Raw genomic sequence first — 98402 nt, 5'->3', positions numbered from 1 at the left:
ACCGCCGCCGTCGACGGCTTCAAGAAAGACCCCTCGGAATTCGTCGGCCGCCTCCTCCCCGAACTCATCGGAACCAAAGGCGCCGGACTCGCCCGCAGCGGGCTGCGGATGGGGCTCAAGACCGGGGCGAAGGAAGGGCTGGAGAACGGGGCGCGCAGGGCGGTCACGAAGGAGCCGCACGCCCGCACGGAGCCCCCGCGCGAAAAGGTCGAGATCGACCCGAGCGACCCGATCGACCTCGTCACCGGCACGATGTATCTGCCGCAGACCGACATCGTCCTGCCCGGCACGCTCCCCGTGGTCTTCACCCGCCGCCTGGAATCGGGTTCACGTCTCGGCCGCTGGTTCGGACCGTCGTGGACCTCGTCCTTCGACCAGCGCCTCGAGATCGATTCCGAGGGCGTCATCCTCGTCACCGATGACGGCCTGCTCCTCACGTACGCGCATCCGGCGCCCGGCGTCCCGACCCTGCCCGAGCACGGCAGCCGCCGCTGGCCCCTGGACCGCGTCGACGGCGGCTACACGGTCAACGACCCGCTCTCCGGCCGCACTTGGCACTTCGCCGACCGCGCCGAGGGGGCCGCGGCCCTGGAGCAGATCGACGACCGCAACGGCAACTGGATCTCCTTCGAGTACGACGCCGAGGGCACCCCGCTCGGCATCGCCTCGTCCGCCGGACACCGTCTGAAGGTCGCGGTGGCGGGCGGCCGGATCACCGCCCTGCGGCTGGCCTGCGCGGGCCCCGACGGCACCGATCAGGAGATCAAGCGCTACGGCTACTCCGAGGGCGGTGACCTGACCGAGGTCTACAACTCCTCGGGCCTGCCGCTGCGGTTCGCGTACGACGACCGCGGCCGGGTCACGTCCTGGACCGACAGCAACGACCGTTCGTACACCTACGCGTACGACGACCGGGACCGCTGTGTCGCCGAAGGCGGCGAGGCCGGGCACATGGCGCTGCGCCTGTCGTACGACGACGTGGACGCCACGACCGGGCACCGCGTCACGACGGCGACCACCGCGGAGGGTCACACCCGCCGCTATCTCATCGACGACCGCGGTCAGGTCGTCGCGGAGACCGACCCGCTGGGCCACGTCACGCGGTTCACGCGGGACGCCCAGGGGCGGGTGCTCACCCGGACGGACCCGCTCGGCCATGTCACGCGACACGTCTACGACGAGAGCGGCAACACCGTCGCGACCGTGCTGCCCGACGGCCGGGAGATCACCGCGGAGCACGACGCGTTCGGCGCGGTCACCCGGGTGCGCGGAGCCGACGGCAGCACCACCCGCCACACGTACGACGCGCGCGGCAACCGCACCTCCACGACCAGCGGCCCCGGCCTGACCACACGCTACGCGTACGACGAGGCGGGCCGCCTCACCTCCGTCACCGATCCGCTCGGCCACGTGACCACGGTCCGCTGCGACCGGGCGGGGCTGCCGGTGGAGATCACGGACCCGCTCGGCGCCGTCACCCGCTACGCGCGGGACGCCTTCGGCAGGCCCGTGGCGCTGACCGATCCCACCGGCGCGGTGACCCGGCTGGAGTGGACGGTCGAGGGCCTGCCTTCCCGGCGGATCGCCCCCGACGGCAGCTGCGAGTCCTGGACCCACGACGGCGAGGGCAACTGCACCTCCCACACCGACCCCGTCGGCGGCACCACCCTCTTCGAGTACACGCACTTCGACCTGCTCCGCGCCCGCACCACACCCGACGGGGTGCGGTACGAGTTCACGCACGACGCCGAGCTGCGCCTCACCCGGGTCACCGCCCCCCAGGGGCTGACATGGACCTACGCCTACGACGCGGCCGGGCGCCTGACGTCGGAGACCGACTTCGACGAGCGCGACGTCGTCTATGCCTACGACGCCGCCGGGCGCCTCACGGCCAGGACGAATGCCCTCGGCGAGACGACGCTCTTCGAGCGCGACGCCCTGGGCCGGATCGTGCGCAAGGACGCGGCCGGCCGCGTCACGACCTACGCCTACGACCTGACGGGCCGGCTCGCCGAAGCCGTGGGCCCCGACGGCAGCCGGGTGACGATCCTGCGCGACCAGTACGGCCGGGCCCTCTCGGAGACCGTGGACGGGCACGAACTGCGGTACACCTACGACGAGTTGGGCCGCCGCACCGGCCGCACCACGCCGACCGGAGCGAGGTCCGCGTGGTCGTACGACGCCGCGGGCCGCCGCGTCGGCCGGTCGGCCTCGGGGCGCGCCATCGATGTCACGTACGACGCGGCGGGCCGCGAACTGACGCGTGGCATGGGCGACTTCCTCACCCTGGAGAACACGTTCGACCCGATGGGCCGGCTCACCGCCCAGTCGGCGACGGACGCGGCCGGGCACACGGTTCAGCGGCGCGGCTACACCTACCGCGCCGACGGCTGCCTCACCCAGCTGGACGACCACCTCGACGGCACCCGGCGCTTCACCCTCGACGCCGTCGGCCGCGTCACCGCGGTGCGCGCGGCCGACTGGGCCGAGACCTACGCGTACGACGCGGCCGGAAACCAGGCGAGCGCCTCATGGCCCACCACCCACCCCGGCCACGAAGCCACTGGTGAACGCGCCTACAGCGGCACCCGGATCACCCGCGCGGGCAGCATCCGGTACGAGCACGACGCGTTGGGCCGCATCACGCTGCGGCAGAAGACCCGGCTGTCCCGCAAGCCCGAGACCTGGCGCTACCGCTGGGACGCGGAGGACCGCCTGACCGAGGTGACCACACCCGACGGCACGGTCTGGCGCTACACCTACGACCCGCTGGGCCGCCGTTCGGCCAAACTCCGGATGAGCGCCGATCTCGCGGACGTGGTCGAGCACACGCGGTTCAGCTGGGACGGCGACACACTCTGCGAACAGACCACACGCACCGCGGACGCGCCGAACCCGGTCACCCTGACCTGGGAGCACGAGGGCCTGCGCCCGATCGCGCAGACCGAACGCGTCCTCACGTCCGATGACACGCAGAGCGAGATCGACGCGCGCTTCTTCGCCATCGTCACCGACCTCGTCGGCACCCCGCGTGAACTCGTCGGGGAGGACGGTGAGATCGCCTGGCGCACCCACAGCACCCTGTGGGGCACCACCACGTGGAACAGGGACGCCTCCGCGTACACGCCGCTGCGCTTCCCCGGCCAGTACTTCGACCCCGAGACGGGGCTGCACTACAACCACTTCCGGCACTACGACCCGGCGACCGCCCGCTATCTGAGCCCGGACCCGCTCGGCCTGACCCCGGCGCCGAACCCCTCCACGTACGTGGCGAACCCGCACGTCTGGACGGACCATCTGGGCCTCGCCCCGGACTATGTGCCGATCTATCGCACGCCGAAGGGGGCACACGCGGAGCACGAGCTGGCCCACGGCCCGGACCCGGCCAACCATCAGCCCGGCGTCGACATCGGCGGCGGCGTGATCTCCGACGGAAAGATCTACTTCGGTGAGCGCGCCGTGGCCGCCGAGTACGCGGGCCCGACGGGCGCGAACTTCGCCAAGGGCATGGTGAAGTATGAGATGCATCCATCCTTCCTGGACGAATTCGGTGAGCACGCGAAGATCCACGACTACAAGGGGCCCAACGGCGCCCCGCGCCTCGAATTCGAGATCCCGGTCGAAAAACTCGACAGATTCAACGAACTCACCCAGGGCCGCAGCTGGGTGTCCATCTATGGAGGACCGAAGTGACATTCCGCAACCATGAGGAGCTCGACGTGACCGTCGTCGGGGTGGCCCCCGTCGGCGCGCGGGTGGACGCGGACGGCACCCCCGGCTTCATCGACCAGGTCAAGCACCCCTCCTGGTGGGACGAGAACGTGGCCCCGCCGAAGGAGGGAGACTCCCTCCACGTCGTCGTCCTCGACGCCGACCGGGAACCTCCCCGCTTCAGCGCGCTCCAGGACGACATCGACATCGCGCGCCGACTGCGGCACAACACCTGACGCCTCGCCGGTCACGGCGCGGCCGCCCCGTGCTCAGGGAGCGTCGGCCTGCGACACCCCCTGGGCCACCTGGCCCACCGCGTCGATGACTCCCTGCCCGAACTCGGTCGGGGCGATGAGCAGTCCGAAGACGAAGACGAGAGCCACCGTCGTCCACTGATCCGCCCTGCTCCGGGCCTGCACGCGCCGACGGATGCGGACGTAGATGATGACGGCGAGCAGGAGCGCCACGTTCAGCGTCAGGATCATGAACCACTGCCCCCCATCACGGCCTGCCTAAGCGGTGCGCAGCTGCATGACAGCACGGGGCCCCGCCCGGACGAAAGTCCGCAATCACCGCAAGAGATCAGTTTCGGCCGCGCGCCCCGCGAAGGGCCGCCGCCCCGGCGTCACCCGAGAAACGACAGCCGAACCTTGCGCTGCGGGTTGTCGCGGTTCGTGTCCACCAGGCACACCGACTGCCACGTGCCCAGTTCGAGCCCGCCCCCGACCACCGGCAACGTCGCGTGCGGCGGCACGATCGCCGGGAGGACGTGGTCGCGGCCGTGGCCCGGGGAGCCGTGGCGGTGCTGCCAGCGGTCGTCGGCGGGGAGCAGGGTGTGCAGGGCCGCGAGGAGGTCGTCGTCGCTGCCGGCGCCGGTCTCGATGACGGCGATGCCGGCCGTGGCGTGCGGGACGAAGATGTTGAGGAGGCCGTCGCGGTCGCCGGCGACCTCGCGCAGGAAGGACTCGCAGTCGCGGGTCAGGTCGACGATCTGTTCGGCGGAGCCGGTGGTGACGTTCAGGACACGGGTCGTGAAGGCATCGGACATGGGGCCATTGTCGCCCACGTGACCCGCGCGTGCCCCGCGTCGGCCGCCCGGCAGGTGACACGGAAGGTCCAGCCGGTGAGACGCCATTGACCGCGTGTCGACAAACTGGCTACGTTCTGCCGCATGTTGCGTTCAGCTCTGCTCACCACGCGCGGTCACATCGACCTGCTGCGGGTGGCTTCCGCCGCGTGTCGTCGCGGCCACTGACGCCTTCTCCGCGCTTCTTCCACCGCTTCGCGCCCTTCCGCGCCTCGCGTTCCTGACCTCTTCTCTTCCGCCCCGCTCCGGCACGCCTGCGCGCCGGCGTGCCGCTGACGCACGCCCGCTGACGACGCCGGGGCGCACCCTCCCCTGCCGTGGAGTGCCATGAGCATCAGTCATGCCCCGCCGCCCGCGTCCGCGTCCGCCGCCGGCCCGTCCTCGACGGCCGACTCGCCGCGCCCCGGCCCCGAACTCGTTCCGCTCGTCCCGTCCTCCACCCGCCGCACCCGCGTCCCCCGCTGGCTGCGCCGCGCATCCGGCCCGCTCTTGCTGCTCGCACTGTGGCAACTCCTCAGCTCCACAGGAGTGTTGACCCCCGAGGTGCTCGCGTCGCCGGGCACGATCGCGCGGGTCGGACGTGATCTCGTCGCCGACGGGTCACTGCCGTCCGCGATGGGGGTCTCCCTGCAACGCGTCGCCGTCGGGCTGCTGTTCGGCCTGGTCGTCGGCACCGGGCTCGCGCTCGTCTCCGGCCTGTTCCGGGCCGGAGAGGATCTCGTCGACGCCAGCGTGCAGATGCTGCGCACCGTGCCGTTCGTCGGGCTGATCCCGCTGTTCATCATCTGGTTCGGCATCGGCGAGGCGCCGAAGATCGCCATCATCACGCTGGGCGTGTCCTTCCCGCTGTACCTGAACGTCTACGCCGGCATCCGGGGCGTCGACGCCCAACTCATCGAGGCCGGAGAGTCGTTGGGGCTCAGCCGGTGGGGTCTCGTACGGCACGTCGTGCTGCCGGGCGCACTGCCCGGGGCCATGACGGGCCTGCGCTACTCGCTCGGCATCGCCTGGCTCGCGCTGGTCTTCGCCGAGCAGGTCAACGCGGATTCCGGCATCGGCTTCCTGATGGTGCAGGCGCGGGACTTCCTGCGCACGGACGTCATCGTCGTCTGCCTGATCGTCTACGCGTTCCTCGGCCTGCTCGCCGACTTCGTCGTCCGCTCCCTCGAAAGGCTGTTGCTGCAATGGCGACCGACGTTCACCGGCCGGTGACCCCCACCGCCGCGACGGGTTCCGCCGTACGTGTCGAGGGGCTCACCCGCTCCTTCGACGGGCGTGCCGTCATCGACGACCTTCAACTCGACGTGCGGCCGGGCGAGTTCGTGGCTCTGCTCGGACGCAGCGGCTGCGGCAAGTCGACGCTGCTGCGCATCCTCGCCGGGCTCGACCGTGACATCGAGGGCACCGTCCTCGTGCCGCGCCGCAAGGCCGTTGCGTTCCAGGCACCCCGCCTCATGCCGTGGAAGAGGGTGTGGCGCAACGTCCTCCTCGGACTCCCCGGCAAGCCCGAACGGCCCGTCGCCGACCGGGCGTTGGCGGAGGTCGGACTCACGCACCGGACGAACGCCTGGCCCAAGACGCTCTCCGGCGGCGAGGCCCAGCGCGCCTCGCTGGCCCGCGCCCTGGTGCGCGAACCCGATCTGCTGCTGCTCGACGAGCCGTTCGGCGCGCTCGACGCCCTGACCCGCATCAAGGCGCAGCGCCTGGTCGGCGAGTTGTGGCAACGCCGGGGATGCGCCGTCCTGCTGGTCACGCACGACGTGGAAGAGGCGGTGCTCCTCGCCGACCGTGTCCTCGTGATGGACGGCGGCGTGATCGCGTACGAGACCCGTGTCGATCTGGAGCGGCCGCGTGACCTCACCGACCCGCGCTTCACCGAACTGCGCGCGGAGTTGCTGCACCACCTCGGGGTCGACGACGCCCCGCCGAACGAGGCCGGGGCCACGCAGCAGTCCGCCGCATAGACGCGTAGACGCGTAGACCAGCCGCCTCCCCAACCACCCTCCCCCTGAACGGACTTGTCATGCGACGCCCTCTTCTGCCCGCCCTGCTCGCTCCTCTCGCCCTGCTTCTCACCGCCTGCTCCGGCGCCTCCTCCGCCAGTACGACGACCGGTGGCGGCAGCGACGGGAAGGGCTCCCTCACGCTCAACGTCGGTGACCAGAAGGGCGGTTCGGAGGCCGTGCTGCGGGCCGCCGGTGAACTCGACGACCTCGGCTACAAGATCCGCTGGTCCACGTTCACCTCCGGCCCACCGCTCCTCGAAGCCGTCAACGCGAAGGCCGTCGACATCGGCGGCGTCGGCAACACCCCGCCCGTCTTCGCGGCCGGCGCCGGATCGAAGATCAAGGTGGTCGCGGCCAGTCACGGTACGGCGAAGGGCGACACGATCCTCGTACCGAACGACTCGAAGCTCAGCGGCACCGCCCAGCTGAAGGGCAAGGCGATCGCCGTCGCCCAGGGCTCGTCGGCGCACTACCAACTCGTCGCGTCCCTCAAGAAGGCCGGGCTCGCGCTGAGCGACGTCAAGGTCAAGTACCTCCAACCGGCCGATGCACTGGCCGCGTTCACCAGCGGCAAGGTCGACGCGTGGGCGGTCTGGGACCCGTACACCTCGCAGGTCCTGCGCGGCAAGCAGGGCCGTGTCCTGACCGACGGCGACGGGATCACCAACGGGCTCGCGTTCCAGGTCGCCGCGCCCGCCGCCCTCGCCGACAAGAAGAAGTCCGCCGCGATCAAGGACTACCTGGAGCGGCTGCGACGCGCCCAGGACTGGGTCTACAAGCACCCCGACGCGTGGGCGAAGGTCTGGGCGAAGGAGACCGGGCTGCCGTACGAGGTCGCGCTCGACGCCGTCCACCGCACCAACGGCACCCGGGTGAGCGTCGCCGTGGACAAGGGGGTGATCGCCTCCGAGCAGCAGATCGCCGACACGTTCACCCAGTTGAAGCTGATCCCGCGCAAGGTCGACTTCTCGACGTTCGTCGACACCCGCTTCAACGGCGAGCTGCCGCCGTCCTCGACCGCACCGCGCACCTACGGCAAGGAGTCCTGACACCATGACCGTCTCTCTGCACTGGTTCCTGCCGACCGGCGGCGACGGCCGCACGCTCGTGGACCGGCACGCCTTCTCCGCGGGTGCGCTGGAGCGGACCGCTGGTGGCGCGATCGCCGGGGTGCGCGCACCCTCCCTCGACTATCTGGTCCAAATAGCCAAGGCGGCCGAGCAGTTGGGCTTCGAAGCGGTCCTGACGCCGACCGGCACGTGGTGCGAGGACGCGTGGCTGACGACGGTCGCGCTCGCCCAGCACACCGAGCGGCTGAAGTTCCTCGTGGCGTTCCGGCCGGGCGTGATCTCGCCGGTGCTCGCCGCGCAGATGGCGTCGACGTATCAACGCCTCACGAACGGGCGGCTGTTGCTCAACGTCGTCACCGGTGGCGACTCGACCGAGCAGCGTCGCTACGGCGACCACCTCGACCACGACCGCCGCTACGCGCGCACCGACGAGTTCCTCTCCGTGGTGCGCGGCGTGTGGAACGGTACGGCGCGCAGCCCGTACGACTTCGCCGGCGAGCACTACCGGATCGACGAAGCGTTCTCGGCGCTGCCGCCCGACCCGCTGCCGCAGATCTTCTTCGGGGGTTCGTCGGCCGCGGCCGGACCGGTCGCGGCGCGGCACACGGACGTCTATCTGACGTGGGGCGAGCCGCCGCAGCAGGTCAAGGAGAAGATCGACTGGATCCGCTCGCTCGCCGAGCGGGAGGGGCGGACCGTGCGGTTCGGGATCCGGCTGCACACGATCTCGCGCGACTCGGCGCGGGACGCGTGGACGACGGCGGACCGGCTCCTCGACGACCTCTCCCCCGAGACCGTGGCGGCCGCGCAGGCGGCGCTCGGGCGCAGCGAGTCCGTGGGGCAGCAGCGGATGCTCGCCCTGCACGGAGGCAAGCGCGAGGGCCTGGAGATCTCGCCCAATCTCTGGGCGGGCGTGGGCCTGGTGCGCGGCGGGGCCGGCACGGCACTGGTCGGCAGCCACGCGGAGGTCGCGGACCGGATCGAGGAGTACCACGCGCTCGGCGTCGAGCACTTCGTGCTCTCGGGTTATCCGCATCTGGAGGAGGCGTACTGGTTCGGGGAGGGCGTGATCCCCGAACTGGCGGCGCGCGGGCTCCTGACGTCCGTCGCGGCGCGGGGTGGCGCTCCGTTGCTGGTGGCGGGCGGGCGCTGAGCCCGGCACGGCGTACGGGAAGATCTCGGACCCCGGTCGAGTTAGTAGAAACGTGAACGACATCGGGGTACGAGACAGCGCCGCGGCGGCGGACGAGCGGCAGGTCCGGCGCGTGGACGTGGTGGTCATCGGTGCCGGGCAGGCCGGCCTGTCCGCCGCCCATCACCTGCGCCGCTCCGGATTCGAGCCGGAGCGCGACTTCGTCGTCCTCGACCACGCGCCCCGGCCCGGCGGCGCCTGGCAGTTCCGCTGGCCGTCGCTGACGTACGGCAAGGTGCACGGGATGCACTCGCTTCCCGGCATGGAACTGACCGGCGCCGACCCGGCCCGTCCGTCGTCGGAGGTCATCTCCGAGTACTTCACCGCGTACGAGGAGACCTTCGATCTGCGCGTGCGGCGCCCCGTCGACGTACGGGCCGTCCGGGAGGCCGACGGCGGGCGACTGCGGGTCGAGACCTCGGACGGCGTGTGGTCGACGCGTGCGCTGATCAACGCGACGGGCACCTGGGACCGGCCGTTCTGGCCGCGCTATCCGGGCCAGGAGACGTTCCGCGGGCGGCAGTTGCACACCGCGCAGTACCCCGGGCCCGAGGAGTTCGCCGGGCAGCGGGTGGTCGTGGTGGGCGGCGGCGCGTCGGGGACGCAGCATCTGATGGAGATCGCCCCGTACGCCGCCTCGACGACCTGGGTGACGCGCCGGCCGCCGGTCTTCCGCGAGGGCCCGTTCACCGAGGACTGGGGCCGGTCGGCGGTCGCGATGGTGGAGGAGCGGGTACGGGAGGGGCTGACGCCGCTGAGTGTCGTCTCGGTGACCGGGCTCCCGGTGAACGACGCGATCCGCGAGGCCCGAGCGAACGGCGTCCTGGACCGGCTCCCCCTGTTCGACCGGATCACGCCGACGGGTGTGGCCTGGAACGACGGGCGCGAGATCGAGGCCGACGTGATCCTGTGGGCCACCGGTTTCCGGGCGGCGATCGACCACCTGGCACCGCTCAGACTGCGCGAGCCGGGCGGCGGCATCCGTATGGAGGGCACGCGCGCGGCGCTCGATCCGCGGGTGCATCTGGTGGGGTACGGCCCGTCGGCGAGCACCATCGGCGCGAACCGTGCCGGGCGGGCTGCCGTCCGGGAGGTGCGCAAGCTTCTGGCCGGGGAGCCGGCGGGCGTCCCCGCGGTCTGACCCCGGCGCGTGAGGGCGCGACGGCCTGCGCCGCGCCCGATGACCACCCCGGGTCAGCCCGCGGCTTTCGCCTGGTTCTTGTTGAACTCCGCGACGTTGCGCTGCTGCTCCGCGAAGTCCGCGGTGAAGCGGGTGTCGCCCGGCTTGACCGTGACGAAGTACAGCCAGTCGCCCTGCGCCGGACTGATGGCCGCCTTCAGCGCCTGCTCCCCCGGGTTCCCGATGGGTGACGGCGGCAGCCCCATGCGCGCATAGGTGTTGTACGGGCTGTCCAGCTTGGTGTCCTTGTCACTGGTGGCCAGCGTCGAGCGGCCGAGCGCGTAGTTGATGGTGGAGTCCATCTGCAGCGGCATGCCGTGCTCGAGCCGGTTGTAGATGACGCGGGCGACCTTGCCCATGTCCTGCGCGTTGTCGGCCTCGGCCTCGACGATGCTCGCGATGGTGACCGTCTGGTAGAGGTTCATCGCATCGCGGTCGGCACCCGCCGTCGTCTTCGCACCGCCGCCGTACTTCTTGTTGGCCGTGTTCACCATGTACGACAGGACGGACTGCGGTGTCGACTTGTCGGTCAGCGGATACGTCGCCGGGAAGAGGTACCCCTCGGGGTTGCCGCCCGCGTCACCCGGAAGCTTGAGGCCGGCCTTGGGCACGGCCTTCTTCGTGGTGCCCGCCGGCAGTTCGAGCGCCTTGTCCACGGCGTCGTAGATCTGCCCCGAGCGCCACCCCTCCGGGATGGTCAGTGCGGTGGGCCGCCCGTCGTCGCCGCCGGCCAGCGCCAGCGGAACCGCGACGGCGGTGGCCGCCACGACGGCCCCGGTCGCCATCAGGGCGACGCGCCCGCGGCGCGTGAGTCGGATGGTGCTCCGTCGCGGAGTCTCGTTCAGCATGCGGGAACGGTAACCCGCACATCGGGGCATTCCCGGCATATCTTCATGTCGGACGCCCGCACCGGCCCCGGGTGGGCCAGTGCCCTGGACGGCAGGTGCGACCTGACCCCGGGCGGGCCGGTACCTGGTCGGCGCGTGCACCCCCGGGCTCGCTCAGGCCGCCGTCTCCAGCTGCGTGTCACGCTGGACAAGTGCCGCGTACCGGCCGCCGCGGGCGAGCAGTTCCTCATGGGTGCCGCGCTCGGCTATCCGTCCGGAGTCCAGGACGACGATCTGGTCGGCGCCGCGGACGGTGGACAGGCGGTGCGCGATGGTGAGCGTGGTGCGGTCTGCCGAGAGGGCGTCGATCGCTTCCTGGACGGCGTGCTCGGTCCGGGTGTCCAGGGCGCTGGTCGCCTCGTCCAGGATCAGGATCGGCGGGTCGCGCAGGATGGTCCGGGCGATCGCAAGGCGCTGCTTCTCGCCTCCGGAGAACCGGTGGCCGCGCTCGCCGACCACGGTGTCGTACCCGTCGGGCAGGCCGGCTATGTGGTCGTGGATCTGGGCGGCGCGGGCAGCGGCGTACAGCTCCTCGTCGGTGGCCTCGGGCTTGGCGAACCGGAGGTTCTCGGCGACCGAGGCGTGGAAGAGGTACGTCTCCTGCGAGACGACACCGACGGCGCGGGCCAGGGTTTCGAAGTCCAGGTCGCGCACGTCGACCCCGTCGACCGTGACGCGGCCGCCGGTGACGTCGTACAGGCGCGGCACCAGATAGCTGAGCGTGGACTTGCCGGAGCCGGTCGGGCCGACGACGGCGAGGGAGCCGCCGGCGGGGATCGTCAGGTCGATGCCGTCGAGGATGGGCGCCTGGCGCCGGTCCTCGGCGTCGTAGCGGAACGCGACGTCCTCGAAGCGGACCTCGCCCTTGATGGTGTCGAGCCGGACCGGGTCCTCCCGCTCGGTGATGTCGACGGGCAGGTCGAGGTACTCGAAGATGCGCTGGAACAGGGCGAGCGAGGTCTGGATCTGGACGCCGGTCTGCAACAGGCTCACGGTCGGCCGGAACAGGCCCTGCTGGAGCGAGACGAACGCGACCAGCGTGCCGATGGAGACGCTCGGGCCCCCCATCTGGAAGGCGATGCCCGCGGCCCAGTAGATGACGGCGGGCATGGCGGCCATGACGATGCTGATGACGGCCATGCGCCAGCGCCCCGCCATGCTCGACCGGACTTCCAGGTCGACGAGCTGGTCGGACTCGTCGGCGAACGACTTCGTCAGGGAGTCGGCGCGGCCCATGGTGCGACCGAGCAGGATGCCGCTGACGGAGAGCGACTCGGTGACGGTGGCGGCCATCGCGGCCATCTGCTTCTGGCGCTGCGTGGCGATCTTCTTGCGCTCGCGGCCCACGCGGCGGGCTATCCACACGAAGACCGGCAGCAGAAGCAGGGAGACGACCGTCAGGCGCCAGTCGAGGGCGACCATGGCGACGATCGTGGCGACGACGCTCGTCAGGTTCGAGACGAGGGAGGTCGCGGTGGAGGTCACGGTCGCCTGCATGCCGCCGATGTCGTTGGCGATGCGGGACTGGACCTCGCCGGTGCGGGTCTTGGTGAAGAAGGCGAGCGACATGCTCTGCAGGCGTCCGTAGACGGCGGTGCGCAGGTCGTGCATGACGCGCTGGCCGACCGTCGTCGAGATCAGGGTCTGCAGGACGCCGAAGACGCTGGTGACGACGGCGCTGACGATCATGCCGAAGGCGAGCAGGCTGAGCAGCCCGGTGCGGCCCTCGGGGATGGCGACGTCGAGGATCTCCTTGAGCAGGAACGGCGTCGCGACCGTGACCAGCGAGGCGGCGGCGACCAGCAGCCCGACGAGGGCGAGCCGGCCGCGGTAGGGGCGGAACAGGGACAGGATGCGGCGGATCTGCCGCGGCTGACCCGATGTCGTGGCATCGGGGGGCGGCGTCCAGTCGATTTCGTCGCGGCGCATGAGCCTCCTAGGCAGGGAAAGGGTACGGCGCGAGCCCGGCGGACAGCAGCCGGGTTCGACCTTGAGGAGCATAGTGCATTGTTACCTATACTCACAATGCACGAGGTCCTGATATTGTTCCCGGCATGAGTACCCCGGACGCCGACGGCTTCCTCGCCGAGCAGCTGCTGCGGCTCACCCGCCGCCTCCAGCGCATCCAGAAGCGCCAGCTCGAGCCGGTCGGGATCACGCCCGCGCAGTCCCGCCTGCTGCGCACGCTGGTGCACTACGAGACCCCGCCGCGGATGGCCGATCTCGCGCAGCGCCTGGAGGTCGTGCCCCGCGCGGTGACCAGCACCGTGGACGGTCTGGAGGCGGGCGATCTGGTGCGCCGCGTGCCCGATCCGAGCAATCGCCGCGTCATCCGCATCGAGCTGACCGAGAAGGGCCGGGCCGCCCTGCGGGAGCTGCGCAGCGCGCGCCGCGCGGCGGCAGAGGAGATCCTGGCACCGTTGGACGCGGAGCAGCGCGCGCAGCTGACGGTCCTGCTGAACGCGCTGTACGAGTCCCCCCGCACACCGGAGTGCTGACCGCGAGCAAGGAGAGGCCATGCCGCTGCTGGAGCCGAAGCCGCAAGCCCTGCGTCCCGCGTCCCGCCCCTCGGGCCCGGCGCCCGACCGGGTCGCGGACCGGCAGGCCGGCGGCACCGCCGAGCCGCTGCGCTCCGAGCTGACGGCCCTGCTGGGCGCGGACAAGGTCCTCACGAAGGTCTCGGACCTGGTCCGGTACGCCTCGGACGCGAGCCCGTACCGGTTCGTGCCGCAGGTCGTCGTGGTCGCCGAGGACATCGACGACGTGTCGGCCGTGCTGTCGTACGCGCACGGCAAGGGCCGCGAGGTCGTCTTCCGCGCGGCGGGCACGTCGCTGAACGGGCAGGCGCAGGGCGAGGACATCCTCGTGGACGTCCGCAGGTTCTGGTCGGGCGTCGAGGTGCTCGGCGACGGCGAGCGGGCCCGCATCGGCCCGGGCACGACCGTCGTGCGGGCCAACGCGACGCTCGCGCGGCACGGCCGGGTGCTCGGCCCCGACCCGGCGAGCGCCATCGCCTGCACCCTCGGCGGCGTGGTGGCGAACAACGCGTCGGGAATGACGGCCGGCACGACCCGCAACTCCTACCGGACGCTCGCCTCGCTGACCTTCGTCCTGCCCTCGGGCACGGTCGTCGACACGGCCGACCCCGACGCGGACGAGCGGCTGGCGCATGCCGAACCGGCGCTCTGCGAGGGCCTGTTGGCGATCAAGCGGGAGATCGAGGCGGACGCGGAGCTCACGCGCCGGATCCGCGCCAAGTACGAGATCAAGAACACGAACGGCTACCGGCTCGACGCCTTCCTCGACGGCGACACCCCCGTGCGGATCCTGCGCGGCCTGATGGTCGGCTCGGAGGGGACGTTCGGGTTCATCTCCGAAGTCGTCTTCGACACGCTGCCGTTGGACCGGAAGGTGTCGACGGCGCTGCTCTTCTTCCCGACCCTCACGGCGGCCGCCGCGGCGGTGCCCGTCTTCAACGAGGCGGGGGCGCTGGCCGTGGAGCTGATGGACGGCAACACGCTGCGCGCGTCGGTCAGTGTGCAGGGCGTGCCACGTGACTGGGCCGAGCTGCCGAAGGAGACGACGGCGCTGCTCGTGGAGTTCCGGGCGCCGGACGAGGAGCGGCAGGCCGCCTACGAGGAGGCGGCGGCGAAGGCCCTCGAGAACCTCGAACTCGTCGCGCCGGTGCCCTCGGTGACGAACGTGTTCACGCGGGACGCGAAGACGATCGCGGGCTACTGGAAGGCGCGCAAGGCGTTCGTCACGGCGGTCGGCGGGTCCCGCCCCTCGGGCACGACGCTGATCACGGAGGACTTCGCGGTGCCGCCGTCGCGGCTCGCGGAGGCGTGCGAAGCCCTGTTGGAGCTCCAGACGCGGCACGGGTTCGACGCCGCGGTGGCGGGTCACGCGGCGCACGGGAACCTGCACTTCCTGCTGGCGTTCGACGCGGCCGAGCCGACGGACGTCGACCGGTACGCGGCCTTCATGGACGACTTCTGCCGGCTGACGGTCGAGCGGTTCGACGGCTCCCTGAAGGCCGAGCACGCGACGGGCCGCAACATCGCGCCGTTCCTGGAGCTCGAATGGGGGCCGCGGGCCACGGAGTTGATGTGGCGTACGAAGCAGGTCATCGACCCGGACGGGGTCCTCGCGCCCCGGATCGTGCTCGACCGCGACCCGAAGGCGCATCTGCGCGGCCTCAAGACGATCCCCAAGGTGGAGGCGATCGCGGACCCGTGCATCGAGTGCGGCTTCTGCGAGCCCACCTGCCCCAGCGAGGACCTGACGACGACACCGCGCCAACGGATCGTGCTGCGCCGGGAGATGATGCGCCAGCCGTCCGGTTCGCCGGTCGAGGACGCGCTGGTCGACGCGTACGGCTACGACGCGGTGGACACCTGTGCCGGGGACTCCACGTGCAAGCTGGCCTGTCCGGTCGGCATCGACACGGGCGCCTTCATGAAGGGCTTCCGGCACGCGCGGCACACGCCCCGCGAGGAGAAGGTGGCGGCGCTCGCCGCGAAGAACTTCAAGGCCGTCGAGGCGTCCGCGCGGCTCGCCGTGGCGGCCGCCGACAAGATCAGCGACCGGCTGCTGACCTCCGTGACGACCGCCGCGCGCAAGGCGATCCGGCCGGATCTCGTGCCCGAGTGGCTGCCGGAGATTCCGGGTGCGGCGGCCCGCAGGCTTCCGCGCACCGCGCGGGTGGGTGCCACGGCGGTCTACTACCCGGCGTGCGTCAACCGCATCTTCGGGACGCCGGGCGACCTGTCGCTCCCGCAGGCCGTCGTCGCGGTGTCCGCCCGCGCGGGAAAACCGGTGTGGATCCCCGAGGACGTCGCGGGGACGTGCTGCGCCACGATCTGGCACTCCAAGGGCTACGACGAGGGCAACACGGTGATGGCGAACCGGATCGTCGAGGCGGCCTGGGGCTGGACCGCGGGCGGCCGCCTCCCCCTCGTCGTCGACGCGTCGTCGTGCACGCTCGGCATCGCGCACGAGGTGGTGCCGTATCTCACCGACGACAACCGGGAGTTGCACCAGGAGCTCACCATCGTGGACTCCCTGGTGTGGGCCGCCGATGAGCTGCTGCCGCGGCTGACCGTGGAGCGCACGATCGGCTCCGCGGTGCTCCATCCGACCTGTTCCATGGAACACCTCGGTGACGTCGCGCAGTTGAAGGCCGTCGCCGAGGCGTGTGCCGACGAAGTGGTCATCCCCGACGACGCGGGCTGCTGCGCGTTCGCGGGCGACCGGGGCATGCTCCACAAGGAGTTGACCGAGTCCGCGACCCGCAAGGAAGCCGCGGAGGTCACGTCCCGCTCCTACGACGCGTATCTGTCGGCGAACCGGATGTGCGAGGTCGGCATGGATCACGCGACGGGCCGCTCGTACCACTCCGTCCTCGTGGAGCTGGAGCGGGCGACGCGCCCGTCCCGCTGACCGCCGGCGCCCCTGCGCCGAAAGTCCAACTCCTCGGCCTCTTCCGTCCCTTGCGCCCGTTGTTCATCACCTCCAAGGTGGCTGCCGTTTGCCCGGCACCGCACCCACCACCTTGGAGGTTCGATGCACGACAACGACGACCGGACGCGGCACTTCGGCGCGGAGGACCCCGTACCGACCGACGGCGGCCATTCCCGGCGTGACGTTCTGCGCACGGCTGGTGTCGCGGGGGCAGGTCTCGGCCTCGCCGCATTCGGCTCAACCACCGCACAGGCAGCGGAACCTGACGCGCAGTCGACGGACACCGCGTCCGCACCCGTCCGGCAGGGCGCGACCATGGCCGGGGTGCCCTTCGAGCGGCGCTCCACGGTCCGGGTCGGGATCATCGGGCTCGGCAACCGCGGCGGGAGCATGATCGACCTGTTCCTGGCGATGCCGGGGGTCCAGGTCGTGGCGCTGTGCGACCCGGTGAAGGACAAGACGGAGCGCGCGGCGGCGAAGGTGACGGCCGCGGGCCAGGCGGCTCCGGCCACGTACACCAAGGGCGACCACGACTTCGAGAACCTGTGCAAGCGCGGCGACCTCGACTTCGTGTACGCGGCGACGCCGTGGGACTGGCACTTCGAGATGGCGAGGACGGCGATGCTGAACGGCAAGCACGTCGGCGTCGAATGCCCGATCGCGCTCCGACTCGACCAGCTGTGGGAGCTGGTGGACCTCTCGGAGCGCACGCGCAGACACTGCATGCAGCTGGAGAACTGCTGTTACGGCCGCAACGAGATGCGGGTCCTGCGGATGGCGCACGCGGGCAAGTTCGGCCGGCTCCTGCACGGTGCGGGGGCGTACAACCACGATCTGCGCGGCCTGATGTTCGACCCCGACTACTACGAGGGCCCGTGGCGGCGGCTGTGGCACACGCGGCTGCGCGGCGACCTCTACCCGAACCACGGCTTCGGCCCGGTCGCCAACTACATGGACATCAACCGCGGCGACCGCGTCACGCACATCTCCAGCTTCGGCACACCGTCGCTCGGCCTCGCCGAGTACCGGGCGGCCCACATGCCCAAGGACGACCCGAGTTGGAAGGAGACCTATATCGAGTCGGACCGCACGATCAGCCTCGTCCAGACGGCGAAGGGGCGGGTGATCCGCCTGGAGCACGACGTCAGCACCCCGCACCCGTACTCGCGGATCAATCAACTCGGCGGCACCAAGGGCGTGTTCGAGGACTACCCCGCACGCATCTATCTCGAGCCGGACCAGACGGACGACGCCTGGGGCGACTTCGCCCAGTACGCCGACTGGGACCACTGGCTGTGGAAGGAGCACGCCAACCCGCCGGGCGGGCACGGCGGCATGGACTACATCATGGTGTACCGCCTGATGCAGACGATGCGCCTCGGTCTCGTACCGGACTTCGACGTGTACGACGCCGCGACCTGGACGTCACCGGTGCCGCTGAGCCATCTGTCGATCAAGGCGAACGGCGCGCCGCAGCAGATCCCGGACTTCACGCGCGGCGAGTGGCGCAAGAAGCGCGGCGGCGTCGACTCGGAGAAGCCCGCCGAATCCTGAGCGGCGCGGTGCGGGGCCCGGGAGACACGGGCCCCGCCCCTGCTCAGCAGCGCGTGCGGTCGACCGTCAACATGCCCTGCTCTGTGCGGAGTTCACGGTCGTAGCAGCGTCCGGGGCCGTGCACGCGATAGCGCTCCCCCGTCACGCCGACGGCGTGCCGCTGCTCACGCGGGGCGCTCGACGTGTACGTCGCGTCACCGGTGTACGTGTCGTCGCGCACGGTCCAGGCGCCGCCCGCGCTCGTCGCCTCGCGGTCACCGAGGGTGATCACGGTGCGCAGCCGGTCGTCGGCGCCGAGGGTCGTGGTGCCGTCCATGCGGTACGTGCGGTGGGTGCGGGTCGCGTGCCCGTCCACGCTGACGGTCTCACGGTCGGTCCACGTGGCGTCGAGCGCGTCGGCGTTCTCGCCGTCGGTCCAGCGGTGCACGGAGGTGGTGGCGAGCGTGCGGCTGACGGTGGTGGTGACGCGGCCGTGCGAGGTGTTCACGTAGCCGCTGACGGTGAGGCCGTGGCCGCCTTCGGTGTCGAGCCGGTGCTGAACGTCTCCCGAACCCGGCGTGTACGTCGAGGTGTTGGCGAGGTCGCCGGCCTTGTGCCCGGTGAGTGCGCCGGTGACGTGGGCGCGGCCGGCGTCCTGCCAGGCGAGGATGTTCACCGGCGTGCTCCAGCCGCTCTGCCCCTGCGGGACGCCGACGACGTCCACCTCGACGCGGTGCGGCCGGCCGTCGTTGAGCAGCCCCGCGAACGGCGTGAGGTCGTACTCGATCGGCTTGATGTCGAAGGCGCGCGGGCCCGGAATCACGTACCAGAGAAAGGGGTTGGACCAGCCGCCGGTCCACACGGTCGGGAACGGGGCGGCGATTCCCGCGAGGTGGCCGTCGACCGTGATCTGCACCTCGCGGTAGGGCCCGTCGTCCGCCTTGCAGGAGTACGGCGCGGCGTCGGGCACGGTCAGGTACCAGTACTCCTCGCAGCCGCCGCCCGAACCGGTGGCGTACACCTCGGCGACGATCCGCTCGCTGTTGCGGGGCGTGACGACGGTGTCGTCTGCGGCCCGGGTCAGCACCCGATCGGGCGTGCGGGCAGCGGGAGTCGACGCGCCGGCGGCGTAGAAGGTGAGGGTCGCCTTGACGTCGATGACGCCGGTGTAGGTCTCGTTCACGACGTTGCCGATGAGCATCTCGACGGGCTGCTCGGCGCGCAGGGTGGCGCTGTAGCGGGTGACGTCCTTCTCGACGTTCCAGGCGATGCCGTCCGGCGAGGGCTCCGGTGTCGACGTGCGCAGGACTTCGACGCCGCCGATGTGCAGATAGCCCAGGCGGTCGAACTGGCGGCCCTTCACCGTGCCTTCGAGCCGCAGCACGACCTTGCTCCAGCGGTCTCCGCAGCCCTTCGGCGGGGTGTAACTCCCCTTGTACGGCGTGAAGTCACGGAACTGCGCCTCGGCGAGGGTGACGTCGCACGCCTTGGTACGGGGCTTCTCGACCGGCGGGGCCGCGGTGACCGGATCGTGCCAGTCGGTACCGAACTCGCTTGTCACATCGGCCTGTTGGGCGCTCGCCGGTGATCCGGCGAGGAGCGAGCCCGCCGCGAGGATCACCCCGGCGAGCATGGACATGACGCGTCTTCTCATGGGCGGAGTTCTACGGTGTGACGGCCCGCGGCGCAATGGCGTCCCCTCTCGACCGACACCGGCCGGGCAAGTACGCTCCCGGCGCACCGGGGGAAGGCGGGGGGCCATGCGCGAGGAAGCCGAGCGGACGGACGGGGCGCCGCTCGCGCCCCTGGCCTGGCGGCCGCTCCTGTGCGGCGCCGTCGCATACGCGTTGACACTGACCCTGGTGTCGGCCCGATACGGCTACCACCGTGACGAGTTGTACTTCCGCACGGCCGCACACCACCTGTCCTGGGGATACGTGGATCAGCCGCCGCTCACTCCCCTGCTGGCCCGTGCCTCCACCGCCGTCTTCGGCGACAGCCTGGCCGGACTGCGCGTGTGCGCGACGCTCGCCGTCACCGCGGCCGTGATCGTGGTCGCCCTGGTGGCACGGGAGATGGGCGGCGGGCGCGGCACCCAACTCCTGGCGGCCGGGCTCACGGCGGTCGGCGGACAGGTCCTCGGTCTCGGGCACATGGTGAACACGGCGACGTTCGACCTGCTGGTGTGGGTGACGGTGAGCTGGCTCGTGCTGCGCGTGCTGCGCACCGGGGACGGTCGATGGTGGCTCGCGGTGGGCGCGGTCACGGGCATCGGCGTGCAGAACAAGTACCTGGTGGTGCTCCTCGTCGCCGTGCTGCTCCTGGCGATCGTCGCGGTGGGACCGCGCCGGGTGCTGTCCAGCGGGTGGTTCGTGACCGGGTGCGCGACGGCGCTCGCGCTGGCTGCGCCCAACGTGGTGTGGCAGGCCGCGCACGACTGGCCGCAGCTCACGGTGGCGCGCGGCATCAGCGCGGACGACGGCGCGGAGAACCGCGCGCTGTTCGTCCCGGAGCAACTCGTCTATCTCTCCCCGCTGTTCGTGCCGGTGTGGATCGCCGGCTGGCGCCGGTTGTGGCGCGCGGCGGACCTGCGGTGGGCGCGGGCGTTCGCGGTCGCGTACCCGGTGCTGTGCGTGATCGTGCTCGCCCTCGACGGCAAGGGCTACTACACGGTGCCGCTGCTGGTGGTGCTGCTCGCCGCCGGGTGCGAGCCGACCCTGCGCTGGGCCGGGGCCGGGAGCGCGCGGGTACGGCGCGGGCTGCTGGCGGGCGCCGTCGTCGTGTCCGCCGCCCTGAGCACCGTGATCGGCCTGCCGGTGCTGCCGCCCGAGAACCTCGCCGCACCGATGGCCGTCAACCCGGAGCAGGGCGAGCAGGTCGGCTGGCCCGAACTGGCCGACGCGGCGCGCGAGGGCTGGTCACACATCCCACCTCAACGGCGGGCCGGGGCCGTCGTGTTCACCGGGAACTACGGCGAGGCGGGCGCCCTGGACCGGTACGGCCCGGCGCGGGGCCTGCCCGCCCCGTACTCGGGCCACATGAGCTACGCCGACTGGGGCCCGCCGCCCGACACCGCGGACGGACCCGTCCTGCTCGTCCGCCAGGCGGACGCCTCCGGCATCGAGCGGTACTTCACCGGCTGCCGCACCGTCGCCCGCGTCGACAACGGTCACGACGTCGACAACGAGGAGCAGGGCACGGCGATCGTGCTGTGCGAGGGCCCGGCCCGCAGGTGGTCGGCCCTGTGGCCCTCACTGCGCCACGCGTACTGAACCGGTCGCGTCGGAGGGGGCCCTGCCCTCGCCGGACACCGGGTCTCAGGCCTTGAGGTCAGCCTTGTCCCCCATCACGACGACCGGGTGCAGCTTCGGGTCGAGCGTCTTGAGCAGGTACTCCATGTTCGCCTTCGACTGGCTCACGCACGCGGACGTCCCGCTGCCGTGGTCCATGTGCAGCCAGATGCTGCCGCCCTTGGACTGGCCCTCGGGGCGGGTCGGGTCGCTCGGCGAGGTGCCCTTGACCCGGTTGTAGTCGATGGCGACGACGTAGTCGAAGTCGTGCCAGTGCGACTTCGCCCAGTAGTGCGGCGCCTGGAACGCGGCGGACTGCGTGTACGGGAGCTTCGAGCCCGGGTCGGCGAGGACACCGCCGGCGTCGCTGAGCGTGAACACGCCGACCGGGCTGCGCTTGTCGCCCTCGTGGTGCTCGGTGGTCCAGCCCTTCTTGCCGTTGTGCCCGGACCAGCTGCGCTCCTTCTTCCAGGTGTCGCCGGTCCTGGTGAAGAGCGCGATCGTCGAGTCCGCCGAGTTCTTCCCGTCCCCGTAGACGGCGACGACCTGCCGCGCGCTCGCCGGGATCTGCTTCTGGTAGCGGTCTCCCACACCGGGGATGCGCTTGAGGTCGACGGCGCGTGCCTCGTCGTTCCGTGCGCCGTCCGCCGAACTGTGCGCGCCCGTGTCCTGTCCGCTGCCACCGTCGTCGGCGCCGCACGCCGCCACCGTCGTCAGAAGAAGACCACAGGCCGCCGCGGCGACCCCGACTCGTACCGCACCCGCATTACGCATGCGTTCCATGGTCGCACCACCTGTTGGGTGCCCTCGGGCGGGGCCCGGTGCCCTGCGTCGATCCGGGCCGAATCTTTGCTCCGCACCGGAAAACCGTTTGCCTCCGCTGCGCCTGGGACGCGAACCTTTCACGGTTTGCTCCGCCGAATCTCCCCATCCAGATCCCCCACTTCGGTTCCCCTTTTCGAGCCTTGGGACGTCATGCAGATCTCCGACCTTCCGTATCCCGACCCGGGCGTGCCCGACGCGCGCTCCGGCCCCCGGTTCCTGCTCTGGCTCGGCCGGAACCAGCTTCGTGGCCAGCTGAAGTCACTCGCCTGGGGCCTGCTCCACTTCGGCTCCGTCGCGGGCCTGCCGTACGGCGTCGGCTACGCCGTCCAGGCCGTCGTCGACGGCTCGGGCTCCGGCCTCGCGACGGCGGGCGGCGTCATCGTGCTGCTGGGCGTCGCGATCGCCCTCGGCGACACGATGCTGCACCGCTCGGCGGTCACGAACTGGATCACGGCCGCAGCCCGGGTCCAGCAGCTCCTGGCCCGCAAGGCCGCAGCCCTCGGCGCCGCCCTGACCCGGCGGGTCGCCGCGGGCGAGGTGGTGGCGGTGTCCACCGGTGACGTCGAGAAGATCGGCTGGTTCGTCGAGGCGCTGTCGCGCTTCGCCGCCGCCGCGCTCACCGTCGTCCTCGTCTGCGTCAGCCTCGTGATCTACCAGCCCGCCCTCGGCGTCGTCGTCGCGATCGGCATGCCGGTGCTCGCCCTCGCCGTCCTCCCGCTGCTGCCCCGCGCCACCCGGCGCGCGGACCAGCAGCGCGAGAAGGCGGGCCGGGCCACCGAGCTCGCCTCGGACACCGTCGCCGGGCTGCGGGTGCTGCGCGGCATCGGCGGTGAGGAACTCTTCCTCGACCGCTACCGCCGCGCCTCCCAGGAGGTCCGCAGGGCTGCCGTGCGCAGTGCGCGCATGTGGTCGCTGATCTCCGCGATCCAGGTCCTCCTTCCCGGCCTTCTGCTGATCGTGGTCGTCTGGTACGGCGTCCATCTCGCCCGCGAGGGCCGGATCACCGTCGGTGAACTGGTCACCGTCTACAGCGCGGTGATGATCCTCAACTACCCGCTGCGGCACTTCGAGGAGATCGCCATGGCGTACTCCTTCTCGCGTCCGTCGGCCCAGCGCGCGGCCAGGGTGCTTGCCCTGCGCCGGGTCACCGAGCCGGACGGCGGACTGCGGGACGCGCCCGCGCCGACCGGCGATCTGTACGACCCGGTGACCGGGATGCTCGCTCCCGCGGGCCGGTTCACCGCCGTGGTGTGCGGCGACCCGGACCTGGCGGGCCGCCTCGCCGACCGTCTCGGCGGGCACGCCGCCTCCGCCGGTGACGACGACGAATCGGTGCTGCCCTCCGTACTCCTCGGCGGGGTTCCGCTGGACGAACTGCCACTGGACGTGGCGCGGACCGCGGTGCTCGTCCAGGACAAGGACCCGGTGCTGCTCTCGGGCACGCTCGCCGAACTGCTCGACGTGCCGTCCGGCGGGTCAGTGCCGCCCGAGGAGGCGCTGGCCGCGGCGCAGTGCGCCGACGTCCTCGACGCGCTCACCCAGGCGTCGCTGGACGAGGACCCGATGAACGCCCGGATCACCGAGCGCGGCCGGTCCCTGTCCGGTGGCCAGCGCCAGCGTCTGGCGCTTGCGCGCTCCCTGGTCACCGACCCGGAGGCGCTGGTCCTCGACGAGCCGACGTCCGCCGTCGACTCGCACACCGAGGCGCGGATCGCCCAGGGCGTACGGGCCCTGCGCAGCGGCCGCACGACGGTGGTCCTCACCTCGTCGCCGCTGGTGCTCGACCGCGCCGACCGCGTGGTGTTCGTGCACGAGGGCGAGGTCGCCGCGGTCGGTGAGCACCGCGAGCTGGTGCGCACCGAGCCCCGGTACCGCGCGGTGGTCACGCGCGAGACAGACGAGGAGGCGGCCTCCCGGCCGGCCCTCGAGTCCGAGATCGAGATCGACATGGAGGAGACGGCATGATCGGCGTAGCGCCCCCGGCCTACGACCCGGCGGCCCCCACCACCGCACACACTCTGCCGATCGGCGCCCCGGCCACGGTCCGCGCCTACGTGGTCGAGCTGTACCGGCGCCACCGGCGCGCCTTCCTGCTGCTGATCGGCGTGAACACGGTCGCCGTCGTCGCGTCGATGGCCGGGCCCTACCTGCTCGGCGGCCTCGTGCAGGACGTCTCGGACGGCGCCGACGCCCTGCGCGACCTCCAACTGGGCCGCACCATCGGCCTGTTCGTGCTCGCCCTGGTGATCCAGGCGGTGTTCGTCCGGCAGGTGCGGCTGCGCGGGGCGATGCTCGGCGAACGGATGCTGGCGGATCTGCGCGAGGACTTCCTGGTGCGCTCCGTCGGTCTGCCGCCGGGCGTCCTGGAGCGGGCCGGCACGGGTGACCTGCTGTCCCGGATCACCACGGACATCGACCGGCTCGCGAACGCCATGCGCGAGGCCGTGCCCCAGCTGTCCATCGGGGTGGTGTGGGCGGGGCTGCTGATCGGCGGGCTCGCGGTGACGGCGCCGCCGCTGGCCCCCGCGATCCTCGTCGCGGTGCCGGTGCTCGTCGTCGGCTGCCGCTGGTACTTCAAGCGGGCCCCTTCGGCGTACCGCTCGGAGGCCGCCGGGTACGCGGCGGTCGCGGCTGCCCTCGCCGAGACCGTGGACGCGGGCCGGACCGTGGAGTCGCACCGCCTCGGCGACCGCCGTGTGGAGCTGTCGGAGCGGCGTGTCTTCGAGTGGACGCGGTGGGAGCGCTACACGTTGTACCTGCGCTCGGTGCTCTTCCCGGTGATCAACGCCGTGCACGTCCTCGTCCTGCTCTCCGTCCTGCTGGTCGGCGGCGTCTTCGTCCTCCAGGGCTGGATCGGGGTCGGCCAGCTGACCACGTCGGCCCTCATCGCGCAGATGCTCGTGGACCCGGTGGGCCTGATCCTGCGCTGGTACGACGAGTTGCAGGTCGCCCAGGTGTCCCTGGCCCGTCTGGTCGGGGTGCGGGACATCGAGCCGGACGCGGGCGACGCGTCGGTGCGGCCCGAGGGCCGTGACGTCCACGCGGACGAGGTGCACTTCGGCTACCGCGAGGGCGTCGACGTGCTGCGCAAGGTCTCCCTGGAGGTCGCGCCGGGCACCCGGCTCGCCCTGGTCGGTCCGTCCGGCGCGGGCAAGTCGACGCTGGGCCGGCTGCTCGCCGGGATCTACGCGCCGCGGACCGGGCAGGTCACGCTCGGCGGGGCGGAGCTCTCGCGGATGCAGGCCGAGCGGGTCCGCTCCCACGTGGCCCTCGTCAACCAGGAGCACCACGTCTTCGTGGGCTCCCTGCGCGACAACCTCCGCCTGGCGCGCTCCGGCGCCGAGGACGCCGAGCTGTGGGCGGCCCTCGGCGCGGTCGACGCCGACGGGTGGGCCGGCAGCCTGGACGACGGCCTCGACACGGAGGTCGGCTCGGGCGGGCTCGCGCTCACCCCGGCCCAGGCCCAGCAGATCGCACTGGCCCGGCTCGTCCTCGCCGATCCGCACACGCTGGTCCTGGACGAGGCGACCTCGCTGCTCGACCCGCGTGCGGCCCGGAACCTGGAACGCTCGCTGGCCCGGGTCCTCGACGGCCGCACGGTCGTGGCGATCGCCCACCGGCTGCACACCGCGCACGACGCGGACGTGATCGCCGTCGTGGAGGAGGGCCGCATCCGCGAGCTCGGCAGCCACGACGACCTGGTCGCGGCCGGCGGGGCGTACGCGGCGCTGTGGCGGTCCTGGCACGGATAGCCGCGCCAGGAGGGTGGGAGGCGCGGCCGGGCTCAGATGAAGTTGAGCGCGGCCGCGCACCCCACGCCGCCGAGCAGCATGAAGACGGGCATCAGCACCTTCAGCTCGATCCAGCTGCCGGCCCGGAACCGCATGGCCTTCGGCGGGCCGATCGGGTACCAGCGCTTGCGGCCGATCGGGATGGGCCAAAGCACCGGGCAGCCGGAGACGGTGAGCGCGTCGCCGATGTCGTGCACCAGGGCGCCGAGCACGATGGGCAGGCCCAGCCACAGGTACTCCTGGCCGGGGTCGGTGAAGAGCCAGTCCGCTCCGTTGCCCGGCTTGTCCAGGACGCCGGCGAGGATCCAGGCGCTGGTCGCCGCGAGCAGCCAGACCAGGATGTCGCTGCTCGACCCTCGGGCGGCCCGCCACAGCAGGCCCTCGATCGCGAGCACCATGTGGACGAAGAGGAGCGCAAGCACGGCCCAGCGGCCCCCGGTGATCGCCGCGGCCGAGGCTCCCGCCCCGATGAGGACCGCCCACAGCCACGTATGGGTGAGTGTGCGGTGACCGCCCGAGCGGCGCGGGTCGCCCTGCTTGCGGGTGGCCTTGTAGACGGCGTACGAGAGTTTGTCGACGATCTCGCACAGGCCCCGGGAGAGCGGTCCGAAGGCGCGCGAGATGGTCGCCGCCTTGTGGTCCAGATCGGGGGCGAGCGCCGCTCCGGCGCAGATCAGCGCTCCGACGAGGACGACGGGCCACGGCATCGGATGTCCTGCGGCGGCCGCGGCCGCGCCCACCCCCAGCCAGGCCGCCGCTCCTGACAGCGAGTGTGCCGGTCCCATCATGGCTGTGTTCCGCCCCTGCTTCTGTTGTGTCGTGCGTGGTGCCGACAGCGTGCGATGTGCCGACATGTCCCTTGGTGCGCTGCCGAGTTGGCCCCTGCGGGCCCCTCGCGGCCTGACGCCCCGTCGGCGACCCAGCGTAACCTTCGTGATCTTCGTACGGGCATCCGATTGCCGGATCGGGTGGGAAGACAGGCAAGATGGTGACGTGACCCTTATCGATCAGCTCCCGAAGACCGCCGACCCGGACGCCCTCTACGACGCCTTCGAGTCGTGGGTCGAGGAACGGGGTCTGACCCTCTATCCCCACCAGGAGGAGGCGCTGATCGAGGTGGTGTCGGGGGCGAACGTGATCGTCTCGACGCCCACGGGCTCCGGCAAGTCCATGATCGCGGCCGCCGCGCACTTCGCGGCGCTCGCGCGGGACGAGGTCACCTTCTACACCGCGCCCATCAAGGCGCTGGTCTCCGAGAAGTTCTTCGAGCTGTGCAAGATCTTCGGCACGGAGAACGTCGGCATGCTGACCGGCGACGCCTCCGTGAACTCGGACGCGCCCGTGATCTGCTGCACCGCCGAGGTGCTCGCCTCCATCGCGCTGCGCGACGGCGCCCAGGCCGACATCGGCCAGGTCGTCATGGACGAGTTCCACTTCTACGCGGAGGCGGACCGCGGCTGGGCCTGGCAGATCCCGATCCTCGAACTGCCGCAGGCGCAGTTCATCCTGATGTCGGCGACGCTCGGCGACGTCGCGATGTTCGAGAAGGACCTCACCCGGCGCACGGGGCGCCCCACGTCGGTGGTCCGCTCGGCGACCCGCCCCGTCCCGCTCTCCTACGAGTACCGGCTCACCCCGCTGACGGAGACCCTGACCGAGCTGCTCGACACGCGGCAGGCGCCCGTCTACATCGTGCACTTCACTCAGGCACAGGCCGTCGAGCGCGCGCAGGCGCTGATGAGCATCAACATGTGCACGCGCGAGGAGAAGGACAAGATCGCCGAGCTGATCGGCAACTTCCGCTTCACCACCAAGTTCGGCCGCAACCTGTCCCGTTACGTACGGCACGGCATCGGCGTGCACCACGCCGGCATGCTGCCGAAGTACCGTCGGCTCGTCGAGAAGCTGGCCCAGGCAGGTCTGCTGAAGGTGATCTGCGGTACGGACACGCTCGGCGTCGGCGTCAACGTGCCGATCCGCACTGTGCTGTTCACCGCTCTCACCAAGTACGACGGCACCCGTGTCCGTACGCTGCGCGCCCGCGAGTTCCACCAGATCGCGGGGCGCGCCGGCCGAGCGGGCTTCGACACCGCGGGCTTCGTGGTGGCGCAGGCGCCCGAGCACGTGATCGAGAACGAGAAGGCGCTGTCGAAGGCGGGCGACGACCCCAAGAAGCGCCGCAAGGTGGTCCGCAAGAAGGCGCCGGAAGGCTTCGTCGGGTGGACGGAGAGCACGTTCGAGAAGCTGATCGCCTCGGATCCCGAGCCGCTGACCTCGCGCTTCCGTGTCACCCACACCATGCTCCTGTCGGTCATCGCGCGCCCCGGCAACGCCTTCGACGCGATGCGGCACCTCCTCGAGGACAACCACGAGCCGCGCAAGCAGCAGCTGCGCCACATCCGCCGCGCCATCGCGATCTACCGCTCGCTGCTCGACGGCGGCATCGTCGAGAAACTGGACACCCCGGACCCGACGGGCCGCATCGTGCGGCTCACCGTCGACCTCCAGCAGGACTTCGCGCTGAACCAGCCGCTGTCGACGTTCGCCCTCGCCGCGTTCGACCTGCTGGACAAGGAGTCGCCGTCGTACGCGCTGGACATGGTCTCCGTCGTGGAGTCCACGCTGGACGACCCGCGGCAGATCCTGCACGCCCAGCAGAACAAGGCCCGTGGCGAGGCCGTCGCGCTGATGAAGGCGGACGGTGTCGAGTACGAGGAGCGCATGGAGCGCCTCCAGGACATCTCCTACGCGAAGCCGCTGGAGGAGCTGCTCTTCCACGCGTACGACACGTACCGGCAGAGCCACCCGTGGGTCGGCGACCACCCGCTGTCGCCCAAGTCCGTGATCCGTGACATGTACGAACGGGCCATGACCTTCACCGAGTTCGTCTCCTTCTACGAACTCGCGCGCACCGAGGGCATCGTCCTGCGCTACCTGGCGAGCGCGTACAAGACGCTCGACCACACCGTGCCCGACGACCTCAAGTCGGAGGACCTGGAGGATCTGATCGCCTGGCTCGGCGAGATGGTGCGCCAGGTCGACTCCAGCCTCCTGGACGAGTGGGAGCAGCTCGCCAACCCGGAGGAGATGACCGCCGAGGAGGCGCAGGAGAAGGCCGACCAGGTCAAGCCGGTCACCGCGAACGCCCGCGCCTTCCGCGTCCTCGTCCGCAACGCCATGTTCCGCCGCGTGGAACTGGCCGCCCTCGACCACGTCGACGAACTCGGCGAGCTGGACGGCGAGTCGGGCTGGGACGCCGATGCCTGGGGCGAGGCCATGGACGCGTACTGGGACGAGTACGAGGACCTCGGCACCGGACCGGACGCGCGCGGCCCGAAGCTGCTCATGATCGAGGAGGATCCGGAGCACGGCCTGTGGAAGGTGCGCCAGACCTTCGCCGATCCGAACGGCGACCACGACTGGGGCATCAGCGCCGAGGTCGACCTCGCGGCCTCCGACGCCGAGGGCCGAGCCGTCGTCCGGGTCACGGCCGTCGGTCAGTTGTAGATTCCGGGCCGGCCTGACGACCGCGTCCGGCCGTGTCCACGCACCGGCACCTTCCGGTCGCCCACACGAGAAAGATCCACGCATGACGAATCCTGCTGAGCGGCTCGTCGACCTGCTCGACCTGGAGCGGATCGAGGTCAACATCTTCCGCGGCCTCAGCCCGGACGAGTCCTTGCAGCGCGTCTTCGGCGGGCAGGTCGCGGGCCAGGCCCTGGTCGCGGCGGGCCGCACCACGGACGGCGACCGCCCCGTGCACTCGCTGCACGCGTACTTCCTGCGCCCGGGCCGCCCGGGCGTGCCCATCGTGTACCAGGTCGAACGGGTCCGCGACGGCCGCTCGTTCACCACACGCCGGGTCACCGCCGTGCAGCAGGGTCGCACGATCTTCAATCTCACCGCCTCCTTCCACAAGCCCGAAGAGGGGGCCTTCGAGCATCAGTTGCCGCCGGCCCGCGAGGTTCCGGACCCGGAGTCGCTGCCGACCATCGCCGAGGAGATCAAGGGCCATCTGGGCGCGCTGCCGGACGCGTTGGAGCGCATGGCGCGGCGTCAGCCCTTCGACATCCGCTATGTGGACCGGCTGCGCTGGACCCCGGAGGAGGTCGAGTCGGCCGAGCCGCGCAGCGCCGTGTGGATGCGCGCCGTGAGTCCGCTCGGTGACGATCCGCTCGTGCACACCTGCGCCCTCACGTACGCGAGCGACATGACGCTGCTCGACGCGGTGCGTCTGCCGGTCGAGCCGCTGTGGGGCCCGCGCGGCTTCGACATGGCCTCGCTCGACCACGCCATGTGGTTCCACCGTCCTTTCCGTGCCGATGAGTGGTTCCTCTACGACCAGGAGTCGCCGATCGCGACGGGGGGCCGGGGGCTCGCCCGTGGACGTATCTACGACATCGAGGGCCGCCTCCTGGTGTCGGTGGTGCAGGAGGGCCTGTTCCGCAAGCTCGAGGGGTGAGCGGCGCGGCGGTTCGGACGGTCAGGCGCGTCTGCCGAGCAGGCGGCCCCACAGGCCTCGCGCGGGTTCGGCGGTCCCCGCGGCCGGTTCGCTCTCCGGCTCTGGCTCGCGGTCGGGGCCGGCGTCGGGGGCGGTCTCCGGTGCGGGCGCTTCCGGTTCAGGTCGCGGCGCGGGGCGCAGCCGTCGCGCCTCGGCCAGGCACAGGAGCAGGTTCGCCCGCAACCAGCTGATCTCGGCCGGGTCCTCGGCGATCAGGATCCGCTCCACCGCGCGGGCGGTGGGTGAGTCGGGCGTGCCGTACCAGGACTCCTCGGGCCGCAGCCGGTGCAAGTAGCTGCGCTCATAAGGACTCTCGACCAGTTCGGCGATCTGGGTCGGGTCCAGGAGGGTGGTGATCGCGGCTGCCCGCTCCCACGGATCGCGGCTCAGACCGAGCAGGCAGCCGGCGTGGCGGGCGCGCCAGGTGCGCGGCCGCAGATCCTGCCCGGCGTCGAGCCGCGCCCGAACCTTGTCCGGCGCACGGCCTGTCAGGAGCGGGGCGTTGATCTCGGCCTCCGCGAACTCCCTCAGTTCCTGGGCGAGATAGAGCCAGACCAGGGAGCGGTAGCGGTTGAGATAGAACGTGACCGGAGTCAGCATCCCGGCGCGGGCGAGCCGGGTGAAGCGGGTCGTCGCGATGCCCATGAGCGCGGCGCCCTCCGCGGTGCCGACCACCCGCACCTGTTCACGCAGAGTGTCGGGGAAGCCCTCGGCCTCGCGGAGGCGCTCGATCTCCTCGCGTGGGACGCGGCGCCTGCCGCCGTCCTCGGCCGCGACGGTACGGACGCGGCCCAGTCGTACGGCGAGCTCGAACTCGCCGCGCTTGAGTCCCAGTTCACGGGCCGCGCCGCCCTGGGGCCTGGTCATGATGTCGCCTTGCACGATGGTTCTCCCCCGTCGGTCACTGACGTGCAGTCACTCTCCGTGACCACTCGGGAAAACCGTAGCCCGATTCACCTCCCCCCGTCCGAGCCTGTGGATAACTCTGCCCTGTCCGGAAAATCCGCAGGTCAGAACCTCAAGACCAGAGCGTCAGAGGTCGATGACAGGAGTGCGCTCGGGCTGGCGTGCGTCGACGCCGAGGTGTTCACCGACCCGGTTGACGAGCAGCGTCATCTCGTACGCGACCTGGCCGATGTCCGCCTCGGCCGAACTGAGGACGCACAGGCAGCTGCCGTCTCCGGCCGCGGTGACGAAGAGCACCGCCTCGTCGAACTCGACCATCGTCTGCCGCACGCCGCCGGCGCCGAAGTGCCGGCCCGACCCCTTGGCCAGGCTGTGCAGTCCGGAGGAGACGGCGGCCAGGTGCTCGGCGTCCTCGCGCCGCAGGCTCGTGCTCGCTCCGGTCACCAGACCGTCGTTGGACAGGACCAGAGCGTGCCGCACGTGCTCGACGCGCTGCGTCAGGTCGTCCAGCAGCCAGTCGAGTCCCCTGTTCTGCCCCATGATCCTTCATCCCCGCTTCCCTGTGGCTCCCCGCCCCGGAAGGGATCGCTCCCCTGCCCGGAGGATCTGACTCGCAAGCCTTCCCCACGCATGCCGTCCGGGCAAGCAGGATGGACCCATGGCACACAAGATGACCGATGAGGAATGGCGGGCGTTCGTCTCCGAGGGGACCCGCACCGCCAAGCTGTCCACCGTGCGGGCCGACGGGAGCCCGCACATCGCACCCGTCTGGTTCGTCCTCGACGGCGACGACATCGTGTTCAACACCGGTAAGGACACGGTCAAGGGCCGCAATCTCGCACGCGACGGACGCGTCGCGCTCTGCGTCGACGACGAGCGGCCGCCCTTCTCGTTCGTGACGATCCAGGGCCGCGCCGAGATCAGCGAGGACCCGGCCGAGTTGCTGGACTCGGCCACCCGGATCGGCGGCCGCTACATGGGGGCCGACCGCGCCGAGGAGTTCGGCCGGCGCAACGGCGTGCCGGGTGAACTCCTCGTCCGCGTACGGGTCGAGAAGGTCGTGGCGATGGGCGACCTGGCCGGCTGAGGCGGGCCGCCTCAGCCGACGGAGTCGAGCAGCCGGGCGGTGTGCATCCGCCCGGCGTACTCGACCAGCCTGATCAGTACCTCCTTCCCCGAGTCCTTGTCGCGGGCGTCGCACAGCACCACGGGGGTCCCGCGGTCGAGGTCGAGGGCCCGTGCCACATCGTTCGCTCCGTACGCCCTGGCGCCCGTGAAGCAGTTGACCGCCACGACGAACGGGATGCGCCGGTGCTCGAAGTAGTCCACGGCGGGGAAGCAGTCCTCGAGCCTTCGGGTGTCCGCGAGGACGACGGCACCGAGCGACCCCTGCGACAACTCGTCCCACAGGAACCAGAAACGGTCCTGGCCCGGTGTTCCGAACAAGTAGAGCGACAGACCCGACCTGATGGTGATGCGGCCGAAGTCCATGGCGACGGTCGTGGTCGTCTTGCGTTCCACGGCCGCCGTGTCGTCCACGGACTGGCCCAGTTCGCTGAGCTGTTCCTCGGTGCGCAGCGGCCTGATCTCGCTGACCGCGCCGACCAGGGTGGTCTTGCCCACCCCGAATCCGCCCGCGACCAGAATCTTCAGCGCCAGGGCGGAGGTGCCGCCGGCGGTGGCTTCAGAGTGCTCGGAGGCCATCGATGACTTCTCTCAGGATCTTCTCGTCCGGTAGCTGTGCGGGCGGCACCGGCCTGCTGACCTTGACGCAGCCCAGTTCCAACAGGTCGCCGAGGAGCACCCGGACCACGCCCACGGGCAGATCGGTGCCGGCGGCGAGTTCGGCGACCGTCTGGGTCTCGACGCGGCACAGTTCGATGATCGACCGGTGCTCGGGGCCGAGGGCGGTGTCGTCGTGGGCGGCGGGCGCGGCGGCGTCGAGGGACACGAGGGCGATCAGGTCGAAGCGCGCTCCCTGAGGGCCCGCCGTGGTGCGTCCGCCGGTCATCGCATAGGGGCGGACCAGCGGCCCCGCCTCGTTGTCGAACCACTGGCTGCCCTGGTCCTCGGGGCTGCCGCGCTTTTCGTCGCGTCTGTAGTCGCCTGCGTGGTCACCGGTTCGGAACGCATCGCTTTCGTAGGCGTGCGTCTCCCGGTACCGGTACGTTTCTGCGAACCTGTCGTCATTCATGGCGCCGGCCGTTCCGTCAGCCTGCCGTGGGTGGATGGCCGACGAACCTCGACGGCGTGTAGAGGTGCTCGCCGACCCTCTTCACCAGGCGGGCCATCTCGTACGCGACGAGCCCGATGTCGGCGGTGACGGTGCTCAGGACGGCGAGGCAGGAGCCGTCGCCCGCGGCGGCCACGAAGAGGAACCCGTCGTCCATCTCGACCATGGTCTGGCGGACCGCGCCGGTTCCGAAGTGCCGCCCGGTGCCCTTGGCGAGGCTGTTGAAGCCGGAGGCGACCGCGGCCAGGTGTTCGGCGTCCTCGCGGCCGAGGCCGCTGGACGCTCCGACAGCGAGGCCGTCGTTGGACAGGACGACGGCGTGCCGCAGTTCGGTCACGCGCAGCACCAGGTCGTCGAGAAGCCAGTCGAGTTCGCCGGAGCCGTGGGCCGTGCCCGTGGTCGGTTCCTTGATCATGTGCGATCTCCTTCAGTGCTGTCGCTGCCGGGCGGCCGTCCGCCGCCTCTGACCCAGCCGTCCCGGAAGGACGTCATACGGGCCCGGACCTGTTCGGGGGTGCGGTCGCCCGGATCCGGGACGCGCGCGGATGAGACCTGTTCGTCGGGGCGCTCCCGCAGCTGGGGAGCGAGGCTGGCCTGGCGTACGCGGCGCGGCAGCCCGTCGCCGGGGGGCTCCTCGTCGCTCTCCTCGGCCGGCGGCCTGCGCAGGCGCAGCGCGGTGACACCGGGCGGGTGCTGCTCCGACTCCTCGGGATCGGGGCCCCGGGAGGGGGCGAGAGCGGGGCGGGGTGTCGGTGCGGGGACGGGGTTGCCGTTCATGTGCGCTGCTTCGGGCTCGGGCACGCGCGCGTAGCGGCGCTCTTCTTCGGGCGGTCGGTGGCGCTCGTCGCTCGGTGCCGCCGGGGCGCTGTCCTTGTGCAGCAGGGCCTTGGGCAGCAGGACGACGGCGGTGGTGCCTCCGTAGGGCGACGTACGCAGATGCACCTTGATCTCGTGGCGGTTGGCGAGCCTGCTCACCACGAAGAGGCCGAGCCGGTCGCTGTCGAACAGGTCGAGTGCCTCGGAGTGGTCGATGCGGTTGTTCGCGTCGGCGAGGGTCTCCTTGCCCATGCCGAGGCCGCGGTCCTCGATCTCGATCGCGTATCCGTTGCCGACCGGTTCGCCGCTGATGCGCACCTTGGTGTGCGGCGGAGAGAACTGGGCGGCGTTCTCGACGAGTTCAGCGAGCAGGTGGGTGAGGTCGGCGACCGCGGTGCCCGTGACGTCGGCGTCCGTGAGCTGGCGTACCTCCACGCGCGCGTAGTCCTCGATCTCGGAGACCGCGGCCCGTACGACGTTCGTGAGCGGTACGGGCATCCGCCAGGCGCGGCCCGGCGCGGCGCCGGAGAGGATGATCAGGCTCTCCGCGTGGCGCCGCATGCGGGTGGTGAGGTGGTCGAGCCGGAAGAGGTCCCCCAGTTCGTTGGGGTCGTCGGCGCGGCGCTCCATGCTGTCCAGGAGGCCGAGTTGGCGGTGGACGAGCACCTGGCTGCGGCGGGCGAGGTTGACGAAGACCCCGGAGATGCCGCTGGCGAGCTCGGCGCGCTCCACAGCGGCCCGCAGGGCGGCCCGGTGGACCGTGGTGAGGGCCTCGGAGACCTGCCCCGTCTCGTCCTCCGCGGGAGGCCCCTGGGGGGCCTCGGCCTGGACGTCGATCTCCTCTCCGGCCCGCAACTTCCGCATGGCCTGCGGGAGTTTGCGGCGGGCGATCTCCAGCGCGGTGTTGCGCAGACTGACGAGCTCGACGACGAGGCCGCGGCCGATCCGCACGGAGATCACCAGCGAGGCGGCCACGGCGGCGAGGCCGAGCAGGACGGCCGCTCCCGCGGGCGTGAGCAGCCCGCGGCCGAACGGGTCGGCGCGGTCCGCGGCGCTGCGCGCCGCGTCCGTCTCGATGGTGCGCATCCCGTCCTGCACGGTCGCGTGCGCCGTGTCCCACGCCCCGGCGGATGCCGCGGCGAGGGCCTTGCGGCCCGGTGGTGCGATGAGCGTCCGGTCCTCGACGGCGCGCACGGTGGCGTACGCGCTCCCCTCCACGAGGTGGTTCCAGGCGGCTCGTTCGGGTCCGCGCAGGTCGGTGGCGGCCGTGTCGCCGAGGGTCCTGCGGGTGTCGACGGCGCCGGTGAACAGGCGCAGCCGTTCGTCGTCCAGGGTTCCGGCGAGATGAGCGCTGGACAGCAGCGCGTCCTCGCGGGAGAGCATCTCGGCGGAGCGCCCGAACTCCAGCAGGACGCGCGCGTCGGAGCCGAGTTCGGAGTCCTGGATGCCGGTCAGCGACCCGCTCACGGAGAAGGCGCTGCCGAGGGTCTTCGTGTACTGCCCGTAGGCGGTGTCCCAGCCCGCGCGGCGCTCCAGTACGGCCGTGCGCACGGTCCGCAGCCGCTCGGCGCTCGTGACGAAGCCGGTGAGCCGGCCCGCCACACCGCGCGGCAGGTCCGCGCCGTCCGCGACCGTGTTGTTCCTGCCGAGGCGCAGCCGCTCGACCGCGCGGTCGGTCACGGCGGCGAGGCCCTTGAGGTCGTCGCTCCGGTTCGGCGCTGGATCGGTCGCGTAGTCGACGGCCGCGATGCGCTCCGCCTGAAGAGCGGCGACGGCGGCGGCCACGGGCTCGCGCACCGCCTCGTCGACGCGCTGCACCTGCCGCAGCCGTGCGACGTCCTGAGCGGTGCTCACGGTGGCGTAGGCCCACAGGGCGAGCAGTGACACGACGGGCACCATGAGGAGCGAGACGATCTTCGCGCGGACGGTACGGGGGCGCAGGCCGCGGCGCCCTGCGCGCGCGGGCGGCGCGCCCGCGGCCGGGGCCGCGTCATCCATGGCGTCCTCGTCGGCGGGCGGCCCCGCGTGCGCGCGCCGTCCGCGGGCCGGGGACTCGGATATCTGCGGCGGGCCTGAGTGGGGAGTTCTGCGGGGCGGGCGCATGGCCTCCTCGATCGGTCTGGGGCGGGAACGCGGCGGGTCCGTCGGGATGTCGTCGGCGGTGCCGACGGCGTCAACGGGACAGGCTCTCCAGCGGCTGCTGGGCCGAGGCGGTGGCCTCCCGCTCGTCCGCGGTCGGGGACAGTGCGACGAACGCCGAGGTCAGGAAGAGGTAGGAGCCGAGTCCTACGGCGAGCGGGAAGATGAACTGCATCGCCGTCGCGCCGGGCAACGTCACCGGCGAGGGCGTCACCTTCACGCTGACCGCGATCATTCCGGTGTAGTGCATGCTGCTGACGGCGCCGCCCATGACGAGGGAGGCGACGGCGACGGCCGCCGGCGACTTAATGTTGAGCCCGGCCCACAGAGCGGCGGTCGCCGCGACGACGGCGATCACCACGGACAGGGCGACGAGTACGGGGTCGTAGCGGACGTGGCCGTGCAGGCGCAGGGCGGCCATGCCCAGGTAGTGCATGCTGGCGACCCCGAGGCCGGTGGTGAGCCCGCCGAGGGCGAGCGCGCGACCGCGGTCGCGGCTGTAGCCGACGGCGAACACGCCGGTGCCGACGACGGCCACCGCGACGACCAGACTGAGGATGGTCAGCGGCACGTTGTAGCGGATCTCGGTCCCCGTCACGCTGAAGCCGAGCATCGCGACGAAGTGCATCGTCCAGATGCCCGTACCGATGGCGGAGGCCGCGGTGATGAGCCAGTTGCGGCGGGCCCGTCCCGTGGCGGACAGGGCGCGCACGGTGCAGCGCAGGCCGAGCGCGGCTCCGATGCAGGCCATCACGTACGACAGCACGGGGGTAAGCCAGCCGAAGGTGGCGTGGTCCAGGTGTCCCATGGCTCAGGGACGCTAGTCGCGGTGGGGGCGCGCAATGGGGGCGCATTTCGAAAGCTGTTGGAATATGACAGAGATACACGTCTGAACGATCGCGTCAGGGTCGAACGTGTGCACCGCACGCGCATGCGATGCTTTCGGTTCCGATGGGGACCTTTCGACCAGACGTCCCCCACTCGGGTGGCGCCGCCGGTCGGCGCGCTGCGCAATCATGGAGCGCATGAGCGATGACGCCACGCGTGTGCAGGAGTTCTTCACGGCTCGCGCCGACGACTGGGACGCCCGCTTCCCCGACGACGGCCCGGCCTACGCCACGGCGGTGGACGCCCTGGGGCTCCTTCCCGGCAGCCGCGTGCTGGACGCGGGGTGCGGCACGGGCCGGGCACTGCCCGCACTGAGGGCGGCCGTGGGACCTTCGGGCGTGGTGCTCGGCGCCGATCTGACCCCGGCGATGCTGACGGCGGCGGTACGGGCGGGCCGGGACCGCGACGGGCAGTTGCTGCTCGCCGACGTGGCCCGACTGCCGCTGCGTACAGGGGTGTTGGACGCGGTGTTCGGCGCGGGCCTCATCTCTCACCTGCCGCGACCGGCGGAGAACCTCGCCGAATTGGCGCGCGTCGTGCGCCCGGGCGGCCTGCTGGCCCTCTTCCACCCGATCGGCCGCGCGGCCCTCGCGGCGCGCCACGGGCGCCGGCTCACCCCGGACGACCTGCGGGCCGAGCACAATCTGCGCCCGCTGCTCGCCGGTGCGGGCTGGCGCGTGACGTCGTACGTGGACGAGGACGAGCGCTTCCTGGCGCTGGCGCGGCGCGAGAGCTGAGCCGCCCCGGCCGGTCGCCTGCCGGGCCGCGCCGCTAGGCGGCGACGGCGGCCACGAAGGCGTCCGGGTTGTCGAACATGACGTTGTGCCCCGCGTCGGGCACCTCGATGACGCGCACACCCGCGGCCACCAGGCCGTCCTTTCCGGCGAGTTCACCGCTGCGGGCTCCTTGGAGGTACATCCGCTCGATCGTCAGACCCTCCAGCATGCGCCGCATCGTGGGCTCGGTGCCGCGCACCAGCGCGGTCGCGCTGCGGTGCAGGGCGAGGGGATCGGCGAGCCGCATGGTCGCCGCCCACAGCGGGCCCACCTTCTCGAGCACGCGCGCGTGGCCGCCACCGGAGACGTACGCGGCTTCTTCGTAGGACGCGATTCCGCTGCTGCCCGCATGGATGTCCGGATGCGGATCGAGGTTCCCCTCCGTGACGACGAGGCGTGAGACGAGGTCGCCCCGGCGGTGTGCGAGCACGATCGCCACGGCGCCGCCCATGCTGTGCCCGACGATCTCCGCTCCGCCCACCCCCGCCGCGTCCAGCACCGCGGCCAGCGCGTCGGCGTGGCTCTCCAGGCGGTAGTCGAAGTCGGCGGGACGGTCGCTGATGCCGTGGCCCGGCAGGTCCACGAACAGCGTGCGCCGACCGGCCAGTTCGGGCCGAGCGGCTATGTGCGCGTGGTACACCGTCGAGGCCGAGCCGAGGCCATGGACGTAGACCCGGGCCGGTCCGTCGCCTGCCGTCTCGGTCCAGCGGATGCAGTTTCCCCGCACGTCGAACGGCGTCTCCCGCATGGCGTCCTCCTTGTTGACTTTCCGGGCGGGCCCGGACAGGGCCTCGGCGCGACAATACATCGTCACCGTAGTACTACGTCAACGATGTACAACGAGAACGTCGTCATACGCCACAATGGCGCCATGCTCGAACTCGCCATCCTCGGCTTCCTCTACGGCACCCCTCTGCACGGCTATGAGCTGCGCAAGCGCATCACCGCACTCACCGGACACGTCCGGCCCGTCGCCGAGAGCACCCTGTATCCGGCGATCAAGCGCCTGGAGAAGGCAGGCCTGCTCGCGCGCCAGACTCAGCCCGGCACCGTGGCGGCACCGCGGCACGTCCTGAGCCTCACCGCCGAGGGACGCGCGGAGCTGCGCCACAGGCTGCGGGAGCCCGCCCGGTCCGACATCACCGACGAGAACCGCTGGTTCACCGTGCTGGCCTTCCTGCGGCACCTGGAGGACCCCGAGGAGCAGGCCGACGTCCTGCGACGCCGGCTCGACTTCCTGGAGGAGCCGGCGAGCTTCTTCTACGAGGGCGAACGACCGCTGCGGGCCGAGGAGTTGGACGACCCGTTCCGGCGGGGCATCCTCACCATCGCGCGGGCCACCAGCCGGGCCGAGCTCACCTGGCTGCGCGCCACCCTCAAGGACCTGGAGCCGGAGGGCTGTTGAGCCACTCCGATCCGGGGTCGCGGCGGCCCTCTTCTGTCACCATTGGTTCAACTCCACGGCACATGAGGCACGTTGGGGGAACAAGGGCGTCGCGGGGACGACGACTACGGGTGGCCGACAGGGGGACGGTGGCGCATGTTCGACAGAGTCCGTAAGTCATGGAACACCTGGCGCAAGAAGGTCGCAGGGCGCGAGGAGCGGCTGCGCGAAGGGGAACGTTCCGCACACGAGGCGCCGCGTCCGGCCGGCGAGCGGCGGGCGCACAACCTCTTCGAGGCGGCGGCCACGTACGTGGCCGCGTGCGTGGAGGACGATCAGGAGCGCATCGACGAGGCCGCGGGCTGGGTGGAGCCGAGCGCCCTCGTGTTCGGGGTCAACGAGTTGGCGTGCCGGGCGCTCATCGCCCTCGCGCGCGAGCGGGACGAGCCCCCGCGCGTGGTCGCACGCCGGCTGCTGGGCCTGCCCGCCGCCTGACGGACGCGCGCACAAAGTGGGCACGGGATGTCGACAACCCCTCCACGTGCGACGCCGACCGGCTGCGGGACGCCGAGTTTTCCTGGTCATCGCCCCTGTACGACATCGTCAGTGACTGACTAAGGTCACGCCGACGGAACGAAGCTCAGGGGAGGCTGGCATGGCCGGGACGGACGACGACGTCGCCGCCGGGGACGACGCGCTGTACGTACTGACGGCGGTGCTGCTGACCCCCGCCAAGTTCCCCAGCGTGCTCGGCGACGACTATCCGGAGGCCTGCTCCGCCCTGGGGCTCGCGCCGCTCGCGGACGGGTACGGCCTGGTGCTCGGGCAGGACGCGCAGGGCGCGCGCTGGACCGTGGTCGTCGACGACGTGTCGCTGGTCGCCGTGGCGATCGCCTCCTGGGACTGCGGCATGGAGTACGACCTGTCCCCGGACGAGAGCAGCATGGTCGCCGCACTCCCGGGCTGGCCGCTCGCCCTCGCCGTCTCCGCGCCGGGCGTGCCGGCACCGCACGACCCGGAGCCGGATGCCGAGACGGACGACGTGCCGCCGCTGAGCCCGCCCGACACGGAGACGTGGGGGCCGGCCCAACGACGCCTGGGAGCGGACGAGATAGCCCTCCAGTGGGCAGCGTGGCGCGATCAGATCGACGACTCCCAGTTCGCCGACGGGCGGCCGGACGGCGACGCGAGCACCGAGGGGGACGAGGACGGCGAGGCCGGTCAGGACGAGGGGGCGGCGCGCAGTCCCCGTACGCGCATCCGGCGCGTCCTGAGCGAAGCGCGCGCCTACGTGGACACTCCCCCGCCGCTGGGCCGCGTGCGCTCCGCCTTCGCCTCGGGCGACGCCCGCACGCTGCGGGCCGACGGCCCGGGATGGTCGATGGTGGCGCGGACGGACGACATCGCCTTCATCCTGCTCGACGACGAACCGGGCGAGGTGCTTCCGGTCGGCCGCGGCGCCGAACTGCCGAGCCTCCTGGAAGCGCTCGACAAGATGGCCGTGCGTCCGGCCTGAACCTCGGTGCGGACCTCGTGAGTCGACCCGGTGTCACCGGCCGATCTCCTTGCGCGTGACCCGGCGCAGCCTGCGCCGCTGGGAGGGGTCGAGCGTCAGGTAGGCCGCGGTGGGCACGCCCAGCACGATGAGCAGGGCCGCCCACCACGGCAGCCAGATCAGCAGGATGATCCCGGCAGCCACGCCTCCCGCGGCGATCTTCGCGTTCCTCGACATGTGTGTGGCCTCCTTTGGGGCGGCTCGCCCTCGGCTGAGTGGAGCGGGCCCGCCTCTTCAGTGAGAAACGGGCTCGTGACGTCCACGGTTCCGGCACGCGACCCTGAGAAGTCCCTGAGATCGCGTGCCCGCGCACGTCAGATGTCGGCCCGCAGCGGCTCCCCCACTTCATACATGTGCCGCAGGGCCTGGCGGTAGGAGTCGACGAGCCCGGTCTCCACGAAGGGGATGCCGAGATCGCGGCAGTGGGCCTTCACCAGGGACTGTGCGAGCCGGAGGTGGGGGCGGGGCATGCTCGGGAACAGGTGGTGCTCGATCTGGTAGTTGAGGCCGCCGAGGAACCAGTCGGTCAGTACGCCGCCCTTGATGTTGCGCGAGGTGAGGACCTGGCGCCGCAGGTGGCCCCACTTGTCGCCGTCGGGGTCGGGCATCTCCATGCCCTTGTGGTTGGGCGCGAACGCCATGCCCAGGTGCAACCCGAACAGAGCCTGGTGGAGCGCGGCGAACACGAGGGCGTGCGACAGCGGCATGGTGAGCAGCAACAAAGCGACGTAGCCGGCCACGTGGGCGACCAGGAAGGCGCCCTCCACCAGGCGCTCGCGCCCGGACTGGCGGCGCAGGTCCTGGAATCCGTAGACCTTGAGGGCGAGGCCTTCGAGCAGGGTGAGAGGGAAGAACAGCCATGCCTGATGGCGGGTGAGCCAGCCGCGGAAGCCGACGCGGGTGGCGGCCTGCTCACTGGTGAAGACGAGGACGTCGGCGGCGACGTCGGGGTCCTTCTCGATGTGGTTCGGGTTGGCGTGGTGACGGCTGTGTTTGTCGTTCCACCACGCGCAACTCATCCCGAGGAGCAGGTTGCCGTGGATCAGGCCGATGAGGCGGCTGACGGAGCGGTTGGCGGTGATCTGCGCGTGGCCCGCGTCGTGACCGATGAACGCCGTACGTGCGCACAGGACGGCGAGGACCGGGGCGAGGGCCAGCACCCACCAGGAGCCGCCGATGAGCGCCATTCCCGTGACGACCCCCGCCAGGCAGAGACCGTGGACCACGATGGTGCGCACGTACCAGCCGGTGCGCCGGCCGAGCAGCCCCTGTCCCTTGACCGCACGCAGCAGCGGCGTGAACTCGCTGCCCGCTTCGGGCGGGAGCCGCCGCGCGGAGGCGGCTTCGACGTGGTCCGGTGCGGCTCCGACGGCCAAGGACATGGCGGATCTCCGGTCTGTGGAGGGCGAGATGGGGGCGCGGACCGCACACCGGCCCGTCCTCGAAAAACCTACGGATCACGGCCCTTGATCAGCCATGGCGCCACCACCCGAGCACCCCAGGGGGTAACCCCGCCGCCGGAGGGGGGCTAGCTGCACCCTTAAGGGTCAGGTGACCCGGATCACTACCAGGAGTCGCCCGGCAGGCGGCTCGGGCGGTGTACCCTCGGCGCCTCCAGGGCGAGTAGTCAAATTTGATGAATACGAGGACGACGCCATCTCCGAGTACACGCACCCCGCACCCACCCCCTCCGAGACGACCGAACTCTCCCGCTGCTGCGCCGTCTTCGTGCCCGGCGACCCGGCGCGCACCTCCACCGTCGCCTTCTGGCGGCCCGACGAGGACGAGCCGCCCCTGCCCGCGGCCGGCACCCGCGTCCAGCTGCCCCTGGCACTGCCCGGCGATGGCGGCGTGGAACTGGTGACGGTGCCCGCCGTCACGCTGCCCGTGCGGTCCGCGCTGCCGGTGCTCACCCGCGCGCGCGGCGCGGAGCAGGCCGACGCCACGACGGCCTTCTGGGGCACGGCCGCGCTGCTCGCCCTCCAACTCGCCGCGCGCGGGCTCCTGTTGCCCGGTGTCAGCGACGGCGACCACGACGCCTGGCGGGCCGGGCCGCTGCGCCCCGAGGACGTCGAACGGGTGCGGGAGCTGGCCGCCGCGATGCCGCCCGAGGCGCACGCCGTGCCGCTGGACGGCCATGAGCCGCCGCGACTGCACACCCCGGAGCGGTTGGTGCGGGCCTTCCTGGACGCGGTGGCCGACTCCCTGCCCCGCTCGCCGGCCGCGACGCTCGCCGCGGGCTCTGAGGCCTTCGCGGCCGGGGCGCCGCGGCAGGTGCCCGAACTGCGCCCGTGGGCGGCCGATGTGGCCGCCGGGCACGACGCGGGAGTGCGCATCTCACTGCGCGTCGAGGTGCCCGGGCTCGCGCAGGTCACGGAGGACGAGACCCGGCTCCCCTTCCGCGCGGTGCTGCAAATGCACAGCGTCAGCGACCCCGCCCTGGTCGCGGACGCGGCCGAGGTGTGGGCCGGCTCCGGCGCCTCCGGCAGGGCCTTCGGGTCGCGGGCCCGGATGGACGCGCTGCTGGCGCTGCGGCGCGCGGCGCGGGCCTGGACGCCGCTGACGCCCTTGCTGTCGGCCACGGTCCCGGACGCGGTCGAGCTCGCCGACGAGGAGATCACCGATCTGCTCGGGGAGGGCGCACGGGCGCTGTCCGCGGCCGGTGTCGAGGTGCACTGGCCGCGGGAACTGGCCCGGAAGTTCACGGCACGCGCGGTGATCGGCCCGCCCGACCACGAGGGCCCCGACAAGCTCGCGTCCGACGCCCCGTCGTTCCTGTCCGCGGACGCGCTGCTGGCGTTCGACTGGCGGTTCGCCCTCGGCGAGCAGGAGTTGAGCCGCGCGGAGCTGGAGCAGCTCGCCGAGGCCAGCCGCCCGGTGGTGCGGCTGCGCGACCAGTGGGTCCTCGTCGATCCGGCCGAGGCCCGGCGCGCCCGTACCCACCAGGACCGCAAGGTGACCCCGGTCGACGCGCTGAGCGCCGTTCTGACAGGCTCCACGGAGGTGGACGGCCGCCGGGTCGAGGTGCGTCCCACGGGCTGGCTGGCGGAGCTCAGGGACCGCCTCGCGGACCCCGAGGGCATGGACCCCGTCGGGCAGCCGGACGCGCTCGCCGCCGATCTGCGCGATTACCAGCTGCGCGGCCTGAACTGGCTGGCCCGGATGACGTCCCTGGGCCTCGGCGCCTGCCTCGCCGACGACATGGGCCTCGGCAAGACCATCACGCTGATCGCGCTGCATCTGCACCGGCAGGAGACGCCGCAGACCGCGGGGCCCACGCTCGTGGTGTGCCCGACGTCCCTCATGGGCAACTGGCAGCGCGAGATCGAGAAGTTCGCCCCGGGCACCCCCGTGCGCCGCTTCCACGGCGGCCGCCGCTCCCTGGAGGACGTGGCCGACGGCGAGTTCGTGCTGACGACGTACGGCACGATGCGCCTGGACGCGCCCCAACTCACCTCCGTGACCTGGGGGATGGTGGTCACCGACGAGGCGCAGCACGTGAAGAACCCGTACTCGGCGACGGCCAAGGAACTGCGGACCATCGGCGCCCGCGCACGCGTGGCCCTCACCGGCACCCCCGTGGAGAACAACCTCTCCGAGCTCTGGGCGATCCTCGACTGGACCACACCGGGGCTGCTCGGCAAGCTCGGCACGTTCCGCACGCGCTACGCCCAGGCCGTCGAGGGCGGCAAGGACCCGGCCGCGGCGCAGCGGCTCGCCAAGCTGGTGGGGCCCTTCCTGCTGCGCCGCCGCAAGTCGGACCCGGGCATCGCGCCCGAGCTGCCGCCCAAGACCGAGACCGACCGCGCGGTGTCGCTCACCAAGGAGCAGACAGGGCTCTACGAAGCCGTGGTGCGCGAGACGTTGGCGGAGATCGCCGGGGCGGACGGGTTCGAGCGCCGCGGCCTGATCGTCAAGCTCCTGACCGCCCTCAAGCAGATCTGCAACCACCCGGCGCAGTACTTGAAGGAGGACAAGCCGCGCATCGCCGGCCGCTCCGGAAAGCTGGAGCTGCTCGACGAACTCCTGGACACGATCCTGGCGGAGGACGCGAGCGTCCTGGTCTTCACGCAGTACGTCCAGATGGCGCGCCTGGTGGAGAGCCACCTGGCGGCCCGAGGCATCGCGACGCAGTTCCTCCACGGAGGTACACCGGTCCCGAAGCGCGAAGCCATGGTGCAGCGCTTCCAGGACGGGGAGGTGCCGGTCTTCCTGCTCTCCTTGAAGGCGGCGGGCACCGGCCTCAACCTCACGCGCGCCGAGCACGTCGTGCACTACGACCGCTGGTGGAACCCGGCCGTGGAGGCGCAGGCCACCGACCGCGCGTACCGCATCGGACAGACCCGCCCCGTCCAGGTGCACCGGCTGATCGCGGAGGGCACGATCGAGGACCGCATCGCCGAGATGCTGCTGCGCAAAAGGGAGTTGGCCGACGCGGTCCTCGGCTCGGGCGAGGCCGCGCTGACCGAACTGACCGATGCCGAACTGGCCGATCTGGTCGAGCTGCGAGGGGGCGCCCGATGAGCGACATGTACAGCGACATGGGCAGTGACATGGACGGCGAAGCGGAACGCGACATGGATGCGGAACGCGACATGTATGACGAGCACGGGAGCGAGGAGCATACGGACGAGCACGCCGCGCAGGAGCGTACGTTCGCGGCGCTGCCCCCCGCACACGGGCGCGGCTTCGCGCAGACCTGGTGGGGGCAGGCCTGGCTGAAGGCTCTGGAGGACACCGCCCTGGAGCTGTCCCAGCTCAAGGCCGGGCGCAGGCTCGCGCGCGCGGGTGCGGTGGGCGCGGTGTCCGTGCGCCCGGGGCGGATCACCGCCGTGGTCGAGGACCGAGGCGTCCCGCACCGCTCGGACGTCCTGCTGCACCGGCTCGGCGAGGAGGACTGGGACCGGTTCCTGGGGATGGCCGTGGAGCGGGCGGGGCACATCGCGGCGCTGCTCGACCGCGACATGCCGCCGCACCTGGTGGAGGACGCCGCCGCGGCCGGCGTCGAACTCCTGCCGGGCATCGGCGACTTGGAGCCGCGCTGCGACTGCGACGCGTGGGACCACTGCGCGCACACGGCGGCCCTGAGTTATCAGCTGGCCCGACTGCTCGACCAGGATCCGTTCGTGCTGCTCCTGCTGCGCGGACGCGGTGAGCACGCCCTGCTCGACGAGCTTCAGGTGCGCAGCGCCGCCCGCGCGGAGCCGGTCGCCGCGCCACCGCGGGAGGCCGAGGGCGTGGACGCGGCGGAGGCGTACGCGTCGGCCCTCGTGCTGCCGCCGCTGCCGGGCCCGCCCGAGCTGCCCGCGGAGCCCGGTCTGCCGCCGTCCCTGGACACGGAGACACCGGCCCCCGCGGGCACGGACGCCGCGGCGCTCGAGTTCCTGGCCGCTCAGGCTGCCGTCGAGGCGCACGGCCTGCTCGCGGAGGCGCTGAGCGCGGATCACGGCCGGCGCGCTCCCCGGCCGGAGTTGGCGGTCGGGCAGGACGCCGTACGGCTGGCCGCGGCCGGCCCGCAGCGGCACATCGCCGCGCGGCTCGCCGAGGGTTCGGGCCGGGACACCGAGGGTCTGGCGCTCGCCGTGCGCGCCTGGGAGCACGGCGGGGCGGTCGCGCTCGCCGTCCTGGAGGAGGAGTGGACGCCCGACGCGCAGGCGGCGGCACGCGCGCGTGCCGCCCTGGCAGCGGCCTGGGACGACGACGAGCGCCCCGCCTTCAAAGCCGCCCGTGGCCGCTGGACCGTCTCCGGCTCACCCGCCCAGCTGCGCCTGGGCCGGGACGGCCGCTGGTGGCCGTACCGCAAGGAACGGGGCCGCTGGGCCCCGGCAGGACCGGCCGCATCGGACCCTGCGTCCGCGCTCGCCACGGCGCTGCGGACCGGCGAGGAGTAGGCCCGCGTGATCACTGCCGCGCGACCGGCATGGAGTAGTCCGACGGGACGAACGGCGCGCGGCGGGCGATCGTGGGTGGACCTCCCCTCAACCAGGGAGGCCTTCAGCCGGGGGGCGACCAGAAGGCGCAGGCTCATGGCGACTTTGTGCAGACCCGCTGTCTCCGTGCCGGAACATGTGATCACCATGGAGGAGACGCTCGATCTCGCACGCGCGCACCATGCCGACCACCCGCAACTCCCGCTCGCCCTGCGACTGATCGAGAACACGGGCGTGCGGACACGGCACATGGTGCAGCCCATCGAGGAGACCCTGAAGCACCCGGGTTTCGCGGAGCGCAACGCGCTCTACGAAGCGGAGGCCAAGGCCAGGGTGCCTGCCGTGGTGCGGCGCGCGCTCGACGACGCGGGCCTGCGGACGACCGACATCGACGTGATCATCTACGTGTCGTGCACCGGCTTCATGATGCCGTCGCTGACCGCGTGGCTGATCAACGCGATGGACTTCTCCAGCGACACCCGCCAGCTTCCGATAGCCCAGCTGGGCTGTGCCGCGGGCGGCGCGGCGGTGAACCGGGCGCACGACTTCTGCACCGCCTACCCGGAGGCGAACGCTCTGATCGTGGCCTGCGAGTTCTGCTCGCTGTGCTACCAGCCCACCGACCTGGGCGTCGGCTCGCTCCTGTCGAACGGCCTCTTCGGCGACGGCGTCGCCGCGGCGGTGGTCCGCGGGCGGGGCGGCACGGGCATCACCCTGGAGCGCAACGGCTCGTACCTGATCCCGAAGACCGAGGACTGGATCGCGTACGACGTCCGCGCCACCGGGTTCCACTTCATGCTCGACAAGCGGGTGCCGACCACGATGGAGCCCCTCGCGCCGGCCCTTCAGGCGCTGGCAGGGCACCACGGCTGGAACGCTTCCGAGCTGGACTTCTACATCATTCATGCGGGCGGTCCGCGCATCCTGGACGACCTGAGCAAGTTCCTCCAAGTCCCGCCGGACGCCTTCCGGTTCAGCAGGGCCACGCTCACCGAGTACGGCAACATCGCCAGCGCCGTCGTCCTCGACGCGCTGCGCCGGCTGTTCGACGAGGGCGGGGCGCAGGACTCCGCGCGGGGTCTCCTCGCCGGGTTCGGTCCCGGCATCACCGCCGAGATGGCACTGGGCCGGTGGAGCCGTCCGGACGACCGCTCAGGGCTCGCGGAGGCCACCGTATGACGGAGGACACCACCACGAGGCCGCCGGTCCGCCAGTGGCCCGCCCTGGACCTTCACGGGGTCGACTTCGACCCGGTCCTCGCCCGGCTGATGGACGAGGGGCCCGTGACCCGGATCCAGCTGCCGAACGGTGAGGGCTGGGCCTGGCTGGTGACGCGCTACGACGACGTGCGCGCGGTGACCAACGACTCCCGCTTCAGCCGCGAGGCCGTCGTGGGCCGGCATGTCACGCGTCTGGCGCCGCACTTCATCCCGCAGGCGGGCGCCGTCGGCTTCGCCGATCCGCCGGACCACACGCGGCTGCGCCGCTCGGTCGCGGCGGCGTTCACCGCGCGCGGTGTGGAGCGGCTGCGGGCCGGAGCCCAGGATCTCCTCGACGGCCTGGTCACCGGCATCCTGCGCGAAGGGCCGCCGGCCGACCTCACCGAGCGCCTCCTCGTGCCCTTCCCGATCGCCGTGATCTGCGAACTGATGGGGGTGCCCGCGGACGACCGGCAGCTGATGCACACCTGGACGCAGCTGATCCTGTCCTCCGCGCACGGCGCCGAGGTCAGCGAGCGCGCCAAGAACGAGATGTCGGCGTACTTCGCGGACCTGATCCGCGCTCGCGACGACGGATCGGGCGAGGACGTGGCCTCCTTGCTGGGCACGTCGGTCGGCGCAGGCGAGCTCACCAAGGACGAGGCGGTCGGCCTCGCGGTGCTCGTCCAGATCGGCGGCGAAGCCGTGACGAACAACTGCGGCAACATGGTCTACCTCCTGCTGACCCGCCCGGACCTCGCCGACCGGCTGCGCGCCGAGCCGGCCCTGCGCCCGCAGGCCATCGACGAGCTGTTGCGCTACATCCCGCACCGCAGCGCGGTCGGCCTGTCCCGTATCGCCCTGGAGGACGTCGACGTCGCGGGGGTGCGGATCAGCGAGGGCGATCCCGTGTACGTGTCCTACCTTGCGGCCAACCGGGACCCCGACGTGTTCCCCGACCCCGACCGCATCGACTTCGACCGCTCCCCGAACCCGCACGTCTCCTTCGGCTTCGGCCCGCACTACTGCGTGGGCGGCATGCTGGCGCGGCTCGAGTCGGAGCTCCTGGTGGGCGCCCTGCTCGACCGCTTCACCGATCTGCGTCTCGCGGTGCCCGCCGATCAGGTCCCGTTCCGCAAGGGCGCCTTGATCCGCGGCCCCGAGGCCATGCCGGTCACCTGGTCGGCGTCCGGATGACCGCGCTGACACCTTCGGAAGGGCTCCTGGTGCCGCCGGGACACGGCCGCACGGTCCACACGGCGGCCCAACAGGTCACCTTCAAGGTCACCGGCGACCACTCGCGCATCGCGTCGAGCTTCGAGGTCGTGGTGCCCCCGGGCTTCGACGTGGGCGCCCATGTGCACACACGAAGCGAGGAGTTGTTCTACGTCCTTGAAGGCGAGCTCGACGTGCTGGCCTTCGAGCCGCGCGTGCGCACGGCGGACAACTGGCAGCGCTGGCAGTCGCTTTCGGGCAACAGGGTCGTACGGGCGACTCCGGGGACGGTGATCGTGGTGCCTCCTGGCTGCCCGCACGCGTTCGCCAACCCGACGAAGGCCCCGGCGAAGATGTTCTTCCAGGCCTCTCCCCCGCCGGACCACGAGCGGTACTTCGAGGAGCTCCTGGAGATCCTCTCCGCGGACGGGCCCCCGGACCACGCGGCCATCGAGGAACTCCGCTCCCGCTACGACATCGAGCAGCTGACGCCGCTGCGCCACGGCACGCCGTGACGCAGCGGCCGGCCGGCTAGCGGATCGGCATCCCGGAGAGAGTGCGGGCGATGACCAGCCGCTGGATCTCGCTCGTGCCCTCGAAGATCGTGTAGATCGCCGCGTCGCGGTGCATGCGCTCCACCGGGTACTCCCGCGTGAAGCCGTTGCCCCCGAGGATCTGGATCGCCTGTGCGGTGACCTTCTTGGCGGTCTCGCTCGCGAACAGCTTGGACATGGAGCCCTCGGCGTTCTCGAACTTCTTGCCCGTCGTCGCCATCCAGGAGGCGCGCCACACCAGAAGACGCGCGGCGTCGATCTGGGTGCGCATGTCGGCCAGCTGGAAGGCGACGCCCTGGTTGTCGATGATCGGGCGGCCGAACTGCTCCCGCGTCTTGGCGTACTCCAGCGCCTCTTCGTAGGCGGCGCGGGCGGTGCCCACGGCCATGGCGCCGACCGCCGGACGCGACGCCTCGAAGGTGGCCATGGCGGCGTTCTTCACGCGCTCGCCGCCCTTGGCGGCCTTCTCACGCGCGCGGGCGAGCCGCTCGTCGAGCTTGTCCTTGCCGCCGAGCAGGCAGGAGCCGGGGACCCGGACGTTCTCCAGGACGACCTCGGCGGTGTGCGAGGCGCGGATGCCGTGCTTCTTGAACTTCTGCCCCTGGGTCAGGCCCGGGGTGTTCGGCGGCACGATGAAGGAGGCGTGCCCCTTCGAGCCGAGTTCCGGGTCGATGGAGGCGACGACGACGTGGACGTTGGCGATGCCGCCGTTCGTCGCCCACGTCTTGGTGCCGTTGAGGACCCACTCGTCCTTGGCCTCGTCGTACACGGCACGTGTGCGCATGGCGGCGACGTCGGACCCGGCGTCCGGCTCGGAGGAGCAGAAGGCGGCCACCTTCACGTCGTTCACGTCGCCGTACATCTGCGGGATCCAGGTCCCTATCTGCTCCTCGGTGCCGTTGGCGAGGACGCCGACCGCGGCGAGGCCCGTGCCGACGATCGACAGCGCGATGCCCGCGTCACCCCAGAACAGCTCCTCCATGGCCATCGGAATACCGAGACCGGTCGGGTCGAAGAACTGCTGCGCATAGAAGTCGAGGGAGTAGATTCCGAGCTTGGCCGCTTCCTGGATGACCGGCCAGGGGGTCTCCTCGCGCTCGTCCCACTCGGCGGCCGCGGGGCGGATCACATCGGCGGCAAATCCGTGAAGCCAGTCACGGACTTCCTTCTGCTCGTCGTTGAGATCCATGGTGAACTCGGCCATAACCCCTCCAGGGCTGCGTGCACTGCATATGTTACTTGCGGTAACGAGAGTCTGTTACTGGCCAGTAGGCGATGTCAACCTCCGAGTACGCGTTCGATACCGCCCGGCCATCGGGTGTTACCTTTCGCGTGCGTCAAGCAATCGCACGGGCGGGGAGACCTCATGGAGACCACACAGCGGACCGAGCAGCGCGCGGATCAGCAGTCCGCCGCCGAGCGCCGGCGGCGTGAGCTGCTCGAGGCCGCGGACCGCGTGGTGCTCCGGGACGGCCCGGGTGCGTCGATGAACGCGATCGCGGCCGAGGCCGGGATCACCAAGCCGATCCTCTACCGGCACTTCGGCGACAAGGGCGGCCTGTACGCGGCCCTCGCCACGCGCCACACGGACGCGCTGCTCGCTTCCCTGCGGGCCGCTCTCGACGCGCCCGCCGAGCGGCGTGAGCGCGTGGAGGCCACGCTGGACACCTACCTCGCGGCGATCGAAGCCAGGCCGCAGGTCTACCGGTTCCTGATGCATCCGGCGGAGGGCTCCCCCGGCGACTCCGGGTTCGACGTCGGCCGGCACTCCGCTCCGCTGCTGCGGCGCATGGGCGAGGACCTGGCCGAGGTCATCGAGGAGCGTGTGGACCTCGGGCCCGCGAGCCAGCAGCTCGCGCGCGTGTGGGGCCACGGGATCGTCGGGATGATGCACGCCGCGGGCGACTGGTGGCTCGGCGACCGGCCGTGCACGCGCGCCGAGTTGGTGCGGGGACTCGCCGACCTCCTGTGGGGGCGGCTCGCCGCGGCCGGCGACAAGGCCGGCGGCCCGGCGTTCTGAGACGCGCGGCTACCGCTCCGCCCACGGCGCCCGCGCCGCCTGACGCAGCACCCGGCGCCGGCGCCACCCCGTGACCCGGTCCGTGTACGTACGCCCCTCCACGTGGTCGCACTCGTGCTGGAGGCAGCGCGCGAACCATCCCGTGCCGTGGACGACCACGGATTCGCCGTGCAGGTCCTGCCCCTCCACGCGCGCGTGGTCGAAGCGCGGTGTGCCCGCCTCCAGGCCCGGCAGCGACAGACAGCCCTCGGGACCGCGGATCACGGCGCCGTCCGCCTCCACGAGACGCGGGTTGACGACGTGCCCGACGTGCCGCACATCGTCGTCGTCCTCGCAGTCGTAGACGAAGACCCGCAGCGCCTCGCCCACCTGGTTGGCCGCGAGGCCGACGCCCTGAGCCGCGTACATCGTGGCGAACATGTCCTCGACCAGCCGCGCGAGCGCAGGGCCGAAGTCCGTGACGTCCGCGCACGGTTGGTGGAGCACGGGGTCGCCGAGCAGGGTCAGGGGTCGTACGCGCCCTGAGGCGCCCGGGATCGAGCCGTGTCGCATGGCCGTAAGGGTACGGTCCGGTGAGCACCCCGATTCGCAGGTGGTGCCGCAGTTCGGGCTTGTCAGAGCTTCTCGATAGGCTGAGGCCGAAACGATGCCGGGGGCAGGCGCGGCGCCGTACGCAAGGAGGACCCAGGAAGATGGCAGCCAACTCGGAGTCGATGACTCCGCGGGCCAAGCTGGCCGTGACGGCCGGCAAGGCAGCGGCCGCGGTGTCGCGCGCGGCGGGACGCGGCAGCGGTTCGGTGATCGGCGGCAAGGTCGCGCTCAGGCTCGACCCCGAGCTGCTCGGACGGCTCGCCCAGCACCTGGACGTGGTGCTCGTCTCCGCCACGAACGGCAAGACGACGACCACGCGTCTGATCGCCGAGGCCCTGCGCGCCAGCGGCCCCGTCGTCTCCAACGCGCTGGGCGCGAACATGCCGGCGGGCATCACCTCCGCGCTGGCCGGCGGCTCGGACGCGAAGTTCGGTGTCATCGAGGTCGACGAGAAGTACCTCGCCGGCGTCGCCCGTGACACGGACCCCAAGGCGATCGCGCTGCTCAACCTCTCGCGCGACCAGCTCGACCGCGCCGCCGAGACCCGCATGCTCGCCGAGAAGTGGCGCGAGGGCCTGGCCGGCTCGAAGTCCATCGTGATCGCGAACGCCGACGACCCGCTCATCGTGTGGGCCGCCTCCTCCTCGCCGAACGTGGTGTGGGTCGCCGCGGGCCAGGAGTGGAAGGACGACGCCTGGTCCTGCCCGGCGTGCGGCGGCGTGATGCAGCGCCCCGGCGACGACTGGTTCTGCGGCGAGTGCGGCTTCCGCCGCCCGACCGCGAGCTGGGCGCTGCAGGGCGACTACGTCCTGGACCCGCACGGCTCCGCCTGGCCGATCCACCTCCAGCTGCCGGGCCGCGCCAACAAGGCGAACGCGGCCACCTCGGCCGCCGTCGCCGCCTGCTTCGGCGTGCCGCCGCAGGTCGCCCTGGAGCGCATGTACCAGGTGCAGGCCGTGGCCGGCCGCTACGACGTCGTGCAGTTCCAGAACCGGGACCTGCGCCTGCTGCTCGCCAAGAACCCCGCGGGCTGGCTCGAAACGTTCACTCTGATCGACCCGCCGCCGACCCCGGTGATCCTTTCGGTGAACGCGCGCGGTGCGGACGGCACCGACACCTCCTGGCTGTGGGACGTCGACTACACGCGGCTCGCCGGGCACCCGATCTGCGTGATCGGCGACCGCAAGCTCGACCTGGCGGTCCGGCTCGAGGTCGCCGGCCTGGAGTTCCGGGTCTGCGAGACGCTCGACGAGGCGGTGCAGATCTCCCCGCCCGGACGCATCGAGCTGATCGCCAACTACACCGCCTTCCAGGACGTCCGCCGCCGCGTGGGCAACTGACCCGAGCCATACGACCAGGAAGCCTCTTAAGGATCATGAGCATGAGCGACAGCAGCCTGCGTCTCGTGTGGGTCTACCCCGACCTGCTGAGCACCTACGGCGACCAGGGCAACGCGCTGGTGGTGGAGCGCCGCGCGCGTCAGCGCCGCCTCCAGGTCGAGCGCTACGACGTGCGCAGCGACCAGCCGGTGCCCACCTCCGGCGACATCTACCTGATCGGCGGCGGCGAGGACCGGCCGCAGCGCCTGGCGGCGGAGCGGCTGCGCCGCGACGGCGGCCTCCAGCGCGCGGTGGGCAACGGGGCGATCGTGTTCTCCGTGTGCGCCGGCTACCAGATCCTCGGCCACGAGTTCATCAACGACCTCGGTGAGCGCGAGCCCGGTCTCGGCCTGCTCGACGTCATCTCGACGCGCGGCGAGGGCGAGCGGTGCGTCGGTGACGTACTGGCCGACATCGACCCGCAGTTGGGCCTGCCGCCGCTGACCGGGTTCGAGAACCACCAGGGCATCACGCACCTCGGCCCCTCGGCGCGCCCGTTCGCCCGCACCCGCCTCGGCAAGGGCAACGGCACCGGTGACGGCACCGAAGGCGCCTTCAACGACACGGTGTTCGGCACGTACATGCACGGCCCCGTGCTGGCCCGTAACCCGCTGATCGCCGACCTGCTCCTGAAGCTGGCGCTCGATGTGAACGCGCTGCCTCCGGTCGACGACCGCTGGTACGACGCGCTGCGCGACGAGCGGATCGCTGCCGCGACCGCCCAGCCCGCCTGATCCTTTTCGCGGACCCTTCGGGGCGCTCTCGCGCCCATATGAGCGGGCGTGTCCAGCTGGCGGACGCCCCTTACGGACGGCCCCCCGTGCGCCGATAAGGTACGGGGGATCCAGCCGGACGACGTGGTCCGGTCATCGGCCCACGTTTGCAAAGGTATTCCGGGCTTATGCGTATTGGTGTCCTCACCTCAGGCGGCGACTGTCCCGGCCTCAACGCGGTGATCCGCTCGGTCGTGCACCGTGCCGTCGTCGACCACGGCGACGAGGTCATCGGCTTCCACGACGGGTGGAAGGGCCTGCTCGAATGCGACTACCGCAAGCTGGACCTGGACGCGGTGGGCGGCATCCTCGCCCGCGGCGGCACCATCCTCGGCTCCTCCCGCGTACAGCCCGCGCATCTGCGCGACGGCGTCGAGCGGGCCAAGGGGCACGTCGCCGATCTCGGTCTTGACGCGATCATCCCGATCGGCGGCGAGGGCACGCTCAAGGCGGCCCGGCTGCTGTCCGACGGCGGACTGCCCATCGTCGGCGTCCCGAAGACGATCGACAACGACATCGCCGTCACGGACGTGACGTTCGGCTTCGACACCGCCGTGGGCGTGGCGACCGAGGCCCTCGACCGGCTGAAGACCACCGCCGAGTCGCATCAGCGCGTGCTGATCGTCGAGGTCATGGGCCGGCACACCGGCTGGATCGCGCTGCACTCGGGCATGGCCGCCGGCGCGCACGCCATCGTCGTGCCGGAGCGGCCGTTCGACATCGAGGAGCTGGCCGCGAAGGTCGGCGAGCGGTTCGAGGCCGGCAAGAAGTTCGCCATCGTCGTCGCCGCGGAGGGCGCCAAGCCCCGCGCCGGATCGATGGCGTTCGACGAGGGCGTCAAGGACATGTACGGCCACGAGCGCTTCGCCGGGATCGCCCGTCAGCTCTCCATCGAGCTGGAGCAGCGCCTCGGCAAGGAGGCGCGTCCGGTGATCCTCGGGCACGTCCAGCGCGGCGGCACCCCCACCGCGTACGACCGGGTGCTCGCGACGCGGTTCGGCTGGCACGCCGTCGAGGCGGTGCACCGCGGCGAGTTCGGCAAGATGACCGCCCTGCGCGGCACCGACATCGTGATGGTGTCGCTCGCGGAGGCCGTGCGAACGCTGAAGACCGTGCCCGAGGAGCGGTACGCGGAAGCCGAGTGCGTGCTTTAACAGCCTTTTGCTGAGAACTGCCCCCGGCCGCAGCTGCGGCCGGGGGCAGTTCTACTCTGGTGGCGCACAATCCGTACGAAACGAGCAACAGGAGCCGTCGGATGGATCACAGCGGGCACGGCATGAACATGGATCTGCCGCCGTTCACGCTGGGGCGGGGCCTGGAATGGTCGGCCGACCCCTTCTTCCTCGTGGGCTGCCTCCTCGCGCTCGCCCTGTACGGCTGGGGTGTCGTGCGGCTCGCCCGGCGCGGTGACTCCTGGCCCGTCTCGCGGACCGTCTTCTTCGTCGTGGGCGTGCTGACCATCGGTCTCGTGATGTGCACCAAGCTGAACGACTACGGGATGGTCATGTTCAGCGTGCACATGGTGCAGCACATGGTCATCAGCATGCTGTCGCCGATCCTGCTGCTCATGGGCGCGCCGATCACGCTCGCGCTGCGGGCGCTGCCGGTGGCGGCCAAGCGCGGCAACAAGGGGCCGCGCGAGCTGCTTCTGATGCTGCTGCACAGCCGCTACATGCGGATCATCACGCACCCCGCGTTCACGATCCCGCTGTTCATCGCCAGCCTGTATGCGCTCTATTTCACGCCGTTGTTCGACTTCCTGATGGGGTCGAAGGTCGGGCATCTCGCGATGATGCTGCACTTCCTCGCCGTGGGCCTGGTGTTCTTCTGGCCGATCATGGGTGTCGACCCGGGGCCGCACCGCCCCGGCTATGTGATGCGGATGCTGGAGCTGTTCGCGGGCATGCCGTTCCACGCGTTCTTCGGCATCGCGCTGATGATGGCGAGCACCACCATGGTCGGTACGTTCGACAATCCGCCGGCCTCCCTGGGCATCGATCCGCTCGCCGACCAGACGGCCGCCGGCGGTATCGCCTGGGCGTTCAGCGAGGTCCCGTCGGTCCTGGTGCTGCTCGCGCTGCTGTTCCAGTGGAAGAAGTCGGACGACCGGCAGGCACGGCGCAAGGACCGCGCGGCGGACCGGGACGGCGACCAGGAGCTGGCCGCGTACAACGCGTATCTGGCCTCCCTGAACGCGCGCGGGCAGTAGCGCCACCGCCCCCTCACGGGTGACTATGGCCTTCTGGCCGCGGCTTCGGGCGCCGCACACCGCACGTACGCCGTCCTGGCTGCCGGGAGGAGGGTGCGTGATGCCCGGATCCACGAAGACGATGGGTGTGTTCACCGTCGGCGGTCTGGTGGCCGTGACCGCGTACACGGTGGCGCTCGGCAGCAACGGCTGGCTGTGGTTCGGCTGGGTCGTGCTCGGCCTGATCACCGTGGCGATGGTGGCGTCCAGGAGCGCCTGAGCCGAGGGCCCCGCGGGATCAGAAGCGGAAGACGTGGCCCGTCGCGGCGTCCATCGTGCAGGCGTTGGCGTACGTCTTGTGCCAGGCGATCACCTTTCCGCGGTGCGTGCAGGTGGCGCCCACCGTGACGGGGGCGAACTCCTTGGTGCACACCCGGTCGGTGCCCTCCAGCGCGTCGAGGTCGCCGCCCGCCGCGTCCAGCTCGGCGCAGGCCGCGCCGGCGTACGGGTGGTGCCCCGACGGCTCGGGCGCGCAGCGCAGCAGCACGCCCCGGATCCAGGTGTTCTCGTCGCCGGAGACCGTGAGGAGCAGGCCGCGCTGCGGCGTCGGGTCGCTCGCCGCGTGGGCGGGAGCGGCGACGGCGACGGCGAGGGACAGGAGCGCGGCTGCGGCGAGGGGCAGGGAACGCATGGCGTGGGCCTCCGGTGCTGGACGTCGGGGATGCAACAGGCCACCGCCCGTCGCCGCCGCTGCCAAGCGGACGCGCCGCGCGGGCTCCGGACAGGGCCCGATCGGGCTCTCGCGTCCGCGCCGACGATTGACTACTGTGCGCACGCACCTGGTCCACGTACGGCGCGCGGGGGAAGGCGACCGGAATGTTCTACCGACTGCTCAAGTACGTGATTCTCGGGCCGCTGCTGCGGCTGATGTTCCGGCCCAGGATCGAGGGTCTGGAGCACATCCCCGACACGGGGGCCGCGATCGTCGCGGGCAACCATCTGTCGTTCTCCGACCATTTCCTGATGCCCGCGATCATCAAGCGCCGCATCACGTTCCTGGCGAAGGCGGAGTACTTCACCGGGCCCGGCGTCAAGGGCCGGCTGACCGCGGCGTTCTTCCGCAGCGCCGGTCAGATCCCCGTCGACCGCTCGGGCAAGGAGGCGGGGCAGGCGGCGATCCGGGAGGGGCTCGGGGTGCTGCGCCGCGGGGAGCTGCTCGGCATCTACCCGGAGGGCACGCGCTCGCACGACGGCCGCCTGTACAAGGGCAAGGTCGGCGTCGCCGCCATGGCCCTGAAGGCGCAGGTGCCGGTGATCCCGTGCGCGATGATCGGCACGTTCGAGGCGCAGCCGCCGGGCCAGAAGATCCCCCACATGCGGCGCGTGACGATCCGCTTCGGCCGCCCGCTGGACTTCTCGCGGTACGCGGGGATGGACGGCGAGAAGGCCATCCTGCGAGCCGTCACGGACGAGATCATGTACGCGATTCTCGAACTGTCCGGTCAGGAGTACGTCGACAAGTACGCGGCGCTGGTCAAGGCGGAGGCCGAGGAGGCCAGGGCCCGGAAGTTCCCGCGGCTGCCGCTCAGCTGACGTCCTCTGCGCAGAGCAGAAAACGCTGTGCCGCCGTCCATGATCGACATACCGTCCGGGCATGAAGACGGCATTGGTGATAGGCGCGGCAGGACAGATCGGGCGGCCCGCGGTACGGGCGCTCGCGGAGGACGGCTGGGCGGTGACCGCGGTCTCGCGGCGCGGCACCCGGGACGAGGCCTGGCCGGACGAGGTACGCACGGCACGCCTCGACCGGGACGCGGAGGACGCCGGCGCGGCGCTCGGCGCACTGGTCGGCGACGGCGTCGACCTCGTCGTGGACATGGTGGCGTTCCAGCGGCGGCACGGGCAGCAGCTCGCGGACCTCGCCGGACGCGTCGGCTCCGCCGTCGTGATCTCCAGCGGCGCGATCTACGAGGACGAGCGCGGCCGCAGCTTCGACACGCAGGGCGAGCCGGACGGCTGGCCGCGCTACGCGGGGCCGGTGCGGGAGAGCGACCCGACGGTCGCGCCGGGCGACAGCACGTACGGGACCCGGAAGGTCCGGTTGGAGCGGGATCTGCTGGCGCTCGGCGAGAAGCTGCCGACGACGCTGCTGCGCGCCGCCGCCGTCCACGGCCGGCACTGCCGCACGCCGCGGGAGCTGTACTTCGTGAAGCGGAACCTGGACGGCCGGCGTCGGCGCGTTCTCGCGTACAAGGGCGAGAGCCGGTTCCACCCGGTGAGCGTGCGGAACCTGGCGGAGCTGGTGCGCCTCTCGGCGGCGCGGCCCGGCTCGCGGGTGCTGAACGCGGCGGACCCCGACTGCCCCACGGTCGCCGAGATCGGCGCGATGGTCGACGGGCTGATGGGGGTCGAGACGCAGACGGTGCTGGTCGACGGGCCGCCGCCGGCCGAGACGGTCGGGGACACCCCGTGGTCGCTGCCGCACCCGTTCGTGTTCGACATGTCCGCGGCCGAGCGTGAGGTGGGCTACCGGCCGCTGACCACGTACGCGGACGCCCTGCCGGAGACGGTGAGCTGGCTGACCGAGCGGCTGCGGGAGCAGGACTGGACCGAGGGCTTCCCGACCATGGTGGCGAACTACACGACCGGCCTGTTCGACTACGCGGCCGAGGACGCCTGGCTGGCCGCACAGCAGTGAGCCGGGCCCCCAGGGGCCCGGCTCACGCTCACCTCACGGCAGGACTTACGGCTTGGGCGTGGCGTGCGGTGCGCACGTCACGTCCTTGCTGTCGGTCGCGCCGGTGAGCAGGTACGTGTCGACCCGGTCGTTGATGCAGGGGTTGGTCAGACCGGTGACACCGTGCGAGCCCGCGTCCTTCTCGGTGATCAGGCGGGAGCCCTTGAAGCGCTTGTGCAGCTCGACGGCGCCCTCGTACGGGGTGGCGGCGTCGCGCTCGGACTGCACGATGAGGACGGACGGCAGGCCCTTGCCCGTCTTCACGTCGAGCGGGGTCTGCTGCTTGGTCTTCCACGTGGCGCAGGGCAGGTTCATCCACGCGTTGGCCCACGTCATGAACGGGTAGTCCTTGTGGAGCGCGGTGTTGTCCTTGTCCCACTTGGACCAGCTGGTCGGCCACTTGGCGTCGGCGCACTCGACGGCGGTGTAGACCGCGTTGCCGTTCTCCGACGAGGCGTTGCCCGCGGTGTCCGACATGTCGGGGGCGGCCGCGTCGACCAGCGCCTGCGTGTCACCGGCGACGTAGGCGCTCCACACCTTGGCGACCGGCACCCACGACGAGTCGTAGTACGGCGCGCTCTGGAAGAACCCGATGAGCTCGGCCGGGCCGACGACCCCGCCGATGGGGCTCTTCTTCGCGGCGGCGCGCAGGGTCAGCCACTGCTCCTGCACCTTGGCGCGCGTGTCGCCGAGGTGGAAGGTGGCGTCGTTCTTGGCGACCCAGTCCTGCCAGTCCTTCCAGCGGCCCTCGAACGCGATGTCCTGGTTCAGGTTGGCCTGGTACCAGATGTTGTCCTTGGCCGGGTTGACGACACTGTCCACGATCATGCGGCGGACGTGGCCCGGGAAGAGCGTGCCGTAGACGGCGCCCAGGTAGGTGCCGTAGGAGACGCCCAGGTAGTTGAGCTTCTTCTCGCCGAGCGCGGCCCGGATGACATCGAGGTCGCGCGCGGTGTTCGGCGTCGTCATGTGCGGCAGCATCTCGCCGCTGCGCTCGTAACAGCCGTCCGCGTACTCCTTGGCGAGCTTGCGCTGGGCAAGCTTGTCCGCCTCGGTGTCCGGGACCGGGTCGGCCTTGGGCGCCTTGACGTACTCCTGCGGGTCGATGCAGGAGATCGGCGTGGAGTGGCCGACGCCGCGGGGGTCGAAGCCGACGAAGTCGTAGGCCTTCGAGGTCTTCGTCCACAGCGGGTTCTTGTTGGTCACGCGCGTCGGGAAGCGCATGCCGGACCCGCCGGGGCCGCCCGGGTTGTAGACGAGCGCGCCCTGGCGCTCGTCCTTGGTGCCGGTGCTGGCGATGCGGTCGACGGCGAGCTTGATCTGCTTGCCGTACGGCTTCGCGTAATCGAGCGGCACGGTGACGTAACCGCACTGGATGGGCTTGGCGATGCCCCAGTCAGCGGGGCAGTCCGCCCAGTCGATGCCGGCCTTGGCGGCCTTGGCCGCGGCGATGGCGGCACCCTGCGCCTCACGGTTCTGGGTGCTGCTGCCGTTCTTCTGCGAATCGGCGTTGGCGGCGGGGGCGACGACCGCTCCCGTTATCAGCGCCGCCGCGGCGAACGCGCCCGCGGAACCGATCACCACCTTCCGGCTGCCGCGACTCGTCTGTCGAGTCCGTCTCAAGTGAGGCCTCCCGCACGTCGGTTCGAGCGTTAAGCCGATCGCGTGAACGATCGGATACGCGGATCCTGTCGTGTGCGGGGTCCCTGACAACAGAGATGACAGACGTTCTTTACCAATCCGATAAACGGTATAACTCGTCCCGGTGAGCGGTTCAGACCAGTTGGCGCAGCGCCGCGTCCAGTGTGCGGCGCAGCCGCAGCGCGTCGGGCGCGACCGCGGTGACCAGCACGGCCGGTCCGGCGAGCGGGGTCAGCGCGGCGGTACCGGCCTCGTCGAGGACGGCCGCGGACGGTCTGTCCGTCTCGAACTCCGGACGTACGACGACGAGTTGACCCAGCGCACGGTGCCCGGCCAGGACGGCGGGGCCGTCCCAGCCGCCGGGCGCGCCGGGGCCGCACGCCAGCTCCTGGTCGAGCAGCGGACGCCCGTCGAGGTACACGGTCAGGCGGCTCGTGAGCCGGCCCGGCTGTTCGCCGACGCGGCCGAGCACCTGCTCCTCGCGCAGCACGAGGCGGGCGCCGGGTGCGACTTCGGCGCGGGTCGTGACCCGCAGGTCGCTGCCGCCCGCGGAGATCAGCTGCTCGGGCAGCCAGTCCAGGCGGGCGCCCTCGGCGACGCGGATCCGTACGTCGTAGCGCGCCTCGCCCTCGGCCTGGCCGGGCAGTGCGAGGGTCGCCGCGACGGAGCCCAGGTGCAGATGGGCGCCCGGGTCGACGTCGGCCTCCACAGTGAAGTGGTCGCCGCCGAGCGGGCCGCTCATCGCGCCGACGAGCAGGACACGGGCCTCGGGGGCGGTGGCGGCCCGGGTGCGGCGCAGCGCGAGCGAGCCCTCGCTCTCAAGGACCGGGAGCGCCGTGCCGCCGCGTCCGTCGCCGCGCGCCGCGACGCGGGCGGTGGAGCGCACACCGGCCCGCGCTCCCCCGACGCTCATACGGTCCACGCGGCAAGCTGCTGCCGCACCCACGCGGCGACGTCGGCGACGCCCGTCCCGGAGCGCAACGACTGGAGGACGACCGGGAGTTCGGCCCGCGCGTCCTTGGCGTCGGCCGCCATCCGGGCCAGGTCGGAGCCGACGTACGGGGCCAGGTCGGTCTTGTTGATGACGAGCAGGTCGGCGGTGGTGACGCCGGGACCGCCCTTGCGCGGGATGTCGTCGCCGCCCGCGACGTCGATGACGAAGACCTGGGCGTCGACGAGGCCCTTGGAGAAGGTGGCGGTGAGGTTGTCGCCGCCGGACTCGACGAGGATCAGGTCCAGCGGGCCCACGGCGTCCTCCAGGTCCTCCACGGCTTCGAGGTTGGCGGAGATGTCGTCGCGGATCGCGGTGTGCGGGCACGCACCGGTCTCCACGGCGGTGATCCGCTCGGGCGGCAGGACGGCCTCGCGCAGCAGGAACTCGGCGTCCTCGCGCGTGTAGATGTCGTTGGTGACGACGGCCAGGGACAGCTCGTCGCGCAGGGCGCGGCACAGCGCGGCGACGGTCGCGGTCTTGCCGGACCCGACAGGACCGCCGAGCCCGATGCGCAGGGCGCGGCGTGCGCCGTCGGGGCGGTGGGCGTCGGCGGAGACGGCGGACGCCTCGTCGTGGGAGTGGTCGAGGTGCATGGTTCTACGGCTCCAGTCTCAAAGGTGGGTGGGGCGCGGCGCTACGAAGCGAACAGCCGCACGGGCCACGCGGCATGCGCCTCCGCGCCGATCTCCAGGAGCGGCGCGGACCCGGCGGGCAACGCGTCCACCCCGTCGTCGAGCGCCCGTCCCGCCGCGTCCACGGCGTCGGCGACGACCCGGTCGACCTCGGGCGCGAGCCGCGCCAAGGCACCGGTCGCGTCGAACGGGTCGAGGCTCAGCAGGCGTACGACGGCCGTCGCGGGCCCGCTGATGCCCTCGTACGCCGAGCAGTACGCGGCGTCCTCGGGCCCGAGCCCGGCCGCGCGGGCGGCGAGGCCGAGCACGACCGGCTGGTGCGCCCCCTTGGGGAACTGCCGGGCCAGGGCGTCGAGTTCGGGGTGCGGCCAGGTGGCGCGGGCGGCGCGCATCAGCTGCCGGCCGAGCTTGCGGGCGGCGACCCGCAGCGCCGCGGAGGGGGTGCGGGCGTCGGCGGCCGCATCCAGCGCGACGGGGTCGACGCCGAGGGCGGCCGCGGCGGCGAGGGCGGCGGAGACGGCTCCGCTGGTGTGCAGGCGGCCGCGGCAGAACTCCTCCAGGCTCGCCGCGCCGGTGATGCGTCCCGCCTTGACGGCGGCCTCGGCCCCGCCGGAGTGGGCGTGCCCTCCGGCGGGGAAGCGGCCGTCGGCCAGGACGAGCAGGGCTGCGCGGGTCATGACGTACGCACGCAGCCGCTCAGAAGAGGAAGTACCGCTGGGCGAGCGGCAGTTCGGCGGCGGGGGCGGGTTCGACGAGTTCGCCGTCGATGGTCACGGCGAACGAGTCGGGGGCGACCTCGACGCGCGGCAGGGTGTCGTTGTTGACCATGTCGGCCTTGCCCCGGCCCCGCGTGGAGCGGATCGGCACGAAGGAACGCGCGAGGCCGAGCCGCTCCACCAGGCCGTCCTCGATCGCCGTCTCCGTCACGAAGTTGAACGAGTTGGCGGCGGGCGCCTTCCCGTACGCGCCGAACATCGGGCGCGGCATGACCGGCTGCGGGGTGGGGATGGAGGCGTTGGCGTCGCCCATCTGCGCGTAGGCGATCTGCCCGCCCTTGAGGACGACCTGCGGCTTCACGCCGAAGAACTTCGGGTCCCACAGGACCAGGTCGGCCAGCTTGCCGGTCTCGACCGAGCCGACCTCGTGCTCGATGCCCTGGGCGATCGCCGCGTTGATCGTGTACTTGGCGACGTAGCGGCGGGCGCGGGCGTTGTCGGCGCGGGTGTCTCCGGGCAGGAAGCCGCGGCGGCGCTTCATCACGTGCGCGGTCTGCCAGGTCCGCATGATGACCTCGCCGATGCGGCCCATGGCCTGCGAGTCGGACGACATGATCGAGATGGCGCCCATGTCGTGCAGGATGTCCTCGGCCGCGATGGTGGTGGGCCGGATGCGGGACTCGGCGAACGCGAGGTCCTCGGGGACCGCGGGGTTCAAGTGGTGACAGACCATCAGCATGTCGAGGTGCTCCTCGACGGTGTTGACGGTGTGCGGCCGGGTCGGGTTGGTGGACGACGGCAGCATGTTCGGCAGCTGCACGGCCGTGATCATGTCGGGTGCGTGGCCGCCGCCCGCGCCCTCGACGTGGAAGGCGTGCAGGGTGCGCCCGCCGACGGCGTCGAAGGTGTCCTGGACGAATCCGGCTTCGTTCAACGTGTCGGAGTGCACGGCGAGTTGGGCGCCCGACTCCTCGCACACGTCGAGGCAGGCGGAGATGACGGCCGGGGTCGCCCCCCAGTCCTCGTGGATCTTGAAGCCGCAGACGCCGGCGCGCAGCTGGTCGCGCATGGACGCCTTCGACATGGTGTTGCCCTTGCCGAGGAATCCGATGTTGACCGGGCTGTTCTCCATCGCCTCGAACATCCGGGCAAGGTGCCAGGAGCCGGGGGTGATGGTGGTGGCCTTGGAGCCTTCGGCCGGGCCGGTGCCGCCGCCGACGAGCGTCGTGACGCCCGAGGCGAGGGCCTCGTCGACGATGGTCGGCGAGATGAAGTGGATGTGGGTGTCGATGCCGCCGGCGGTGACGATCTTCCCGTTGCCCGCGAGGATCTCGGTCTCGGGGCCGATCACGAGGTCGGGGTGCACGCCGTCCATGGTGTCCGGGTTGCCGGACTTGCCGACGGCGGTGATCCGGCCGTCGCGTATGCCGATGTCGGCCTTGACGACGCCCCAGTGATCGATGATCAGGGCGCCGGTGATGACGGTGTCCGGGGTGCCCTCGGCGCGGGTGGCGCGCGACTGGCCCATCGACTCGCGGATGACCTTGCCGCCGCCGAAGACGGACTCGTCGCCGGAGAGGCCGGGCCCGCCGGAGCGGTCCTCCTCGATCTCGACGAACAGGTCGGTGTCGGCGAGGCGGACGCGGTCACCGGTGGTGGGGCCGAACAGATCGGCGTAGGCGGGGCGGGACAGCTCAGGCATCGAGGGCACCTCCGGTCTCGCCGCGCAGGCCGGGGACGATCCGGGCTCCTGCGAGGGGAACGAGTTCGACGTCGACGGGGATGCCGGGCTCGAAGCGGACGGCCGTGCCGGCGGCGATGTTGAGCCGCAGGCCGCGAGCGGCGGCGCGGTCGAAGTCGAGGCCGGGGTTGGCCTCGGCGAAGTGGTAGTGGGATCCGACCTGGATGGGGCGGTCGGCGGCGTTGAGCACGGTCAGGGCGGTGACCTCACGGCCCTCGTTGTAGCTGACCGGGCCCTCGGCGAAGAGGATCTCTCCGGGAATCATGGCTGCCGCTCCCCCGTCAGACGATCGGCTCGTGGACGGTGACGAGCTTGGTGCCGTCCGGGAAGGTGGCTTCGACCTGGACGTCGTGGATCATCTCGGGGATGCCTTCCATGACGTCGTCGCGGGTGAGCAACTTCCGCCCGGAGGACATGAGTTCGGCGACGGTGCGGCCGTCGCGGGCACCTTCGAGGACGTGCGAGGTGATCAGCGCGATCGCCTCGGGGTGATTGAGCTTCAGACCCCTGGCCCGACGCTTCTCGGCCACGTCGGCGGCCACATGGATGAGCAGTCTCTCCTGCTCGTGCGGGGTCAGCTGCACGGTCCCACCTCACAGTCCTTCGCTCCGGGCCGTGCGGGGCCCGACTGCCGCGGCCACCGCGACGGGTATAGATGTAACACACAAGGAACGCATGCGATCTTGCGCACCCCGGCTACGAAAACCCCTGGTGACGTGCAGCGCAGGCTAGTTGGGCGGAGTTTCAACGAGGTTAACCGTCGCTTGACCGCCTCCTTGCCGTCAGCTGACCTCCCCCATACTCATCAGGCCGCGCAGCCCGCTCTGGAGGTTCTCCACGGGGAGCTCACCGAAGAGAGCCTGCTGGGCCGCGAACCCCTGCACGGCCGCGATCATCGTCCGGGCGACGTCCTCGGGATCCACATCGGCCCGCATCGCCCCGGCCGCCTGGTACTCCTGGACGATCCCCACCCAGACGCCGCGCACCTTCGCGTACCCCTCCCTGAGCACGACGGACAGCCCTTCGTTGCGCAGCGTCTCCGTCCAGACCTGCACCATCAGGCGCGGGAAGTAGGACTCGCCGTCGACCTGGAGCCCGGGCCGTCCGGCGAACATCCGCCGCACCACCATGCCCACGAGTTCATACGGGGGCGGCAGCGGCGCCTCCTTGCCTGCCGCCTCGAAGGCGGCCCTGACGTCGTCGAGCACCTCGGTGACGATCGCCTGGATCAGCTCGTCCTTGCCGCGGAAGTACCGGTAGACCGCGCCCGCGGAGAGGTCCACCTCCTTCAGCACGTCCTGCATCGACGTGGCGTGGAAGCCGTTGCGGGCGAAGCAGAGCGCGGCGCCGTCCAGGATCTGGCGGCGACGGGCGTCGAGGTGTTCTTGGGATACGCGGGCCATGCCCTTCAAAGTAAAACGAACATTCATTCTTGACAAGGCGCCGCGTCGGCGGGACAGTGTCGGCATCTCGTAAAACGAACGATCCTTCTTTTTGATCCGCGAGCCATCTCGCCGGACGCAGAACACCTGGAGGACCCGATGTCCGCCCCGTCCGCCACCCCGCCCCTCACCGCACCCCGTCACGGCGCAAAGCTGCTCGCCGTCGCCCTCGTCGTCCCCCTGCTCGCCGCGCTCGCCCTCTGGGCGTTCGCCTGGCCGACCGCCCGCACGGCGCCCCGCGATCTACCACTCGGCGTCGCGGGTCCGGCGGCCGCCGCGGGTCCGGTGGAGCGTCGACTCAGCGCGCGGGACGGTGCGTTCGAGGTGCATCGGTACGCCGACGAGGCCGCCGCCCGCGCCGCGATCGAGGACCGGACCGTATACGGAGCGGTGGTGGCGGGGCCCGACGGGCCGAAGCTGCTGACCGCGTCGGCGGCGGGTCCCGTGGTGGCGCAGCTGCTGCAACAGGCCGTCGCGGCGCAGGCGCCGGCGGGCGTGAAAGTGCCGACGGTCGACGTGGTGCCGGCCCCGGCGGCGGATCCGCGGGGGGCCGCGCTGAGTTCGAGCGTGCTGCCGCTGGCGATCGCCGGGGTGGCGGGCGGCTCGATCGTCACACTGACGCGGCTGCGCGGCACCGGGGCGGCCCTCGCCCTGCTGGCCGCCTCGGCCGTCGTGGGTCTCGCGGCGACGGCTCTCGCCGACAGCTGGCTCGGCGTGCTGACGGGCAACTGGTGGGCGGAAGCAGGGGTGTTGGGCCTGTCGACACTGGCGGTGGGTGCGACGGTCGCCGGGCTCGCGGCACTCGCAGGCCCTGCGGGCATCGGCGTGGCCGCACTGGTCGTGGTGCTGCTCGGCAACCCGTTCTCCGGGGTGGCGTCGGCGCCGCAGCTGCTGCCCGAACCGGTGGGCGTCATCGGCCAGTTGCTGCCGCCGGGCGCCGGGGGTTCCCTGCTGCGCTCGGTCGCCTACTTCGACGGGGCGCAGGCCGTGCGACCGGCGCTGACGCTCGCCGCGTGGGCGGTGCTCGGCCTCCTCGCCGTCCTGGCCGGCGGCCTTCGGGCCCGCCGCGCGACGGACCCCGCACCGGCACCGGCCCCGACGCGCACGCCACAGCCCGTGAGCTGAGCGCGCGCACCACGGACCGGCCGTGCACCCCCGCTGTAGCGGACGGGGGTGCGCGGCCTTTCGCGTGGCCGGGTCAGCGCACCTCGGGGCCGCGGTGTTCGGCGGCGATGCCGAACCTCTGGCGTTCGCCGGGAGCGGATCGCAGGGGGCCGACGGAGGTGACGGAGCTGATCACGGGGGCGTCCGCAGGGGCGTCGGCCTGCTCCCCGAGCGCGTCGAGTCGCTCCAGGTCAGCGGCCGAGACAAGGCCGACGAGCGGCTTGCCGTGGCGGGTGACGACGACGCGCTCGCCGCCGTACACCACGCGGTTGATCAGGTCGGCGAGCTCAGCCCTGGCTTGCGTCACCGGAATCTCGTAGGCCATGCTCACCATCGTACGTCATGTACGTCCTGTACATTTTTTACGGAGACTGCATCACCCGAGGAGGAGCCATGAACCGCCCGTCCGGCCGCTACGTCCTGCCCGAGTTCACGGAACGCACCACGTCGGGGCAGCGCACGCTCGACCCCTACTCGAAGCTGCTGGAGGAGCGCATCGTCTTTCTCGGGACCCCCATCGACGACACGTCGGCGAACGACGTGATGGCCCAGTTCATGCACCTCGAGTACACGGCGCCCGACCAGCCGATCTCGCTGTACATCAACTCCCCCGGCGGCTCGTTCAGCGCGATGACGGCCGTCTACGACACGATGCGGTACGTCAGTTGCGAGGTGGAGACGACGTGCCTGGGGCAGGCCGCGTCGGTCGCCGCGGTGCTGCTCGCGGCCGGGACGCCGGGCAAGCGGATGATGCTGCCGGGCTCGCGCGTGGTCCTGGACCAGCCCGCACTGCCCGAGCCGGCCCAGGGCCAGCCCACCGACCTGGAGATCTACGCGCGCGAAATGGCGCGGATGCGCGACCAGTTGGAGGATCTGCTGGCGCTGCACTCGGGCCGGACCAAGGCGCAGATCAGCGCGGACATCGAACGCGACACCGTGCTGACCGCTGAACAGAGCCGGGAGTTCGGCCTCGTGGACCACGTCCTGGCGAGCCGCAAGACGTCGCTCGGCACCCAGGATCCGAGGTGACGTGTCGATGTACCCGCCCGAACTGCCGCCGCTGCCCGCGCTGACCCGCGCCGAGTGCGAGCTGGTGGACAACTATCTGGCCGTGGTCGATCTGCTGGCCCGGATCAATCCGGCGCGGGGCGAGGACACCTACCGGGGGCTGCGCGCGGCCCAGGCGCTCGTCAGCCGCGCGACGGCGCTGCGGGACGCCCTGACGCTGATGCACCAGCGCGGAGAGAGCGAGGTGCATGCCGCAACCCTGACACGGGCTCTTCGCGTCTTGGACGGGGAGAGGCGAACACAGAGGGTCACCTTGCCGCCAGAAACTGTCAGTTGAGGTCGCCGAGCATCCCTCGCCCGTCCGACCCGTCTGGGTCCGGGGTGAAACGGCCCGGATGGTGTACCCCCGAATGGCGTAGACGTTCGTCCGTCAAAAAGCCCTTCGGAGTTGCGTCACGGCTGTACGCGGGCACCGGAATTCACCGTTCCGCCGCTGGTACGAGCATGGTCGGGCGTCGCGCCCGGGGCCCGAAAGCCGCACCGTCCACCTGAACGGGCCAAGCGTGAGGAGCCTCACTTACCGCCGGTTCAGCTCGGTTTTCGGGACACGAGTGCGTGAAGATCCCTTCCGACGACAAGCCCCCGCCGCCGCGGCGGGGCGGTCCGTGCGGACGCCGAGTCCTGCCGCCGCACGGATGTCAGGTCGACAGAAGTGGATCGGCAGGAGTGGAGGACCCAATCACGACGGGTCACCGGCACACCTCGTCCGAGGCGTGACCGAGGGGCCCTTGGGGTGAAGCCGCATCACGCGGCCGGGCATCTTCGCCAGCCCGAACCCGACAGGTCATCCTTCGCAGGCGGCTGACGAAGGGTTGCGCATGACTGCGCTCGATCGTGTCCCGTCGCTGCTGACCAGGGCCGGTACCGCCTCGGTCCTCACCCTCGCCGTGGCGGGAGCGGGACTCATGGTCCCCGGCGCCGCGCCGGAGGCATCGGCTGCGGCGGCCTCGACCAAAGCTCTCCAGGTCGCGGCTTCCAAGAAGGGAGCGCCCTACAAGTGGGGCGCCGCGGGCCCGCACCGGTTCGACTGCTCCGGCCTGACGCTCTACTCGTTCAAGCGGGCGGGCAAGAAGCTGCCCCGTACCGCAGCCCAGCAGTACAACAAGACGCGTCATATCCGTGCGGCCTCCCGCACCCGCGGTGACCTGGTCTTCTTCCACTCGGGACGGAGCGTTTACCACGTCGGCATCTACGCCGGCAAGGGACGGATCTGGCACTCCCCGAAGACCGGGGACGTGGTGAGACTGCAGAAGATCTGGACGAAGAGCGTCTGGTACGGCCGGGTGCGCTGACGCCCCTCGCCGGACCGCAGCGCCGCAGGTGAGGCGGGCCGGGCGCCAGGCCCGCCCCCTGTGGCCGCTGAAGACCGGCCGAGATCGCTTTCGATTGAAATCATCACTATTGGTTACTCATGCCGATATGAGCGAGCGCAACGAGACCCCGTTGGAGCGTGCCGACCGCAACTTCGGTGAGCTGCTCCAGGAGCTGCGTGTCGTCCAGACCGGCGTGCAGTTCCTCTTCGCCTTCCTGCTGACGCTCGCCTTCACGCCGCGCTTTCCGGACCTGGACTCCGTGCAGCGCGCCACGTACGTGACGACGCTGCTCCTCGCGGTCGTGGCCGCGGCCCTGCTGACCGCGCCCGCCGCGGTGCACCGGGTGCTGTTCCAGATGGGGGCCAAGCCGCAGATCGTGCAGGTCTCGTCGCGGCTCGCGGCCTTCGGGATGGTCGTTCTCGTGCTCGCCCTGTCCGGGTCCGTGCTGCTGGTCGTCGACGTGACCCTCGATCGCGGCGCCGGTGTCGCGGCGGGGGCCGGCACCCTCCTGGTCTGCGCGGGACTGTGGGGAGCGCTGCCCTGGGCGCTGCGCCGCACCCTCACCCGAGCAGAGGCTCGAGAAGAAGGACGAGGGCCAGGAGGACCAGAGCGCTCCCCGTGACGGCTTCCACCGCGCGGGCGGTGCGCGGCCTGCGCAGCCACCGGCCGAGCCGGTCCACCAGCAGCGCGACCGCGGGGAACCAGAGCAGCGCGAGCACCACGACGATCGCCGACAGGACGGCCGTGCGCGGCAGCGCAGGACTCCCCTGCGGCACGAACTGCGGCAGCACGCTCAGGAACGTGATCGGCGCCTTCGGATTGAGCGTGTTGGTCAGGAATCCCTGGCGCAGCGCACCACCCGTGGGCCCCCGCCCCTGCGGACCGGCATCGGCGGCGGCGCGCTCGGCGAGCGGGCGCCACGCGGACTGGAGCGTCCGGACGCCGAGGTACAACACATAGGCACCACCGGCGAGTTGGAGGGCCCGGAAGAGGGCGGGTACGGCGGTCAGGACCGCGGCGACGCCGGCCACGGCGAGCGTCGTGTGGACGAGCAGACCGCCCGCGACACCGAGGGCGCAGGCCACGCCGGCGCGGCGGGAGACCAGCGAGTTGCGTACGACGACGGTGAAGTCGGCGCCGGGCAGGGCGACCATGCCCGCGGCCACGCCGGTGAAGGCGATCAGTTGAGCGTCCATGGCGGCCAGCCTGCCCGAGTCCGGCCTTCAGCAGGTATGTGCAATATTCTGGGTCTGCCTAAAGCGATGCTTTACCCCTGCCGCCCGCGCCACCCCTTTGGAGACCGCGTATGTACGACCCGACGCGGCTCGCCGCCCTGGTGGCGGTGGCGGAGGCCGGTTCGATCACGCGGGCCGCGCGGCGCCTCGGATACACGGTGCCCGCGCTCTCCCAGCAGCTCGCGAAGCTGGAGCGGGAGGCCGGGACGGCGCTCCTCGTACGCCACCACCGGGGCGCACGGCTGACCGGCGCGGGCGAGGTCCTGGTGACGACGGCCCGCCGGGTGCTCGACGAGATGGAGCGGGCGCGGCACGAACTGGCGCAGCTGGCCGGACTCTCGGGCGGGCGGCTGCGGCTCGGCACGTTCACGACGGCGGGGATGCATCTGCTGCCGCCCGCGCTCACCGCGTTCCGCCGGGCGCATCCGGAGGTGGAGCTCACGGTCGCCGGCTACGAGCCGCCGCTCGGGATCGCCGCGGTGGCCGCCGGCGAGGTGGATGTGGCCCTGACCCACGCGTACGAGCCCGCGACCGCGGCCGCGGTGCCCGCGTCGGTGGTCCAGGAGCCCGTCCTCGTGGAGGAGCTGGTGCTCGTGACCGCTCCGGGGCATGCGCTGACGGCGGGGACCGCGGGGGCGGCGCGGCTGCCGCTCGGGGAGCTGGCCGGGCAGCCGCTGATCAGCATGGCGCCGACGCATCCGCCGCGTCAGGGGGTCGAGTCGGCGCTGGCGCGGGCCGGGGCGACTCCGTCGGTCCTGGTGGCGACGCCGAGCTATGTCCTCGTGTGCGCGCTGGTGAGCGCGGGCCTCGGGGTGGCGGTGGTGCCGGAGATGGTGGCGCGGATGTCGGCGACCCCGGTCGGCACCCGGCGTCTGGAACCGGGGGATCTGCGGCGGACGATCTCGATGGTGCACCGGGCGGACGAGACGAACCCGGCGGTGGACGGCTTCCGGGCCCTGCTGCGCGGCGCCTTCGGCCGTACGGTTGTGTGACGGATCGTCAACAGGGCTGTGTGGGGCGGTCGTTGGAGCCGTTGACCGAGTGGATCCAGGGCAGCGCGATCCATACGGTCTTGCCGCCCTCGGCGGTGGGGCTGACCGAGAGTCTGCCGCCGCACTCCGCGGTGAGGCAGCGGATGATGACCATCCCCCGGCCGTTGTCCTGCTGGACGGCGGCCGGGAGACGCTTGGGGTAGCGGGGGTGGCTGTCGGTGACGCCGATGCGCAACTGCTCGTCGCGTTCGAGTTCGATGTCCACGGTGAACGTGGGTGACTGGCCGAGGGTGTGCTGCACCGCGTTCGTCGCGAGTTCGGAGACGATCAGGCGGACGGTGTCGGCCGCTTCGGTGTCTCCTGGCATCCCCCACTCCGCCAGTACGTTGCTCACGTACCGGCGGGCGGCGGACACCGAGGCGGGATCGCTCGGCAGCGTGACGGATGCTTCCTGGTGGTCTGCCATGGCGACATCGTCCCTTTCCCGCCGGGGCCGCTTCTCCGCCCGCGGCGGATCGCTCTCGCTCGGCCCCCGACTGCTGCTTCGCGCCAGAGTGCCACTTCGATGTCCCCCAAGGGTGGCGATCCCTCAAGATATGCATATATCTGTCGCTCGAAGCGGTGAACTCTGCGACGGCAGACCGTATTTGGGCGCGCGCACGCCCGTTCCTCTACCGTCTGCTCAGGAGCCGCCCAAGACCCAGGCCGCAGGAGCCGAGGAGTCCCTATGAAGTACGGTCCCGCGGTACGCCGCCGCAAACTCGGTGCGGAACTGCGCGCGTTGCGCGTCCGGGCCGGGCTCACGAGCGGCGAGGCCGCGCGCCTCGTCGGCTGGCACCAGTCCAAGGTCAGCCGGATCGAGACGGGGCGCAGCGGCGTGAAGCCCTCCGATGTCCTGCTGCTGCTCGACGCGTTCGACGCGCAGGACCCCCGGCTGCGGGAGCTGATCGTCGCGCTGGCCGGCGCGGAGGACACGGGCGGGCGCCATTGGTGGCACGCCTATCGGGGGCTGCTGCCGCCCTCCTACAGCGACTTCATCAGTCTGGAGTCGCAGGCCTGCCGCATCCGGACGCTGGAGACGAGCGTGGTGCCGGGGCTGTTGCAGACGCCCGAGTACGCACGTGCCGTGACGCGTTCGGTGCTGGTGGGGATGCCGGAGCGGAACATCGACGCCCTGGTGGAGGTGCGGCTCGCGCGGCAGGACGTGCTGCGCGGGCAGCCGCCGTTGCAGATGAACGCGGTGCTCGATGAGGCGGTGCTCCGGCGCGAGGTGGGCGGGAACGGCATTCTCGCCCGGCAATTGACGCACTTAATGGCAGCAGCGCATATGCCGAATGTCCGAATTCAGGTGCTGCCGTTCTCCGGAGGCAGCCACATCGGCATCACAGGCCCTTTCGTTGTGTTCTCATTTCCGAACACAACTGATCTGGATGTGGTTGTTCTCGACCATTTGACGAGTAGCCTCTACCTCGAGCGGAAAGAAGACCTCAAGGCGTACACGGACGCCTTCGACGCTCTTGTGCTCCACGCCCTTTCGCCCGAGGACTCGTTGGAATTCATCGCACAGCTCGCCGGGCAGACGAGGTCGCCGACGCCCCGTCGTGCCACGGCACTGCGTAAGGAGGCACCATGACCGCACTGCCTCGGCACGTTTCGTCCGTACCTTCCAGCACGACGCTCCACGGCGCGCGGTGGCGGCGAAGCAGCCGCAGCACCGGCGCCAACAACTGCGTAGAGACAGCCCCCCAGACCTCGGGGCCCCTGACCGGCCTGCTCGCCGTGCGCGACTCCAAGCGCACGGCGGGTCCCGCCCTGCTGTTCGCCCCGTCCGCCTGGACGGGGTTCGTCAACTCCCTGCGTTGACAGCTCCCTTGGGAGCAGTACGGCTGATCACCCGTACGGCCTCGGCGACCTGACCGTCGGTGAGGTCGGCGCGGGCGGTCAGCCGCAGCCGTGAGATGCCGTCGGGCACGGACGGCGGGCGGAAGCAGCCCACCGCGAGTCCCTCCGCGCGGCAGTCCGCGGCCCAGCGCACCGCATCCTCGGGCGAGGGCGCGAGCACGGAGACGACGGCGGCGTCCGGCCGTACGGCGGAAAACCCTGCCCCGGTGAGGAGTTGGTGCAGCGACAGTGCCACGTGACGGCCGCGCGCCGCGCGCTCCGGCTCCCTGCGCAGCAGTCGCAGGGCGGCGAGCGCGGCGCCGGTCGCGGCCGGCGCGAGGCCGGTGTCGAAGATGAACGTACGCGCGGCGTTGACGAGATGCTCGATGACATGGGCCGGTCCGAGCACAGCTCCGCCCTGGCTGCCCAGGGACTTGGAGAGGGTGACGGTGACGACGGTGTCGCCCGCGCCCGCGAGGCCCGCCTCGTGCGGGGCGCCGCGGCCGCCGTCGCCGAGCAGGCCGAGCCCGTGCGCGTCGTCGAGGATGAGTCCCGCGGCGAACTCCCGGCAGACGGCGGCCAGTTCACCGAGCGGTGCCCGGTCTCCGTCGACGGAGAAGACCGTGTCCGAGACGACGACGGCAGGGCCGTCATGTGTTCCCAGGGCCTTGCGGACGGCCTCGGGATCGGCGTGCGGCACGACCTGGGTGGCGCCGCGGGCCAGCCGGCACCCGTCGATCAGGGACGCGTGGTTGCCCGCGTCCGAGACGATCAGTGAACCGTGCGGGGCGAGCGCGGTCACGGCCGCGAGGTTGGCCGCGTAACCGGACGACAGGACGAGCGCGGCCTCGAACCCGCAGAACTCGGCCAGTTCACGTTCCAGTCGGGTGTGCAGCTCGGTGGTTCCGCTGACCAGGCGCGAACCGGTGGCACCGCCGCCCCACTGCCGGGCGGCCTCGGCGGCGCCCTCGACGACCTCCGGGTGCCGGGACAGGCCCAGGTAGTCGTTGCCCGAGAGGTCGAGCAGCGGGGAGTGCGCGGGGCGCGGCCGCAGGACGCGGGTGAGGCCGGCGGCCGCACGGCCGCGGCGCTGCTCCTCGATCCAGCCGAACGGTGCTGCGGGCGGTGTGGTCGGTGCGGACGGTGCTGTCATCGGGTCCCCGTTTTGTAGGTAACGCACAGACCCTAACCGTCCCGCCACAAGGCCAGGGTGTGGCGATACCCACACATCGAACCTTGTCCTTTGTGCAAAGTCTCCTTTCGCCGGAGCGTCCTCATAGGCAAGGATCAGGCTCCATGGACCTGCTGAACACGCTGGTGGACAAGGGGCTTCGGCGCGCGTTGCCGAGCCGTGAAGAGGCGCTCGCCGTGCTGGCGACGACCGACGACGAACTGCTCGACGTGGTGGCCGCGGCCGGCAAGGTGCGCCGCCAGTGGTTCGGGCGCCGGGTGAAGCTGAACTACCTGGTGAACCTGAAGTCGGGCCTGTGCCCGGAGGACTGCTCGTACTGTTCCCAGCGCCTGGGGTCGAAGGCGGAGATCCTCAAGTACACGTGGCTGAAGCCGGACGAAGCCTCCAAGGCGGCGGCCGCCGGTGTCGCGGGCGGCGCCAAGCGCGTCTGTCTGGTGGCGAGCGGGCGCGGGCCGACGGACAAGGACGTCGACCGGGTCGCGCAGACGATCGACGCGATCAAGTCGCAGAACGAGGACGTCGAGGTCTGCGCCTGTCTGGGCCTGCTCTCCGACGGCCAGGCGGAGCGGCTGCGCGGGGCGGGTGCGGACGCGTACAACCACAACCTGAACACGTCCGAGGCGACGTACGGCGACATCACCACGACGCACACGTACGCGGATCGTGTCGACACCGTGCAAAAGGCGCACGCGGCCGGTCTGTCGGCGTGTTCCGGGCTGATCGCGGGCATGGGCGAGAGCGACGCGGACCTGGTCGACGTCGTGTTCGGCCTGCGTGAGCTCGATCCGGACTCGGTTCCGGTCAACTTCCTCATCCCCTTCGAGGGGACACCCCTGGCCAAGGAGTGGAACCTGACGCCGCAGCGGTGCCTGCGGATTCTGGCCATGGTCCGCTTCGTCTGCCCGGACGTCGAGGTGCGGATCGCGGGCGGCCGCGAGGTGCATCTGCGCTCGATGCAGCCGCTGGCGCTGCACATCGCCAACTCGATCTTCCTCGGCGACTACCTGACCAGTGAGGGCCAGGCCGGCAAGGCGGACCTCGACATGATCGCGGACGCCGGGTTCGAGGTGGAGGGCGCCGACCAGGTGACGCTGCCCGAGCACCGGGCCGGCGGCTGCGGCTCGGTGTGCGGTTCCGAGGCCGCCGCGGCGGAGCCCCAGGCTCCGGGCGAGGCGCGGACCGATCTCGTCGCCGTCCGCCGCCGGGGCGCGGGGACGGATCTCGCCCCCAATGCCTGAGCTCGACACCGCTGCCCTGCTCGACCTCGACCGGCGCCACGTCTGGCATCCGTACGGGCCCATGCCGGGCCGGCAGCAGCCCCTGGTCGTCGAGTCGGCGGCCGGGGTCCGGCTGCGGGTCGCCGGGCACGGCGATCTCGTGGACGGCATGTCGTCGTGGTGGTCGGCGATCCACGGCTACAACCACCCGGTGCTCAACGACGCGGCGCGCGGTCAGCTCGACCGGATGAGCCATGTCATGTTCGGCGGGCTCACGCACGAGCCCGCCGTCCGGCTCGCCGAGCGCCTTGTCGACATGTCGCCGGAGGGTCTTGAGCACGTCTTCCTGGCCGACTCGGGCTCGGTGTCGGTCGAGGTCGCCCTGAAGATGTGCCTGCAGTACTGGCGCTCGCTCGGCCGGCCCGAGAAGCGCCGGATGCTGACCTGGCGCGGCGGCTACCACGGCGACACCTGGCAGCCGATGTCCGTGTGCGACCCGGAGGGCGGGATGCACGGGCTGTGGGCGGGCGTCCTCGCCGAGCAGGTGTTCGCCGACGCGCCGCCGACCGAGTACGAGGAGTCGTACGCGGAGCATCTGCGGGACACGATCGAGCGGCACGCGCACGAGGTGGCCGCGGTGATCGTGGAGCCGGTGGTGCAGGGCGCGGGCGGGATGCGGTTCCACTCCCCCGCGTATCTGAGGGTGCTGCGCGAGGCGTGCGACGCGCACGACGTGCTGCTCGTGTTCGACGAGATCGCCACCGGGTTCGGGCGCACGGGCGCGCTGTTCGCGGCGGAGCACGCGGCGGTGACGCCGGACGTGATGTGCGTCGGCAAGGCGCTGACGGGCGGCTATCTGACGATGGCGGCGACGTTGTGCACGCCGCGGGTCGCGGACGGGATCTCGCGGGGCGAGGTCCCGGTGCTCGCGCACGGGCCCACCTTCATGGGCAATCCGCTGGCCGCCGCCGTGGCCTGCGCCTCGATCGACCTGCTGCTCGGCCAGGACTGGCAGGCGGAGGTCAAGCGGATCGAGTCCGGACTTCGTGACGCCCTGTCACCGGCCGTGGATCTGCCGGGGGTTCGGGATGTACGGGTCCTCGGCGCGATCGGGGTCGTGCAGCTCGACCACGACATCGACATGGCGGCGGCGACCCGGGCGGCGGTCGCGGAGGGCGTGTGGCTGCGCCCGTTCCGCGATCTCGTCTACACCATGCCGCCGTACATCACCGGCGACGAGGATCTGGCACGGATCGGGCGCGCGGTGTGCGCGGCCGCGCGGGAGGGCTGAGCGGGATGACGGTACTGGTGGTCACGGGGACCGGGACCGAGATCGGCAAGACGGTGACGACGGCGGCGCTGGCCGCGGTCGCCGTGCGGGCCGGGCGTTCCGTGGCGGTGCTCAAGCCCGCGCAGACCGGGGTCGCACCGGGCGAGCCCGGGGACGTCGACGAGGTGGTGCGGCTCGCGGGGGACGCGGTGACACCGGTCGAGCTGGCGCGTTTCCCGGAACCGCTGGCGCCCGGGACGGCTGCCGCGCGGGCCGGCCTCGATCCCGTACGGCCCGCTCACGTGGCGGAGGCGGCGCAGAAGTTGGCCGCCTCGCACGATCTGGTGCTCGTGGAGGGCGCTGGCGGTCTGCTCGTGCACTTCGACGAGCGGGGGTCGACGCTCGCGGACGCGGCGCGGCTGCTCGGGGCGCCGGTCGTGGTGGTGGCACAGGCCGGGCTCGGCACGCTGAACGCCGTGCAGCTGACGGCCGAAGCGCTGCGGGCGCGGGGCCTGGAGCAGGCCGGGGTCGTGATCGGCAGTTGGCCGGCCGAGCCGGGTCTCGCGGAACGGTGCAACGTCGGGGATCTGCCGGGCGTCGCGGGCGCCGGGCTCCTCGGTGCCGTACCGGCCGGGGCGGGCGGCCTGGAGGCGGCTGACTTCCGTGCGGGGGCCGGGAGTTGGGTCGGCCCGGAGCTCGGTGGCGGATGGGACGCGGCGGAGTTCGCGCGACGGACGCGGCCTCCCGAGTACCGCTGAGCGCGGTGAGGGAAGCGGCGCCGGGAAACAGGGGTGCCGCTTCCGGTCCGGGGCGGGCCGCACGGGGAAGAATCGGCATACATCCCCGTGACCTGACGTCGTACGAAGGAGGGTCCCATGGCGGCCCGCATCCCGACCCCCGGCAGGAAAGCGGCGCGTGACGCCGTGCACCATCCCCTGTTCGCCCGGTTCTACGCCCGGACGAGCCTGAAGGCAGAGCGCGTGATGGGCCCCATCCGTACCGAGCTGCTCGCCGGGCTCACCGGGCGCGTCCTGGAGGTCGGGGCGGGCAACGGGCTGAACTTCGGGTACTACCCGCGCTCCGTCTCCGAGGTCGTCGCGATCGAACCCGAGCGCGAGCTGCGGCAGTTGGCGGTCGAGGCGGCCCAGCGCGCGGATGTGCCGGTCGATGTGGCGCCGGGTACGGCGGAGGCGCTGCCGGTGAAGAGCGAGGGGTACGACGCCGTGGTCCTGAGCATCGTGCTGTGCAGTGTGCGCGATGTGCCGCGGGCCCTCGCCGAGGTGCGCAGGGTGGTGCGGCCCGGCGGTGAGGTGCGGTTCTTCGAGCACGGGCGGGCGCCGGGGCGCGGCATGCGCGCGGTGCAGTCGGCGGTCGACGCGACGGTGTGGCCGTTGCTGTTCGGCGGCTGCCGCACCGGGAACGACACCCTGGGCGCGCTGCGCGAGGCGGGGTTCGAACTCGGCGCGTACCGGAGCCTGTTGGTACCGGAGCACGGGCCGCGCGTCCCGACGTCGTACTGCGTGCTCGGTACGGCGCGGCGCCCCGAACTCAGCGACGAGTGACGCGCGCGGGTCCGCCGTGCGCACGACTGGGGCTCACAGGCTCCATGTGCGGAGTTCCTTCTCGATGTCGTGGATGCTCACCGAGCCGTCCTTGACCAGCCGGGCCAGCTCGCGGACCTGCTCGGGCGCGATGACGACCTTCTGGCCGCTGGCGACGAGGTAGGCGTAGGCGACGGCAGAGGCGAACATCGCGTTCGAGCGCTCCAACGCCGGTACGTGGATGAGGAGTTGGAGCAGCGACGCGGCCCGGGAGTGCGCGCTGTCGTAGACCGGGATGTCGAATATCCGGGCGTCGTGGCGGGCCACGGCGGCGGCGAGCGCGCCCCAGTCGGTGACCTGCGGGTCCCCGGGGGTCTTCTGTTCGGCGACCATGAGGAGCCACGCGAGATCGATACGCAGATGCGGTGGCCGCGGTGCGTCGCTCAACGGGGCGCCGCCGGCCTTCCCGGTCCCTGCTCCTGGTCCGCGCCGAACTCCTCGGCGAAGACGCTCTCGTACCGCTTCATGAAGTCGGCCGCGGCGTCGACGAACGTCCGGCCCAGCTCACCGGCGTCCCGCCGCACCAGCTCCTCGATGTACCGGTTCACACTCACCCCGCGGGCGAGCGCGCGCTCCTTCGCGGCGCGGGCGGTGGCCTCGTCCACTCGCACGTTCAGCTGCGTCTTCGCCATGCCCTCCACGCTAGCGCCCGTGCGCTAGCACCCGCAAGACGGCGCCCGGCGGGCTATCCTCGAACCCGACCCGTTGGACAACTGACTTACAAGGTAAGGGAGTTGGGGTGGGGGGAACGGATGTGGTCACGGATGTGGTCGCCGCACGGGCCAGGGGCCTGACCAAGGCGTACGGCTCCGGCGAGACCCAGGTACTGGCCCTCGACGCGGTGGACGTGGACATCGCGCGGGGCCGTTTCACGGCGGTGATGGGGCCTTCGGGCTCGGGGAAGTCCACGCTGATGCACTGTCTGGCGGGGCTCGACACGGTGTCGGCGGGGCAGGTGTGGCTCGGCGACACCGAGATCACGGGGCTCAAGGAGCGGGAGCTGACGCGGCTGCGGCGCGACCGGATCGGCTTCATGTTCCAGTCGTTCAACCTCATCCCGACGCTGAACGCGGCGGAGAACATCACGCTGCCGATGGACATCGCGGGCAAGTCGCCGGACGCGAAGTGGCTGGAGCAGGTGATCGACACGCTGGGGCTGCGGGACCGGCTGAAGCACCGTCCGGCGCAGCTGTCCGGCGGTCAGCAGCAACGGGTTGCCTGCGCACGGGCGTTGGCGGCGCGCCCCGAGCTGATCTTCGCGGACGAGCCGACGGGGAACCTGGACTCGCGGGCGGGCCTGGAGGTCCTCGGGTTCCTGCGCGAGGCGGTGGACGACCTGGGGCAGACGGTGGTCATGGTGACGCACGACCCGGGCGCCGCCGCCCACGCCGACCTGGTGCTCTTCCTCGGTGACGGGCGCCTCGTCGACGAGATGCGCGAGCCCACCGCCGAGGCGGTCCTGGAGCGGATGAAGCGGTTCGACGTCGTGCGTGGCGCCGCCTCCGACGCGACGGAAGCGGCCGGAGCGACTCAGGCGACCGACGCCACCGACCCGCACCTCCCGCGGACGTAGCCATGCTGAAGGCGACGCTGCGGAGTTTCCTCGCGCACAAGGGACGTCTCGTGCTGTCGGCGCTGGCCGTGGTCCTGTCGGTGGCGTTCGTCGCGGGCAGTCTGATCTTCTCGGACACGGTGTCGCGCACCTTCGACCGGCTCTTCGCGTCGACGTCGGCGGACGTGCGGGTGAGCCCGAAGGACGACGACCTCGACGAGGCGGTGCCGTCGGGCGAGGTGCGCACCCTTCCGGCCTCACTCGCCGCGCGCCTCAAGGGAGTTGAGGGCGTCGCGGACACGCACGTCGACGCCGGGGTGGAGAACATCACGGTGGTCGACCGGCACAACACGTCGGTCGGTCCGACGACGGGCGCGCCCACGATCGCCACCAACTGGGAGCCCACCGACCGCAGTCCGGTGCGTCTGACGTCCGGGCGCGCGCCGCGGGGCGAGGGCCAGGCGCTGCTGGACGCGGACACCGCCGACAAGAAGCACGTACGGATCGGGGACACGCTCACCGTCATGGCGCAGCCGGGCTCCTTCAAGGTGGAGATCGTCGGCATCGCGACGTTCCACACCACGAACCCCGGCGCCGCCCTCGTCTTCCTCGACACGGCGACCGCGCAGCGCAAACTGCTCGGCGGGCCCGGGCGCGCGACGAGCATCTCGGTGGACGCGGCGCCCGGCGTCAGCGACGCGGCCCTGAAGAAGAACGTGGCCCAACAGCTGGGTACCGCCTACGACTTGAAGACGGCGGACGAGGACGCGAAGTCGTCGGCCGAGAGCCTGGGCGGGTTCCTCGACATCATCAAGTACGTGATGCTGGCCTTCGCGGGGATCGCCACGCTGGTCGGCATCTTCCTGATCGTCAACACGTTCTCGATGCTGATCGCCCAGCGCACAAGGGAGTTGGGGCTGCTGCGGGCGCTCGGCGCCGACCGGCGGCAGGTGCGGCGCTCGGTCCTGACGGAGGCGGTGCTGCTCGGCCTCGTCGGCTCCACGATCGGCCTGGCGCTCGGGATCGGGCTCGCCGCGGGTCTGATCAAGCTGATGGGCGTCTTCGGGATGAACCTCAAGTCCACCGAGATGGTGGTGGGTTGGGGCACACCCGTCGCGTCGTACGTGGTCGGCGTCGGCGTCACGTTCGTGGCCGCCTATCTGCCGTCACGGCGCGCAGCCCGCGTCTCGCCGATGGCGGCGCTCGCCGACGCGGAGATCGCGGGGGTGGGACGGCCACTGACCGTGCGGGCGATCGTGGGCGCCGTGGTGGCCCTCGCGGGCGCGGGCGCGCTCGTCGGCTGCGCGGCGGCGACCCGGACCGCGAGCGCCTCCCTGCTGCTCGTCCTCGGGATCGTCCTGACACTGATCGCGACGGTGGTCGCCGGGCCGCTGCTCGTACGGCCGGTCATTCGGGTGCTGGGCGCCGCGTTCCCCGCCGTGTTCGGGTCGGTCGGGCGGATGAGCCAGCGCAACGCGCTGCGCAACCCGCGCCGCACCGGGGCCACCGCGGGCGCGCTGATGGTGGGCCTCGCACTGGTCGCGGGGATGTCCGTGGCGAGCGCGTCGATGAGCAAGTCGTTCGACCAGCAGATCGACAAGACGCTCGGTGCCGACTTCACCGTGCAGAACGCTGGCTTCCTGCCGTTCCCGCAGGAGGTCACCGAGAAGATCCGGGCCACGGACGGCGTCGGACTCGTCGTGCGTCAGCGCTTCGCGCCGGTCGCGGTGCGGCTGCCGGACGGCAAGCGGGTCAGGACGACCGCGGCCGGCTGGGACCCGCGGCTCGACGACGTCGCACACGTCACGTACGCGGCGGGTGGCAGCGCGCAGTCCCTCGCGCCGGGGCGCATCGGGCTCCGGAAGGACTACGCGGACGAGCACCGGGTGCGCGTGGGCAGTGTGCTGCCGGTCGAGTTCCCCGGCGGGCGCCACGCCTCGCTCACCGTCGGCGCGCTCGTCGACCAGGAGGGCAACGACTTCGGGATGGCGGGCGGCTTCTACATGGGCCTGCCCACGCTCGTGAAGTACGTGCCCGGAGGCCAGGACTCCGCCGTGTACGTGAACGGGGCGTCCGGCACGTCGGCCGACACCCTGCGCGACCGCCTGGAGAAGACGCTCGACCCGTATCCGCAGGTCCAGGTGCGCGACCTCGCCGACTACAAGGAGCTGATCCACGGGCAGATCGCCGTGCTCCTCTACCTGGTGTACGCGCTGCTCGGCCTCGCGATCGTCATCGCCGTCCTCGGCGTCGTCAACACCCTCGCCCTGTCGGTCGTGGAGCGCACCCGGGAGATCGGGCTGCTGCGCGCGATCGGGCTCGCGCGGCGGCAGCTGCGGCGCATGATCCGTCTGGAGTCGGTGGTCATCGCGGTGTTCGGGGCCGTGCTCGGCCTCGCGCTCGGGCTGATTTGGGGCGTCGCCGCGCATCAGGTGCTCGCGCTGGAGGGCATGGAGGCGCTCGCGATCCCCTGGCCGACGATCGTCGCGGTGGTGATCGGGTCGGTCGTGGTGGGGCTCGCGGCGGCGCTGCTTCCGGCGTTGCGGGCGTCGCGGTTGAACGTATTGGCGGCGATCGCGCACGAGTGACGCGAGGAGCGCTTGCAGGCGGGGCTCGGCCATGAGGCATTTCGCGTGACGAGCGCCCCCGCGTTCGACTATGTGTGGAGCGGACAACCTGTCGCGCCCCGAGGAGAGTTCATGCCCCGTCCGTTCCGTTTCGGCGTCAACATGCTCAGCCCGGCCCCCGGTGAGGCCTGGCGCGCCAAGTGCCGCCGGGCCGAGGAGCTCGGCTACGACGTGATCCTCGTACCCGACCATCTCGGCATGCCGTCGCCGTTCCCCGCGCTCGTCGCGGCGGCCGAGGCGACGACCCGGCCGCGCGTCGGCACGTTCGTCCTCAACTGCGCTTTCTGGAACCCCGTGTTGCTGGCCCGCGAGGTGACGACCACGGAGGCGCTCACGGGCGGCCGTCTCGAACTCGGGCTCGGCACCGGCTACGTACGGGACGAGTTCGAGCAGGCCGGGGTGGAGTGGGGCACGCCGGGCAGCCGGGTCGACCATCTGGAGCGCACGATCGCGGAGCTGGACCGGCTCCTCGCCTCGCCGGAGCAGGGCCCGCGCCCGCCGTTGCTGATCGGCGGGAACGGCGACCGGATGCTACGGATCGCCGCGGAGCACGCCGACATCGCCGCGTTCACCGGCGCCCGTTCCTCGTCGAAGCGGCCGAGCGGGCTCGATCCGCTGACGCCGGAGGAGCTGGACGGCCGCGTGGCGGCGTACCGGAAGTTCGCGCAAGGCCGGGCCGAGCAGGCCGAGATGAACCTGCTCGTGCAGCTGGTGGACGTCACCGAGGACCGCTCGGCGGCGGCCCGGCCGTGGCTGGAGCGCATGCCGGACCTCACCGAGCGGGACGTCCTGGAGTCGCCGCTGGTGCTCGCGGGCACGGTGGAGGAGATCACGGGGCAGCTTCTGGAGCGGCGCGAGCGGTACGGGTTCTCGTACATCACCGTCCTGGAGCCGTACTTCGAGGCGCTCGCGCCCGTGATGGAGGCGCTGCGCGGTCAGTGAGCGTCCGGCAGGTGAAGCGGGCCGTCGCCATGAGGGTCCGACATGTGAAGCGGGCCGTCGCGGTAAGCGTCCGGCATGTGAAATCGGGGGCGCACAGAGGTCCTGCGGTGGTGGGATCGGAGGATGAACGATCTTCGTGTCCGGCCCGCCCTCCCCGCCGATCTCGACGCCGTGCTCGCCTTCTGGAAGACGGCCGCCGAGGGGACCAGCATCAGCGACGACCGCGCGGGCGTGGAGCGCCTCGTCGCGCGGGACCCCGAGTCGCTGCTGCTCGCCGAGCGCGGCGGGGAGCTTGTGGGCACGGTCATCGCCGGGTTCGACGGCTGGCGCTGTCACCTGTACCGGCTCGCGGTGCACCCGGAGGCCCGCCGGCAGGGCATCGGTTCGGCGCTGCTCGCCGCGGCGGAGGAACGGTTCGTGGCGCTCGGCGGGCGGCGCGGCGACGCCATGGTCCTGGACCGCAACGAGCGGGCCCAGCACGCGTGGAAGGCCGCGGGATACGCGCCCGAGCCGCAGTGGAGCCGCTGGGTGAAGCACCTGCTCGACGGCTGAGGCCCACGGCCGGACGGGACGCTTTGCCGATCCTTTACCATGGGTGCGTCACTCGAACTTCTGCGAAAGGTGTGAGCGTCCGCCCATGGGCGAGCCCCCTAGTACCCGGTCAGTCCCCCCGCACGGTCCCCGCGAGCGCGCATCCCAGCCGCCCCTGGCCGATCATGGGACGGAGGTGACGACCCGATGACCGAAGTACTCCTGCTCGCCGTCGCAGTCCTGCTGTCGCTGGCCTGTGGCGCCTTCGTGGCGGCGGAGTTCTCGCTCACCACCGTCGAGCGCGGCGATCTCGAAGCCGCCGTCGAGCGCGGTGAGCGCGGCGCCGCCGGCGCCCTCAAGGCCGTACGGAACCTGACGTTCCAGCTCTCCGGAGCCCAGCTCGGCATCACCGTCACCAACCTCGTCGTCGGCATGCTCGCCGAGCCGTCCATCGGCAAGCTCATCGCGGGGCCGCTGGAGTCCCTGGGCGTGCCCGCGTCCGCGTCCTCGTCGGTCGCGCTGGTGATCGGCACCGCCCTGTCGACCGTGTTCCTCATGGTCATCGGTGAGCTGGTCCCGAAGAACTGGGCGATCTCGTCGCCGCTGGCGGTCGCCAAGCGGGTGGCGACGCCACAGCGCTGGTTCAGCGCCGCGTTCCGCCCGTTCATCACGCATCTCAACAACACCGCGAACCGTCTCGTACGCCGCTTCGGCATCGAGCCCACCGAGGAGCTGGCCTCCGCGCGCAGCCCCCAGGAGCTCATGGCGCTCGCCCGGCACTCCGCCAAGGCGGGCGCCCTGGAGGCGGACACCGCCGAGCTGTTCGTCCGCACGCTGAACCTGGCCGACCTCACCGCGGAGAACGTGATGACGCCGCGCGTCCAGGTCGTCGCCCTCGACCTCCAGGCCACCTGCGAGGACGTGGCGAACGCGACCCGCGCCACCGGCCTGTCCCGCTTCCCGGTCTACCGCGGCAACCTCGACTCGGTCGTCGGCGTCGTGCACATCAAGGACGTCCTCGCCGTGCCGGACGAGGATCGCGCCCGCAAGCGCGTGTCCGACCTGCTGCGCGAACCGCTGCTCGTCCCCGAGACGCTGACGGTGGAGCGGCTGCTCGACCGGCTCTCCGGCAAGCGCACCATGGCCGTGGTCATCGACGAGTACGGCGGCACGGCCGGTGTCGCCACCCTGGAGGACATCGTCGAGGAGGTCGTCGGCGAGGTCCGCGACGAGCACGACCCGCACGAGACGCCCGACATCGCGCCCGCCGGCACCGACGACGAGGGCCGCACCCTGTACTCGGCCGACGGCGCCGCCCGCACCGACCAGCTCGCGCGGGTCGGACTGCGGGTGCCCGACGGACCGTACGAGACGCTCGCCGGACTCGTCGCGACCGAGCTGGGCCGCATCCCCGACGTCGGTGACACCGCCGAGGTCGTGGGCTGGCGCCTCGACGTCGTGGACGCGCACGGGCACCGCGCGGCGCGGGTCCTGCTGCACGCCCCGCTGAGCACCGACACCGACACCGACACGGAGCACGGGACGAAGGGGGCGGCCCGATGACCGCGATCCAACTGCTGATCGGCCTGGCGACCTTGGTCGTCAACGCCTTCTTCGTGGGCGCCGAGTTCGCCCTGATCTCGGTGCGGCGCAGCCAGATCGAGCCGCACGCCGAGAACGGCAACCGCCGGGCGCGCAGCGTCCTGTGGGGCCTGGAGCACGTGTCCGCTCTGCTCGCCGCGGCCCAGCTCGGCATCACGCTGTGCACGCTGGTGCTCGGCATCGTCGCCGAGCCGGCCATCGCGCATCTGCTGGAGCCCGTCTTCGACGCGGTCGGGGTGCCGCACGGCCTGGTCCACCCGATCTCGTTCGTGATCGCGCTGACCGTGGCCACGTATCTGCACATGCTCCTCGGCGAGATGGTGCCGAAGAACATCGCGCTCGCCGAGCCGGAGCGCTCCGCGCTGCTGCTCGGTCCGCCGCTCGTGGCCCTGGCCCGCGCGCTGCGCCCGGTGATCTTCACGATCAACGCCTTCGCGAACACGCTGCTCAAGCTGTTGCGGGTCGAGGTGAAGGACGAGGTCGCGGCGACGTTCTCGGACGACGAACTCGCCCGCATCGTCAAGGACTCCTCGGCGGCCGGCCTGATCGACGACCGTGCGCAGGAGCGGCTGCACGACGCGCTCGAGCTGGGCCGCCGCCCGGTCAAGGACGTCGTCCTGCCGCTGGAGAAGGTCGTCTACGCGCGCGTGGGCGTCACGCCCGAGCAGCTGGAGCGGCTGTCGGCCGAGTCCGGGTTCTCGCGCTTCCCGGTCGTGGACGAGGGCCGGCGCATCGTCGGCTATCTGCACGTCAAGGACGCCCTGGACGCGGCGCCGCGCGATCTGCCGTTCCGGGTCCCCGACATGCGGTCCATCGCACGGGTGCGCGAGACGACGCCGCTGGACGACGTCCTCACCGCGATGCGCGGCAGCCGTACGCACGTGGCCGCGGTGCTCGGGTCGGACGGGCGGCTCGCCGGTCTGGTGACGATGGAGGACGTGCTGCGCGAGCTGTTCGGGCAGCCGGTCTGACCCCAGGCGGTGCGGCCGGCTGCCCGTTGATCAGACGGCCGGCTGCTCGCCGGCCACCGCCGGTGCCGGTACCGCCTCCGGCGTGGGGGTCTCCAGGATCCCCGGGCCGTGCGGGCCGACGCCGGCGGTGCCGACCGCGGTGAGGACCGCGAGCAGTGTGGCCAGACCCGCGGTGCCGAGCGCCGCGGGCCAGTCCACCTCGAAGAGGTTCGTCGCCTTCGCCACGAGGACGGCGGCGAGCGCCTGCGCGAAGGTCCGGATCGCGCGCTCGGCGGTGGCCTTCCAGAAGCCGATGGTCCAGATGGTGCCCATTGTCGTACTCCCCCGTTCGCTGTGCCTTTTTCGTTCTGCTGCCGTGCTTGCTCCTGGCATACCGCCGCCGCGGGGCACTGCACAGACCTGCGGCGTACGTTGCTGTGAGCGGCCGGGATACGATCGCTGGCGCCATGCAGATGAATGCCAACTACACCAGCCTCGTCGCGGTCGGCGACTCCTTCACCGAGGGCATGTCGGACCTGCTGCCCGACGGCTCCTACCGCGGCTGGGCCGACCTCCTGGCCGGCCGGATGGCGGCCCGCACCCCCGGTTTCCGGTACGCGAACCTCGCCGTGCGCGGCAAGCTCATCCAGCAGATCGTCGACGAGCAGGTCGACGTGGCGGCCTCCATGAAGGCCGACGTCGTGACGCTGGTCGGCGGTCTCAACGACACCCTGCGCCCCAAGTGCGACATGGTCCGCGTACGCGACCTGCTCACCGAGGCCGTCGAGAAGCTGGCCCCCTCCTGCGAACGCCTCGTCCTGATGCGCAGCCCGGGGCGCAACGGCCCGGTGATGGAGCGGTTCCGGCCGCGCATGGAGGAGCTCTTCGCCTGCATCGACGACCTCGCGGCACGGCACGACGCCGTCGTCGTCGACCTGTACGGGGCTCCGGTCCTCGGCGATCAGCGGCTGTGGGACGTGGACCGGCTGCATCTGACGCCGGAGGGACACCGCCGGGTCGCCGAAGCGGTGTGGCAGTCCCTCGGGTACGAGGAGGAGGACGACTGGCGCGCCACGTTGCCGCCCGCCGTCCCGCCGAAGTGGGTGGCGCGGCGCGTGGCCGACGCCCGCTTCGCCAAGCAGCATCTGGTGCCGTGGATCGGACGCCGCCTCACGGGCCGCTCGTCGGGCGACGGCCGGCCGCCGAAGCGGGCCGAGCTGGCTCCCTACTTCGGTGAGGGCCAGGACGGGGACCGGGGCCGGGATCAGGACACGGCGTCCTCGTAGGTTCGAACGAACGGGCCCGTGGCGTCGACCTGCACGAATCGCCAGTAGAATCCGTACACGTGACTGCGCCTGCTAAGCCCCGTATCCCGAACGTTCTCGCCGGACGCTACGCCTCCGCCGAGCTCGCCACCCTCTGGTCGCCCGAGGAGAAGGTGAAGCTGGAGCGACAGCTCTGGCTCGCCGTGCTGAAGGCACAGAAGGACCTCGGGATCGAGGTGCCGGACGCCGCGATCGCCGACTACGAGCGCGTCCTCGACCAGGTCGACCTGGCCTCGATCGCCGAGCGCGAGAAGGTCACGCGGCACGACGTGAAGGCCCGTATCGAGGAGTTCAACGCGCTCGCCGGGCACGAGCAGGTCCACAAGGGCATGACCTCGCGCGACCTGACGGAGAACGTCGAGCAGCTCCAGATCCGGCTCTCCCTCGAGCTGGTCCGCGACCGCACCGTCGCCGTCCTCGCGCGCCTCGGCAAGCTGTCCGGCGAGTACGCCGAGCTGGTCATGGCGGGCCGCTCGCACAACGTGGCCGCGCAGGCCACCACCCTCGGCAAGCGCTTCGCGACCGCCACCGACGAGCTGCTCGTCGCGTACGGCCGGGTCGAGGAGCTCCTGAACCGCTATCCGCTGCGCGGCATCAAGGGCCCGGTCGGCACCGCCCAGGACATGCTCGACCTGCTCGGCGGCGACGCCGCGAAGCTGGCCGACCTCGAGGACCGGATCGCCGCCCACCTGGGCTTCGGCCAGGCGTTCACGTCGGTCGGCCAGGTCTACCCGCGCTCGCTGGACTACGAGGTCGTCACCGCCCTGGTGCAGCTCGCCGCGGCCCCGTCGTCGACGGCCAAGACGATCCGTCTGATGGCCGGGCACGAGCTGGTCACCGAGGGCTTCAAGCCGGGCCAGGTCGGCTCGTCGGCGATGCCGCACAAGATGAACACCCGCTCCTGCGAGCGCGTCAACGGCCTGATGGTGGTCCTGCGCGGCTACGCGTCGATGACCGGCGAGCTGGCGGGCGACCAGTGGAACGAGGGCGACGTGTCCTGCTCCGTGGTGCGCCGGGTGGCGCTGCCGGACGCGTTCTTCGCGCTCGACGGTCTGCTGGAGACGTTCTTGACGGTGCTCGACGAGTTCGGCGCGTTCCCCGCCGTCGTCGCCCGTGAGCTGGACCGCTACCTGCCGTTCCTCGCCACCACCAAGGTGCTCATGGCGTCGGTGCGCGCGGGCGTCGGCCGCGAGGAGGCGCACGAGGCGATCAAGGAGAACGCGGTGGCCTCGGCTCTCGCGATGCGTGAGCAGGGCGCCGAGCGCAACGAACTGCTCGACAAGCTGGCCGCCGACTCCCGCATCCCGCTGGACCGCGCGCAGCTCGACGAGCTGATGGCGGACAAGCTGTCGTTCACGGGCGCCGCCGCCGACCAGGTGGCCGCCGTGATCGCCCGCGTCGAGGAGATCGTGAAGCAGCGCCCGGAGGCCGCCGGCTACACGCCGGGGGCGATCCTCTGACCCGGCTGACCCCCGCGGACCTGGAGGCCGCTCGTGACCGTCTGGTTCCGGACGTCGTCGCGGGCGGCCTCTCCGTGCTCTTCTGCGGGATCAACCCCGGCCTGATGACGGCGGCGACCGGGCATCACTTCGCGCGTCCCGGCAATCGCTTCTGGCCGGTGCTCCATCTGTCCGGCTTCACGCCGCGGCTGCTCAAGCCGTCCGAGCAGGAGGAACTCCTGTCGTACGGGCTCGGCATCACGAACGTCGTCGCGCGGGCCACGGCCCGCGCGGACGAGCTGAGCGCCGAGGAGTACCGGGAGGGCGGCCGGCTCCTTGAGGAGAAGGTCGCGCGGCTGAAGCCCGGCTGGCTCGCGGTGGTGGGGGTGACCGCGTACCGGTCGGCTTTCGGTGAACCCAAGGCGCGCATCGGGCCGCAGGAGCGGACCATCGGCGGCGCCCGGGTGTGGGCGCTGCCCAACCCCAGTGGCCTGAACGCGCATTGGACGGCGGCGACGATGGCGGAGGAGTTCGCGCGGCTGCGCGCCGCGGCGATCCCCTCCGCACCTTCGTAGCCCTACGGCTTGCGCAGCCCTAGGGCTTGCGGGCCACCACCCCGAACTGGGCGACCAGCGGCCCTTCTTCGGTGCCTTCGGTGCGCCAGCGCGCGCAGGAGACGAGGCCCGGCTCGATGATCTCCAGGCCGTCGAGGAACGCCTTCACCTCGGCGCCGGTGCGGGCGGTGATCGGCGGCGTCGCGTTCTCGTTCCAGAACTTCATCGCCGCCTCGTTGCCCTCGCCGCCCAGTTCCAGGGTCGGGTGGGTGAGGACCACGTAGCTGCCGGAGGGGACGGCGTCGACGAGGCGGCGCACGATGGACGTGGCCTCGTCGGTGTCGAGGACGAAGTTCAGGATGCCCAGGAGCATGATCGCGACGGGCTTGTCGAAGTCGATGGTCCCGGACGCGGCCTCGACGATGGCCCGCGGGTCGTGTGCGTCCGCGTCGACGTAGCTGGTGGCGCCCTCGGCGGAACTGGTGAGCAGCGCGCGGGCGTGGGTGAGCACGATCGGGTCGTTGTCGACGTAGACGATGCGGGCGTCGGGCGCGATGCGCTGGGCGACCTCGTGCGTGTTGTCCACGGTCGGCAGGCCGGTGCCGATGTCCAGGAACTGGCGGATGCCGGCCTCACCCGCGAGGAAGCCGACGGCACGGCCGAGGAAGGCACGGTCGGCGCGGGCGACCTCGCCGATGCTTGGGTACATGGACGTGACCATGGTGCCGACCTGCTCGTCGACCTCGTAGTGGTCCTTGCCGCCCAGCCAGTAGTTCCACACACGGGCGTTGTGCGCGATGTGGCTGGCGATCCGCTCCCCCGGCTGCTGCGCGCTGTCGTCGCTCATGTGCTCTCCATTCGTGCGATGTGCTGTGTGTGATGTGCGGTGGTGGCATGGCTGAGGTGAGGCTGCCGATGGGGCCGGGCAGTTCTCAAGATCCCATGGTGGCACGGTAGTTCCGCACATGTGTCCTACAGCGGGACTGATGAGTCCTTCAGCGGGGCTACGGAGGCGGGATGTCCGTGATCACGGCGAGGAGTTGGTACGGCCGGCCGTCGCCCTGCCGGGACACGGCGAGGGCGACCCAGCGCTCGCCGACGGTCCACAGGTGGATGTCCTGGGCGCAGGCGCTCAGCCAGCCCCAGGGCTCGGGTATCTCCTCGCCGTACTCCAGCGCACGCGTGTTCACACTCCACAGACTGAGCTCGTGCGGTGCGCCCCAGCGGGTCGCGAGCAGCGCGGACAGCCCGTCGCGGTCCGCGTCCGCCTCGGCCTCCGCGAGGTCGCGCACGCCGCCGTGCTCCGCCAGCTCCGCCATGACGAAACGCGGCCCGCCCCAGCCCACGGCGGACCTGCCGTGGTCGGCCGGGAAAGGGCTCCCCCACAGCAGGTCGATCGTCGCGAGTTGCTCCGCGGTGTTCATGGATCCAGTAAAGCGCCCGCCACTGACAACGGGCAGACGGCCCGTCAGGCGTCCCTGCGCCGCACCGCCCACCAGCCGGCGGCCACGGCGGCGGCCGCCCACAGCCCGGTCACGGCAAGGCCGCTCCAGGGGCCGAGGGAGCCCTCGACCTGCTGGCGCAGCACCTGTTGACCGGCACGGTCGGGGAGGTAGTCGGCGGCCGAGCCCGCCATGTCGCCGATGACGAACGACACGATGAGCAGGAACGGTACGAGGATGCTCAACACGGCGACAGCGCTGCGCAGTACGGCGGTCAGGCCTGCGGCGAGCAGGGCCATGAAGGCGAGGTACACACCCCCGCCGACACAGGCCCGCACCGCTCCGGGGTCCCCCAGGCCGAGCGCGTCGGCCCCCATGAAGGCCTGTCCGGCGAGGAACGTGGTGAAGGTCGTGACGGTTCCCACGACGAGGGCGCAGCCTCCGACGACCGCTGTCTTCGCGGCGTAGAAGCGGGTGCGGTCGGGCACGGCGGCGAGGGAGACGCGCAGCGCGCCGTTGAGGAACTCGCAGGAGACCGCGGTGGCGCCGAACGCGAGGGCGGCGATCTGCCCGAAGTTGAGGGCATAGAAGGCTCCGAAGAGCAGGTCGTCACCGTGTTCGACCTCTCCCTGGCCGACCGTGGCGAAGACGAGGGTGGTGACGGCGACGGTCGCCACGAACACGGCGATCAGCGAACCCAGGCTGCCGCGCAGCGACCTGACCTTGATCCACTCGGAGTGCAGTACGGCGGTGGTGGACACGGTCAGGCCTCCTGGAGGGACGTGGCGGCGAACTCGGCCGCGCCCGCGGTGAGGGCGAGGTAGGCCTCCTCCAACGAGGCCTGCTCATCGGCGAGTTCGAGGACGGGGATGCCGAGGGTGGCGGCGAGGGCGCCCACGTCGGCGGCGGTGACACCGTCGACCGCGAACCGGCCGTCGTCGGCGAGGACCGCTGTGTGGCCCGCACGCGCGAGTGCCGCGGTGAGCCGCTCCGGTTCGGTGGTGCGTACGCGGACCCTGCGCGCACTGTGGGCGGCGATGAACTCGGGCATCGGCAGGTTCGCCAGGAGCCGGCCGCGGCCGAGCACCACGAGATGGTCGGCGAAGGTCGCGGTCTCGTTCATGAGGTGGCTGGAGACCAGCACGGTGCGGCCCGCGCGGGCGAGGTCGCGCAGCAACTCCCGGATCCAGATGATGCCTTCGGGGTCGAGTCCGTTGGACGGCTCGTCGAGCAGGATGACATCGGGGTCGCCGAGCAGCGCCGCCGCGATGCCGAGCCGCTGCCGCATGCCGAGCGAGAACGTCTTGATGCGGCGCTTCGCCACGGAGGCTATCCCGGCCTGTTCGAGCACCTCGTCGACGCGGCGTGGAGGGATGCGGTTGCTCACGGCCAGCGCCAGGAGGTGGTCGCGGGCGGTGCGGGCACCGTGGGCGGCCTGTGCGTCGAGCAGGGCACCTACCAGGTGCAGCGGTTCGGGGTGCTCCGCATACATGCGGCCACCGATGAGGACGCTCCCCGAGGTGGGGCGGTCGAGGCCGAGGGCGAGGCGCAGGGTGGTCGACTTGCCGGCGCCGTTCGGGCCGAGGAAGCCGGTGACGCGGCCCGGTTCGACCCGGAAGGTCAGCCCGTCGACGGCGCGCTTCGTGCCGTACTCCTTGGTGAGGTCCAAGACGTCGATGCTGGTCATGGCTTCAGCCTCGCCGGAGACCCGGGTACCGGGCCTCCCCCGCCGGTGGAGACCTTCTCCCCCGTGCGGGGGAACCGTCGGGGCGGACGCGTTTGGCACGATGACGGCATGCCCCGCCCTCTGAGACCACTGACGCGTGCCGTCACCTACACCCGCTGGCTGCATCTGTTGTGCGCGGCCGTGGTGGCCTTCGTGTGCGCGGCGGTGTTCCCCGGCCTCTCGCAACCGACGCTCGGGGACTGGCTCCTGGTGTACGTGGTGCCGGTGCCGCTCCTGGCCCTGGCGGGCCTGGTGCCCGCGATGCGGCAGGCCGAAGGGTTGCAGGCGCGGCTGATGCTGTTTCCCGGCGGGCACGCGCGCGTGGCGGGCAGCGACGAGGCGCGCACGGTCTCGGTCGCGCCGTCCGCGTCCTGGCGCGACCGCGGCCGCACGTCACTGTGGCTCGTGCTGCGCCTCGTCCTCGGGCTGTCGGTGGCCCTGTTCTCCGGCCAGGCGATGGCGCTCGTACTGGAGTTGGCGGGGGCGGCGGCGGGCACCCGGCCGGGCTCTTCCGTCTCCCCCGTCCCGATCACGGGGACGGGCTGGTGGTACGGGCTCGCGGCGCCCGTCGTCCTGCTGTGCCTGCTGTACGCGGTGGTGGGCGCGGGGTGGCTGACGGCGCGAGCCGCTCCTCTGCTGCTCGGCCCTTCCGCGGCGGAGCGGCTGGCCGCCCTGGAGGAGCGCACCGAGCAACTCCTGGAGCGCAATCGCATCGCGCGGGAACTGCACGACTCCATAGGTCACGCGTTGACGGTCGCCGTGGTGCAGGCGGGCGCCGCGCGGGCGGCGGGCGATCCTGCCTTCACCGAACGGGCGCTGGACGCCATCGAGGAGACCGGGCGGGCGGCCCTGGAGGACCTGGAGCGCGTCCTCGTGGTCCTGCGGGAGGCGGAGCAGCCGGCGAGCAGCCGTCCCACGCTCCAGGAGGCGGACCGGCTCCTGGACTCGGCGCGGGCGTCCGGCGCGAAGGTCGACGTCACGGTCTCGGGCCCGCTGGAGACGATTCCGGGCCCGGTCTCCCGGGAGGGCTACCGCATTCTTCAGGAGGCGCTCACGAACGTGCTGCGGCACTGCGGCACCGTGCCGGTCCGGGCGGAGCTCGTGGTCGCGGACGGAGTGCTGACCTTGGATGTCCGCAACACACTGCCTACAAGTGGGGCGTCCGGCGTCGGCGGTACGGGAAGCGGTCTGCGCGGGATCCGGGAGCGGGCGGCACTGCTCGGCGGGCGGGCGCGGACAGGGCAGCTCGGGGACGAATGGCAGGTGCACGTCGAGCTTCCGGTGGCGTGATCCAGGGCCTGTCCGGCGGATCAGGTCGCGTCACAGAAGGCCCGCGCACTTCGTCGCTGGTGAGCGGGGTCCGGCGCGTCGAGATGCAAGGCGGAGGAGGGCGACAACGCGGAGCGTTGGCAACCGACGACAACGCCGCAGGTCGGCCTGGCGGTCCCCGCGCCCGCGACACGATCCTCCCCCAGCTTTCGGCCGGGGGGACCCCCTGACAGGCCCTAGGCTGGCCGCGTGGCGATCACCGTGCTCCTCGTCGACGACGAACCCCTGGTCCGCGCGGGGCTGCGCGCCGTCCTCGAAGCGCAGTCGGACATCGAGGTGGTGGGCGACGCGGCGGACGGCGCGGCCGTCGTCCCCCTGGTGCGCGAGCTCCGTCCCGACGTGGTCGCCATGGACGTACGGATGCCGCTGCTCGACGGCATCGAGGCCACGCGCGCGGTGCTGCGCACGGTGGAGCGCCCGCCGAAGATCCTGGTGATCACGACCTTCGAGAACGACGAGTACGTGTACGGGGCACTGCGGGCCGGCGCCGACGGGTTCCTCCTGAAGCGGGCCAGGCCCGCCGAGATCGTGCACGCCGTCCGCCTCGTCGCGGCGGGCGAGTCCCTCCTCTTCCCGGCCGCGGTACGGAAACTGGCGGCCGAGTACGGCAACGCGACGGCCCGGGACGCCCTGGCACGGGCCGCGCTGACCGAGCGCGAGGCGTCGGTGCTCCGGCTGATGGCGCGGGGCCTGTCGAACGCGGAGATCGCCGCGGATCTCGTCGTCGGCACCGAGACGGTCAAGTCCCACGTCAGCGCCGTGCTGGCCAAGCTCGGGGCCCGTGATCGCACCCAGGCGGTCATCGCCGCCTACGAATCCGGTTTCGTCGCACCGGGCTGACGTCCGCCTCGTCCGTTCTCGCCCCCTGCCCGGGTGAGCGGACCCGGCCGCAGAAGTGCACCCGGCCCTCGCCGCCGAGGGTTCCGGCGAGTAACATCCGGCGAACACGCGCAACTGCTGGGAGGACTGACGTTGGGGCGGCTGACCGGCGGGGACCCCTCTCTGCTCAGGCGGATCAATTCCGCGGTGGTGCTGCATGCGCTGCGGTCCACGGATTTCGCGACACTCACCGAGATCACGCGCGTCACGGGCCTGTCCCGGCCGACCGTGGAAGGCGTCGTCGAGGGCCTCATCGAGGCCGGGCTCGTCGTGGAGACGGCGGTCGAGGAACCGGGAGCGCGACGCCAGGGACGGCCCGCGCGGAAGTTCCGCTTCCGGGCCGAGGCCGGGCATCTGCTGGGCCTGGAGATCGGGCCGCACCGGGTCGCCGCGGTGCTCTCCGCGCTCGACGGCCGGATCCTCGGGTCGGCGTCCAAGGACGTCGAGGAGGCGGCACCCGCGGAGGAGCGCATCGAGCGGCTGCGCGGGACCGTCGCCGATCTGCTGCGCCGCGCGGGCGTGGCGCGCAGTTCCCTGCGGGCCGTCGGTGTGGGCAGCCCCGGGATCGTGGAGGCCGACGGCACGGTGCGGCTCGGCACGGCGCTGCCGGGGTGGACCGGACTGCCGCTCGGGGAGCGCCTTCGCCGTTCCTTCAAGTGCCCGGTGATCGTGGAGAACGACGCGAACACGGCGGCCGTGGCCGAGCACTGGAAGGGCGCCGCCGTCGATTCGGACGACATGGTGTTCGTCCTCGCCGGGCTGAGCCCGGGTGCGGGCGCGCTGATCGGCGGCCGGCTGCACCGCGGCTACGGGGGCGCGGCCGGGGAGATCGGGGCGCTGCATCTGCTGGGCCGCGAGGTGCGCCCGGAGACGCTGCTGTCCACCACGGACGAGCCGCTGCACCCGCTCGACGAGCAGGCGGTGGCGAAGGTCTTCGCGCTGGCCCGCGACGGCGACGAGCGGGCCGGGGCCGCGATGGAGCGGTTCATCCAGCGGCTGGTGCACGACGTGGCGGCGCTGGTGCTCGCGCTCGACCCGGAACTGGTCGTCGTCGGCGGCTGGGCCGCCGGGCTCGACGGGGTGCTCGATCCGCTGCGGCGGGAGCTGGAGCGGTACTGTCTGCGGCCGCCTCGGGTGGCGCTGTCGTTGCTCGGGGAGGCCGCGGTGGCCACCGGGGCGTTGCGGCTGGCGCTGGATCACGTGGAGGAGCAGCTGTTCGCCACGGAGGGGACGGTCACGGCTCGGCGGTGACGGTGTGGCGCGGGGCGCGATGCCGTGGGGCCGGGGGCCGGGAGGGTGGCTGGCGTGGGGTGCGGGTGCCGGTTGTCGGGGGCTGAGCGCGCAGTTCCCCGCGCCCCTGGCGGGGTTCGTCTCAGGCGGCTACTCGTGGTGCTGCGCCCCTTGCGGTTGCCACGCCGGGGTGACGCGCGAGCCGGTCGTTGACGGTTGCGCGCGCAGTCCCCCGCACCGCTGGGCGGAGTTCGCCTCCGGCGGCTACTCGTGGTGCTGCGCCCCTTGCGATTGCCACGCCGGGGTGGCGCGCGCGAGCCGGTCGTTGACGCTTGCGCGCGCAGTCCCCCGCACCG

General features: G+C 71.7%; 97 protein-coding genes and 1 riboswitch. Of the genes, 58 read left to right on the top strand and 39 right to left on the bottom strand.

Translation table 11 applies throughout. The annotated features are described in order from the left end of the window. On the top strand, window positions 1-3693 hold a 3693-nt coding region (locus tag AB0L37_RS17865), incomplete at its 5' end, for a DUF6531 domain-containing protein (RefSeq protein ID WP_365505621.1). Next, a complete protein-coding gene (locus AB0L37_RS17860; RefSeq protein WP_365505618.1) occupies window positions 3690-3947 on the top strand; it encodes a hypothetical protein in 258 nt (85 codons plus the stop codon). The genes AB0L37_RS17865 and AB0L37_RS17860, both read left to right, overlap by 4 nt. A gap of 33 nt (window positions 3948-3980) precedes the next feature. On the opposite strand, the gene AB0L37_RS17855 is transcribed toward AB0L37_RS17860, so the two are convergent. Together AB0L37_RS17855 and AB0L37_RS17850 are read right to left on the bottom strand one after the other, a co-directional pair. Continuing rightward, entirely contained in the window at window positions 3981-4196 is a 216-nt protein-coding gene (locus tag AB0L37_RS17855) for a hypothetical protein (RefSeq protein ID WP_365505615.1), read from the bottom strand. 140 nt (window positions 4197-4336) lie between these two features. Next, entirely contained in the window at window positions 4337-4759 is a 423-nt protein-coding gene (locus tag AB0L37_RS17850) for a YjbQ family protein (protein WP_365505612.1), read from the bottom strand. A gap of 123 nt (window positions 4760-4882) precedes the next feature. On the opposite strand from AB0L37_RS17850, the gene AB0L37_RS17845 reads away from it, so the two are divergent. From AB0L37_RS17845 to AB0L37_RS17820, 6 genes are all read left to right on the top strand, one after another. After that, window positions 4883-4966, top strand: a complete 84-nt coding sequence (locus tag AB0L37_RS17845) for a putative leader peptide (protein ID WP_365505671.1) — start codon at window positions 4883-4885, stop codon at window positions 4964-4966. Between the two features lie 159 nt (window positions 4967-5125). Then, entirely contained in the window at window positions 5126-6010 is an 885-nt protein-coding gene (locus AB0L37_RS17840) for an ABC transporter permease (protein ID WP_365505609.1), read from the top strand. Beyond that, complete coding sequence (locus AB0L37_RS17835; RefSeq protein WP_365505606.1) at window positions 5983-6762, top strand: ABC transporter ATP-binding protein; 780 nt, start codon at window positions 5983-5985, stop codon at window positions 6760-6762. Before AB0L37_RS17840 ends, AB0L37_RS17835 begins: the two co-directional genes overlap by 28 nt. A 59-nt stretch (window positions 6763-6821) precedes the next feature. Continuing rightward, complete coding sequence (locus AB0L37_RS17830) at window positions 6822-7853, top strand: ABC transporter substrate-binding protein (protein ID WP_365505603.1); 1032 nt, start codon at window positions 6822-6824, stop codon at window positions 7851-7853. Between the two features lie 4 nt (window positions 7854-7857). Further along, on the top strand, window positions 7858-9027 hold the full coding sequence (locus AB0L37_RS17825; RefSeq protein WP_365505600.1) for an LLM class flavin-dependent oxidoreductase: 1170 nt from the start codon (window positions 7858-7860) through the stop codon (window positions 9025-9027). Window positions 9028-9079: 52 nt separating this feature from the next. Beyond that, window positions 9080-10207 (top strand): NAD(P)-binding domain-containing protein, encoded by a 1128-nt coding sequence (locus AB0L37_RS17820; protein ID WP_365505598.1) that lies wholly within the window; start codon window positions 9080-9082, stop codon window positions 10205-10207. A 53-nt stretch (window positions 10208-10260) separates the two neighbouring features. Here the strand turns inward: AB0L37_RS17820 and mltG are convergent, their stop codons facing one another. Next, window positions 10261-11094 (bottom strand): endolytic transglycosylase MltG, encoded by an 834-nt coding sequence (gene mltG / locus AB0L37_RS17815; RefSeq protein ID WP_365505595.1) that lies wholly within the window; start codon window positions 11092-11094, stop codon window positions 10261-10263. 153 nt (window positions 11095-11247) lie between these two features. Next, a complete protein-coding gene (locus AB0L37_RS17810) occupies window positions 11248-13062 on the bottom strand; it encodes an ABC transporter ATP-binding protein (RefSeq protein WP_365505593.1) in 1815 nt (604 codons plus the stop codon). Window positions 13063-13187: 125 nt separating this feature from the next. Between AB0L37_RS17810 and AB0L37_RS17805 the strand changes: the two genes are divergently transcribed. The 3 genes from AB0L37_RS17805 (at window position 13188) to AB0L37_RS17795 (ending at window position 18150) form a co-directional block, all read left to right on the top strand. Beyond that, window positions 13188-13631, top strand: a complete 444-nt coding sequence (locus tag AB0L37_RS17805; RefSeq protein WP_365505590.1) for a MarR family transcriptional regulator — start codon at window positions 13188-13190, stop codon at window positions 13629-13631. Between the two features lie 19 nt (window positions 13632-13650). Next, window positions 13651-16575 (top strand): FAD-binding and (Fe-S)-binding domain-containing protein, encoded by a 2925-nt coding sequence (locus tag AB0L37_RS17800; RefSeq protein ID WP_365505587.1) that lies wholly within the window; start codon window positions 13651-13653, stop codon window positions 16573-16575. Between the two features lie 123 nt (window positions 16576-16698). Continuing rightward, complete coding sequence (locus AB0L37_RS17795) at window positions 16699-18150, top strand: Gfo/Idh/MocA family oxidoreductase (RefSeq protein ID WP_365505585.1); 1452 nt, start codon at window positions 16699-16701, stop codon at window positions 18148-18150. Between the two features lie 43 nt (window positions 18151-18193). Here the strand turns inward: AB0L37_RS17795 and AB0L37_RS17790 are convergent, their stop codons facing one another. Next, window positions 18194-19783: a peptide-N4-asparagine amidase gene (locus AB0L37_RS17790; protein ID WP_365505583.1), complete on the bottom strand. Its 1590-nt coding sequence runs from the start codon at window positions 19781-19783 to the stop codon at window positions 18194-18196. Window positions 19784-19889: 106 nt separating this feature from the next. Here AB0L37_RS17790 and AB0L37_RS17785 point away from each other — a divergent pair, with 106 nt between their 5' ends. Then, window positions 19890-21401, top strand: coding sequence for a glycosyltransferase family 39 protein (locus tag AB0L37_RS17785; protein WP_365505580.1), 1512 nt, complete (start codon window positions 19890-19892; stop codon window positions 21399-21401). A gap of 45 nt (window positions 21402-21446) precedes the next feature. Here the strand turns inward: AB0L37_RS17785 and AB0L37_RS17780 are convergent, their stop codons facing one another. Continuing rightward, window positions 21447-22202: a L,D-transpeptidase family protein gene (locus AB0L37_RS17780; protein ID WP_365505577.1), complete on the bottom strand. Its 756-nt coding sequence runs from the start codon at window positions 22200-22202 to the stop codon at window positions 21447-21449. A 192-nt stretch (window positions 22203-22394) separates the two neighbouring features. Between AB0L37_RS17780 and AB0L37_RS17775 the strand changes: the two genes are divergently transcribed. Then, a complete protein-coding gene (locus AB0L37_RS17775) occupies window positions 22395-24209 on the top strand; it encodes an ABC transporter ATP-binding protein (RefSeq protein ID WP_365505574.1) in 1815 nt (604 codons plus the stop codon). After that, the gene (locus AB0L37_RS17770) at window positions 24206-25996 is read left to right on the top strand and encodes an ABC transporter ATP-binding protein (protein WP_365505571.1); all 1791 of its coding nucleotides are present in this window, start codon (window positions 24206-24208) and stop codon (window positions 25994-25996) included. Before AB0L37_RS17775 ends, AB0L37_RS17770 begins: the two co-directional genes overlap by 4 nt. Before the next feature lie 32 nt (window positions 25997-26028). On the opposite strand, the gene AB0L37_RS17765 is transcribed toward AB0L37_RS17770, so the two are convergent. Further along, window positions 26029-26823 (bottom strand): metal-dependent hydrolase, encoded by a 795-nt coding sequence (locus tag AB0L37_RS17765; RefSeq protein WP_365505568.1) that lies wholly within the window; start codon window positions 26821-26823, stop codon window positions 26029-26031. Window positions 26824-27028: 205 nt separating this feature from the next. Between AB0L37_RS17765 and AB0L37_RS17760 the strand changes: the two genes are divergently transcribed. Beyond that, window positions 27029-29542 (top strand): DUF3516 domain-containing protein, encoded by a 2514-nt coding sequence (locus tag AB0L37_RS17760; protein ID WP_365505565.1) that lies wholly within the window; start codon window positions 27029-27031, stop codon window positions 29540-29542. An 82-nt stretch (window positions 29543-29624) separates the two neighbouring features. Continuing rightward, the gene (locus tag AB0L37_RS17755) at window positions 29625-30497 is read left to right on the top strand and encodes an acyl-CoA thioesterase II (RefSeq protein WP_365505562.1); all 873 of its coding nucleotides are present in this window, start codon (window positions 29625-29627) and stop codon (window positions 30495-30497) included. 21 nt (window positions 30498-30518) lie between these two features. On the opposite strand, the gene AB0L37_RS17750 is transcribed toward AB0L37_RS17755, so the two are convergent. Then, window positions 30519-31403 carry a DUF6397 family protein gene (locus tag AB0L37_RS17750; RefSeq protein WP_365505559.1) on the bottom strand — a complete coding sequence of 295 codons (885 nt, stop codon included), beginning with the start codon at window positions 31401-31403 and terminating at the stop codon, window positions 30519-30521. A gap of 165 nt (window positions 31404-31568) precedes the next feature. Beyond that, window positions 31569-31982 (bottom strand): roadblock/LC7 domain-containing protein, encoded by a 414-nt coding sequence (locus tag AB0L37_RS17745; RefSeq protein ID WP_365505557.1) that lies wholly within the window; start codon window positions 31980-31982, stop codon window positions 31569-31571. Between the two features lie 118 nt (window positions 31983-32100). On the opposite strand from AB0L37_RS17745, the gene AB0L37_RS17740 reads away from it, so the two are divergent. Then, window positions 32101-32529, top strand: a complete 429-nt coding sequence (locus AB0L37_RS17740; RefSeq protein WP_365505554.1) for a PPOX class F420-dependent oxidoreductase — start codon at window positions 32101-32103, stop codon at window positions 32527-32529. 11 nt (window positions 32530-32540) lie between these two features. Here AB0L37_RS17740 and AB0L37_RS17735 read toward each other — a convergent pair whose 3' ends face one another. From AB0L37_RS17735 to AB0L37_RS17715, 5 genes are all read right to left on the bottom strand, one after another. Then, entirely contained in the window at window positions 32541-33146 is a 606-nt protein-coding gene (locus AB0L37_RS17735) for an ATP/GTP-binding protein (protein WP_365505551.1), read from the bottom strand. Continuing rightward, complete coding sequence (locus AB0L37_RS17730; protein WP_365505549.1) at window positions 33127-33636, bottom strand: DUF742 domain-containing protein; 510 nt, start codon at window positions 33634-33636, stop codon at window positions 33127-33129. The genes AB0L37_RS17735 and AB0L37_RS17730 overlap by 20 nt, the downstream gene beginning before the upstream one ends. A gap of 16 nt (window positions 33637-33652) precedes the next feature. Further along, a complete protein-coding gene (locus tag AB0L37_RS17725; protein WP_365505546.1) occupies window positions 33653-34090 on the bottom strand; it encodes a roadblock/LC7 domain-containing protein in 438 nt (145 codons plus the stop codon). Then, on the bottom strand, window positions 34087-36594 hold the full coding sequence (locus AB0L37_RS17720) for a nitrate- and nitrite sensing domain-containing protein (protein ID WP_365505545.1): 2508 nt from the start codon (window positions 36592-36594) through the stop codon (window positions 34087-34089). Before AB0L37_RS17720 ends, AB0L37_RS17725 begins: the two co-directional genes overlap by 4 nt. 70 nt (window positions 36595-36664) lie before the next feature. Then, window positions 36665-37438 (bottom strand): MHYT domain-containing protein, encoded by a 774-nt coding sequence (locus AB0L37_RS17715; RefSeq protein WP_365505542.1) that lies wholly within the window; start codon window positions 37436-37438, stop codon window positions 36665-36667. A gap of 217 nt (window positions 37439-37655) precedes the next feature. Between AB0L37_RS17715 and AB0L37_RS17710 the strand changes: the two genes are divergently transcribed. Further along, window positions 37656-38255: a methyltransferase domain-containing protein gene (locus AB0L37_RS17710; RefSeq protein WP_365505539.1), complete on the top strand. Its 600-nt coding sequence runs from the start codon at window positions 37656-37658 to the stop codon at window positions 38253-38255. Between the two features lie 34 nt (window positions 38256-38289). Here the strand turns inward: AB0L37_RS17710 and AB0L37_RS17705 are convergent, their stop codons facing one another. Further along, on the bottom strand, window positions 38290-39042 hold the full coding sequence (locus AB0L37_RS17705; RefSeq protein WP_365505536.1) for an alpha/beta hydrolase: 753 nt from the start codon (window positions 39040-39042) through the stop codon (window positions 38290-38292). Between the two features lie 123 nt (window positions 39043-39165). On the opposite strand from AB0L37_RS17705, the gene AB0L37_RS17700 reads away from it, so the two are divergent. The 3 genes from AB0L37_RS17700 to AB0L37_RS17690 all read left to right on the top strand — a co-directional run bounded on the left by AB0L37_RS17700 (window position 39166) and on the right by AB0L37_RS17690 (window position 41194). Beyond that, window positions 39166-39699 (top strand): PadR family transcriptional regulator, encoded by a 534-nt coding sequence (locus AB0L37_RS17700; protein ID WP_365505668.1) that lies wholly within the window; start codon window positions 39166-39168, stop codon window positions 39697-39699. 135 nt (window positions 39700-39834) lie between these two features. Then, a complete protein-coding gene (locus tag AB0L37_RS17695; RefSeq protein ID WP_365505533.1) occupies window positions 39835-40173 on the top strand; it encodes a hypothetical protein in 339 nt (112 codons plus the stop codon). A gap of 160 nt (window positions 40174-40333) precedes the next feature. Beyond that, window positions 40334-41194: a hypothetical protein gene (locus AB0L37_RS17690; RefSeq protein ID WP_365505530.1), complete on the top strand. Its 861-nt coding sequence runs from the start codon at window positions 40334-40336 to the stop codon at window positions 41192-41194. Between the two features lie 33 nt (window positions 41195-41227). On the opposite strand, the gene AB0L37_RS17685 is transcribed toward AB0L37_RS17690, so the two are convergent. Next, a complete protein-coding gene (locus AB0L37_RS17685) occupies window positions 41228-41410 on the bottom strand; it encodes a hypothetical protein (protein WP_365505528.1) in 183 nt (60 codons plus the stop codon). A gap of 137 nt (window positions 41411-41547) precedes the next feature. After that, complete coding sequence (locus AB0L37_RS17680) at window positions 41548-42615, bottom strand: acyl-CoA desaturase (RefSeq protein WP_365505525.1); 1068 nt, start codon at window positions 42613-42615, stop codon at window positions 41548-41550. Between the two features lie 346 nt (window positions 42616-42961). On the opposite strand from AB0L37_RS17680, the gene AB0L37_RS17675 reads away from it, so the two are divergent. From AB0L37_RS17675 to AB0L37_RS17655, 5 genes are all read left to right on the top strand, one after another. After that, window positions 42962-45757: a DEAD/DEAH box helicase gene (locus tag AB0L37_RS17675; RefSeq protein WP_365505522.1), complete on the top strand. Its 2796-nt coding sequence runs from the start codon at window positions 42962-42964 to the stop codon at window positions 45755-45757. Between the two features lie 71 nt (window positions 45758-45828). Continuing rightward, the gene (locus tag AB0L37_RS17670) at window positions 45829-47124 is read left to right on the top strand and encodes an SWF or SNF family helicase (protein ID WP_365505665.1); all 1296 of its coding nucleotides are present in this window, start codon (window positions 45829-45831) and stop codon (window positions 47122-47124) included. A gap of 135 nt (window positions 47125-47259) precedes the next feature. Further along, on the top strand, window positions 47260-48342 hold the full coding sequence (locus AB0L37_RS17665; protein ID WP_365505519.1) for a type III polyketide synthase: 1083 nt from the start codon (window positions 47260-47262) through the stop codon (window positions 48340-48342). Next, entirely contained in the window at window positions 48339-49559 is a 1221-nt protein-coding gene (locus AB0L37_RS17660; protein ID WP_365505516.1) for a cytochrome P450, read from the top strand. Before AB0L37_RS17665 ends, AB0L37_RS17660 begins: the two co-directional genes overlap by 4 nt. Next, window positions 49556-50092: a cupin domain-containing protein gene (locus AB0L37_RS17655; RefSeq protein WP_365505513.1), complete on the top strand. Its 537-nt coding sequence runs from the start codon at window positions 49556-49558 to the stop codon at window positions 50090-50092. The genes AB0L37_RS17660 and AB0L37_RS17655 overlap by 4 nt, the downstream gene beginning before the upstream one ends. 16 nt (window positions 50093-50108) lie before the next feature. Here AB0L37_RS17655 and AB0L37_RS17650 read toward each other — a convergent pair whose 3' ends face one another. Next, a complete protein-coding gene (locus AB0L37_RS17650; RefSeq protein ID WP_365505510.1) occupies window positions 50109-51335 on the bottom strand; it encodes an acyl-CoA dehydrogenase family protein in 1227 nt (408 codons plus the stop codon). Window positions 51336-51497: 162 nt separating this feature from the next. On the opposite strand from AB0L37_RS17650, the gene AB0L37_RS17645 reads away from it, so the two are divergent. Next, entirely contained in the window at window positions 51498-52151 is a 654-nt protein-coding gene (locus tag AB0L37_RS17645) for a TetR family transcriptional regulator (protein ID WP_365505507.1), read from the top strand. Between the two features lie 9 nt (window positions 52152-52160). On the opposite strand, the gene def is transcribed toward AB0L37_RS17645, so the two are convergent. After that, window positions 52161-52703 carry a peptide deformylase gene (def, locus tag AB0L37_RS17640; protein ID WP_365505504.1) on the bottom strand — a complete coding sequence of 181 codons (543 nt, stop codon included), beginning with the start codon at window positions 52701-52703 and terminating at the stop codon, window positions 52161-52163. A gap of 140 nt (window positions 52704-52843) precedes the next feature. On the opposite strand from def, the gene AB0L37_RS17635 reads away from it, so the two are divergent. The 5 genes from AB0L37_RS17635 (at window position 52844) to AB0L37_RS17615 (ending at window position 57362) form a co-directional block, all read left to right on the top strand. Then, entirely contained in the window at window positions 52844-54082 is a 1239-nt protein-coding gene (locus AB0L37_RS17635; protein WP_365505501.1) for a MurT ligase domain-containing protein, read from the top strand. Between the two features lie 41 nt (window positions 54083-54123). After that, window positions 54124-54855, top strand: a complete 732-nt coding sequence (locus AB0L37_RS17630; RefSeq protein WP_365505498.1) for a glutamine amidotransferase — start codon at window positions 54124-54126, stop codon at window positions 54853-54855. 167 nt (window positions 54856-55022) lie between these two features. Further along, window positions 55023-56048 (top strand): 6-phosphofructokinase, encoded by a 1026-nt coding sequence (locus AB0L37_RS17625; protein ID WP_365505495.1) that lies wholly within the window; start codon window positions 55023-55025, stop codon window positions 56046-56048. Window positions 56049-56149: 101 nt separating this feature from the next. Then, on the top strand, window positions 56150-57103 hold the full coding sequence (locus tag AB0L37_RS17620; RefSeq protein ID WP_365505492.1) for a cytochrome c oxidase assembly protein: 954 nt from the start codon (window positions 56150-56152) through the stop codon (window positions 57101-57103). A 100-nt stretch (window positions 57104-57203) separates the two neighbouring features. Further along, entirely contained in the window at window positions 57204-57362 is a 159-nt protein-coding gene (locus AB0L37_RS17615) for a hypothetical protein (RefSeq protein ID WP_324768595.1), read from the top strand. Window positions 57363-57380: 18 nt separating this feature from the next. On the opposite strand, the gene AB0L37_RS17610 is transcribed toward AB0L37_RS17615, so the two are convergent. Continuing rightward, window positions 57381-57773, bottom strand: coding sequence for an SSI family serine proteinase inhibitor (locus tag AB0L37_RS17610; protein ID WP_365505490.1), 393 nt, complete (start codon window positions 57771-57773; stop codon window positions 57381-57383). Window positions 57774-57958: 185 nt separating this feature from the next. Between AB0L37_RS17610 and AB0L37_RS17605 the strand changes: the two genes are divergently transcribed. Together AB0L37_RS17605 and AB0L37_RS17600 are read left to right on the top strand one after the other, a co-directional pair. Next, a complete protein-coding gene (locus AB0L37_RS17605; RefSeq protein WP_365505488.1) occupies window positions 57959-58675 on the top strand; it encodes a lysophospholipid acyltransferase family protein in 717 nt (238 codons plus the stop codon). A 61-nt stretch (window positions 58676-58736) separates the two neighbouring features. After that, the gene (locus AB0L37_RS17600; protein WP_365505485.1) at window positions 58737-59780 is read left to right on the top strand and encodes an NAD(P)-dependent oxidoreductase; all 1044 of its coding nucleotides are present in this window, start codon (window positions 58737-58739) and stop codon (window positions 59778-59780) included. A 45-nt stretch (window positions 59781-59825) separates the two neighbouring features. On the opposite strand, the gene AB0L37_RS17595 is transcribed toward AB0L37_RS17600, so the two are convergent. The 8 genes from AB0L37_RS17595 to AB0L37_RS17560 all read right to left on the bottom strand — a co-directional run bounded on the left by AB0L37_RS17595 (window position 59826) and on the right by AB0L37_RS17560 (window position 66946). Beyond that, window positions 59826-61403 (bottom strand): alpha/beta hydrolase, encoded by a 1578-nt coding sequence (locus AB0L37_RS17595; protein WP_365505483.1) that lies wholly within the window; start codon window positions 61401-61403, stop codon window positions 59826-59828. A gap of 190 nt (window positions 61404-61593) precedes the next feature. Next, the gene (locus AB0L37_RS17590; RefSeq protein ID WP_365505662.1) at window positions 61594-62373 is read right to left on the bottom strand and encodes an urease accessory protein UreD; all 780 of its coding nucleotides are present in this window, start codon (window positions 62371-62373) and stop codon (window positions 61594-61596) included. Continuing rightward, window positions 62370-63047: an urease accessory protein UreG gene (ureG, locus tag AB0L37_RS17585; RefSeq protein WP_365505480.1), complete on the bottom strand. Its 678-nt coding sequence runs from the start codon at window positions 63045-63047 to the stop codon at window positions 62370-62372. Before ureG ends, AB0L37_RS17590 begins: the two co-directional genes overlap by 4 nt. 41 nt (window positions 63048-63088) lie before the next feature. Beyond that, window positions 63089-63763, bottom strand: a complete 675-nt coding sequence (locus AB0L37_RS17580) for an urease accessory UreF family protein (RefSeq protein ID WP_365505477.1) — start codon at window positions 63761-63763, stop codon at window positions 63089-63091. Between the two features lie 19 nt (window positions 63764-63782). Continuing rightward, window positions 63783-65504 carry an urease subunit alpha gene (locus tag AB0L37_RS17575; RefSeq protein ID WP_365505474.1) on the bottom strand — a complete coding sequence of 574 codons (1722 nt, stop codon included), beginning with the start codon at window positions 65502-65504 and terminating at the stop codon, window positions 63783-63785. Then, complete coding sequence (locus AB0L37_RS17570) at window positions 65497-65808, bottom strand: urease subunit beta (protein ID WP_365505472.1); 312 nt, start codon at window positions 65806-65808, stop codon at window positions 65497-65499. The genes AB0L37_RS17575 and AB0L37_RS17570 overlap by 8 nt, the downstream gene beginning before the upstream one ends. 16 nt (window positions 65809-65824) lie before the next feature. Continuing rightward, the gene (locus AB0L37_RS17565) at window positions 65825-66127 is read right to left on the bottom strand and encodes an urease subunit gamma (protein ID WP_365505469.1); all 303 of its coding nucleotides are present in this window, start codon (window positions 66125-66127) and stop codon (window positions 65825-65827) included. A gap of 198 nt (window positions 66128-66325) precedes the next feature. After that, window positions 66326-66946, bottom strand: coding sequence for a TetR/AcrR family transcriptional regulator (locus AB0L37_RS17560; RefSeq protein WP_365505466.1), 621 nt, complete (start codon window positions 66944-66946; stop codon window positions 66326-66328). A 138-nt stretch (window positions 66947-67084) separates the two neighbouring features. Between AB0L37_RS17560 and AB0L37_RS17555 the strand changes: the two genes are divergently transcribed. After that, complete coding sequence (locus AB0L37_RS17555) at window positions 67085-68110, top strand: ABC transporter permease (protein WP_365505463.1); 1026 nt, start codon at window positions 67085-67087, stop codon at window positions 68108-68110. Window positions 68111-68183: 73 nt separating this feature from the next. Here the strand turns inward: AB0L37_RS17555 and AB0L37_RS17550 are convergent, their stop codons facing one another. Then, the gene (locus tag AB0L37_RS17550) at window positions 68184-68474 is read right to left on the bottom strand and encodes a type II toxin-antitoxin system Phd/YefM family antitoxin (protein ID WP_365505461.1); all 291 of its coding nucleotides are present in this window, start codon (window positions 68472-68474) and stop codon (window positions 68184-68186) included. Window positions 68475-68542: 68 nt separating this feature from the next. Here AB0L37_RS17550 and AB0L37_RS17545 point away from each other — a divergent pair, with 68 nt between their 5' ends. The 4 genes from AB0L37_RS17545 (at window position 68543) to AB0L37_RS17530 (ending at window position 71152) form a co-directional block, all read left to right on the top strand. Further along, window positions 68543-69178: an ATP-dependent Clp protease proteolytic subunit gene (locus AB0L37_RS17545; protein WP_365505458.1), complete on the top strand. Its 636-nt coding sequence runs from the start codon at window positions 68543-68545 to the stop codon at window positions 69176-69178. 7 nt (window positions 69179-69185) lie between these two features. Next, complete coding sequence (locus AB0L37_RS17540; RefSeq protein WP_365505659.1) at window positions 69186-69494, top strand: hypothetical protein; 309 nt, start codon at window positions 69186-69188, stop codon at window positions 69492-69494. A gap of 325 nt (window positions 69495-69819) precedes the next feature. After that, window positions 69820-70032: riboswitch (cyclic di-AMP (ydaO/yuaA leader) on the top strand. Between the two features lie 3 nt (window positions 70033-70035). Then, window positions 70036-70509 (top strand): C40 family peptidase, encoded by a 474-nt coding sequence (locus AB0L37_RS17535; protein WP_365505455.1) that lies wholly within the window; start codon window positions 70036-70038, stop codon window positions 70507-70509. A gap of 127 nt (window positions 70510-70636) precedes the next feature. Then, a complete protein-coding gene (locus AB0L37_RS17530) occupies window positions 70637-71152 on the top strand; it encodes a DUF6328 family protein (RefSeq protein WP_365505452.1) in 516 nt (171 codons plus the stop codon). Here AB0L37_RS17530 and AB0L37_RS17525 read toward each other — a convergent pair. After that, entirely contained in the window at window positions 71091-71726 is a 636-nt protein-coding gene (locus tag AB0L37_RS17525) for a LysE family translocator (protein WP_365505450.1), read from the bottom strand. The genes AB0L37_RS17530 and AB0L37_RS17525 overlap by 62 nt on opposite strands. A gap of 110 nt (window positions 71727-71836) precedes the next feature. Between AB0L37_RS17525 and AB0L37_RS17520 the strand changes: the two genes are divergently transcribed. After that, window positions 71837-72757, top strand: coding sequence for a LysR family transcriptional regulator (locus AB0L37_RS17520; protein ID WP_365505447.1), 921 nt, complete (start codon window positions 71837-71839; stop codon window positions 72755-72757). 7 nt (window positions 72758-72764) lie between these two features. Here the strand turns inward: AB0L37_RS17520 and AB0L37_RS17515 are convergent, their stop codons facing one another. Continuing rightward, complete coding sequence (locus tag AB0L37_RS17515; RefSeq protein ID WP_365505445.1) at window positions 72765-73223, bottom strand: ATP-binding protein; 459 nt, start codon at window positions 73221-73223, stop codon at window positions 72765-72767. 261 nt (window positions 73224-73484) lie between these two features. On the opposite strand from AB0L37_RS17515, the gene AB0L37_RS17510 reads away from it, so the two are divergent. Next, window positions 73485-74390 (top strand): helix-turn-helix transcriptional regulator, encoded by a 906-nt coding sequence (locus tag AB0L37_RS17510; protein WP_365505442.1) that lies wholly within the window; start codon window positions 73485-73487, stop codon window positions 74388-74390. Continuing rightward, window positions 74387-74620, top strand: coding sequence for a DUF397 domain-containing protein (locus AB0L37_RS17505; RefSeq protein ID WP_365505439.1), 234 nt, complete (start codon window positions 74387-74389; stop codon window positions 74618-74620). The genes AB0L37_RS17510 and AB0L37_RS17505 overlap by 4 nt, the downstream gene beginning before the upstream one ends. Here AB0L37_RS17505 and AB0L37_RS17500 read toward each other — a convergent pair. Beyond that, a complete protein-coding gene (locus AB0L37_RS17500; RefSeq protein ID WP_365505437.1) occupies window positions 74604-75791 on the bottom strand; it encodes an 8-amino-7-oxononanoate synthase in 1188 nt (395 codons plus the stop codon). The two genes, AB0L37_RS17505 and AB0L37_RS17500, sit on opposite strands and share 17 nt — an antisense overlap. 143 nt (window positions 75792-75934) lie before the next feature. On the opposite strand from AB0L37_RS17500, the gene bioB reads away from it, so the two are divergent. The 4 genes from bioB to AB0L37_RS17480 all read left to right on the top strand — a co-directional run bounded on the left by bioB (window position 75935) and on the right by AB0L37_RS17480 (window position 79879). Further along, window positions 75935-77068, top strand: a complete 1134-nt coding sequence (bioB, locus tag AB0L37_RS17495) for a biotin synthase BioB (RefSeq protein ID WP_365505435.1) — start codon at window positions 75935-75937, stop codon at window positions 77066-77068. Next, window positions 77061-78338 (top strand): adenosylmethionine--8-amino-7-oxononanoate transaminase, encoded by a 1278-nt coding sequence (locus AB0L37_RS17490; RefSeq protein WP_365505432.1) that lies wholly within the window; start codon window positions 77061-77063, stop codon window positions 78336-78338. Before bioB ends, AB0L37_RS17490 begins: the two co-directional genes overlap by 8 nt. A 5-nt stretch (window positions 78339-78343) precedes the next feature. Continuing rightward, the gene (bioD, locus tag AB0L37_RS17485; protein ID WP_365505429.1) at window positions 78344-79075 is read left to right on the top strand and encodes a dethiobiotin synthase; all 732 of its coding nucleotides are present in this window, start codon (window positions 78344-78346) and stop codon (window positions 79073-79075) included. Window positions 79076-79192: 117 nt separating this feature from the next. Further along, window positions 79193-79879: a class I SAM-dependent methyltransferase gene (locus AB0L37_RS17480; RefSeq protein ID WP_365505426.1), complete on the top strand. Its 687-nt coding sequence runs from the start codon at window positions 79193-79195 to the stop codon at window positions 79877-79879. Between the two features lie 33 nt (window positions 79880-79912). Here the strand turns inward: AB0L37_RS17480 and AB0L37_RS17475 are convergent, their stop codons facing one another. Together AB0L37_RS17475 and AB0L37_RS17470 are read right to left on the bottom strand one after the other, a co-directional pair. Beyond that, window positions 79913-80251, bottom strand: coding sequence for a fic family toxin-antitoxin system, toxin component (locus tag AB0L37_RS17475; RefSeq protein WP_365505656.1), 339 nt, complete (start codon window positions 80249-80251; stop codon window positions 79913-79915). Window positions 80252-80301: 50 nt separating this feature from the next. After that, window positions 80302-80550 carry a toxin-antitoxin system HicB family antitoxin gene (locus AB0L37_RS17470; protein ID WP_365505423.1) on the bottom strand — a complete coding sequence of 83 codons (249 nt, stop codon included), beginning with the start codon at window positions 80548-80550 and terminating at the stop codon, window positions 80302-80304. A 107-nt stretch (window positions 80551-80657) separates the two neighbouring features. Between AB0L37_RS17470 and AB0L37_RS17465 the strand changes: the two genes are divergently transcribed. From AB0L37_RS17465 to AB0L37_RS17440, 6 genes are all read left to right on the top strand, one after another. Next, entirely contained in the window at window positions 80658-81491 is an 834-nt protein-coding gene (locus AB0L37_RS17465) for an ABC transporter ATP-binding protein (protein WP_365505420.1), read from the top strand. Between the two features lie 2 nt (window positions 81492-81493). After that, entirely contained in the window at window positions 81494-84058 is a 2565-nt protein-coding gene (locus AB0L37_RS17460; RefSeq protein WP_365505417.1) for an ABC transporter permease, read from the top strand. 111 nt (window positions 84059-84169) lie between these two features. Continuing rightward, the gene (locus AB0L37_RS17455) at window positions 84170-85039 is read left to right on the top strand and encodes an LLM class F420-dependent oxidoreductase (RefSeq protein WP_365505414.1); all 870 of its coding nucleotides are present in this window, start codon (window positions 84170-84172) and stop codon (window positions 85037-85039) included. Between the two features lie 123 nt (window positions 85040-85162). Next, window positions 85163-85591 (top strand): GNAT family N-acetyltransferase, encoded by a 429-nt coding sequence (locus AB0L37_RS17450; RefSeq protein WP_365505411.1) that lies wholly within the window; start codon window positions 85163-85165, stop codon window positions 85589-85591. Between the two features lie 186 nt (window positions 85592-85777). Beyond that, complete coding sequence (locus AB0L37_RS17445; RefSeq protein ID WP_365505408.1) at window positions 85778-87133, top strand: hemolysin family protein; 1356 nt, start codon at window positions 85778-85780, stop codon at window positions 87131-87133. Beyond that, a complete protein-coding gene (locus tag AB0L37_RS17440; protein WP_365505405.1) occupies window positions 87130-88143 on the top strand; it encodes a hemolysin family protein in 1014 nt (337 codons plus the stop codon). Before AB0L37_RS17445 ends, AB0L37_RS17440 begins: the two co-directional genes overlap by 4 nt. Before the next feature lie 30 nt (window positions 88144-88173). On the opposite strand, the gene AB0L37_RS17435 is transcribed toward AB0L37_RS17440, so the two are convergent. After that, complete coding sequence (locus AB0L37_RS17435; RefSeq protein WP_365505402.1) at window positions 88174-88455, bottom strand: holin; 282 nt, start codon at window positions 88453-88455, stop codon at window positions 88174-88176. Between the two features lie 134 nt (window positions 88456-88589). Here AB0L37_RS17435 and AB0L37_RS17430 point away from each other — a divergent pair, with 134 nt between their 5' ends. The 3 genes from AB0L37_RS17430 to mug are packed head-to-tail and all read left to right on the top strand — an operon-like array spanning window position 88590 to window position 91461. Continuing rightward, window positions 88590-89408: an SGNH/GDSL hydrolase family protein gene (locus AB0L37_RS17430; protein ID WP_365505399.1), complete on the top strand. Its 819-nt coding sequence runs from the start codon at window positions 88590-88592 to the stop codon at window positions 89406-89408. Between the two features lie 59 nt (window positions 89409-89467). Further along, window positions 89468-90907: an adenylosuccinate lyase gene (gene purB / locus AB0L37_RS17425; protein WP_365505396.1), complete on the top strand. Its 1440-nt coding sequence runs from the start codon at window positions 89468-89470 to the stop codon at window positions 90905-90907. Between the two features lie 5 nt (window positions 90908-90912). Then, entirely contained in the window at window positions 90913-91461 is a 549-nt protein-coding gene (gene mug / locus AB0L37_RS17420) for a G/U mismatch-specific DNA glycosylase (RefSeq protein WP_365505653.1), read from the top strand. 19 nt (window positions 91462-91480) lie between these two features. On the opposite strand, the gene AB0L37_RS17415 is transcribed toward mug, so the two are convergent. From AB0L37_RS17415 to AB0L37_RS17400, 4 genes are all read right to left on the bottom strand, one after another. Then, window positions 91481-92287 (bottom strand): SAM-dependent methyltransferase, encoded by an 807-nt coding sequence (locus tag AB0L37_RS17415; RefSeq protein WP_365505393.1) that lies wholly within the window; start codon window positions 92285-92287, stop codon window positions 91481-91483. A 157-nt stretch (window positions 92288-92444) separates the two neighbouring features. Beyond that, window positions 92445-92864 carry a hypothetical protein gene (locus tag AB0L37_RS17410; RefSeq protein WP_365505391.1) on the bottom strand — a complete coding sequence of 140 codons (420 nt, stop codon included), beginning with the start codon at window positions 92862-92864 and terminating at the stop codon, window positions 92445-92447. A 44-nt stretch (window positions 92865-92908) separates the two neighbouring features. Continuing rightward, complete coding sequence (locus AB0L37_RS17405; RefSeq protein ID WP_365505650.1) at window positions 92909-93649, bottom strand: ABC transporter permease; 741 nt, start codon at window positions 93647-93649, stop codon at window positions 92909-92911. After that, on the bottom strand, window positions 93646-94569 hold the full coding sequence (locus AB0L37_RS17400) for an ATP-binding cassette domain-containing protein (RefSeq protein WP_365505388.1): 924 nt from the start codon (window positions 94567-94569) through the stop codon (window positions 93646-93648). Before AB0L37_RS17400 ends, AB0L37_RS17405 begins: the two co-directional genes overlap by 4 nt. Before the next feature lie 108 nt (window positions 94570-94677). Between AB0L37_RS17400 and AB0L37_RS17395 the strand changes: the two genes are divergently transcribed. The 3 genes from AB0L37_RS17395 (at window position 94678) to AB0L37_RS17385 (ending at window position 98067) form a co-directional block, all read left to right on the top strand. Beyond that, window positions 94678-95898: a histidine kinase gene (locus tag AB0L37_RS17395; RefSeq protein ID WP_365505386.1), complete on the top strand. Its 1221-nt coding sequence runs from the start codon at window positions 94678-94680 to the stop codon at window positions 95896-95898. A gap of 228 nt (window positions 95899-96126) precedes the next feature. Beyond that, window positions 96127-96777 carry a response regulator transcription factor gene (locus AB0L37_RS17390; RefSeq protein WP_365505383.1) on the top strand — a complete coding sequence of 217 codons (651 nt, stop codon included), beginning with the start codon at window positions 96127-96129 and terminating at the stop codon, window positions 96775-96777. A 132-nt stretch (window positions 96778-96909) separates the two neighbouring features. Then, window positions 96910-98067 (top strand): ROK family transcriptional regulator, encoded by a 1158-nt coding sequence (locus AB0L37_RS17385; protein WP_365505381.1) that lies wholly within the window; start codon window positions 96910-96912, stop codon window positions 98065-98067. Window positions 98068-98402 lie beyond the last annotated feature (335 nt).

It is taken from the genome of Streptomyces sp. NPDC052225, assembly GCF_040679615.1.
Lineage (GTDB): Bacteria > Actinomycetota > Actinomycetes > Streptomycetales > Streptomycetaceae > Streptomyces.
This window is presented reverse-complemented; position numbering and strand designations above follow the sequence as displayed.

Excerpts from the sequence above, each read along its gene's own strand:
- AB0L37_RS17855 (WP_365505615.1), bottom strand. The coding sequence starts at position 4,196 with ATGATCCTGACGCTGAACGTGGCGCTCCTGCTCGCCGTCATCATCTAC.
- AB0L37_RS17850 (WP_365505612.1), bottom strand. The coding sequence starts at position 4,759 with ATGTCCGATGCCTTCACGACCCGTGTCCTGAACGTCACCACCGGCTCC.
- AB0L37_RS17845 (WP_365505671.1), top strand. The coding sequence starts at position 4,883 with ATGTTGCGTTCAGCTCTGCTCACCACGCGCGGTCACATCGACCTGCTG.
- AB0L37_RS17840 (WP_365505609.1), top strand. The coding sequence starts at position 5,126 with ATGAGCATCAGTCATGCCCCGCCGCCCGCGTCCGCGTCCGCCGCCGGC.
- AB0L37_RS17835 (WP_365505606.1), top strand. The coding sequence starts at position 5,983 with ATGGCGACCGACGTTCACCGGCCGGTGACCCCCACCGCCGCGACGGGT.
- AB0L37_RS17830 (WP_365505603.1), top strand. The coding sequence starts at position 6,822 with ATGCGACGCCCTCTTCTGCCCGCCCTGCTCGCTCCTCTCGCCCTGCTT.
- AB0L37_RS17825 (WP_365505600.1), top strand. The coding sequence starts at position 7,858 with ATGACCGTCTCTCTGCACTGGTTCCTGCCGACCGGCGGCGACGGCCGC.
- mltG (WP_365505595.1), bottom strand. The coding sequence starts at position 11,094 with ATGCTGAACGAGACTCCGCGACGGAGCACCATCCGACTCACGCGCCGC.
- AB0L37_RS17810 (WP_365505593.1), bottom strand. The coding sequence starts at position 13,062 with ATGCGCCGCGACGAAATCGACTGGACGCCGCCCCCCGATGCCACGACA.
- AB0L37_RS17805 (WP_365505590.1), top strand. The coding sequence starts at position 13,188 with ATGAGTACCCCGGACGCCGACGGCTTCCTCGCCGAGCAGCTGCTGCGG.
- AB0L37_RS17800 (WP_365505587.1), top strand. The coding sequence starts at position 13,651 with ATGCCGCTGCTGGAGCCGAAGCCGCAAGCCCTGCGTCCCGCGTCCCGC.
- AB0L37_RS17795 (WP_365505585.1), top strand. The coding sequence starts at position 16,699 with ATGCACGACAACGACGACCGGACGCGGCACTTCGGCGCGGAGGACCCC.
- AB0L37_RS17790 (WP_365505583.1), bottom strand. The coding sequence starts at position 19,783 with ATGAGAAGACGCGTCATGTCCATGCTCGCCGGGGTGATCCTCGCGGCG.
- AB0L37_RS17785 (WP_365505580.1), top strand. The coding sequence starts at position 19,890 with ATGCGCGAGGAAGCCGAGCGGACGGACGGGGCGCCGCTCGCGCCCCTG.
- AB0L37_RS17780 (WP_365505577.1), bottom strand. The coding sequence starts at position 22,202 with ATGGAACGCATGCGTAATGCGGGTGCGGTACGAGTCGGGGTCGCCGCG.
- AB0L37_RS17775 (WP_365505574.1), top strand. The coding sequence starts at position 22,395 with ATGCAGATCTCCGACCTTCCGTATCCCGACCCGGGCGTGCCCGACGCG.
- AB0L37_RS17770 (WP_365505571.1), top strand. The coding sequence starts at position 24,206 with ATGATCGGCGTAGCGCCCCCGGCCTACGACCCGGCGGCCCCCACCACC.
- AB0L37_RS17765 (WP_365505568.1), bottom strand. The coding sequence starts at position 26,823 with ATGATGGGACCGGCACACTCGCTGTCAGGAGCGGCGGCCTGGCTGGGG.
- AB0L37_RS17755 (WP_365505562.1), top strand. The coding sequence starts at position 29,625 with ATGACGAATCCTGCTGAGCGGCTCGTCGACCTGCTCGACCTGGAGCGG.
- AB0L37_RS17750 (WP_365505559.1), bottom strand. The coding sequence starts at position 31,403 with ATGACCAGGCCCCAGGGCGGCGCGGCCCGTGAACTGGGACTCAAGCGC.
- AB0L37_RS17745 (WP_365505557.1), bottom strand. The coding sequence starts at position 31,982 with ATGGGGCAGAACAGGGGACTCGACTGGCTGCTGGACGACCTGACGCAG.
- AB0L37_RS17740 (WP_365505554.1), top strand. The coding sequence starts at position 32,101 with ATGGCACACAAGATGACCGATGAGGAATGGCGGGCGTTCGTCTCCGAG.
- AB0L37_RS17735 (WP_365505551.1), bottom strand. The coding sequence starts at position 33,146 with ATGGCCTCCGAGCACTCTGAAGCCACCGCCGGCGGCACCTCCGCCCTG.
- AB0L37_RS17730 (WP_365505549.1), bottom strand. The coding sequence starts at position 33,636 with ATGAATGACGACAGGTTCGCAGAAACGTACCGGTACCGGGAGACGCAC.
- AB0L37_RS17725 (WP_365505546.1), bottom strand. The coding sequence starts at position 34,090 with ATGATCAAGGAACCGACCACGGGCACGGCCCACGGCTCCGGCGAACTC.
- AB0L37_RS17720 (WP_365505545.1), bottom strand. The coding sequence starts at position 36,594 with ATGCGCCCGCCCCGCAGAACTCCCCACTCAGGCCCGCCGCAGATATCC.
- AB0L37_RS17715 (WP_365505542.1), bottom strand. The coding sequence starts at position 37,438 with ATGGGACACCTGGACCACGCCACCTTCGGCTGGCTTACCCCCGTGCTG.
- AB0L37_RS17710 (WP_365505539.1), top strand. The coding sequence starts at position 37,656 with ATGAGCGATGACGCCACGCGTGTGCAGGAGTTCTTCACGGCTCGCGCC.
- AB0L37_RS17705 (WP_365505536.1), bottom strand. The coding sequence starts at position 39,042 with ATGCGGGAGACGCCGTTCGACGTGCGGGGAAACTGCATCCGCTGGACC.
- AB0L37_RS17700 (WP_365505668.1), top strand. The coding sequence starts at position 39,166 with ATGCTCGAACTCGCCATCCTCGGCTTCCTCTACGGCACCCCTCTGCAC.
- AB0L37_RS17695 (WP_365505533.1), top strand. The coding sequence starts at position 39,835 with ATGTTCGACAGAGTCCGTAAGTCATGGAACACCTGGCGCAAGAAGGTC.
- AB0L37_RS17690 (WP_365505530.1), top strand. The coding sequence starts at position 40,334 with ATGGCCGGGACGGACGACGACGTCGCCGCCGGGGACGACGCGCTGTAC.
- AB0L37_RS17685 (WP_365505528.1), bottom strand. The coding sequence starts at position 41,410 with ATGTCGAGGAACGCGAAGATCGCCGCGGGAGGCGTGGCTGCCGGGATC.
- AB0L37_RS17680 (WP_365505525.1), bottom strand. The coding sequence starts at position 42,615 with ATGTCCTTGGCCGTCGGAGCCGCACCGGACCACGTCGAAGCCGCCTCC.
- AB0L37_RS17670 (WP_365505665.1), top strand. The coding sequence starts at position 45,829 with ATGTATGACGAGCACGGGAGCGAGGAGCATACGGACGAGCACGCCGCG.
- AB0L37_RS17665 (WP_365505519.1), top strand. The coding sequence starts at position 47,260 with ATGGCGACTTTGTGCAGACCCGCTGTCTCCGTGCCGGAACATGTGATC.
- AB0L37_RS17660 (WP_365505516.1), top strand. The coding sequence starts at position 48,339 with ATGACGGAGGACACCACCACGAGGCCGCCGGTCCGCCAGTGGCCCGCC.
- AB0L37_RS17655 (WP_365505513.1), top strand. The coding sequence starts at position 49,556 with ATGACCGCGCTGACACCTTCGGAAGGGCTCCTGGTGCCGCCGGGACAC.
- AB0L37_RS17650 (WP_365505510.1), bottom strand. The coding sequence starts at position 51,335 with ATGGCCGAGTTCACCATGGATCTCAACGACGAGCAGAAGGAAGTCCGT.
- AB0L37_RS17645 (WP_365505507.1), top strand. The coding sequence starts at position 51,498 with ATGGAGACCACACAGCGGACCGAGCAGCGCGCGGATCAGCAGTCCGCC.
- def (WP_365505504.1), bottom strand. The coding sequence starts at position 52,703 with ATGCGACACGGCTCGATCCCGGGCGCCTCAGGGCGCGTACGACCCCTG.
- AB0L37_RS17635 (WP_365505501.1), top strand. The coding sequence starts at position 52,844 with ATGGCAGCCAACTCGGAGTCGATGACTCCGCGGGCCAAGCTGGCCGTG.
- AB0L37_RS17630 (WP_365505498.1), top strand. The coding sequence starts at position 54,124 with ATGAGCGACAGCAGCCTGCGTCTCGTGTGGGTCTACCCCGACCTGCTG.
- AB0L37_RS17625 (WP_365505495.1), top strand. The coding sequence starts at position 55,023 with ATGCGTATTGGTGTCCTCACCTCAGGCGGCGACTGTCCCGGCCTCAAC.
- AB0L37_RS17620 (WP_365505492.1), top strand. The coding sequence starts at position 56,150 with ATGGATCACAGCGGGCACGGCATGAACATGGATCTGCCGCCGTTCACG.
- AB0L37_RS17615 (WP_324768595.1), top strand. The coding sequence starts at position 57,204 with ATGCCCGGATCCACGAAGACGATGGGTGTGTTCACCGTCGGCGGTCTG.
- AB0L37_RS17610 (WP_365505490.1), bottom strand. The coding sequence starts at position 57,773 with ATGCGTTCCCTGCCCCTCGCCGCAGCCGCGCTCCTGTCCCTCGCCGTC.
- AB0L37_RS17605 (WP_365505488.1), top strand. The coding sequence starts at position 57,959 with ATGTTCTACCGACTGCTCAAGTACGTGATTCTCGGGCCGCTGCTGCGG.
- AB0L37_RS17600 (WP_365505485.1), top strand. The coding sequence starts at position 58,737 with ATGAAGACGGCATTGGTGATAGGCGCGGCAGGACAGATCGGGCGGCCC.
- AB0L37_RS17590 (WP_365505662.1), bottom strand. The coding sequence starts at position 62,373 with ATGAGCGTCGGGGGAGCGCGGGCCGGTGTGCGCTCCACCGCCCGCGTC.
- ureG (WP_365505480.1), bottom strand. The coding sequence starts at position 63,047 with ATGCACCTCGACCACTCCCACGACGAGGCGTCCGCCGTCTCCGCCGAC.
- AB0L37_RS17580 (WP_365505477.1), bottom strand. The coding sequence starts at position 63,763 with ATGACCCGCGCAGCCCTGCTCGTCCTGGCCGACGGCCGCTTCCCCGCC.
- AB0L37_RS17575 (WP_365505474.1), bottom strand. The coding sequence starts at position 65,504 with ATGCCTGAGCTGTCCCGCCCCGCCTACGCCGATCTGTTCGGCCCCACC.
- AB0L37_RS17570 (WP_365505472.1), bottom strand. The coding sequence starts at position 65,808 with ATGATTCCCGGAGAGATCCTCTTCGCCGAGGGCCCGGTCAGCTACAAC.
- AB0L37_RS17560 (WP_365505466.1), bottom strand. The coding sequence starts at position 66,946 with ATGGCCCGCGTATCCCAAGAACACCTCGACGCCCGTCGCCGCCAGATC.
- AB0L37_RS17555 (WP_365505463.1), top strand. The coding sequence starts at position 67,085 with ATGTCCGCCCCGTCCGCCACCCCGCCCCTCACCGCACCCCGTCACGGC.
- AB0L37_RS17550 (WP_365505461.1), bottom strand. The coding sequence starts at position 68,474 with ATGGCCTACGAGATTCCGGTGACGCAAGCCAGGGCTGAGCTCGCCGAC.
- AB0L37_RS17545 (WP_365505458.1), top strand. The coding sequence starts at position 68,543 with ATGAACCGCCCGTCCGGCCGCTACGTCCTGCCCGAGTTCACGGAACGC.
- AB0L37_RS17540 (WP_365505659.1), top strand. The coding sequence starts at position 69,186 with ATGTACCCGCCCGAACTGCCGCCGCTGCCCGCGCTGACCCGCGCCGAG.
- AB0L37_RS17535 (WP_365505455.1), top strand. The coding sequence starts at position 70,036 with ATGACTGCGCTCGATCGTGTCCCGTCGCTGCTGACCAGGGCCGGTACC.
- AB0L37_RS17530 (WP_365505452.1), top strand. The coding sequence starts at position 70,637 with ATGAGCGAGCGCAACGAGACCCCGTTGGAGCGTGCCGACCGCAACTTC.
- AB0L37_RS17525 (WP_365505450.1), bottom strand. The coding sequence starts at position 71,726 with ATGGACGCTCAACTGATCGCCTTCACCGGCGTGGCCGCGGGCATGGTC.
- AB0L37_RS17520 (WP_365505447.1), top strand. The coding sequence starts at position 71,837 with ATGTACGACCCGACGCGGCTCGCCGCCCTGGTGGCGGTGGCGGAGGCC.
- AB0L37_RS17515 (WP_365505445.1), bottom strand. The coding sequence starts at position 73,223 with ATGGCAGACCACCAGGAAGCATCCGTCACGCTGCCGAGCGATCCCGCC.
- AB0L37_RS17510 (WP_365505442.1), top strand. The coding sequence starts at position 73,485 with ATGAAGTACGGTCCCGCGGTACGCCGCCGCAAACTCGGTGCGGAACTG.
- AB0L37_RS17505 (WP_365505439.1), top strand. The coding sequence starts at position 74,387 with ATGACCGCACTGCCTCGGCACGTTTCGTCCGTACCTTCCAGCACGACG.
- AB0L37_RS17500 (WP_365505437.1), bottom strand. The coding sequence starts at position 75,791 with ATGACAGCACCGTCCGCACCGACCACACCGCCCGCAGCACCGTTCGGC.
- bioB (WP_365505435.1), top strand. The coding sequence starts at position 75,935 with ATGGACCTGCTGAACACGCTGGTGGACAAGGGGCTTCGGCGCGCGTTG.
- AB0L37_RS17490 (WP_365505432.1), top strand. The coding sequence starts at position 77,061 with ATGCCTGAGCTCGACACCGCTGCCCTGCTCGACCTCGACCGGCGCCAC.
- bioD (WP_365505429.1), top strand. The coding sequence starts at position 78,344 with ATGACGGTACTGGTGGTCACGGGGACCGGGACCGAGATCGGCAAGACG.
- AB0L37_RS17480 (WP_365505426.1), top strand. The coding sequence starts at position 79,193 with ATGGCGGCCCGCATCCCGACCCCCGGCAGGAAAGCGGCGCGTGACGCC.
- AB0L37_RS17475 (WP_365505656.1), bottom strand. The coding sequence starts at position 80,251 with ATGGTCGCCGAACAGAAGACCCCCGGGGACCCGCAGGTCACCGACTGG.
- AB0L37_RS17470 (WP_365505423.1), bottom strand. The coding sequence starts at position 80,550 with ATGGCGAAGACGCAGCTGAACGTGCGAGTGGACGAGGCCACCGCCCGC.
- AB0L37_RS17460 (WP_365505417.1), top strand. The coding sequence starts at position 81,494 with ATGCTGAAGGCGACGCTGCGGAGTTTCCTCGCGCACAAGGGACGTCTC.
- AB0L37_RS17455 (WP_365505414.1), top strand. The coding sequence starts at position 84,170 with ATGCCCCGTCCGTTCCGTTTCGGCGTCAACATGCTCAGCCCGGCCCCC.
- AB0L37_RS17450 (WP_365505411.1), top strand. The coding sequence starts at position 85,163 with ATGAACGATCTTCGTGTCCGGCCCGCCCTCCCCGCCGATCTCGACGCC.
- AB0L37_RS17445 (WP_365505408.1), top strand. The coding sequence starts at position 85,778 with ATGACCGAAGTACTCCTGCTCGCCGTCGCAGTCCTGCTGTCGCTGGCC.
- AB0L37_RS17440 (WP_365505405.1), top strand. The coding sequence starts at position 87,130 with ATGACCGCGATCCAACTGCTGATCGGCCTGGCGACCTTGGTCGTCAAC.
- AB0L37_RS17435 (WP_365505402.1), bottom strand. The coding sequence starts at position 88,455 with ATGGGCACCATCTGGACCATCGGCTTCTGGAAGGCCACCGCCGAGCGC.
- AB0L37_RS17430 (WP_365505399.1), top strand. The coding sequence starts at position 88,590 with ATGCAGATGAATGCCAACTACACCAGCCTCGTCGCGGTCGGCGACTCC.
- AB0L37_RS17415 (WP_365505393.1), bottom strand. The coding sequence starts at position 92,287 with ATGAGCGACGACAGCGCGCAGCAGCCGGGGGAGCGGATCGCCAGCCAC.
- AB0L37_RS17410 (WP_365505391.1), bottom strand. The coding sequence starts at position 92,864 with ATGAACACCGCGGAGCAACTCGCGACGATCGACCTGCTGTGGGGGAGC.
- AB0L37_RS17400 (WP_365505388.1), bottom strand. The coding sequence starts at position 94,569 with ATGACCAGCATCGACGTCTTGGACCTCACCAAGGAGTACGGCACGAAG.
- AB0L37_RS17395 (WP_365505386.1), top strand. The coding sequence starts at position 94,678 with ATGCCCCGCCCTCTGAGACCACTGACGCGTGCCGTCACCTACACCCGC.